Source organism: Paraburkholderia guartelaensis (assembly GCF_004353905.1).
GTDB classification, from domain to species: domain Bacteria; phylum Pseudomonadota; class Gammaproteobacteria; order Burkholderiales; family Burkholderiaceae; genus Paraburkholderia; species Paraburkholderia guartelaensis.
Genome location: NZ_SMOD01000018.1, coordinates 1 through 112,373 on the forward strand (window position 1 = coordinate 1; position 112,373 = coordinate 112,373).

The window sequence follows — 112,373 nt, forward strand, 5'->3', positions numbered from 1 at the left end:
GGTTCGGGCCAGAACGTGGCGCGCCAGGCGTCGATCAAGGCGGGCCTGCCCGCGGCCGTGCCCGCCATGACGATCAACAAGGTGTGCGGCTCCGGCCTGAAGGCGGTGATGCTCGCGGCCAACGCGATCATCGCAGGCGATTCGGACATCGTCGTGGCCGGCGGCCAGGAGAACATGAGCGCCGCGCCGCACGTGCTGCCGGGCTCGCGCGACGGCTTCCGCATGGGCGACGCGAAGCTCATCGACAGCATGATCGTCGACGGCCTGTGGGACGTGTACAACCAGTACCACATGGGCGTGACGGCGGAAAACGTCGCCAAGGAATACGGCATCACGCGCGAGGAGCAGGACGCGTTTGCSGCGCTCTCGCAGAACAAGGCGGAAGCCGCGCAGAAGGCCGGCCGTTTCGACGAAGAGATCGTCTCGGTGGARATTCCCCARCGCAAGGGYGAGCCGCTGCAGTTCAGGACCGACGAATTCGTGCGTCACGGCGTGACGGCGGAATCGCTCGCGGGCCTGAAGCCGGCGTTCAACAAGGAAGGCACGGTGACGGCGGCGAACGCGTCGGGCATCAACGACGGCGCGGCTGCGGTCGTGGTGATGTCGGCGAAGAAGGCCGAGGCGCTGGGCCTGAAGCCGCTCGCACGCATCAAGGCGTACGCCAGCGGCGGCGTGGACCCGAAGGTGATGGGCATGGGCCCGGTGCCGGCGTCGAAGCGTGCGCTGGAGCGCGCGGGCTGGTCGGTGAACGACCTCGATCTCATGGAGATCAACGAGGCGTTCGCGGCGCAGGCGCTGGCCGTGAACAAGCAGATGGGCTGGGACACGTCGAAGATCAACGTGAACGGCGGGGCGATTGCGATCGGTCACCCGATCGGCGCGTCGGGCTGCCGGATTCTCGTGACGCTGCTGCACGAAATGCAGCGGCGCGACGCGAAGCGCGGTCTTGCCTCGCTGTGCATCGGCGGCGGCATGGGCGTGGCGCTCGCGCTCGAGCGCGCTTGATTCGCGCTTGATCCCCGTTTAATCCGGCTTTCAACGCAGTAAGCAGCTCAGTAACCAGGCAGCAAGCGGCTCGTCGCGCGAGTAGCAGCGGCGAGCCGCCAGTAGCAGCAACCACGCGCAATACTAGAAACTGATCAGAAGCCGCGCGGTATTCGCCTTGTCTTCGTCTTGGGTGGAAGGATGAAGCGGGGCAACAGTGTATGTGGCGCCTGCACGCATCACGCGTAACGCCACGGTTTTAGTGACGCTCAACTCTCGCGGATATATAGGATGACTAATCGTATTGCATTGGTGACAGGTGGTATGGGCGGCCTTGGAGAGGCCATCAGCGTGAAGCTGCATGATGCGGGCTATCGCGTGGTCGTGACGCATTCGCCTGATAACGCCGGCGCGAAGGACTGGCTGGCGCGCATGAAGGAGACCGACCGCGAATTCCATGCGTATGGCATGGACGTAGCGGACTATGATTCGTGCCAGCGCGGCGCGAAGAAGATCCAGAGCGAGATCGGCCCTGTCGATATTCTCGTGAACAACGCGGGCATCACGCGCGACATGACGTTCCGCAAGCTCGACAAGGTCAATTGGGACGCCGTGCTGCGCACCAATCTCGACTCGATCTTCAATATCTCGAAGCCGCTGTGCGACAGCATGGTCGAGCGCTCGTGGGGCCGCATCATCAACATTTCGTCGGTGAACGGTTCGAAGGGTTCGGTCGGCCAGACCAACTACGCCGCGGCGAAGGCCGGCATGCACGGCTTCACGAAGTCGCTCGCGCTGGAAGTGGCCCGCAAGGGTGTGACGGTCAACACCATTTCGCCGGGCTATCTCGCCACGAAGATGGTGACCGCTATTCCTCAGGACATTCTCGACACGAAGATCCTGCCGCAGATCCCGATGGGCCGTCTCGGCAACCCGGGTGAAGTCGCAGCGCTCGTGCTCTTCCTGTGTTCGGACGAAGCGGGCTTCGTGACGGGCGCAAATATTCCTATCAACGGCGGCCAGCATATGCAGTAAAGCTATGCTAAACATGTATCGCGCATGAATGATGTCAGGCGACTTTCGCCTGGGTGATGCGCGGTGCATGTGGCACCGGTAATCCATACCGACCGCCGCATTGCGGGGCACGTGTAAAGCGCGCCCTGCAATGCGGCGGTTTTGCATGGTGCCGCCGGGTTTGCGGGGCACGAACGCGGGGTAGCGGCCGCTATAATTGGCCACCCCACGCGTGACCGGAGACCGGCCCTTGTCGAGCATTGCGAAACTGCTGTCCATCCTCGAACTCTTTTCCGAGGCGCGGCCTTTTCTTTCCGCCGAACAAGTGGCGGCCGAACTGCAATGCTCGGTGCCGACCGCTTATCGCTACCTGCGTGAACTCGTCGATACGGGCATGCTGCTGCGCTTCGTGGGCGGCGAATACGGCCTCGGCCCGCGCATCATCACGCTCGACTACCATCTGCGCATTTCCGATCCGTTGTTGAAAGCAGGGCAGCCGGTCATGCGCGAGCTGGCGGAGCAATCGGGCTTCGACGCTGTCATGTCGCGCTGGTACGGCAATGAACTCGTCGATACGCACCGTGAATCGCACGACGCCGTATTCGACCTGCGCTATGGACGTGGCCGTCCGCGCCCGCTCTTTCTTGGCGCCGCGCCCAAGGCGATCCTTTCGACGTTTCCCAAGGCGAAGCTCGCCGCGCTGTTCGAGCAGTACCCCGAAGACATCGCTGCCAGCGGACTCGGCGGCTCGCTCGAAGAGTTCCGCGCGAGCCTGCTCAAGATCCGCCGCGCGGGGTTCTATCTCTCGAAGGGCGAACTCGAAGCGGGCATGTCCGCCGTCGCTTCGCCGCTCTTCGCCGACGCATCGGGCGAAGCGGTGGCTTCGCTTGCGCTCGTCGTGCCCGAGCAGCGCCTCGCGTTCTTCAACCTCGAGCGCGTGGTCGAGGCCGTGAAGGATGCCGCCGCGCGCATTTCCACGCGCGTGCGTGCATTGATCGAGTCATAAAACGGCGCGGCGTCACGCTATGCCCATACGCGCCGCCATCTCCCTCTCCCACACCGCGCGCGGCCGGAAGCCCGGCAACGTGCTCGCATGGCGCTCGACCTCGGCCAGCAACGCGTCGTCGGGCAGCGTGAAGTCCACACTCACGCGCATGGGCTGATCCACGTACCACGGCGTGTCGATGAAAATCTCCAGCCGGTTGCCTTCCGGGTCGCGCGCGTAGAACGAGATCGCATTGCCGTGCGTGACCGGAACGATCTCCTCCATCCCTTCCTCCACGAAGCGCCGGTGAAAGTGCTTGAGCGTGGCGAGGCTGTCCGCCTCCAGTGAAATCTGGTTGATCGGATTGAAGGGCAACTGCTCGGGCCTGCCGCTCGCCAGCACGATCTGGTGATGCACACGGGGATCGCGGCTGAGAAAGACAAGGCTGACCGTGCCGCGCGGCGAGGGCAGCGTGCCGCGGTCCGTTACCGTGAATTCGAGCACCCGCGTATAGAAGTCCTCGACCTTCGCCATGTCGCTCACGTAAAAGCCCATGTGGCTGAGCGTGAGGCCGGTTCGCTTCGTGGTTGAGTCGATGTTCGGCAGAGTCATGCTGTCTCCAGTGGTAGTGATAAACCCTGATAAAAATCAAGTTGTGCATCGCGTTTTTCGTAGTGTATTCTCAAAATACGATAAACGCACCAAGAAATGCGCGTCCCGCTTTCAAGGTAAACCCACTCTTTATCATCGGAGCATCATGAAACTCGCCAGCTTTTCCACCCATGAAGGTTCGTCGTTCGGCGTCGTGCGCGACGGCGCGGTGTTCGACCTCAAGAAGCGCCTGGGCGGGCGCTATGCCGATCTCAAGTCGCTGATCGCAGCCGGCGCATTCGCCGAAGCGGAGCGCGCCGCGAGCGAAGGCAAGGGCGACTATCCGCTCGCCGAAGTCATGCTCGAGCCCGTCATTGCGAATCCGCAGCAGATCTTCTGCGTGGGCCTGAACTACGCGGAGCACGTGAAGGAAACCAACCGCGAGACTACGGAGCAGCCCGTGATCTTCATGCGCCTGCCGGCTTCGCAGGTGGGGGCGGGCGAGCCCATGCTGCGTCCGCGCGAGTCCACACAGTTCGACTATGAAGGCGAGATCGCCGTGATCATCGGCGAGGGCGGGCGGCGCATTGCCGAGGCCGACGCATGGCGTCATATCGCGGGCTACAGCTGCTACAACGACGGCTCGGTGCGCGACTGGCAGCGCCACACGGGCCAATGGGGACCGGGCAAGAACTTCTACCGCACGGGCGCGTTCGGCCCATGGATGGTCACGAGCGACGAGATCGAGCCGAACGCGCTGATGACGCTCGTCACGCGACTGAACGGCCAGGAAGTGCAGCGCGCGACCACGGAAATGCTGATTCACGGCATTGCGAAGCAGATCGCGTATCTCTCCACCTTCACGCCGCTCTTTCCCGGCGACGTGATCGTGACCGGCACGCCCGGCGGCGTGGGCGCGAAGCGCAATCCGCCGCTTTTCATGAAGCATGGCGACGTGGTGGAAGTCGAGGTGGATCGCATCGGCACGCTCAGGAATCCCGTCGCGGACGAAGCGTAAGCCGCAGGACGCCGCCCGCGCGATGCGGGCGGCGCAGTCATCCAGTAGTTTTCACTCAGTTAGCCATGGATCAGGTGAATGGGATGAAGGATGTCGTAAACAATTCGGTATGCAAAACAAATCCGCCGCCCGACTATGACGTCGCGATCATCGGCTTCGGGCCGACCGGCGCGACGCTCGCCAATCTGCTCACGCTGCGCGGCCTGAAAGTCGTGGTGTTCGAGCGCGACAAGGACGTGTTCCAGTTGCCGCGCGCCGTGCACTTCGATGGCGAATGCATGCGCGTGTTTCAGGCTGCCGGAGTCGCGCAGACGCTGCTGCCCAATCTCTTCGTCGGCCCCGGCATGAAGTTCGTGAATGCACGCGGCGAGCTGATGATCGACTGGACAAGGCCCGGCGGCATCGGCCCGCAAGGCTGGTGCGCAAGCTACAAGTTTCATCAGCCGGATCTCGAACGGGCGTTGCGTGCGCAACTATCCGCGCGCGGCGGCGCCGACGTGCACTTGCGTCACGAGGTGTTCGCGCTCGACGAACGCGACGACCACGTGCGCATCCGCTTCGAGGACACGGCGCAAGGGCGCCTTGCGCACACCACGGCGCGCTACGTGGTGGGTTGCGACGGTGCGCGTTCGACCGTGCGCCGCTTCATCGGCACCGAGCTGGCCGATCTGAAATCGCACGAGCGCTGGGTCGTGGTGGACGTGCTGCTGGAAGGCGAGCGCGCCGATCTCGGCGACTACTCGATCCAGTACTGCGACCCAGCGCGGCCGACCACGTACACGCGTGGTCCGCACAATCGCCGCCGCTGGGAAATCATGGTGATGCCGGGCGACGACGAGCGACGCATCGGCACGCAGGAATGGATCTGGGAGCGGCTCGCACGATGGATCACGCCCGAGCACGCGCAACTCGAACGCTCGGCGATCTACACGTTCCATTCGGTGATCGCGCAGGGCTGGCGGCGCGGCAGGCTGCTGATCGCAGGCGACGCCGCGCACCAGACGCCGCCGTTCATGGGGCAGGGCATGGCCGCGGGCATACGCGACGCCTCGAACCTCGCGTGGAAGCTCGCCGACGTGATCGATGGCGCGCTGCCCGAGACGCTGCTCGACACCTACGAGAGCGAGCGCGAACCGCACGTGCGCACGTTCATCGAAACGGCGGTGCAGCTAGGCGGCGTGATCCAGGCCACCGACACCGACGCCGTTGCCGCGCGCGACCGCGAGATGACAGCGGCGATTCGCGAGTTCCGCACGCCCCAGCCGCGTTTGGGCCCGGGCTGGCACGCCGGAGTGGCGGGCGGCGATATCGGGCGGCAACCTGTGTTCGAAGACGGCTCGCGCCTCGACGACGCCGTTGGCTATCGCTTCGCGCTGATCGTTGACGAAGCGCTCGCGCAACGCGCGCAGGACGCGCTGACGAACGCAGCGCAACGCGAACGCGTGGCGATCGTATCGGCTACACGAGAACCGCTTCGCGCCTGGCTCGCGGACACCGGCGCGCGCGCCGTGCTGCTGCGGCCCGACCGCTACGTCGGCGGCGTCGCGCACGATGCGGGCGAACTGGACGCGCTGCTCGCACGCGCGGGCGTTGCGTGCGCGCCGCAGCGACGCGAGGCCGCTTGACCCAAGGCCCGGGCAGTCCGCGATGCAACGCGGCGGCCCGGGCCGATGCTTTTGAAGCAGAGGCGCAGGACGAAGATCCGTTAGCAGAAACGCAAGCGCCGCCAAGTCCATCAACAAGGAGAGCAAATGGAGACGACACCCTCGCTGCCAGCGTCGCACGCCGCAGCGCCTGGCCTGACCCGCGCCCAATGGAAGATGATCCTCATTGCGAGTCTGGGCGGCTCGCTGGAGTTCTATGATTTCGTGATTTACGGCTTCTTCGCGCATTCGATCGCCGCGCAATTCTTTCCGGCGACCGACCCGCTCGTGAGCATGCTGCTCACGTTTTCGGTGCTCGCGATCGGCTATATCATCCGGCCGCTCGGCGGCATCGTGCTCAGCAGCCTGGGTGACCGCATCGGGCGGCGGCCCGTGTTCGTGGGTTCGATCGTCGTCGTGACGCTCGCGACGATCTGCATCGGCCTGATGCCGAATTACGCGCGCTGGGGCATTGCGGCGCCCATCGCGCTGATCGGCCTGCGCGTGCTGCAAGGCTTTTGCGTGGGCGGCGAAATGCCCGGCGCGATCACCTACGCGGTGGAAGCGGCACCGCGCCGCGCGGGCCTCGCGGCCGGCGTGATCGTCTGCGCGATCAATACGGGCGTGATGCTCGCGACGATCGTCAATCTCGTCGTGCAGTCCGCACTCACCCCCGCCGACGCCGCGAGCTACGGCTGGCGCATTGCATTCCTCGTGGGCGGGCTGTGCGGGATCGTTTCGTATCTGCTGCGCCGCAATCTCGACGAGTCGCCCGAATTCAGGCAAATGCAGGGCGCCGTGGTGAAGCAGCCGTTTCGCGAAACGCTGCGCCACCATCGCGGCGCGGTGGTAGGCGGCGCGCTTTCGATTGCGGTGATGGCGGGCTTCAACGGCGTGCTCTACGGCCACATGCCCGCGTATCTGATCGAGACGCTGAAATACGCGCCGCGCGAAGCTGCGCTCGCCCAGAATGCGTACTTGCTCGTGAGTTCGGTGGGGCTGCTCGCGGCGGCCTGGGCTGGCGACTTCGTGCCGCGCCGATACCTGCTGCGTGTGTCTTGCGTGCTGCTCGCCGCGCTTGCCTGGCCGTTCTATACGGCGCTCGCGGCGCACAGCGTGAATGTGGTCGTGTTGTTCGTGCTTGCCGCGCTGGTGTTCTCGCTCGCGAGCGGTACGTGGGCCGCGGTCCTCGCCGATCTCTTTCCGGTGCAGGTGCGTTTTAGCGGCATCGCGCTCGCGTACAACGTTTCGGTGGTGGTGTTCAGCGGGTTTGCGCCGTTGCTCTGCGCGGCATTCGTGCGCATGAGCGGGTCGCCTGCCGCGCCGGCGTGGTACGTGATCGGTTCGGCGCTGATCGCGCTAGTGGCGAATCTCGGGCTGCACGCTTCGTCGCGCTCGCGCATGGAACGGTCGGCGGCAGCCGCGGGCTAGGCGGTCGCGCTGCTCAAAGAAAGCCTGCCGGCGTTTCGAACTCCGAATCGTCGACGTCGATTTCTATCGAGCACGCGCCCTCTGTGGGGAGCGGCGTCTGCCTTGCCTCGAAGCGCTCGCGCACGCGCTCGCGAATGCGCTGCTGGATCATGCGTCGGCGCGCCGTGTCCATCGCGGCGTAGCGGTCGAGTTGCGCGCGCGAGAAGCGCAGCGTGGCGGCGCAGCGCGAGTCGAGCGTGGTGTCGCGGTGCGAGTCCACGACCCACGAAAGCTGGATGACGATCGTTTCGCCCTCGTCGATGAGGCTCACCGCCGGCCGCTTGGGCGATTCGAAAATGTTCGCGACAGCGATCTGGATCTCCTCAAGACGCTGGTCGAAATCGAAGGTGTTCATAGGGGCTCCCGTCTCGATGGCTCTTTCTCAGTGACTTCGCAGCGCGCATCGGGCGTTCCAGCCATGCCTGGGCACGCCCGATGCGCTAACCGGCAAGGGGCAGGCGAATGCGCGAATCGGATCGAGCGCAGGCGAATGGCACGATGCATGCGCTCCTGGTCAGGAACTTCCACTCACCGAAGCCTGCAAGGAGAGAGCTATGTCTATGATCGTTGCGAGCCGCTTCACCACGCTGCACGAAGCGGAAGTGGCCGTCGACAAGCTGCATTCGAACGGCTTCGTCGGCGAGGATATCGCCTCGTTCTTCGTGAACCCGAGCGGCCAGCACGCGCGGTATCCGGTGGGCGGCGACGAGTTCGTCGACCCGGGCGCGCGCGACACGTCGGTCGGCGCGGCCACCGGGGCAGCGGGCGGTGCGGTGATCGGCCTCGTGCTCGGCGTGCTGATCTCATACATCGTGTTCCACTCGCTGGTGGTGCTGGCGGTGGCCGCCGGCGTGGGCGCCTATGTCGGTACGCTCGCGGGCGCGCTATGGCAGACGAGGGGCGGCGGCAAGGCGCGTCAGCCCGACATCGGCCACGAGCCCGACGGCACGCCGAAGGCCCGCGAGTCCGGCGTGCTGGTGGCCGTGCACGTGAGCCCCGGCACTCAGCACACGGCGGCGCAGGTACTGGGCGCGGCGGGCGGCATGGAGATCGAGCGTGCCGACGGACGTTGGCAGCAAGGTCATTGGGCCGACTTCGACCCGACCCGCAGCGTCGAGCCGCTGCGCGAATGAGCGGCGGCGCGTTGCGCTGACAAGGAGGCAACCATGAAGCATCACGAGACGCCGGACGACGACGGCACGAACGTCAAGCGTCCGCAGCACGAAAGCAGCGAGCCGCTCGCGCGGCGGCACCCGCACGAGCCGCGCTCGGTGGGCCGCCAGGGGCATAGCGACATCGAAAGCGGGCAGGAGGACACGGACCGCTGGGGCGGCGATGCGTATCAGGAGCGCACGAAGAACGACGCCCACGTGAATCGCAATTCGCGACAGGGGCGGCGCTGAGTTCGCTCATGCGATGCGGCCGCCCCTGAGTGCGGCGTATTACTTGGGCGAAACGTCGATGTCGCCGAAGTATTTGTGCGCGAGCGACGTGACCGTGCCGTCGGACTCGATCTTCGCGATGGCCGCGTTCAGGCGCTCGCGCAAGGCCGTATCGCCCTTGCGGATGCCGAACGCCACGCCGCTGCCCAGAATCTTGTCGTCGCGCACGGCTTCGCCCACGAACGCGAAGCCCTTGCCATCAGGCTGCGAAAGAAAGCCTTTCTGGCCCGCGGGCGCGAGCACGAGCGTCGCATCAAGACGCCCCGCGCCGAGATCCGCGTAAATCTGGTTCTGGTCCTGATAGGGCACGACGCTCACGCCGGCCGGCTCCCAGTGCACCTTTGCATAAGTTTCCTGAATCGACGATTGCAGCACGCCGACACGTTTGCCCTTGAGCGATGCGGCGGTCGCGACGAGTCCGCTGTCACTGCGCGCGATCAGGCGGCTCGGCACACGATAGATCACCGTGGTGAAATCGATGGCCTCGCGGCGCTTTTCGGTGGCGTTCATCGCCGAGTTGATGGCGTCGAACTTGCGGCCCTGAAGCGCGGGAATCAGGCCGTCGAACGACGTTTCGACCCATTTGCAGGTCATGCCCGCCTTCGCGCACACGGCATTGCCGATGTCGATATCGAAGCCTTGCAGCGTGCCGTCCGCGGCTTTGGTTTCGAACGGCGGATACTGCGCCTCGACGCCGAAGCGCAACAGGTTCGTATCGGCGAATGCCGATGCCGGGCCGAGTACGCCGTACACGCATGCGAGCGCGAGGAGCGCATTGAGTCGCTTCATGGTGATCTCCTTGCTTACCAGTTTCGAGCAGTTTCGTTGTGTTTCGAATGCGGTGCCTTAAATCGCGCAAAGGCGGCGTGCGCCTTCGAGCAATGTTTCGTCATCCTTGGCGAAGCTCAGGCGGATGATGCCTTCGTCGGTGCCGTCGGTGTAGAACGCCGAGAGCGGAATCGTCGCCACGCGGGCGTCGCGGATGAGGCGCAGCACGAAGTCGCTGTCACGCTCGTCGGAGAAAGACCGGAAACGCGCGAGCAGGAAAAAGCTGCCTTCGCTCGGCAGCAGTTCGAAGCGCGAGGTTTCCAGCGCGCGCGCGAGCAGGTCGCGCTTGTGCTGGTAGAAGGCCGCCAGGCCCAGATAGCTTTGCGGCTCGGCAAGCGCCTGGGCGAACGCATACTGCATGGGTGTGTCGGCGGAAAAGACCATGAACTGGTGGACCTTGCGGATCTCGTCCATCAGCGCGGCGGGGGCGACGCAATAGCCCACGCGCCAACCCGTGACGTGATACGACTTGCCGAACGACGAAACGATCACGCTGCGCTCGGCCAGTTCGCGATAGCGCGCCATGCTCCGGTGCGGCGCGCCGTCGAACACCACGTGCTCGTACACCTCGTCGGAGAGAATCACGATGTCGGTATTGCGCGTGAGCGCCGTGAGCCGCGCGATGTCGTCCTCGCCGAAGATCGTGGCCGTGGGATTGTGCGGCGTGTTCACGATGATCATGCGCGTGCGCGGCGTGATGGCCGCGCGCACGGCGTCCCAGTCCACGCGGAAATGCGGCTGCGCGAGCTTGATCGCCACCGGCTTCGCGCCCTGCAGGCGCACGATGGGCGCATAGCTGTCGAATGCGGGCTCGAAGTAGATGACTTCGTCGCCGGGATGCACGAGCGCGCTGATCGTCGAGTACAGGCCTTCGCTCGCGCTCGCGAGCACGGTCACTTCGCTCGACGGGTCGTAGTGCGCGCCATGGAGCGTCTCGAACTTCGCGGCGAGCGCTTCGCGCAGCTCGGCCAGGCCCGCCATCGGCGCGTACTGGTTGTGGCCCGCGCGCATGGCGGTGGCCACGTCATCCACGAGTTTCGCGCTTGGGTCGAAATTCGGCGCGCCTTGCGAGAGGTTCAGCGCCTGATGCTCGGCGGCAAGCTGGCCGATTACCGTGAAAATCGTCGTGCCAACATCGGGCAGCTTCGAGCGGGCCTGCGCGGCGCTCTGCATGGTCGGTCTCCCTTCGGGCGGCGCGCGGCCGCATGGTGTGTCAATTGCGAGGTTGCCGGAAGATCGGGCCTTGCGCGGAGCGCCCCATTACGCCGAAAGAGCAGCCCGCATGCAATCGATTAATTCTCATGGCCGCCATGCGCTGCCGTCATGGCGCGCTACGGCGTCGAGCGGTCCTGGCCCATCCACTCGCTGAACAACTGCACCTTCTTCTGCTGGGCCACGCATTCGGGGTACACGAAATAGTAGCGCGAGCCCGTGGGCACGGCGAGATCGAAGGGCATGACGAGGCGTCGTGTCTCGACATCCTCGCGGACGAGCGTGCGGTCGGTGATGGCGACGCCGAACCCCTGCATGGCGGCAGTGGCCGCGAGATCGAGCGATTCGAATGTGGGGCCGAGATCGGCATCGACCTTTTTCGCGCCCGCGCGCGCGAGCCACAGGCGCCAGTCGGCGTGGTCGCGCGTGGGGTGCAGGAGGGTCTGGTGCGCGAGATCGTCGGGCTTGACGAGCGGGCGGCGCGAGAGCACCTCGGGCGTGCAGACGGGTGTGAGGTATTCGTCGAAGAGCGGCACCGCATGCACGTCGGCGCCGGGCGACGAACCGTAGATGATCGCCGCGTCGAAAGGCTCCGCCTGGAAGTCGACTTCGTGGCCCCACGTGGTCGTGATCTGGATCTGCAGGTCGGGGTGCTCGTTCTGGAAGCGCATGATGCGCGGCAGCATCCAGCGCATCACGCAGGTCGGGACCTTGAGGGCAAGCTCGGTGCGCTGGCGCGTGAGGCGCTGCGAGGCTTCCTCGATGCGCCCGAAGCCGTCGCGCACGGCCGGCAGCAGTTGCTCGCCCTCGGCGGTGAGCGTGAGACCTTTGGACGAGCGGCGAAAGAGCGGCAGGCCGTAGTACTGCTCGAGCGCGAGGATCTGCCGGCTGACTGCGCCTTGTGTGAGGCAAAGGTGCTCGGCCGCGCGCGTAAAGCTGCCATAGCGGGCGACCGTTTCGAAAATCTGCAGGGCGTTGAGCGGGGGAAGGCGTCTCATGGCGGTCGTTGGGCGGCCGGGCGAGTGCGCGCATCCGGCGGGAATCGAGCCGCTATGATACGACGGCCGCCCGCTCAATCGTCCGCGCCGCCTGCGCTTTGTGCCTGGCTCGCCGCGCGTGCCGCGTCGATCGTGGCGTGCGCGCCGAACAGAGCGCGTATGCCGGGCCCGGAGAGGAACATGGCCTCGGCGTTGTGGCCCGCACCCGGCACCTCGAACCACGCATGGCGCAACTGCGGGTGCCGGGCGCCGAGGTAGGCGAAATAGGCGCGGGCTCGCGCGAGGCGGTGAGGCCCCTGTGCGCTGGCCGCGCACGAGCGGTCGAGCGCCGCGTGCGCCGGATCGCAATCGCGCTCGCCTGCCAGATACACCACTTCCCGCCCGATGTAGCGGCGCTCGAGCGTGACGGCATCGTGCATGGCCGTGGCATAGCGCGGGAGCTTGCGCATGCCGTACTTCCAGTCGTCGACGTCGGGGCATGCGACGTGATCCGCAGGGGCGAAACTGCCATCAAGTTGCGGGCGCAACGAATCGAAATACACCCAGGAAGAGGGATTCGCGATCACGAAGCGCAGGGTCACGCCGCGCTGCGCGCATTGCTCGGGCGCAGGGCTCAGGATCGCATAGCGATGCGCGACCTGAGCCCCGCCCGAATGCCCCGCGATGACGATCTCGCGCAGAGCCGGATAACGAGCGCGGTCGGCGAGTTGCGCGACGAGGGCGTCGAGCGCGTCGAAGGAACTCAAGGGCGCGGGACCGCGCGCATCGGCTCCGCCCATCCAGGCGGTCCATTCCCAATGCAGCAGGTCCGCTGGCGCGCGGTGATGCTCGACATCGGCGCTGGCGAGGAACTGCGGCACCACGACGAGCGTGTCGTCGTCATGCGCGGAGGAAGCGGCGCGGGCGCGCAGCGTCGAGCGCAAATAGGCGTCGGCGTCGCGCAGGCGGCCGTGCAGCATCACGAGAGCACGCGTGGCACGCTCGCTCTCAGTGCAGCCGCCCACGAACATCGGCACACTGCCGCTGCCTTGCGCCGTGACGACGCGCAGCATGACATCGCCGATCGCGCGCACCGGGTACTCGTTGCGCGGGCGTTGATCGCTCACGTGGCTCACGCCGCTCACGATGGACTGCTCGCTCATTCCGACTCCGACTCGGCCGGCCACGCATTGGGCTCGCGCAACAGACGCCGGCCCGAAACACTCGCAAAAACCAGCACGAGCGACACGATGCCCGTGACGATGAGATACCACGCCGGCACGATGCGCGAACCGGTCACGCCGATCAGCGTCGAGACCGTGAGCGGCGCCATGCCGCCGAACAGCGTGACGGCGATGTTGTACGAGAGCGCGACGCCCGTGGAGCGCGTGGACGTGGGGAAAAGCTGCGTGAGCATGCCGGGGTGCGCGCCCGACATCAGGCTCAGCACGACGGTGGCGACCATTTGCGCGGCGAACACGCGCTCCGGCGTCGGCGCGGCAAGGACCCACGCGAAGAGCGGCCAGGCGGCGCAGATCCACACGAGCGTCACGGGCAGGAACAGCCGGTAAGCGCCGAAGCGGTCGGCGAGCTTGCCCGCGAGCGGATAGCCGACGATGCCGATGAGCCCCGACGCCGCCGTGCCGAGCAGCGCGCTCTTGAGCGGCAGATGGAGCTGGCGCTCGACGTAGAGCGGCATATACGAATGCCAGAGATAGTTGGTCGCCGCGCCTACGGCGATCACGCCAACCGCGCACAGCGCCGCGTCGCCGCGTTCGCGCAGGAAAGTGCGCAGGGACTGGCGCGGCGCATGGCCGAGACGCTCGCGCAACTGCACGAACTCCGGCGATTCGGCGACCTTGTGGCGGATATAGAAGCCCACCGGGCCGACCAGCGCGCCGAGCAGGAAGGGCACGCGCCAGCCCCATTCTGTGAGCGCCGCGGGCGAGAGCCGCGTGGTGAGCAGGAAACTGCACGCCGAAGACAGTAGCAGCGCGACGGCCTGGGACGTCATCTGGAAGCTGCCATAGAACATCTTGCGGCCGGGCGGCGCGTACTCGGTGAGCATCGAGGCGGCGGTGGCGAACTCGCCGCCCACCGAAAGCCCTTGCAGGATGCGCGCGAGCAGCACGATGAGCGGCGCGGCGATGCCGATCGACGCATAGCCGGGCGTGACGCCCATGAGCAAGGTGCTCGCCGCCATCAGCACGATCAGCGCCGACAAAGTCCTGCGCCGTCCGTAGCGGTCGGCGAATGCGCCGATCACCACGCCGCCGAGCGGCCGCACGACGAAGCCGATCGCGAACGTGGCGAGTGTGAGCGTGATCGACAGAAAGCTGCTCTGCACGGGGAAGAACACGTGCGCGATGGTCTTCGCGAAGTAGCCGTAGATGAGGAAGTCGAACCACTCGAGCCCGTTGCCGATGACCGAGGCGAGCACGGCGCGGCGTACCTGCGAAGTGGTGAGGCGGGGCGCGTCGAGCGCCGCCGGGCCTGCTTCGAGAATGGATTGCATATGTCTCCGGAAGTCGTCGTTGGCGTTTTCTTCACAGACTAGGGAGTTGCGCGGCAAATGTAAAATACATATCGGATGGGGTTGCCATATCCAATGCCTATACCAATCCTTCTGCCGGAGCGTCCCGATGGAGCTACGTCACCTGCGCTACTTCCTTGCTGTTTGCGAAGAGCGCCAGTTCACGCGCGCGGCCGCGCGGCTGCACATGCAGCAACCGCCGCTCTCGCAGCAGATCCAGGAACTCGAACAGGAACTGGGCTTTGCACTGTTCACGCGGCAGCCGCGCGGCGTGGAGCTGACCGCGCCGGGCGAGGCCTTCGCAGCGTGCGCGCGCAACCTTCTGCGCACGCTCGAACAGGGCGTGACACACGCGCGGCGGGTGGCGCTCGGGCAGGTGGGCAAGCTGCATGTGGCGCTCACGAGTTCGGCCGCGTTTCATCCGCTCGCGCCGGCCGTGATACGCGCGTATCGCGACGCGCATCCCGACATCGCCATCGAACTCAGCGAGATCAACGCAGCCGAGATCATCGAGATGATGATGAACGGGCACGTCGATGTCGCGATCCTGCGCAAGCCGATCGAGACGCCCGCTGAGCTGCGCTTCGAGCGCATCGCCCAGGAGCACATGCTGCTCGTGCTGCCGGTGGGCCACAGGCTGGCGGGGACGCGGGCGGTGTCGCTCAAGCGCCTCGCGGGCGAGCCGTTCATCTTCGTGCGGCGGCCCGGCGCTCCCGGCATGTACGCCGATTTCGTGCGCGCCTGCGAAGCCCAGGGCGTGCACTTGCGCGTGGTCGACGAGGTGCCGCGCATGGTCACCGCGATCAACCTCGTGGCCGCGGGTGGCGGCGTGACACTCGTGCCGGCTTCCATGCGGCGCTATCAGCAGGAGAGCGTGCGCTACTGCCGCGTGGCCGGGGACGAGGCATTTCGTGCGCCGCTCCATCTTGTGACGAAGCCCGCCGTGCGCAATCCGGCGGTGGAGCGGTTCCGCGAGACCGTGTTCGCGTTTGCGGAGCGCTCGCGCGAGGGCCACTGAGGCTCTCAAATATTTTCGTCTGCCCCCTTTCGGATTGCGCTGACCTGCCGTTAACCCGTATGCCTCGATACGGGCGCGAGGCGCAATCACAAGAGCAAAACGAATAAACAGTGGCAACGAGAATCATCGAAGGAGCGGCGGTGCGGGCCGCCGCAGGGCGCGAGGCGCAGATCGCAGACCGGCCGGCGGCGGTGCGCCTGCTCATCAAGCTGCGCGAGCACAAGGCGCGGGTCATGCTGCTCGCCGTCGCGGCAGGCTGTGTCGTCGCGTTCGCGTCGTGGCTGGACGACCAGCTGCGGCCCGCGCTCGAAGCGCGCGAGCGCAATGAACTGAGCGAGGAAGCGGCCGAGGAGATGCGCGCGGCCGTTGCGCCCTGCGTGCCCAGCGCGGTGCACAGCCATACCTCGTGGTGCGGTGCTGTGAGGATAGTGCCGCCACCGCCGCGGCCCGTCACGCCGCTGCCTTTGATCGCGGGCGCGCCCGCGGCGTTCTGCACGGCCAACGGCAGCCCGTCCTGCTGATTGCCTTTACGCGCGCCGACGTGACGACGTCACACCGGCGCCTCGACTGCCAACGCCTCACACGTCTCGAACAACAACGCGCGCGCCCACTGATGCCCTGGTGAGCGATGCGTGCGCTCGTGCCACGCGAGCGTCTTGGTGAATCCCGGTATCGCGAGCGGCGGCTCGACCACTGCGAGCCCCGGTGCGTTCTTCACGAGCCGTGACGGCACGACCGCAATCAGATCGCTCGTCAGCAAGATATCGGGCAGCACGAGAAAGCTGTTCACCGACACCGTCACGCGCCGTGTGCGCCCCACGCGCGCCAGCGCCTCGTCCGTGACGCCGCTCAGGCTTCCACCCTCATACGACACCAACGCGTGATCGAGCGCGCAAAACCGCTCCAGCGTGAGCCGCCGCGCGGCGGCTGGGTGATCCGCGCGCATCACGCACACGTAGCGCTCGTCGAAGAGTCGCCGCGCATGCAGGTCCGCAGGCGTGGTCTCCGGCGTGATCAGGGCCAGATCCACATCGCCGCTTTCCAGTTGCGCCTGCAGACGCTCGTGCTGCACCGGCACGATCACGGCGCGCACGCCGGGCGCCGTTTCCCGCAGCCGCGCGAGATATGGCACGACGACTGCGCGCAGCGCGTAGTCGGTCGAGGCGAGGGTGAGCGTCATCTCGGCCTCGGCCGGCGCGAAGGCCTGCGGCTGCAGCATCTGCTCGATCTCGCTCAACACCTGCTTGAGCGGCGCGGCCAGTTGCAGCGCGCGTTCGGTCGGCACGATGCCACGTTGCGAGCGCACGAACAGCGGATCGCCGAAACTCTCACGCAGACGCGTCAACATCGCGCTCACGGCCGGCTGCGTGAGCGACAGACGCTGCGCGGCGCGCGTGACGTTGCGTTCGTCGAGCAGGGCGTCGAGCGCCCGCAAGAGGTTCAGATCGAGCATTCTGATATCAACACGGTTTATGACGGAAATAATGAGCCGCGATTGGATTTATTTCAGCATAGCCCGCATGATTTCTCGTGTCCACCGCACCTAAACCGACAGCATCGAAAGGTAACGAACATGAACGAGATTTTCTGGCCCGAAGACTATTTGCCCGGCACGACCGATAACTTCTGTTCCAACGAAGTGATCGTTGCGGGCCTCTCCACCGCCGACGTCTGGCCGCTGCTGAACTACGCGACCGTGTGGCCGAGCTATTACAGCAATTCCGCGGATGTCGGCTTCCACGACGGCCTGGGCCCCGAACTGAGCGCGGGCGCGCGTTTTCAGTTCAAGACTTTCGGCTTTCCGGTGCAGGCCAAAGTGACCGAGCACGTGCCGCCGGCCGCGGGCCAGCCCGCACGCGTGGCGTGGCACGGCTGGGCCGAGGGTGACGCAGAAACGCGCCTCGATGTGATCCACGCGTGGCTCATCGAAGACCTTTCCGGCGGCCGCGTGCGTGTGCTCACGCAGGAATCGCAGAAGGGCAAACCGGCTGTGACGCTCGCGAAAACGCGCCCGAATCCGATGATCAACGGGCACCAGGACTGGCTCGACGGCCTCGTCGACGCCGCGCGCAAGGCGAAGGGAGCACGGCAATGAAGGCCGCTGTGGTGCGTGCGCCGGGCGGGCTCGACCGCATCGAGCTGCGCGATATCGCCGAGCCCGGCGCCCCTGGCGCCGGCGAGATCCGCGTGGAGCTTCACGCCACGTCGCTCAATTTTCACGATCTGCTGGTCGCCAACGGCGCGATCCCCACGGCGGATGGGCGCGTGCTGATGTCCGATGGCGCGGGCGTGGTGTCGGCGGTCGGCGCGGGCGTGACGGAATTCAAGCGCGGCGACCACGTCGTGTCGTGCTTCTTCCCGCAATGGGCGGACGGTTTGCCGTGGCAGGCTGTGGGCAACTTCGCGCAGACGCCCGGCGACGGCGCGGATGGCTTCGCGACTTTGCACGCCGTGCGGCCCGCGAGCGCCTTCACGCTCGCGCCGCGCGGCTGGACCTACGCCGAGGCGGCCACGATCACGACGGCGGGGCTTACGGCATGGCGCGCGCTGGTGGTCGACGGCGGCCTCAAGGCCGGCGACACCGTGCTGACGCTCGGCACCGGCGGCGTGTCGATCGCAGCGTTGCAGATCGCACGGATGATGGGTGCTTCCGTCATCGTCACTTCATCTTCGGACGAGAAGCTGGCGCGTGCGAAGGTGTTGGGCGCCGACCAGGTGGTCAACTACCGGCAACACGAAAAGTGGGGCGCGCTCGTGCGCGACATGACGGGCGGCAAGGGCGTGGATCACGTGATCGAAGTCGGCGGGCCGGGCACGCTCGCGCAGTCGATCGATGCGGTGCGCGTGGGCGGCCACATCGCGCTGATCGGCGTGTTGACCGGACGCGAAGGCACCGTGCCGACTTCCGTACTCATGGCGAAGCAGGCGCGCCTGCAGGGCTTGATCGTGGGCAGCCGCCGACAGCAACAAGACTACGTCGCGGCGCTCGACCAGGCCGGCATTCGCCCCGTGCTCGACCGTACGTTCGGGCTGGACGAGCTTGCGGATGCGTTTCGTCATCAGCAGGCCGGGGCGCATTTCGGCAAGGTCTGCGCGGCGTGGTGAAGCCAAGGCGGCGCCGATGTGGTGCCGCGTTTCCGCTCGTCATGAAAATTGATTTGCATAACGAATTAAATAAAGAAGCATCCGATGCACAATGTTTCCGTTCTTTACAACGCATCACGAAGTGATATAAATAAATAGCACACGGATAAAACGCGAACGAATCGGCCAGCTGATCAGCAACAACGAGAGCCGGGTACGTTCCATGCTCAGGAGCCCCACCATGCCGCTTTCCCGTCGTCGCTTCATGATCCTTGCCGCCTCCGTGGCTTCCACGGCGGCGCTTTCCACCGAATCGCGCGCCGACGCGCCGGTGCTCTCCGAGAGCGATCCGACCGCCATGGCGCTCGGCTACAAAACCGACGCGAGCAAAGTCGACAAGACGAAGTTCCCGCGCTTCCAGGCGGGACAGACCTGCGCGAACTGCCAGCTGTTTCAGGGCAAGCCGGGCGCGCCGAATGGTCCATGCGCGACCTATGGCGGCAAGATCGTCGACGCCAAAGGCTGGTGCAATGCCTACGTGAAGAAGGCTTGAGCCATGCCCCGCGAGGGGTAAGCTACAAGCCATCGAGCAATGAGTTTCGGGAGGCAGCATGAAGGCGGTGTGCCCGCTGCATGGGCCAACGACCATCGTCGGTACGAACGCGTACGGGTTTCCGGTATATGCGTGTTGCCGCGACGACATTCCCTTTGTCATGCCGCCGGACGCCTGTACGCGCGAGCCGGGGCAGTCCGGAGATGAACCGGCGCCGAAACGCCGGCAACCTCCGGCAGACAAGGAACCACACTGACGAACCGATCGCCGCGCACACGGAACGCGCTTGCCCGCGTCCGTGTGCGTTGCGTCGACATCAGGTCGCCGGTGCGGTCAGCGACGTGTTGTACGTGGTGCCCGCGATCACCACATTGGTCAGCGTAATGCCGCTCACGTTGCTCGCGAAGACGGGCCCCGGCGCAGCCGTCGCCGATGTCGAGGGCGTGGTCGGAACCGCGCCCGTGCACACCGGGTTGCCGAGGTTGCAGTTCGAGATCGTGACGCCGCTGATCGGACTCACGGTCGGCACCGGCAGCGGACCGTTGTAGTCGACTGCCTCGGGCCCCTGCATGACGATCGCCTGGAAGCACGAGTTCGACCCGGCGACGAAGCCAGAGGGCATCGAGTAGGACACCGCGCCCGACACGTTGCTCGCGTTCACATTGGTGATGTTGATGTTGCTGATCACCGACGGACTCCAGCGCACCGCGTCGCCGGACGGGCTGTAATCGCAGTCGAACGTGATCAGGCCGCCCTGGCCCGTCGACGGGTTCGTTGCGAGACCGGTCGTGCCCGTGCCCGTGATCTTGCTGATCGCAGCGCCTAGCGAGCCGCCGCCGTATTTCCCCGCGAGGTTCACGCCGTTGGCGAGCGTCACGCCGTTGATCCAGACGTTGTTGATGAAGCCGCCGCGGTTCATGTTGCTCTTGAAGCGCAGCGCGATATTGAGCGGGTTGCTCGCCCAGTTCTCGTTTTGCATCGTCAGGTTGCGGGCGTAGACGTTGCGCACGCCCGCGCTCATTTCGCTACCGATGGTCAGGCCGCCGTGGCCGCTTTGCATCGTGCAGTTCTGCACGACGATGTTCTGCATCGGACCGTACTCGGTGTCGAGATACTTGCCGGACTTGATCGCGATGCAGTCGTCGCCGGTGTTGAACTGAACGTTTTGCACCAGCACGTGATTGCACGCGTCCGGATCGAAGCCGTCGTTGTTCGGTCCGATGCTGTCGGAAAACACGCCGTCGATCACCACGTTCGTGCAATCGGTGGGATGGTGCTGCCAGAACGGCGTGTTCTGCGTGTGGTAGTTCTGCAGGTACACATTCGTGCAGCCGATGAACTCGATCATGCAAGGGCGCAGATAGTGACCGTTGCCGAAAATGCGGTTCTCGATAGGCACGCGCAGTTCGGAGAGCGCGGGCAGATAGTTCTGGTCCTGGTTCCAGCCCGTGCCCGTGAGCAGGGTCATCAGCGAAGTCGTCACGCCGTACTGATTCGTGAAGGAGACGTTCGCCTGCGGGTTCTGGATCTGGCCAGCGGGGAGGCTCGTTAGCGCGACGTTGTTCGGATTCACATAGGCCTGCGACGGCGTCGAGGAACCGGCGCAGCCGTATGTGTTGCTGCTTCCCTTGTAGGTCCACCAGCACGAGGTGGGCGCCTGGGTGCTCAGTTGCATCGGCGTCATCGCCTGACCGTTCAGCACGCAGGTGTTGTCGTCGGCGGTGAGGGCAATGTTGGTCTGGCGGAATGCGTAAATCGGCGAGCCGAAATTCAGGCAGTCGTTCGCCTGCCAGCGCGTGTGATACAGATTGCCGTTCGCCGTCTTGTACGGGCCGGTTTTCGCATAGTCCGCAGGATTCGGACTGAAATAGATCGTGCAGCCCGATTCCAGGTGCAGGTTCACATGGCTCAGCAGCACGATCGGACCGCCGCAGTACCAGTTGCCCGCCGGCACCACCACGCGGCCGCCGCCGGCGCGACTCGCGTCGACAATTGCGGTATTGATCGCGGTGCAAGAGTCGTATTGCGTGCCCGTGTAGTCGCACGGCACCATCACGCCCGAGCCCGGGCTTTGCAGGTCGCTGGTCGGATGCGCGGTCTGTTCCGTGCCACCCGTCACCCATGGAATCTTGCCGCCGGGCCACGCGGTCGACGTAATCAGCGCGGAGGCGGGGAGTGTGCGCGCACCGTAGCTCGTTACGTGAAAGTCGGCGCGGGAGAACAGCGAGCGATCGACGTGGGCAAGCCTTCTGATGATCGCCGTGGCCTGGCCGTCCGGGCCCCAGATCGGGTCGCCGGCGGCGTGGCCGGGCGGCTGTGGAATCGTTCCTCCGAAATTGGCGGGCGTGGGAAACATGGAATCGGCTGCTGCCGCTCCGCGGCTGGCGGCGAGGAGGCTAGCGCCTGCGGACGCGCCGGCAAAGGCCATGAACGCGCGCCGTTTGGGCGAGGCGGGCGCATGGTTGTGGGCTTTGGAGGGCAGGGGATCGTCATGGTCATGTGTTGCCATTTGATTCGTTCTCCTATGTTGTCTCGCTGGATTGTTTTGCTGAAGGGGGCGTGGCTCGACTTCGGCGGCGATTGGGCCGCGTGGCGACGCAAATGCGAACGGGAGAGGCACGGTTACAGCGGCGAGATCGAACAGGAGCGGCTGACTCGATCACCATGGATATTGTTGTCAGACGACATCGAAATCGTCAATCAGATTTATCTAGGTGGTGTACCTGGGTCTCTGGGATATGCCCGAGATATGCCCTATGCCTGCGGGTAGCTTACGGTTTCGTAAATTTGTCAGACGAGCGGGGTGTTCTCGGACGCGACGAGCGTGAGCAGCGGTGCGGCTGACTCGCCTGCAAACCTGTGGTGGTCTGCTCGCGGCCACTGTTCGGCTTCGCACATAACGATGAAAGAGCGGCAACCGATTGTTTCTCGGCAATCTAGATTATCGGTAGGACTCTTATCGATTGCATCTCCAATCGCCTGTGACTGTCGATCTCGCCTGCTGAGTGATCGTCACGAATGAAAACGTTACAACATGGAGGATGCTATGCCGTTCATATCTGCTTCCGCCGCTGGCGGCGAAAACCGCTGCGCGTTTCTCGACATGATCGCGTTTTCGGAAATCGGACCGCAGTTGCTCGCGGCCTCGGACAATGGCTACAACGTTCTGGTCGGCTCGACACCCTCTCGTCCTTTATTGTTCAACAGCTACGCGAAGCATCCCGACGTTTTCAATCCCGCACTCGATTCGACTGCGGCGGGCCGATATCAACTGCTGTTCCGCTACTACGCGTATTACGAGTCGCTTCTTCATTTGGCAGACTTCTCGCCAATGAGCCAGGACCTCATCGCGCTGCAGCAGATCCGCGAGCGCGGCGCGCTTGTGTCGATCGACGGCGGCGATCTCGATCACGCCGTCTTTCTTTGCAGCAACATCTGGGCAAGCCTGCCGGGCAACCACTATGCGCAGCACGTCAATCCGTTGACGGCGCTCCAGACTGCGTACGCATCTGCGGGTGGAACGGTTGCTGCTGTGTGAGGTGGACGAATCAGTAAAAGGTGCGACGACCTGTCAGCAGCATTGAGTCCACTTAGGCTTCGGATACGACCAGGATACCGGATAAGGGACTTGTCAACGGAATCGTTTGGACAGGAACCGACCGCATCGCGGATATGAAAGCGGTAATCAGCGCGGCATTGGGGCCGATGTGGATCTTTCTGGGCGCTGGCGAGGAGAAACGGTAAAGATCCTCTGCTCCGTGTCGCTGCGTCACGCATCGCCTGTAGGAACGATTCCCTTCGCCTCGACCATCAGGATCACCGTTTTCTCCGGCGCTCGCGGGCGATGCAGCAAACCTTTACGCACGACAAACGCTTGCCCCGGGTTCAAATCGACGACCCGGTCTTCGAGATCGATCAGGAAGTGTCCGCTCACGACATAAAAGAACTCGTCCTCTGCGTCATGTTTGTGCCAGTGATATTCGCCCTGCACGACACCCAGCCGGACCACGGACTGGTTCACCTCACAGAGCGTCTGGTTGTACCAGGGATGGCTGTTTGCCGCGACGAGGGCGGGCACGTCGATGATTTCGTCGAAGGCGTAGAGGACGTCAAGGCGCGTCAAATAAGGAAAAGTATCGGTGCTCACATCGATCTCCAGGAACGTTGGTTCGTGTCGAACATGCGAGCCACTTTAGGCCGTGGCAGCGCCGTGGGTCTTGTACCCGACCGTCAATCTTTGGTACGGGAGCGATCTTCGAGCAACTGCGCGCGGTACGCGCCCGGTGTCAAACCCATCCTGCGCCGAAAGACGCGCGTGAAGTGGCTTTGGTCGGTGAAGCCGGCGGCCTCGGCAATCGCTGCGAACGAAAGGCGTCCGCGGGCTAATTGAGCACATGCGAAATCGAGCCGAAGCTGGCGCACGTACTCACCGACTGTACAGCCAAAGTGCTTGCGGAATTCGCGCGCAAGGTGGTCGGCAGAAACATGGTTCTCCGAAGCAATTTCCTCCAGTGTCAATGCTTCACGGAAGCGATCGTGCAGCAAGGCTTCCACGCGAGCGAGCCATCGACGCGAACCGCCAACCGTCGCCGCACGCGGGACGGAGCGCTCGCACGCGGCAAGGAGTTCGAGTACCAGCCCTTCGACTGCCAACGATGTCGCCGAATCCTGCTCACGGCATTCGCGAACCAGACGACGCATGAACGACAGCGGTGCGCCGCTTGCAAAGTCATCCGGACGATCGAGGACCCGGGTCCGCCCTCCAAGGCACTGTGCCCACGAGGTTGAAAACTCGAGATGGAGTGCCTTGCCACCGGCCCCGTACCAGCTATTTGCATGGGGCACGCCCGCGGGGAAAAACGTCAGTGACATCGGCCCGTCTTCGCCACGGCGGGCCGGCCAGGATCGCGTTCCGAAGCCGTTCAGCACGAAACAGAAAAACGGGTTCACATGCTCGTGCTGCGGGATGATCAGATCCGTGGCGAAATCGGTCTCCACGAGCGAGATGCTGTCATTGCCGTATCGCAGGAAAGTGGTGCCGAAGTAGTCGCCCGGTTCAAGGACCCTTAGCATGGGAGGGCTCCAAAAGAGATGTTGCAGCGGATATTAAACGCTTCTCTGGCACCGTTTGAAAGGCGGTCATGCGCCGGCAGCGCTGAGGCCGTGCGCGCGCGAACACGGCCCCCTTTGTATATGCGTGTATCTACAGGGCGCATGCGTACATGCGCTTACAAAACCGCCGTTTCAGGAAACGAGCGAGACACATCCGCGCGTTCCAATACGCCTGCAAAACAGCGGTTTATACGCCGGGTCGGGCCGCAAGGTTCATGTCATTCGTCGCAAGCGATGCGAGCGACGGCAAAGAGAGGGTTTTCAGCGATGGGTTCATTGAGCATTTGGCACTGGATGATTGTTCTTCTGATCGTGGCACTGGTTTTCGGTACGAAGAAGCTACGGAACGTCGGGGGCGATCTGGGCGTCGCGGTGAAGGGATTCAAGGAAGGCATGGCGCAAAGCGAAACGCCTGAACGGCAGCCTGCATTGCTGCACAGCGATGCCGTCGACACGGAAGCAAAGGACGTGACCCGCTCGAGCGACATCCGCTAGTCACGCGCGATTGCGGCCTCCAGAAGACAGCCAAACTCTGTCGCGAATTCGACCGAGACGCGCGCATGGACAGCGCCTTGTTTGTCGAAGAAGCGCTGCGTCCCGTCGAGCGTGAACACGCCTTCGTGCCAGATGTTGGGGTGGATATAGAGACCCTGCTGTCCGTCGAAGCGGAAGCACACGAACTTCTCCGGCGTAATGTCGTCGCCCGGCAGTGCCAGCGGAACGTAGAACGGGCGGTGATCGAGCGGAAAGAACAGTTGTCCGCCGTCGGGGTGATAGTTCGCATGCCATATCAACATGCGTTCCGGTGCGGCGGCGCTGTCTTCGCGTGCGTCGTCCGGCTCCGTTGCGTAGGCGAGAACGTAGTTGCCGCCTACCGCTTCGTTTCGACCGTAGAGAATGTCGCCGCGCCATTCGCTGACGAACGTGCCTTCGGTCGTGCCCGCTTCGTCGCCGGTTCCCGGGTCGATCGGTCTTGATCCCACTGCGGGCCACTGAACGATTTCCACCTCGCAAGCGTGCGGGTCGTCAACGAGTTTGCCATAGCCATTCAGCGTTGCCGCAGTCGCGTCGACCACGGGCATCGCCACTCGCCGCAGGCCCCGAGGGAGGGCGGGATTGAGGTAGTCGATCTCTTTGCTCATATGAATCTCATCAGGAATCAAAAGGGCGGGTAGCCAGAACCGCAACGGCACCGAGCTTAGAGCGCGTACCCGCTGGCAGTCAAATTAATACCAGTGCTATATTTTCGCATCGAGATTTATAGGGTGAGGTTCGAGGTGGCGATGCGCTATTTCCAGCTCAGGGCGTTCGATGCGGTTGTGCGCGAGGGCAGTTTTTCGAAGGCGGCCAATCTTCTCGGGCTGACGCAACCAGCCATCACGGCGCAGGTTCGTAATCTCGAAGAGGATTGCAAGCAGGCGTTATTTATCCGCACGAATGAGGGCGTTCAACCAACCGATGCCGCGAAGCCGCTCTTCGAATTGACCCGCCAGATGTTTTTGGCGGAAGAGCAGATCGAGGACATGGTGAGCCGGGCGACGAGGTTCCAGCACGGCAGCCTCAAACTTGCCGCCGATGGCCCACAGGTGGTGCTTCAGGTGGTGGCAGCCTTTCGTGCGCAGTACCCCGACATCGAAATTTCGGTCTCGTTCGGAAGTCAGCGCGAGGTCTGGGACGATCTGCTCGCGTATCGGGTCGACGCGGTGGTCATCGGCAATGCCAGGAGCGACGCCCGTGTGGCGTCGATTCCCGTCGCGCGGCAAGACATGCGGGTTCTCGTGCCGGAGCATCATCCGCTTGCCGCGGCTGAAAGCGTGTCCCTCGGCGATCTCGCTGCGTATGCCGTAATTCGCCGGGAGGCGGGTTCGAACACCCAACGGCTTGTCGACGAAGCCTTGCGGCGCGCCGGGATGTCACTGCCGACAGCGATGAAACTGGGTAGTCGCGAGGCGGTTCTCGAAGCCGTCCGGCAAGGCCTCGGCATCGGATTCGTGCTCGAGCGCGAGATTCCCGAGGGTGCGCGTTCCGTTGCCATCCCGGTGGAAGAGCTGCGCGGCTGCAATATTGATTCGGTGGCGTGCCTTCACAGCCAACGCAAACGTGGGATCGTGCAGACCTTTCTGGCCGTGGCGGCGGCATCCGCGGCCGTGTAGTGCGACGGCGCAATGCGAGCGCCTTCGGAGCGGTTGATTGCCTGGAGGTGCAATATGGACGGCGGCCGGCGCGTCCCTGCGCGGCAATGTCAGGAGTGGGTCATGAAATCGAATCTGCGATGCGCCGTGCTTGCGTCTTTTCTGTTGACCGCCGCTGGCATGGCGCATGCCCAAACGGAAAATGCGCCGACGGACGCGTCGATGGCGCCGAGCACGACCCAGGCGGCGCCCAGCGAGAAGAAGGCGGACCGCGCACTTGCCCGTGCCGTGCGGCGCGCGTTGTCGAGGGCGCAGGGATTCAACGTGTCCGGCGTTTTCGTTCGTGCGCGCAGCGGCGCTGTGACGCTGAGCGGCACGGTTCGCACTGGCGACCAGATCCGCCAGGCGGAAGAGGTTGCGCGTTCGGTGCAAGGCGTGAATTCGGTGTCGAACAAGCTAACGCTCTTTCACGGCGGGAAGGGCTGAGTACACCACGTTGGCATGCGCACGCTGATTGTGCAGGATGTGCAGATCAGCGTGCGGCCCTCTCAATACGAGAATCCGGCTAGTGCGATCACGGCGACAAAAACACCAAGCGGCACAAGGTGCGAAAAATCGCGGTGACGCAGAACGGTCAAGACCGCCGCTGCAATGATTAGCGCTCCGAGCGCGAGGCCAATCATGCGAGTTGCCGGTAGCGCAATCAGAACGGCGGACAACATCTCCAGTGCGCCGGTCAAACGACCCCACCAGCGCGGGAAACCCCACCGGGCGTAATCGCTTTGCGACGCGGGCGTGCCGATCGCGTTGAAGAGACCTGCGCCAAAGAAGCCGGCGACGAGCAGCCAGATCGAAAGTGTATGGACCATCTCAGCGCGCTCCCATCATCATCGAAATCGCCGTAAAGACCATCAGCGCGGCCGTCGCGCCATGCATGCCGAAGGCGCTTTTGGTGGAGCCTTTCGCGGCAAGAATGAGCAGCATGTCGCCAACAGGGATGACGGCTTCCACGAGCAGGACGACGCCGACCCAAAGCGGCGTGCCCCACACCATGAACGCCAGGACCACCAATCCCGACGCAATGTCGCGCACACCCTTGAGCCGAAGCCACCAGGCGATATTGGCGCCGCTTTCTGGAAGCGGCAGGCCGAAACTGCGTGTCGCGGCCAGCGGCCTCACAAGATAGTGGGTGCCGATCGCGAGAATCGCGAGGGCAAGGAACAGCGCCAGTCCGAACGAAAACCCATGCATTGCAGAGTCCTATGCTTCGTGGTGTAGTGACGGAATATAATCTAGCAATGCTAGTTTTTCAAGCTTCCGTATCATCACGGGCATCGGGACCATTCGGGGTAGGAGGATGAAAAGTTGAGTATTGCCGAGCGCAAAGGCAGGCAACGGGCTGAGCGCGAGTCCCGCATCGTCGCGGCTGCGCGCCTGATCGCGGAGCGGGACGGATGGGATGCCGTCACGGTTCGCCGCCTCGCCGAAGAGATCGAATACAGCCAGCCCGTCCTCTACTCGCATTTCGAGAATCGGGACGCAATCGTGGCAGCCGTTGCAGTCGAGGGCTTTCAGGAACTCGCAGTGGCGCTACGGGAAGCGGCGCATGGATCGGCGGGGCAGGAAAACGCCCTAGAGAATGTCGCCATGGCCTATCTCGGCTTTGCCGTACGGTGTCCCGCGCTCTACGAGGCGATGTTCACGCTCCCGACCGAACTGCGGTTTGCCGACGCTGAAACCCGACCGGAATTGCGGGCAGGTTTCGAAGCGCTCGCGTCGGTCGTCGCGCCGTTCAGCGCCGATGTCGAGAACGTGACCGAGACCTTTTGGGCAGCCCTGCATGGGCTCGCCGAACTCGAACGTTCAGGCCGAATCCGGCCCGGTGCGCGGGTTGAGCGCATCATGCTGGTCGTCCGGGCAGTCATCGCTTCGCGAAACAGCTCGCTCGACCCCGGCTCATAAGGCAGCACCTCGACGAACCAAATAAAAATGGCGCCGCAGGCATTCAGCCTGCGGCGCCATGGTCCGGCGCTACGGCGCAGATCTAGAACAACAGTTCCGCGCCGTACTCCAGCATCACACTTACATCGTCACCGTATCGGCCACTTCCTTGAAGTCGGCGATCTGGTCGAAGTTCATGTATTGATAGATCTTGTCGCCATTGGCGTTGAGCACGCCCATATCGGCCATGTACTCTTCCTTCGTCGGGATCTTGCCCAGACGCGAGCAGATCGCCGCCAGTTCCGCCGAGCCGAGGTACACGTTCGTGTTCTTGCCCAGACGGTTCGGGAAGTTACGCGTCGAGGTCGACATGACCGTTGCGCCTTCGCGCACTTGTGCCTGGTTACCCATGCACAGCGAGCAGCCCGGCATTTCGGTACGCGCGCCAGCCGTGCCGAACACGCCGTAGTGGCCTTCTTCGGTCAGCTGCTTCTGGTCCATCTTGGTCGGCGGAGCGACCCACAGCTTGACCGGAATGTCGCGCTTGCCTTCGAGCAGCTTCGATGCGGCACGGAAGTGACCGATGTTGGTCATGCACGAGCCGATGAACACTTCGTCGATCTTCGCGCCGGCAACGTCCGACAGCGTCTTCACGTCGTCCGGATCGTTCGGGCAGGCCACGATCGGCTCATGCACGTCGGCCAGGTCGATTTCGATGACGGCGGCGTACTCGGCGTCCGCATCCGGTTGCAGCAGTTGCGGGTCGGCCAGCCACGCTTCCATCGCCTTGATACGGCGCTGCAGGCTGCGCGGGTCCTGGTAGCCCTGGGCGATCATCCACTTCAGCAGCGTGATGTTGCTGTTGAGGTATTCGATGATCGGTTCCTTGTTCAGGTGGACCGTGCAACCGGCGGCCGAACGCTCAGCCGACGCATCCGAGAGTTCGAACGCTTGCTCGACCTTCAGATCGGGCAGGCCTTCGATTTCGAGAATGCGGCCCGAGAAGATGTTCTTCTTGCCTTGCTTGGCAACCGTCAGCGAGCCTTGCTTGATCGCCCACAGCGGGATCGCGTTGACGAGGTCACGCAGCGTGACGCCCGGCTGCATCTTGCCCTTGAAGCGCACGAGCACCGATTCCGGCATGTCCAGCGGCATCGTGCCGGTGGCGGCCGCGAAGGCGACGAGACCCGAGCCTGCCGGGAAGCTGATGCCGATCGGGAAGCGCGTGTGCGAGTCGCCGCCGGTGCCGACGGTGTCGGGCAGCAGCATGCGGTTCAGCCACGAGTGGATCACGCCGTCGCCCGGACGCAGCGCGATACCGCCGCGGTTGCTGATGAAGTTCGGCAGCGTCTGGTGCGTCTTCACGTCCACCGGCTTCGGATAAGCGGCCGTGTGGCAGAACGACTGCATGACGAGGTCGGCCGAGAAGCCGAGGCACGCCAGGTCCTTCAGTTCGTCGCGGGTCATCGGGCCGGTCGTATCTTGCGAGCCGACCGAGGTCATCTTCGGTTCGCAGTACGTGCCCGGACGCACGCCCTGGCCTTCCGGCAGACCGCATGCGCGGCCGACCATCTTCTGCGCGAGCGAGAAGCCCTTGCCGGTATCGGCCGGGTTTTGCGGCAGGCGGAACAGCGTCGACGGAGCCAGACCCAGCGCTTCACGCGCCTTGGCGGTCAGGCCGCGGCCGATGATCAGCGGAATGCGGCCGCCGGCGCGCACTTCGTCGAACAGCACGTCGGACTTGACCTGGAATTCGGCGATGACTGCGCCGTTCTTCAGTGCCTTGCCTTCGTACGGGCGCAGTTCGACCACGTCGCCCATTTCCATCTGCGACACGTCGAGTTCGATCGGCAGCGCGCCGGCATCTTCCATCGTGTTGTAGAAGATCGGGGCGATCTTGCCGCCGAGGCACACGCCGCCGAAGCGCTTGTTCGGGATGTAGGGGATGTCTTCGCCCGTGAACCACAGCACCGAGTTGGTCGCCGACTTGCGCGAGGAGCCGGTGCCGACCACGTCGCCCACGTAGGCGACCAGGTGGCCCTTTTCCTTCAGCGATTCGATGAACTTGACCGGGCCGCGCTTGCCGTCTTCTTCCGGCGTGATGCCGGGACGGGCGTTCTTCAGCATCGCCAGCGCGTGCAGCGGGATATCCGGGCGGGTGGTTGCGTCCGGGGCCGGCGAGAGGTCGTCGGTGTTGGTTTCGCCCGTCACCTTGAACACGGTGATGGTCAGGCTCTGCGGCACTTCCGGACGGCTCGTGAACCATTCGGCGTCGGCCCAGCTTTGCAGCACGGCCTTTGCGTTGGCATTGCCGCTATCGGCCAGTTCCTTGACGTCGTGGAACTGGTCGAACATCAGCAGGGTTTTCTTCAGCGCATCGGCGGCAACGGTGCCCACTTCGGCGTCGGACAGCAGCGCGATCAGCGGGGCGATGTTGTAGCCGCCCAGCATCGTGCCGAGCAGTTCGGTGGCGCGAGCGCGCGAGATCAGTGCGCAGGCGGTTTCGCCCTTGGCCACGGCGGCCAGGAACCCGGCCTTCACGCGGGCGGCTTCGTCAACGCCTGCCGGCACGCGGTTGGTGATCAGCTCGACCAGCGTCTGCTCTTCGCCAGCGGGCGGATTCGTCAGCAGTTCCACCAGTTCGGCGGTCTGCTGAGCCGTAAGCGGCAGGGGAGGAATGCCGAGCGCGGCGCGTGCGGCTACGTGAGCGCGAAAATTTTCAAGCATTGGGGGACCTACTGGTATTGCGTTTGAAGGCGAAGGCTTTTCAGGCACTCCGAGGCTTTTCCAGGCACTGCTTTGATCGCGATTTTAAGCGCAATACGATATAACGTCAAATGTCTTATGTCTTATATAAGAGTTGGCCGCGACGCCGATGGCTACGTGAAAAAGCCTGCGATTTTCCTTCAGGGCTTGCGTCCGAACGCTTCCCGAAGCTTTCCTTTCGCTTTCGTGAGTGTGTCGCGCCGCGATTTGGGCAGATTTTTGCCCGCGCGGTTGATGTAGAAGTTCAGCATCGACATCGCCGACTGAAACGGCGTGCCCTTGCGCCGCCGGCTGTGCAGCGCCGACTCCTTGAGCGAGCGGGCGATCGCTTCGGCGCTGCCGGACTTGAATACACCGGACTCGATGTCCATGGCGTCGCTCGTCTCGTTCACGTGCTTCGACCACTTGTTCGTGGCGGCGCTCGTGGCGCTTTTCGTGTGACTTTTCGCGGCGCTCGCGTGGGCATGACGCTGACGCGCGGGGCGGCCGCTCTTGCGCCGCGTAGAAGGATGCTGGCTCGTGCTCATGACTCCTCCCATCAGACGATTCTCCCGCTGCGCAAATGCGATACCGTCTGCGCAATGAACCGAGGTCCGGCACGCCCCATGCGACCGCGTAGGCGTGCACGCGCGCGGTGTGAGGAAAACGGATCGCGCGCAGAACCGGCAAGGGAGGCAGTCGATCATGAAGTCAACTCCACGCTACGAAGTGAATGTCTGCGGAGGCGATTTCCAGCATGTCAGGGAATGCTTTCGCGAATGGAAAAACGAAACGCTCATCTATCGAAAGGACCAGAAGATGTTCGAGGGACGCAACGAGGTGCGTCCGCTGGAAAAGCGCGAGTACGACAACACGGAGCAGGCCCGCAAGGCGCTGCAGAACGCCTGCAGCCCGCAAGATCGCTATGCGCTGGCTGCTGAAGTCAGCAACGGCGAACGCGACATGTGGATCGTGATGGCGGCTTACAGGGAATAGCTGGACGTAGCAGCGGCGCGGGACAGTGCGCGGCAGGCAAAAGCGAATGACGGGGCAGACGGCAAGGAGGTAGAAAACGGGGGTAGAAAAATTACAAGCGCGGTGGGCGGATTTGCAACTGCCGCGCACAAGGGAGGGATCAGATGAAAAGCACTGCGAAATCGGGTGCATATCTGGCCAGGCCGCGCGCCCGTTTGTGGGTCCGCTCGTGGCCGCGTTTGTGGCTGCTCGGCGCGGCCGCGCTGGCGCTCGGCTGTACGGCCTGCAAACGTGCGGACGAAGGGGCGCGGCCACAAACCCAGGATTCTTCGAGTAGCCAGATGTCGGCGCCAGCCGTCGCGCAACCAGCGCCGGCGAGTGGTCCGAAATCATGAACAGGATGCCTCGCATCCACACCCTTAAGGAGCGGATGATGGGTCTTTCAACACAAAACCCCAGGCCGGATGAGGCCACCGAAACCGGCGACGAACTCGCCACCGGCAAGCAACCGGCGCAGGAGAAACCCGCTCGGGGTGCGCCGGGCAGCTTTGATCAACCGGAGTCGCGGCCCGAGTTCATGCCGCGTGAGGGCGGCCCGCATCCAGAGCAGACGGCAGAGGTGCCGCTCGGCCACCACGGCCGGGCGGAGCCACCAGGGTCGTTCGGGCACAACAGTGCGCCCGTGAAAAGAAAGGGCGGTTAGTCATGCGAAGCAATAGGAAGCGCTAGCTTCAAACGGCTTCGTACACGCGCACTTCGGGCACATCGTCCAGCAGCGGCCCGAGTGCGCCGACGACATCCGTCGTGAACAACGCGCTTTCCAGGTACGCCTGCGCATGCTCGACGCTATCGAAGCCGTGCAGCACCTGCACGTCTGCTTCGCGCACGAGCAGTTCCTTCGATTTCGCGCCCGCTATCGTTTCGAGAAACGGCGTCTTGTACTGCCGGTAGACGCCGGCGGCGGCCGCGCGTTTGCTGGCGGCGATCTTCAGGGTGATTTGCAGATAGGCCATGCTGTGCTCCTGTGTGTCGTGTCGAAAAATCGATACGCCGCTCGCGCTTCAGGCGTGGCGGCCGGCCATCACGCCGCCGTCCACGGGCAGCACGGTGCCCGTGATCCAGGAGGCGTGAGGCGAGGCGAGAAAGAGCATGGCCTCGGCAACATCCGCGGGCTGGCCGTTGCGCCCGAGCGGATGGAACGCGTTGAACCCAGGCAGCGTCCTGCTGACCTCTTCCTCGGTCATGAACGTGCGATACACCGGCGTTTCCACGACGCCTGGCGCGACGGTATTGATGCGGATATTCGAGGACGCCAGTTCGATGGCGAGATTGCGCGTGAGCGCATGCACGCCTGCATTGGCCGCGGAGTACGCCGCGGAAGGCGTGGCGCCGATGGCCTGCAGCGCCCAGAGCGAACCCGTCTGCACGATTGCGCCGCCGCCACGCTTGAGCATCGCCTTTGCCGCCGCCTGCGCCATGAAGAACTTGCCTTTGAGGATCGTGTCGAGAAAGCCGTCGTATTCGGTCTCCGTCACATCGAGAAACGCTTTGGGCCGGAAAATGCCGGCGTTGTTGATGAGAATGTCGACACCACCGAAGGCCTCGGTCGCGAGGTCGACGAGCGCAGTCGCGGTCGCGGGCAGCGCGATATCGCCGGCGTGAATGCGCACGTTGGCGCCCGAAGCGTCGATTTGCGCAGCCGCTTCGCGCAGCTTCGCCTGGTCGCGCCCGCCGATGACGACGCGCGCGCCGCCCTTCACGAGGCGCGCGGCGACTTCCTTGCCGATGCCGGAACCGCCGCCGGTGACGATCGCGACCCTGGACGTAAAGTCAAAAGAAAAACTATGGTTCATGATGGACTCCTCGAAGCTATGGAATAGGGGCGACGCCAACGGCAATCGATGTGCCGTGCACGTCGTCAATGCCACTCATTCTGTTCGCGTCCGCATGCACCCACAAATCAGATATTCTGTCTCCTATTGATAGAAAATATTTAGATCATGAAGACGCCGGTCTACCTCAACGCCTTGCGCGCATTCGAAGCGAGCGCGCGGCATCAGAGCTTTTCCGCCGCGGCGGCCGAGCTGAACGTGACGCCTGCCGCCGTCGGCCAGCTTGTACGCAGTCTCGAAGACTGGCTCGGCACGCCCTTGTTCGTGCGCGGCAGCGGCGGCAGGGCGCGGCTGATGGTGACGGAGGCGGCCGAGCGCGCGCTGCCCGACATCCGCGCGGGTTTCGATCGCTTGAGCCTGGGGCTGGAGCGCCTGAAGGAAGGATCGGCGAACGGCGTGCTGACGGTCACGGTGAGCCCGGCGTTTGCCGCCAAATGGCTTTTGCCGCGCATCGACCGCTTTCAGGCCGCGTGGCCGGACACCGACGTGCGGCTGGACACGAGCCTGAAACTGCTCGACTTCGTCGCGCAGGGCGTCGATATCGGCGTGCGTTATGGGGCCGGCGCGTGGCCTGGGCTCGTTGCCGAAAAGCTCATGGACGAGGAGATCTATCCCGTCTGCTCGCCGGCCGTGCGTCGATCCGGCAAATGGCGCGCGCCACGCGATCTCACCCGCGCGCCGCTCATTCACGACCTCTCCGTGGACAGCCATGCGGGCTTTGCTTCATGGCACGCGTGGTTCGAGAGTGTGGGCGTGACGCCCGCATCGGCGAGCCGCGGCATGAAGATCAACAATTCGGCGGCGGTGCTGCAGGCAGCGATAGAAGGGCACGGTGTCGCGCTCGCGCGCAGCGTCATGGCGCGCGACGACCTCGCGGCCGGGCGGCTCGTGCGCCTCTTTCCGGAGGTCGCCTTCACGTCGGCGCTGGCGTATTACGTGGTCTATCGCCCTGAGTGCGCGAGTCTGCCGCGCCTGACGGCATTTCGTGACTGGCTAAGAAGCGAGGTGCGGGAGGAGGTGGGGCGCCCGGCGCGGAAACCCCGCTAAGGCGCGAGCATCCACGCCGTGATGCCGTGCACGACATCGCTTTCGATGCCGTTGAAGCCGTGATACGCGGACGCCCCGCACGGGTCGCCCCGCGAAGTTCCGCCGGAGACGAGCATCAGTTTCGTTCTCGGCGATTGCGTGAGCTTTTGCATGAGCGTGTCCGTTTCGGAAACCGGACACACCTTGCAGGCGTCGTCCTTGTTGTGCACCACGAGCACGGGAATCTTGAGCGCTGAGAGGTTCATGCCCGTGACCGGATCGCCGCCGCGATTTTCGCGCAGGATGGTCGAGGTGAGCACGATGCCGTCCGGGCCAGCGCTGGGGTTGCTGTCGTTCGCAAGAGCAATCGCGATGGCCGCGACCGACTGCGTGCCGCGGCTCGTGCCGACGAGCCAGACCGGCACGTGCAGTTGCTCGCGCAGCCATGCGATCACGGCGCGCGCGTCCGCAGCGTGTTCGGGCGTGAGGCGAAAGCCGTCCAGGTAGGGCGGCGATTGCCGGTCGCTCGGTGCGTCGATGACCGCCACGGCAACGCCGTCGTTCACGAACAGCATGCGGGTGCGCACGAGAAAGTTGTTGGCGCCCCAGCCGAAGCTTCCCTGCGGGTCCAGTTGCAGGCCGCCGTGCCCGCCCGCGTAAAGAATCGCGGCCGCCTTTGGCGCCGCCGGCGCAATGAAAAGGAAGCGCTGGGTGACGCCGGGCCGGGTAGGAATGTCGACGACCCTGGGCGCGCTTTGCGCGTGGGCCGGCAAGGACGACGCTGCGAGCACGAACGCCAGCGTCAAAGCCGACGCCAGCGGCGCGGCGCGCAGCCATCGCGAAGCCATGCGCCCGCTCATGGCCGCGTGACCCCGCTCAGCGCCCTGCGAGCATGCGCCCGCCGAGTCCGATCAGCACGACGCCCACCACCGAGTCGAGCGCGGCTTTGCGCCGGACGAGGAACTGGCGCACGGTGGGATGCGAGGCGAGCAGGGCCATCGAGCAATACCAGGCGCAGGAGATGAGGATCGCGATCACGACGACCGCCACTTCGAGCCAGCGCGGTGCGGCAGCGGGCACCATCAACGCGAAGATGCTGCCGTAGAACGCAATGGCCTTGGGATTCGTCATGCTGACGACGTAGCCCTTTTTCGCGGCGGCCCAACCCGAAGCGCCCGCCTGCGCGGCAACCTGCAAGGGCTGTCGCGCGGTGAGGAGCATCTTCGCGCCGAGCCAGATCAGATAAGCCGCCCCTGCGATGCGCAGCCCGGTGCCGATCCAGGCCACGTGGGTGACGATCAGGCTCAGGCCCGCGATGGCGATCCATGCCCACGTGCCGGAGGCGGCGGCGAGGCCGAGACCGGTCGCGAGCCCCGCGCGCCGCGAAGCCACCGCCGTGGAGGTGACGATGACGAAGTTCGGACCGGGGCTGGCGACGCTCAGCAGCAGGACGCCCGAAAGCGCGAGCAGGACATTGAAATAGTTCACGATGGCAGGTTCCGCGGCAGGTTCGATGCGCTCTCAATCGGCGCATCGTCGAGGTTGTCATGATACTCCGTGCGCCTCTCGCGGCACGGCGCTTGCGGAACGGCCCACGCCACATCGCTCAAGCAAGGTCGCGCGCGCAACTCGTGCCGTGACCTGCACGCACTTGCGCAGGAGTCTTCGAAATGGGTTCATACGCCTCGCATTCTCACCACGGCTTGTACGCAAGCACGCGCTCGCGCATCTGGATGACGTGTGCCATGGCCGCACTGGCCGGCTTGCTGTTCGGTCTCGACATCGGCGTGATCGCCGGCGCGCTGCCTTTCATCGCGAAAGACTTTCAGGTGAACGACCACACGCAGGAGTGGATCGTCAGTTCGATGATGGTGGGTGCAGCCGTTGGCGCGCTGGCTGCCGGCTGGCTCTCGTTCCGGCTCGGGCGCAAATACTCGTTGCTGCTCGGCGCCGCGCTTTTCATCGCGGGCTCCCTGCTGTGCGCGAGTGCGCCCAATCCGGCGTTCCTGATCGGCTCGCGTTTCGTGCTCGGCGTCGCCGTGGGCATCGCGACGTTTACGGCGCCGCTCTATTTGTCGGAAATCGCGCCGGGGCAGGTGCGCGGCGCCATGGTGTCGGCGTATCAGTTGATGATCACGGTCGGCATTCTGATCGCGTTTCTCTCCGATACGGCCTTCTCGCCTTCGGGCGCGTGGCGCTGGATGCTCGGCGTCGTCGCCATTCCGGCGGCGCTATTTCTGTTAGGCATACTGACGCTTCCGCGCAGTCCCCGCTGGCTCATGATGAAAGGCCGCAACGACGAGGCGCGCAAGGTGCTCAACAGCCTGCGCACCGAAACGGCCGTGGTGGAGCGGGAGATGAGCGATATTGAGCGTCAGCTCGAAGTCAAGGAGCAAGGCTTCGCGCTCCTACGCACGAGCCGTGATTTTCGGCGCTCGCTGGCGCTGGGTGTCATGCTCCAGGTCGTGCAGCAGCTCACCGGCATCAACGTCGTCATGTATTACGCTCCGCGCATTTTTGGGCTGGCAGGCTACAGCGGACATCAGGCGCAGCTATGGGGCACCGTCATCGTAGGCGCGGTCAATGTGATTGCAACGTTCATCGCCATCGGGCTGGTCGACCGCTGGGGGCGCCGTCCTATTCTGCTTACCGGATTCGGCGTGATGACGCTCGGCATGGGCGCGCTTGGCTGGCTCCTCAAGCTCGGGGTGGTCACACACACGCAGCAGCTTGTGGCTGTTGCGATGCTGCTCGTGTTCATCGCGGGGTTCGCCATGTCGGCGGGGCCGATGATCTGGATTCTCTGTTCGGAAATCCAGCCGATCAAGGGACGCGACTTCGGTATCGCGGCCTCGACCTTTACCAACTGGGTCGCCAACACGATTGTGGGCGCAACCTTCCTCACGATGCTCAACTCGTTCGGCCACGCGCAGACGTTCTGGCTCTACGCGGCATTGAACGCGGCGTTCATTGCGTTCACGTTCTGGTTCGTGCCGGAAACGCGCGGCGTGCCGCTCGAAACGATCGAGCAGAATCTGCTGGCGGGCAAGCCGCTGCGCGAGATCGGGCGTTGATCAGTCGAAGGAAAGCGCACGCTCAGACGCCGGGCACGCCGTTTGCGGCATTGCTTCGCCGCGCGCGGCGCGAGAACCCACGCCAAGGACAGCAACCATGTATGCGACGAGACCCTGCACCACGACCTGCGTCATCGACGGCGCGCCGGTGACCTTCACGTTCTACCCCGACACCGGTGTGCTGCGCGTGTGCGATGCCGTTGGCCATTGCCTGCGCGAGGACCGTTGGCGAGGGAGCGGGGCACAGCTTTTGGACGCGATCCGCGAACTCAGCGGTGCGAACCCGATCGATGCGATCGCGAGCCCGGCCGAAGCTGCCGCCGCGCCGGCTAACGACACGCACGTCGAAGCCGCTTGACGGTTCGGTTCAACTATCCTTCATCAAACGCCAAAGCGTCGTGCGGCCGATGCCGAGCGCGCGGCTGGCGGCTGCGCGATTGCCGCCGTGCGCGGCGAGTGCGCGCTCGACGTCTTCCCGTGTGACCGGCGTGGCGGCGTCGCGGCGCGCGCCGTTCGAGGCAGTCGCCACGCGCCGCGGCGTATCGTTCACTTCGTCGTTCTGTGCGAATTCCGGAAATACATCGTATAACGAACTATTGTCGTACGTGCCGCCGGACTCATCAGCGAGGAAGATGGCCGCGCGCGCGAGCAGATTCTCGAGTTCGCGAACATTCCCCGGCCACGCATAGCTCGCGAAGTGCGGCGCGAACAGCGTAAGCACGCGCTCGATCGCGGCGGCACGCAAGGCGTAGCGATCGGCCATGCGTTCGAGCAGATGGCGCGCGAGCGCGGCGATGTCCTCCCGGCGCTCGCGCAAGGGCGGCAACGGAATATGCAGCAGATTGAGCCGGAAATACAGGTCGGCGCGGAACGCGCCTTCCTGCACCAGCGCGCGCAAGTCGCGGTGCGTGGCCGCGATCACGCGCACATCTACGGGCGTTGCGCGGCTGGCGCCCAGCTTCATCACCTCACGCTCCTGGAGCACGCGCAGCAGGCGGCTTTGCAGCGCGGGCGGCATCTCGCCAATTTCGTCGAGAAAGATCGTGCCCGTATGCGCGATTTCCACGAGGCCCGGTTTGCCGCCGCGCCGCGCTCCGGTGAACGCGCCTTCCTCGTGGCCAAACAGCTCGCTTTCGATCAGCCCCTCGGGCAGCGCCGCGCAGTTGAAGGCAACGAATGGATTGCCGCGCCGCCGGCTCGCGTTGTGGATGCCCTGCGCGACGAGTTCCTTGCCCGTGCCGCTTTCGCCCGTGAGGAGCACGGTGGCGTCGTGCGCGGCGCTCATGGCCGCGAGGCGCCGCACGCGCGCCATGGAGGGCGCAACGCCGACCAGGTCGTCCAGTTCGTAGCGTGCCACGAGGTGCCGCGGCCGCTGGGTCGTGCGCAGTGACCGGTCGATGCGCTGCGCGACGAGCGCATCCTGCGCCGTGACCACCGCGCCCGAGCGCGCGCCTTGCTCGACGATCGGCACGCAGCTCACGATCAGCGAGCGCCCGCCGATCTGCTCGATGCGCTCATCGACTGCCGCGTCGCTGCCGGCCACTTCGTGCAGCAGCGGGCCCACTGAGCGGACCAGTTGCGCGCTCACATCACGCGCGCGGTCGAGACCGAGCAGATCGAGCATGGCCGGATTGACCGCTTCGAGCTGACCGGCTTCGTCGAATGCGGCCACTCCGTCGCGCAGGTGCGCAACGATCGTGTTCAGGCGCACGCGCTTGGATTCCTTCTGGCGGCTCACGCGTGCCAGTTCCACCGAGCGCTCGAACGCCTCGTGCACCGCGCCCAGCGAGTACAGGAACACGCTTTCGAGCCCAGCCGCCTGGGCGAGATCGCAGGCCATGCCGGGGCCGATGATGACGCGGCAGCCCTCGGTGGCGAGCGCCGTGACGGCGTCGCGCACTTCGTCCACCGTGCGATAGGCGCGCTGCGTGAGGCGCAGGTTGAGCCACGCGCCGAGGTCGGCGAGTTCGTGCGAAACGCTCTCGTGCAGGATCAGCCCGATCGGCGCGCCGGGCCAGGTGGCGTTCGCGTGCGTGATGCCGGCCAGCACGTCGAAGCCGTTCACCTTCACCATGACCACGGGCACGCTCAGGTTGTCGCGCAGGTACGCGCCGTTGGACCCGGCGGCGAGCACCACGTCCACGGTGCCGGCTTCGATATACGGCTGCAGCGCGGTGACGGCGTCGCCATAGCCTTCGCGCACGTTGAAGAAGCGCGCCTCGCTGGCATAGCGCGGGGCAACGGTCTCGCAGAGATTGCGCAGCCGGCTGATGCTCACGAGCGCGATGCTCGGGCGGCTGGCGGTCTGGGGCAAATTGGGGGGAGGCACGACGGAATCCTCGGCGCGAAGGTGGGTGTTCTGGAACGTTCCGTGAAACGTTCCAGATATTGTGGCATGAAACGCCGTTCGTACGCAGGGGCTGCCTAAGCTATTGTTTTATATGGTTCGCGCCCGGCTTCTGCTGGTTGGCATACATCCTGCACATGTCTGGGCCATCTCAAAACCCACTGAACGGAGTCATCGCGATGACCACTTCCACTGCCGCACGCCGCGCCGCGTTCCGCGCCAAGGTCAACGAACGCCGCGGCCTGCTCGTGCCGGGCGCCTTCAACGCCATGAGCGCCCGCGTGATCGAAGACGCCGGCTTCGAAGCGCTGTACCTCACGGGCGCGGGCGTCACCAACATGTCGTTCGGCCTGCCCGATCTCGGCTTCATCGGTTTGAGCGACATTGCCGAGCACACGGCGCGCGTGCGCGACGCGGTCAACCTGCCGCTCATCGTCGATGCCGACACGGGCTTCGGCAACGCGCTCAATGTGCGCCAGACGGTGCGCACGCTCGAGCGCAGCGGTGCCGACGCGATCCAGTTCGAAGACCAGGTGATGCCGAAGAAGTGCGGCCACTTCGCCAACAAGGAAGTGATCGGCGCAAGCGAGATGGTGGGCAAGATCCGCGCGGCCGTCGATGCGCGCGAAGACGGCAACCTGCTCATCATGGCGCGCACCGACGCGGCCGCCGTGCATGGCATCGAAGACGCGATTGCGCGCGGCCATGCGTTCATCGAAGCGGGCGCGGACATTCTGTTTATCGAAGCCACCGAAAAGCTCGAAGACATCGAGCGCCTGCCCAAGCTCATCGACGCGCCGCAGCTCATCAACATCGTGATCGGCGGCAAGACGCCGGTGCAGTCGCGCGAAGCGCTGGCGGGCCTTGGCTACGCGCTGGTGCTGTACGCGAACGCGGCGCTGCAAGGCGCGCTGGTCGGCATGCAGCGCGCTCTTGGGCAGCTGCGCGCAAACGGCCGCCTCGACGAAGACGCGACGATCGTCGCGCCGTTCGCCGAGCGTCAGCGCCTCGTGAACAAGCCGCTCTTCGACCGGCTCGATAGCGAGTACGCACCGAAGGACTGAATTTCAAAAAACAAGAGGAGGAGACACGCATGCCAAATGACGCGGATTTCGGAGTCCGAATCGACAGCCAGACGGTGGAAACGCACGCTGCGCGGCCACGCATCCGTTCGATCGTCGGGGGCCTGGCCGGCAACCTGATCGAGTGGTACGACTTTCTGGCGTACAGCATCTTTTCGATTTACTTCGCGAAGTCGTTTTTCCCGAGCGACAAGCCGACCGTACAGCTCATGAACACGGCGGCCATCGCGGCCGTAGGTTACGTTGCGAGGCCGCTCGGCAGCTGGCTCGTGGGCTTCTACGCCGACCGCCACGGGCGCAAGTCCGCGCTCACGTGGTCGGTTACGGCCATGTGCATCGGCTCGCTGATGATCGCGCTCACGCCCGGTTACGCAAGCATTGGCGTGCTCGCGCCGATCGTGCTGATCGCGGCGCGCCTCCTGCAGGGCCTGAGCATGGGCGGCGAGTACGGTACCAGCGCGACTTACCTCAGCGAAATCGCGCCCGCCAACCGGCGCGGGTTCTATCTCGGCTTTTTGCAGGTGAGCGTGGTGGCCGGGCAACTCGTTGCGCTCGCACTCATGCTCGTCATGCAGAACTTGCTGATGACGGCGGAGCAGATCGAGCGCTGGGGCTGGCGCGTGCCGTTTCTGCTGGGCGGCGCGCTCGCGCTGTTCGCGCTTTATATGCGGCGCAACGTGACGGAAACCGAAGCATTCGAGCGCGGCAGGCGTGAACCCGGTCCGCCCGTGCTCAAGCAACTGCTGTTGCACTGGCGGCAGATTCTGCTCGCCATCGGCATTACCGTGGGTGGCACGGTGGGCTTCTATACGTTCACGATTTATATGCAAAAGTATCTTGTGAACACCGTGGGCCTTTCGAAGGAGATGTCGACGCTCGTTTCCACCGGCGCGCTGCTGCTGTATATGCCGCTCCAGCCGCTCTTCGGACTCGCCTCCGACGTGTTCGGTCGCCGCCCGGTGCTGATCTGCTTTGGCCTTTCGACTACGCTGTTTTCCGTGCCGCTCTTCACGGCGCTCAGCCACACGCGCGATCCGCTGGTGGCGTTCCTGCTGTCGTTCGCCGGGCTCGTGATGCTGAGCGGCTTCACCTCGGTTCACATGCTCGCGAAAACGGAACTGTTCCCCACGCGCATCCGCGCGCTCGCGGTGGGTCTGCCATACGCGCTTACCACGGCGATTCTCGGCGGCACGACGGAGTTCGTCGCGCTGCGCTTCAAGGCGAGCGGCCACGAGCAGTATTTCTACTGGTACGTGACGGCCTGCGCGGCGATTTCGCTGATCGTGTATCTGCGCATGCCGGAAACGCGCGGGCGCTCCGCAAGCTCCGTGCAGTGAGCGTCAACCGGCGCGGCGCCTCACGAAGCGCTGCTCCGTGACCTTCGTGCCCCACTGGTCGCCTTCGGACTCTTCCGCGAGTTGGAAGCCGAACGACTCGTACAGATGCCGCGCGGCGTCGAGGCCCTTGAACGTCCACAGGTAAGTCTCGGCGTAGTGCGCATCGACGAACTGCATCGCGTTCGTCATCAACTGCCTGCCGACGCCGGTGCCGCGCAGTGAGTCGTCCACGATGAACCAGCGCAGGTGGGCGACACCTGCGTTGCCGCTCCCGTGCCCGTCGATGGCCAGCGAGGCCAGTACGCGATCGCGCTCCACCGCGAGCCAGAGCGCCTTGCCGACGGCCGGCAAGGCACCGGCGAATTCGGCGAGTTCCGTCGCCACCTTCTGCTCGAAATACGCGCCGAAGCCCCAGTTCGCCGCGTAGAACCGCGCGTGCAGGCTCGCAATGTCGCCAATGCAGCCCGGCCGGTAGCCTTCCACGATCTGCACGCCCGCCGCCGACGCGGTTACGCTGGTCTCGTTGGGATTGTCGTGCGCGAGCGCGTCGGCGTAGAGCGCGAGCGCACGAACGAGCGTCTGCTGGTCGGCAGGAACGAGCCTGCGCAGCGCATTGGAAACCTGGTCCGTGGCGAAGCGGTCGATCTTCGCGCGCAGCTTCTGGCCCGCCGCGCTCAGGGTCAGCTCGGAAGAGCGCGCGTCGTCGTCGGCGGTCTTGCGCTTGACGAGACCGGCCGCTTCGAGCCGCGCGACCTGCCGGCTCGTGTTCGACTTGTCGAGCCGCAGGATGTCGCCCAGCGCCCGTGCATTGATGCCCGGCTGTGCGCCGATCTCGATGATGGCGTGCACGGCGGATGGGGCGAGATCGCTGTCGGCGAGCGTCGTGCGCATAAAGCCCAGCTCGCGCACGAGCCGCCGCGAGAACTCGCGCAGCTCGAGGATGGTCGTCTCTCGGGGCTGCGCGGGCACGTCGACAAAATCCATGATGGTCTCCGTTATGGTCTTCATGTGAATGGTTGCGAGTCGCAACCATTCGAACTCAATATAGGCGCGCCCGACGGAGAACGCAAGTTCGCAACGCTGTCGGGGAAATTGCCGTTCGACCCTTCACGCGTTCAGGCGCAAGAGGCACGCCAATTGCGAGAAGGCAGAGCCTCCACGAACGCCGCGCGGCCATGCTTCAGGATCGCCTCAACCCGCTCAGAAACGCGCCAAAAGAGAAGCCGCGCAAGCAGGCCGACGATGCCGGCCAGCGCGCGCTGGTGCTCGGCGCGCTCGGCGTGGTGTTCGGCGACATCGGCACAAGCCCGATCTACGCGCTGCGTGAAGCCGTCCAGACGGCGCATTCCACGGCGCAGCCCGTGGTGATGGGCGCGCTCTCCATGATCCTGTGGGCGGTGCTGATCGTCGTGGTGCTCAAGTACGCCTGCTTTGTCATGCGCGCCGACAACGAAGGCGAGGGCGGCATCGTCGCGCTCACCGCGCTCGTGCGCGCCGGCTTCGCGAAGGCGGGGCGCCCCGCGCCGCGTCTGCTCGTGCTCGCCGGGCTCGTTGGCGCAGCGATGTTCTATGGCGACTCGATGATCACGCCCGCCATTTCCGTGCTCTCCGCGGTGGAAGGGCTCAAGGAAATCAATCCTGCATTCGACAGCGCCGTGCTGCCGGTTTCATTGGCGATTCTCGTGGCGCTCTTCCTGTTCCAGTCGCGCGGCACCGCCGTGGTCGGGCGCACGTTCGGGCCCGTCATGGCGCTCTGGTTTTTGAGCCTCGGCGCGGTGGGCGTGTATCACATCGTGCGCAATCCGGCGATACTCGCCGCGGCGTCGCCGGTCTGGGCCGTGCGGCTCGCGCTCACGCATCCGGGGCTCGCGTTTGGCGTGCTCGCCGCGGTAATCCTTGCGTTGACGGGCGCCGAGGCGCTCTACGCCGACATCGGCCACTTCGGCACGCGCTCCATTCGCATCGCGTTCTTTTGCATCGTGCTGCCCGCGATCGTCGCGGGCTATTTCGGCCAGGCCGCGACCGTGCTGTTCGAGCCGGGCGGCGCCAGCCAGCCGTTCTTTCGCTCGGTGCCGCATTGGGCACTGATTCCGGCAGTGGGTATCGCCATGCTCGCCACCATCATCGCTTCACAAGCTGTGATCTCGGGCGCGTTTTCGATGACGAGCCAGGCCATCGAGTTGGGCTTCCTGCCGCGCATGCGCACGATCGAAACCTCGAGCACGCGGCGCGGCCAGATCTATGTTCCGGCAGTCAACGCGGGATTGCTCGTGGCCGTGGTGTTTCTCGTGCTGTTCTTTCGCACCTCCGAGCGGCTCACGTCCGCGTATGGCCTCGCTGTGGCGATGACGATGGTGACCACGTCGATGCAGATGCTGTCCGTGTGCCGCGAAGTTTGGGGCTGGCCGCGCGTCGCCACGTGGCTCGCGTGCGTGCCGCTGCTGATCGTGGACGGTTTGCTGCTCTCCGCGAATCTGCCAAAGATTCCCACGGGCGGCTGGTTTCCGGTTTCCGTTGGTGCGTTGCTGTTCATCACGATGAGTACCTGGAACCGCGGCCGCGAACTGGAGGCGCGCCATGCGGCGCGCGGCGAGTCGGTGGACGACTTTTTACGTGGTATCTGCGCTGCCGAGCCGAAGCTGCCGCGCGTGCCGGGCACAGCCGTGTATCCGGGCAACGCACCCGGCATGACGCCGGCCGCGCTCGTGAGCAACGTGCGGCACAATCACGTCCTGCATCGTACGGTGATCGTATTCGCCAATGTTTCGGAGTCCGCACCACAGGCGGACGATGAAACGCGCATCGAGTCGCGCGACCTCGGCGCGGGCTGCTGGGAGATCGTCGCGCATCATGGCTTTGTCGAGCGGCCCAACCTGCCGGACCTTTTGGCCGCGCTGCAGGGCAAATTGGGCGAATGGCGTTTCGACCCGCAACAGACCACGTTCTATTTGCCGCGCGACGAGGTGCTGCGTCAGCACGCGAGGCAGGACGTGAGCCTCTGGCGTGCGCGGCTCTTCGCGTTCATGTCGTATCACTGCACGTCGAGCGCCGAGTATTACGGTCTGGCTCCCGCACATGTCGTCGAGCTGGGCGTACAGGTGGCGCTATGAGCATGACGTGGGCCTGTGCTGTCATGCCGTGCCGGCCGGCGCCGACAGCGTCGAGATGATCTCCGCGTTGAAGGCGGGTAGATCGTCGGGCTTGCGGCTCGTGATGAAGTTGCCGTCGTGGACCATGGTCTCGTCGACCCACTTGCCGCCCGCATTGCGGATATCGTCTTGCAGCGAGGGCCAGCTCGTCATGGTGTGCCCCTTGACGATACCGGCCGAGACCGGTAGCCAACCGCCATGGCAGATCACGGCAATAGTCTTGTGCGCGTCGTTGGCCGCGCGCACGAACGCCTGGGCTTCCGGAATCAGCCGGATGGCGTCCGAGTTCACCACTCCGCCAGGCAACACGACGGCGTCGTAGTCATCGGCCTTCGCGCTGCCGAAAGTGCGGTCCACCTTGATCTTGCTGCCCTTGTCGACGTGACGAAAGCCCTGAATTTCACCGCTTTTCTGCGAGATCACGTCCACCTGCGCCCCCGCTTCCTTCAATGCGCGGCGCGGCTCAGTAAGTTCGACTTCCTCGAATCCGTCCATGGCAAGGATTGCGACCTTGCAGTTATCGAGCATGTTGGCCATTGCGATTTCCTCCTCGTTTGAGACCCGTCTGAGACAGTTGAAAGACCGATTGCAACCGTTCTCAACCGCAGCAAGGCGGATGCCGCGCGGCGCGTGCAACACAAATCAGCGGAAACGGCACGTAGCCGGGTTTCACTCGCCCGTGGCATGGCGATTGCGGAACAAAGGGCAAGCGTGGCGCGCCACCGGTTCGCCACGCAGCAGTTCCATCCACAACACTCAAGGAGAGCGAAATGAATGGATCGATCAAACAATTGCTGGCTGGTGTCGTCATCGCAACATGTTCGGCAGCGGCGCTTGCGCAGAGCGCTGGCGGTGGGGCCGGCGGAGCCGGCGGCGGTAGCAATGGCGTGGGCGCAGGCGGCGGCACGACTGGCGCGGCGGGCATCAATACGGCGCGTCCGCCGGGAAGCACCGCAGGCACCCGTTATCAAAACAGCGGCTACGGCGCGCCCGGCACCACAGCGACGGGGGGCGGCCAGGGAACGGGGACTGGCGCGGCGCCTGCGCCTGCACCGGGAACCCGCCAGACCATGCCGTATAACAACGACAATGGTTACGGCAATGGTGGGATGAGCACGCAACCTAACGGCGGCTCGCAGGGGAGCCAGTAAAGATGGGAAACGTAGTTAAACTAACGATTGAAGAATAATCGGGGACGTAGTGTGAAAAGGGCGGGCGACGCAATCTGCGTTCGCCCGCCCTTTTTTAAGGCCGAAAGCTTTTCAATCGACCGTTCAGTCGATCGTCTTGTTGCCGGTTTCCTCGAACATCGAAACGGCGATGAGCGAAATGAGCACGCAGCCGATCATGTACCACGCGGGCGCCATCTTGTTGCCGGTCACATGGATGAGCCAACCGGCCACGAGCTGAGCCGTGCCGCCGAACACCGACACCGCGATCGCGTACGCGCTCGACATATAGCCTGCGCGCAGGTGTTTCGGAAAGTTTTCCGGCATCAGCGCGTAAGCGGGGGCGGAGCCCATCGTATAGCAGAGCATGAGCACGATGAGCGCGGCGAGCACGACCGGCAGCGACGGAAAGTGCGTCATGAGCCAGAACGCCGGATAGAGCAAGAGGATCAGCGCGACGCGTCCGATTACCGTGAGCGGCTTGCGGCGTCCCATGCGGTCCGACCACGCGCCGTAGATCGGGCACATCACGAGCGAGATCGTGCTGGACGCCACGCCCGCGAGGATCGACATCTTGGGTGGCAGTCCCAGGTACTCGATGCAGTAGGTCGGCATGTAGTACATCATCACGTACGTCGAAACCGACATGCCCATGATCGCGAAGATCGTGAGAAACCAGTTGCGCACGTACAGGCCGCGCTTCGGGTCGTTGCGGTCCGCGACCACGCGCTGGGCCGGCGGCTCTTCGCGAATGTGCCGGCGCAGATAGATGCCGACCGGCGCGATGAGCGTGCCGAGCAAAAACGGAATGCGCCAGCCCCAGCTATGCATCGTTTCCGCGGAGAGCAGAAAGCCGAGGCTCGCCGCGAGACCCGAGCCGAGCAGCGCCGCCGCGCCCTGGCTCGCGAGCTGCCAGCTCGCGCGAAAACCGCGGCTTGCCTGTCCGCCCATTTCGAGGAGGGTGGCGGTTGCCGCGCCGAACTCGCCGCCTTGCGCGAAGCCCTGCACAAGGCGGGCGACCACGATCAGGAGCGGCGCGGCCAGACCGATTTGCGCATAGGTGGGTGCAAGACCGATGGACGCGGAACCCACCGCCATCAGCAGGATGGTGAGTGTGAGCGCCGGCTTGCGGCCCGCGCGGTCCGCGTAGCGGCCGAGCACGATACCGCCGAGCGGGCGCATCACGAAGCCCACGGCGAACACCGCGAACGCGAGCAAGAGCGACGTGACCTGGCTGTCGGCCGGAAAGAACTGATGGCCGATCGTGAGCGCGAAATAGCTATAGACCGTGAAGTCGAAGAATTCGAGCAGATTGCCGATCACCGCCGCGAGAACGATCTTGCGCTGGTAGCCAGGCGAAAGCGTCGCTTCTTCGGCCGCTTCCAGAAGCGGTTCGGTGGCGGCGTTCATGCACGCTCCTTGCTGAGGAAGCGTTCAACGAGGCGCGTCCAGAACGCCGCGCCAATGGTCAGGTTCTCGTCGTTGAAGTCGTAGCGCGCGTTGTGCAGCATCGGACGGCCTTCGCCATTGCCAAGGCGTACGAAACAACCGGGGCGCTGCTGCAGGTAGTACGCAAAGTCCTCGCTGCCGGCGATCGGCGGGAATGGCGCGATGATGTGCTCCGGCCCGACCAGTTCCTCGGCGACCTGACGTGCGAATTCGGTTTCGGCTTCGCTGTTGATCAGCACCGGATAGCCGCGGATGAATTCGATGTCCACCGTTGCGCCGTAGCTTTGCGCCTGCGCTTGCACGAGCGCGCGGATGCGCGCCTCGAGCGTTGCGCGCACCTCGGGGGAGAACGAGCGCACGCTCATTTCGAGCACGGCGTCTTCGGGAATCACGTTCGGCGCGTGGCCCGAACGGAACGCGCCGACTGTCACGACCGCGGCTTCGTTGGGATCGACGTTGCGCGACACCACCGACTGCAGGGCCATCACGATGCTGCTGCCCACGAGCACCGGGTCGACGGCCAGATGCGGGCGCGCCGCGTGGCCGCCCTTGCCGTGAACGCGCAGCTTGACGGTGTCGCACGCGGCCATGAGCGGGCCGGCGCGAAAGCCGAAGGTGCCGGTGGGCACGCCCGGATGGTTGTGCAGTCCGAAGATGGCTTCGCAGGGGAAGCGCTCGAACAGGCCGTCGGCGATCATGCGCTCGGCGCCGCTGTCCGAACCGGCTTCCTCGGCGGGCTGGAAAATCAGGTGGACGGTGCCGTCGAAATTGCGCGTTTTCGCGAGCTGGCGCGCGGCGCCGAGCAGCACGGTGGTGTGGCCGTCGTGGCCGCACGCGTGCATCTTGCCCGCGTGGATGCTTGCGTAGTCGAGGCCGGTCAGCTCCTGGATCGGCAGGGCGTCCATGTCGGCGCGCACGCCTACGGTGCGCGTGCTCGTGCCCGCCTTGAGCGCCGCCACGACGCCGTGCCCGCCAACGTGCCGCGTGACTTCGTAGCCCCAGGACTCGAGCTTGTCCGCGACGTAGCGCGACGTGTCGGCTTCCTCGTACGACAACTCGGGGTGCTTGTGGAGGTGATGACGGATTTCGTCGAGTTCCGATCGGGCTTCGGCCAGGTCGGCGACTTCGCAGTAGTGGTGCTCGCTCACGGGGACTCCTTTTATTGGAATAGGTTTTGGGCAAAAGCCAAAGGCCGAGTATTGCATCGACGAAAAACTCGACCCATGACGGAAAAGCACCGAGAATGTTGACTTGAAGTCAACGATCGACTGTCGCGGCGCAGCACGACAACGCGCGCGAAAGGAGCAATGCAGTGCGGGCAAAGGCAGATTGGGAAGATGCGGCGCGAGGCGCGATCGACGATATCGGCGAGCGGCCGCTGCGCTATCTGGCCGAAATCGCGGCGGCTGGCGGCGTGCGTATGGCCGCCGAGGCGCTGGGCATCAACGCCTCGGTCATCAGCCGGCAGGTGGCGGCGCTGGAGCGGCGGTTGCGTTTTCCGCTGATCGAGCGGCGCGGACGCAGCGTGGCCGTGACCGAGATCGGTCAGGTGCTGGTGGACCACTATCGCGACGGGCAGCGCCGTCAGCGCGATCTGGCCGCGCGCCTCGAGGAGTACCGGCACCTGAGGCGCGGTCGCGTGGCGCTGGGCGTGGGCGAGGGCTTCATCGGCAATCTGATCGCGCGGGCGCTGCAGCGTTTTTCGATGACGTACCCGGACATTCTCGTGGAGATCCGCTCGGGACCGACGCCGGTCGTGCTGTCGCTCGTGCGCGACGACGTCGTCGATATCGGGCTGTGTACGCGCACCTCCGACGACCCTGCCATGCGCATTCATCCCTTCGCGTCGCGGCCGCTCTGCGCGCTCGTCGCCCCTTCGCACCGCTTTGCGAAGATGCAGAAGGTGGCGCCCGCCGAACTCGCCAGCGAGCGTCTGATCTTCATGACCGAGTCGTTCGGTGTGCAGCACTTCGTGCAGTCGCTGTTCGAGGACGCGCGTCTGAACGTGATGCCGGCGTATCGCGTGGATCTGTTCAACACGGCGCAGACGCTCGCGGCCGCTGGTCTTGGCGTGGCGTTCATGTCGTCGATTACGGCGCGCCGTGGCATCGATCTGGGCGAACTGGTGGCCGTGCCGATCGATCATCCGATCGCGGCGGGCTTTTCGAGCCAGATGGTCACGCGCGTGGGCCGCAGGCTCTCGCCAGCCGCCGATCATTTGAGGAAGCAGCTCGCGCAGAGTTTTTTGGAGTCGGCGGCGAAGTAGTCGGGAGACGTGGCGCGCGCGACGATTTAGTTGTCGGCGTCCTGTACCGACGGCGTATCCCCAATCCTCAACACCGCATCGCGCTTGGCGAGCAAATGCTGCCGCAGTATCGCCGCGAGCCGCTTGCCGTCGCGCGCGTCGAGCGCCTCCAGCATTTCGCCATGCTCGTGGATCGCGCGATCCCACTTGGGGGTTTCGAAGTTCGAGCGAAACCGCAGCGCCTGCAAACGGCGATTCACCGCGATATACGTTTGCCGCAGCGCCGAATTGCGCGCCGCCTCGTTGATCTTGTCGTGAATCGCCTGATTGCGGCTGTAGTAGCCGGCCAGATCGTTCTGCGCGCGGCAGGCGAGCATGGCGTAGTGCAACGCCTTGATCTCGGCGATTTCGGCCGCGGTGATCCGCTCGCACGCCAGTTCGCCCGAAAACGCTTCGAGGCCGCTCATGAGTTCGAAGGTCTCGCGCAGTTCCGCCTCCGACATCTTCGAGACCGATGCGCCGCGATTCGGCGAAATCTCGATCAGCCCTTCGGACGCGAGCACCTTCAGCGCCTCGCGCAGCGGCGTGCGCGAAATGCCCAGCGTTTCGCACAGCTCGCGTTCGTTGAGCTTGCGCCCGGCCTCGAGCACGCCTTCCACGATGAACCGCCGCAGATGGTCGACGACGGTGTCATGGAGTTGCTGGCGCGGAATAGGCGGCAGTTCCGGGCTGATCGCAGTGGGGTTCAGGTTCGGGTTTTGCATGCAAAAGGCATTTCCATCGATTTCCAGCGAATTCTAGCCCAAGGACAGGACCCCAAAGAAGCCAGCTGAGATTGGGGTAAACCACATCAGAATTGTCTGTCTGCACATGAGCTGGCTGGATTATAGTTTTTTGAATGCAAAATTCAAAACAGGAGCGATTGCATGCTGAAGCTCGATTTCCATCCCGCTGGTCGCCACTTCCTGCAGATTCCCGGCCCGAGCCCGGTGCCCGATCGCATCCTGCGCGCGATGAGCTATCCGACCATCGACCATCGCGGCCCCGAATTTGGCGTGCTCGGGCTCAAGGTGCTGGACGGCATCAAGAAGATCTTCAAGACGCAGCAGCCGGTGGTGATCTACCCGGCCTCCGGCACCGGCGCGTGGGAAGCCGCGCTCACCAACACGCTGAGCCCCGGCGACACGGTGTTGATGTTTGAGACGGGCCATTTCGCGACGCTATGGAAGCAGATGGCCGAGCGCCTTGGCCTGAAGCCCGAATTTCTCGGCCTGCCTGGCATCGAAGGCTGGCGGCGCGGTGTGCAGGCCGACATGATCGAAAAGCGTCTGCGCGAGGACGCGCAGCACGCCATCAAGGCGGTGTGCGTGGTGCATAACGAGACGTCGACCGGCGTGACCTCGGACATCGCCGCGGTGCGCCGCGCGATCGACGCCGCGGGCCACCCGGCGCTGCTGCTCGTCGACACGATTTCCGGTCTCGCCAGCGCCGACTATCGCCACGACGAATGGGGCGTGGACGTGACGGTCTCCGGCTCGCAGAAGGGTCTCATGCTGCCGCCGGGCATCAGCTTCAACGCGGTTTCGGCGAAGGCGCTGGCCGCGAGCGAGCACGCGAAGCTGCCGCGCAGCTTCTGGGGCTGGGCTGAGATCATCGAGATGAACAAGAGCGGGTACTGGCCATACACGCCCAATACGAACCTGCTCTACGGCCTTTCCGAAGCGCTCGACATGCTGCAGGACGAAGGGCTCGACAACGTGTTCGCGCGGCATCAGCGGCTGGGCGAGGCCTGCCGGCGCGCCGTGCGCGCGTGGGGCCTCGAGATCCAGTGCGCCGACCCTGCCGTCTACAGTCCCGTGCTCACGGGCGTGATGATGCCCGAAGGCGTGGATGCAGACGCCGTGCGCAAGATCATCTACGAGCGCTTCGATCTTTCGCTCGGCACGGGCCTCGGCAAGGTCAAGGGGCGCATGTTCCGCATCGGGCATCTGGGCGACTGCAATGACCTCACGCTGCTGGCGGCTTTGGCCGGTTGCGAGATGGGCCTGCGCATCGCGGGCGTGCCCTTGAAGGACAGCGGCTTGCCGGCCGCGATGGAATATCTCGCGGCGCAGCCCAACGTGGTGTCGCTGAGAGCCGCCTGAAACGAGCACGTTTTCACATGCCGCGCACGGGGTGCGGCATGACAGGCCGATTCCAGGCGATGGCAGGTCGTTCCCATGCCGGACGCCACTTCGAGAAGGGCGATGCGGCCGATAGAACCAGCAACGGAGACAGACGATGAAACGGTATCGATTGACGAGCGCGAGCAGCATCGTGCTGATCATGCTCTGCGTCATGTACTTCATCACCTACCTCGACCGTGTGAACGTGAGCACGGCAGCGGCGGGCTTCGGCAAGGAGTTCCAGCTATCGCATACCGAGGTGGGGCTGGTCTTCTCGGCGTTCGCGTATCCGTATTTGCTGTTTCAGATCATTGGCGGCTGGGTGAGCGACCGCTTCGGCGCGCGCCGCACGCTGCTTTTCTGCGGCGCGTTGTGGGGGGTGGCGACGATTCTCACGGGCATGGCAGGCGGCCTCGCCACGCTGCTCGCCGCGCGCCTCCTGCTCGGCTTCGGTGAGGGCGCAACGTTTCCCGCCTCGACCTCGGCCATGTCGCGCTGGGTCGCGAAAGAGCGGCGCGGTTTCGCGCAGGGCATCACGCACTCCGCGTCGCGCATCGGCAATGCGGTGGCGCCCGCAGTGGTCGTGCTGGTGATGGCGCGCTACGGCTGGCGCGAATCGTTTTATGTTTGCGGCGCGCTCAGCCTGCTGTGGGTGGTGGTGTGGGCGTTCACGTTCACTGAACACCCGAAGGATCACCCGCGCATTACCGAGGCCGAGCTCGCGATCCTGCCGCCGCCCAAGCCGCGCGTGACCGGTCTGCCGTGGATGGCGCTCTTCAAGCGCATGATTCCGGTGACGATCGTCTACTTCTGCTACGGCTGGACGCTGTGGCTTTTCCTTAGCTGGATTCCGCAATACTTCCTGCACAACTATCACCTGCAACTTGGCAAGTCGGCGATCTTCGCCTCGGTGGTGTTTCTCGCGGGCGTGGTGGGCGACACGCTCGGCGGCCTCGTGACCGACTGGCTCTTTCAGCGCACGGGCAATCTCAAGCGCGCGCGCAGCTGGATGGTTTCGGTGTGCATGCTCATCACGCTGATCGTCCTCGTGCCACTAATGTTCGTGCACGACCCCGTCATTTCCATGGCGTGCCTCGCGGCAGGCTTCTTCTTCGCTGAAATGACGATCGGGCCGATGTGGGCGATTCCCATGGATATTGCGCCGGAGTTCTCGGGCACGGCGAGCGGCATGATGAACACGGGCTCGGCACTGGCCGCGATCATCTCGCCCGTGGTGGGCGGTTTTCTGATCGACCGCTTCGGTAACTGGGACCTGCCGTTCGTGGGCAGCATGATACTGATGGGGTGCGGCGTGATTCTCGCGTTCCGCATGCAGCCGGACAGCCGCTTCGAGCTGGGCGAGAAGGCTGACGAACCCGCAGGTTCTCATCAAGGAGTGTGAACGGCGATGGAAGGCGCACGCACCTCGGGCATGCTGGTCAAGCCGGTTCATCTCGTTCCTTCGAGTGCGGGCCACGGCTCGCCGCTCGCGCGGCGCCTGCGTGAAGCCCTGCGCGGCGACGTATTCTTCGACGCCGCGAGCCGCGGCCGTTACGCAACCGACGCCTCGATCTATCAGATCATGCCCATCGGCGTGGTCGTACCGCGCGATCAGGACGACTTGCGCGCCGCACTGGAAGTGGCGCGCCTCGCGCATGCTCCCGTGCTGGCGCGCGGCGCAGGTACGAGCCAGTGCGGGCAGACGGTGGGCGAAGCGCTCGTGATCGACACGTCGAAGTGGCTCAACAACATCGTCGAGTTCGACGCCGATGCGCGCACGGTAACGGTCGAACCGGGCGTCGTGCTCGATCATCTGAACGCGTGGCTCAAGCCGCATGGGTTGTGGTTTCCCGTCGACGTTTCGACGGCTGCGCAGTGCACGATCGGCGGCATGGCGGGCAACAACTCGTGCGGCTCGCGTTCGATCGAATACGGCAACATGGTGCACAACGTGCTCGGCATCGACGCGATTCTCGCGGACGGCAGCGAGGCGCGCTTCCAGTCGCTGAACCTCCCGCACGAAGGCGCGCGACTGGCGGCGCTGCTCGAAGGCGTACAGCGCATCGCCACGCGCGAGCGCGGCGAGATTGCCGAACGCATGCCGAAGGTGCTGCGCCGCGTGGCCGGCTACAACATCGACCTGTTCGACTGCCAGAACCCGCTCGCTTATACCGACGACGGCGTGGCGAATCTCGCGCATCTGCTCGTGGGCTCCGAAGGCACGCTCGCGTTCAGCCGGCAGATTACGCTGAAGCTCGCGCCGCTGCCCGCGCACAAAACGCTGGGCGTGGTGAGTTTTCCTACGTTCCGGCAAGCGATGGACTCGGCGCAGCACATCGTCAAGCTCAAGCCGACCGCGGTCGAGCTGGTCGATCGCACGATGATCGAACTCGCGCTCGGCAATCCGGGCTTCAAGCCGGTGATCGAAAAGGCGCTGGTGGGCAGGCCCGATGCGATATTGCTGGTCGAGTTCGCGGGCGACGAGCGCGACGCCCAGGTGCGCCGTTTGGAAGCGCTGGTCGAGTTGATGGGCGATCACGGCCTGCCGGACTCGGTCGTGAAGATGACCGATGCGATCGAGCAAAAGGCGCTATGGGAAGTGCGCAAGGCGGGCCTGAACATCATGATGAGCATGAAGGGCGACGGCAAGCCCGTCTCGTTCATCGAGGACTGCGCCGTGCCGCTCGAACATCTCGCGGAGTACACGAGCCGCCTGACCGAGATCTTCCATCAGCATGGCACCGAAGGCACGTGGTACGCGCACGCGAGCGTCGGCACGCTGCACGTGCGGCCGATACTCGACATGCGCCGCGACGGCGCGGCAAAAATGCGCGCGATAGGGGAGCAGGCTGCGGAACTGGTGCGCGAGTACAAGGGCGCGTTCTCGGGCGAGCACGGCGATGGTCTGTGCCGCGGCGAATGGATTGCCTGGCAGTACGGACCGAAAATCAACGCCGCGTTCTCGGAAATCAAGCAGCTGTTCGATCCCGAGAACCGCTTCAATCCCGACAAGATCGTGCGGCCGCCGAAGATGGACGACGCGAAGCTGTTCCGCTTCGCGCCCGGATATCGCGAGCGCCAGATGCGGCCGATGCTCGACTGGTCGGCGTGGGACGTGAGCCGCGATCCGCTGACCGGTGTGGAAACGCCGCCCGGCAGCGGCGACGACCTGACGGGCGGCCTCGCGAAAGCCGTGGAGATGTGCAACAACAACGGCCACTGCCGCAAGTTCGACGCGGGCACGATGTGCCCGAGCTACCGCGTGACGAAAGACGAGAAGCACGTGACGCGTGGCCGCGCGAACACGCTTCGGCTCGCGATTTCTGGCCAGTTGGGCGAGGACGGACTCGCGAGCGACGATGTCAAGGATACGCTCGACCTGTGCGTGTCGTGCAAGGGCTGCAAGCGCGACTGTCCCACCGGCGTGGACATGGCGAAGCTGAAGATCGAGGCGCGCGCGGCGTGGAACACGAAGCACGGCCTGAAGCTGCGCGAGAAAATGATTGCGTTTCTGCCGCGCTATGCACGTCGCGCGGCGCAAGCCGGTAGCTTTGCTGCGGCTGGCGAGCGCATCCCCGTGGTATCCGCATGGGCGAAGCGCGTGCTCGGCTTCGCGCCGCAACGCTCGCTGCCGCAGTTCCGACCTTCGTTCCTTGCGGAGGTTGCGGCCGCAAAGCAGGAGGCAGCAGCGGCAACGAAAGAAGTGGTGCTGTTCGTCGATACCTTCAACGACAACTTCGAGCCCGAAAACGCCCGCGCCGCGAAGCGGGTGCTCGAAGCGGCCGGCTATTTCGTGCACTTCAACGTGCGCGGCGAAGAACGCCCGCTCTGCTGCGGCCGCACGTTCCTCGCCGCGGGACTGGTGGAGGAGGCGAAGCGCGAGGCGCGGCGCCTGCTCGATACGCTCATGCCGTTCGTGGCGCGCGGCGTTTCCATCGTCGGGCTGGAGCCTTCGTGCCTGCTCTCGATGCGCGACGAATTCCTGCAATACGGCTACGGCGACGAAGCGCGTGAGCTATCGGCCGCGGCGTTCCTGTTCGAGGAATTCCTCGTGCGCGAGAAAGGCGCGGGCCGGTTCGATCTGAAGTTGCACCAACTCGACGCGCCGCGCGCGTGGGTGCACGGCCACTGCCACCAGAAAGCGTTCGACGCCTTCCGGCCCGTGCTCACGGTGCTGGGCTGGATTCCTGGCCTGGATGTGAAGCCGATCGAATCGTCATGCTGCGGGATGGCGGGCAGCTTCGGCTACGAAGCGGAGCACTACGAAGCATCGATGGCGATGGCAGAGTTTGCGTTGCTGCCCGCCGTGCGTAAAGCGGATCGCGCTGATCTCGTCGTGGCGGATGGCACGAGCTGCCGCCACCAGATCCACGATGGCGCAAACGCCACGGCGCTGCACGTGGCGAGGGTGCTGGAAATGGCGTTGGGCTAACTCGCGAGCGTGCTCGTGCCCTGTCGCGTGCAAACGGCATCCACGGCGTGCAGCATCTTGCCGAAGAACGCATCGGCGAATTGTGAATCGATCCAGCGCACGATCAGCGCGATCTTGCGCTCGGGCTCGATCCACATGAACGAACTGCCCGCGCCAACGCCAAACCAGCTCGACTCGGGCACGCTCGGAAACATGCGCCGCCCCGTGTTGAGCCAGACCAGCGAGCCGTAGAACGGCGCGAGCGCGCAGGGCGTGCGCATGCGCGCGATCCATTCGCTCGAGAGCACGCGGCGGCCCGAGGCGACACCATCGTCGAGCAGCATTTGCGCGACCTTCAACTGGTCGTTTGCGCTCACCGACATGCCGCCGCCCCAATGCGAGCCGCCTGGCACCGACTGCACGCGTCTGCCGCCCTGGTCGATCCACGCGTCGTCGTAACCGACCCATTGCCAGTTCTCGGTCGCGCCTACGGGCCTCATGATCGTCTCGCGAAAGACTTCGGGTAACGAACGACCAAACAGACGCAGGAGCGCGAGAGAAAGCTGGTTGATGCGCACGTCGTTGTATTCCCAATACGTGCCGGGCGCGCGCAACGGGCGCAAGTCGCCTTTCTTACCGTCGGGCGGCTCGCCGAACGTGACGGCGCGATAGTGATCGGCCTGATCGGAAAGGCCGAAGCACGTGCCTTGCCATTCGCTCGTCTGTTGCAGCAGATGCGTCCACGTGACCTGCGCATTGTGGGCATCGTCGAAGCCGATGCCGGGCACCCGCACGTGGACGGGCTCGTCGGGATCGGGCAGCAGGCCGCGGTCGTGTGCCACGCCCGCGAGCAGCGCGAGATACGTCTTCGCGATGCTGAAGGTCAGATCGGGCCGATCGGGCGCGCCCCATTGCGCGAGCGGGCGCCCATTCACGGCGACGGCGCCGGACACTGGGCCGCGATCGTGAATGGGGCCCAGCAAGCGGTTCCACGGTGGCGGGTCGTTCACGTGCACGCCGAAGTTGCCATCGGCGTTACGGTCCCATGCCGATTCGTGATCGACGGAAAACTGAATGGCGTCCTGAACTTCCTGCGGCAAATCGTGTTGCATACGTGCGTGTTTCCTGTTGGTGTTCTTGTACGGTGCCGCTTCAACGGGCGTCGAGGCGCATGCTGGCCCAGATCAGCGTTGCGAGGCTCAACACGGCCGCGAACATCAGCCAGAGCCCCGGCGCGAGATTGTTGCCCGTCGCCGCAATGAGCGCGGCCACGGCCAGCGGCGTGAAGCCGCCGAACACGGTCGTGCCGACGTTGTAGGCGAGCGCCATGCCCGTGGTGCGCGTGCGCGTGGGGAAGAAGCTTGCCATGAGCGCCGGGATCGAGGCGAAATAGGTGACCTTCAGCACCGCGATCCAGACCACGGCGGCCAGCAGCGAGGGCAGCGAAGGATGGGAGTTGACGAACATGAACGCGGGATAGACGGTGAGCAGGAACAGCACGCCCGCCACGAACATGATGCGCGTGCGGCCCACCTTGTCCGACCAGTGGCCCACGATCGGCGTGAGCACGATGGCGATCAGGCCGGCCACGAGCGTGGCGATGAAGCCCGACGAAGGCGCGAGGCCGAGCTGCCGCGCGGCATAGGTCGGCATGTAGAGCAGCACGTATTGGGCCGACGTGGTCAGAATCAGCACGCCGATCGATGCGACCACGCGCGCCTTCTGCGTGGCGAACAATTCGCGCACGGGCGACTCGGCTTTTTCGATGCGCTCGAATTCGGGCGTTTCGTCCATGCGTCGGCGGATATAAAGGCCCACGGGACCAATCAGCACACCGAACAGGAATGGAATGCGCCAGCCCCAGCCTTCGAGCTGCGGCTGCGTGAGCATGCCTGTGAGCACCGCGCCGAACAAAGAGACGAGCAGTGTGCTCGCGCCCTGGCTCGAAAACTGCCAGCTCGACATGAAACCGCTGCGCTGCGGTGCGTGCTCGATCAGGAAGGCGGTTGAACTGCCGAACTCGCCGCCCGCCGAAAAGCCTTGCAGAAGACGCGAGGCAAAAATGCCGATGGGCGCGAGTATGCCGATCGTCGCGTAGGTGGGCATCAGCGCGACCATGCCGGTGCCGATCGTCATCATCGTAATGGAGAGCGTGAGCGACGCCTTGCGGCCCTTGCGGTCGCTGTACGAGCCGAGCACGAGCGCGCCGACCGGCCGCGCGAGGTACGAAAGCGCGAACGTGCCGAGCGTGAGCAGCAGCGACATCGTTGCGTTGTGAAGGGGGAAGAAGAGCTTGGAGAGCGTCGAGGCGAAGTAGCCGTACGCCAGCAGATCGTAGAACTCGAGCGCGTTGCCTATCGACGTCGCGACGATGAGCCGCGAGACGTTCTTGCCTGACGTACCTTGAGCGGGCTCTGACCAGGGCTCGCTGCCGTGCGCGGGTAGGGATTCGATGCTCATCGGGACGTCCTCATGCAAGCGTGGTTGGATGCGGTGCGGGGTTGGACGCGCCGGCCTCTCTTGCACCGAGGTCCCAGAAGAGGCCAGCCATGATGCGCAGCCCGTCGCGCACGACTGGGCCGAGCAGGTGCTCGTTCGGCGCGTGCTGCGAGCAGCCTGGATACGAATGCGGCACCCAGAGCGTGGGCATGCCGAGCACCTCGGCGAATACGTCGTTGGGCAGCGTGCCGCCCAGGTTCGGCAGCAGCACGGGATCGGCTCCCGTGGTCTCGCGCAGCGAGCGCAGGGCCCATTGCACCCAGGCGTTGTCGGGATCGACACGCGTGGCCGGTGCGCCGCGCTCCACTTCGAGTTCGATCATGTCGAAGCCGTGCGCGTCGAGGTGCGCACGCACGATCCGTTCGAGGTCCTGCCAGTTCGTGCCCACGACGAAGCGGATCTGCATGTACGCGATGGCGTGCGGGGGAATCGCGTTCACGGGCTTCTCGGGGTTGCCCGTGCGGAACGCGAGCACTTCCAGATTGTTCCAGCCGAACACGCGCTCGGTTGGCGTGAGGCTCGGCTCGCCGTAGTCGCGGTCGACCTCGGGCTCGCCCGGATTGCCGCCCACGCGAATATCGGCGAGCGCGCGGCGCACGGATTCCGGAATCGGCGGCGGGCGCAGGTCTTCTACGAGGATCTTGCCGTGGGCGTCGACCATCGAGGCGATCGCGTTCGCGAGCACGACGCCCGGATTGCGCAGCAGGCCGCCCCAGTTGCCCGAATGATGGCCGCCTTCGCGTAGCGTGAGTTCGAGCTTGAAATTGACTAGGCCGCGCGAGCCGAGAAAGATCGTTGGGCGGTGCGCGCTAAGGCGCGGCCCGTCGGAGGCGATCAGCACGTCGGCTGCGAGTTCGTCGCGCAACCGGGTGCACAGTTCGTGCAGGCCCGGCGAGCCGACTTCCTCGCCCGTTTCGAAGAGCAGCTTGAGGTTGAAGCCGAGCTTGCCGCCGCGCGCGTCGAGTACGGCCTCGAGCGCCGCGAGGTTGATACTGTGCTGGCCTTTGTTGTCGGCGGTGCCGCGTCCGTACCAGCGCTCGCCGTCGACAGTCACGTCCCACGGCGTGAGGCCCGCACGCCATTGGGCGTCGTAGCCGCGCACCACGTCGCCGTGGCCGTAGCTGAGCACGGTGGGCAGCGCATCGTCTTCGTGGCGGTGGGCAATCAGGAACGGGCCCGCGCCTTTGGCGGGATTCTCGACGACCCGGCAGGTGAAGCCCCATTGTGTGAGCAACGGAGTGAGTTCCTCGTCCAGATAGCCGCGCAAACGCCCGCCGCTCTCTGGCTCCTGGCTCTCGGTTCGAAACGCCACGCGGCGGCGCAGATCGTTCAGGAAGCGGCCGGAATCGTAGTGACCGGCTGCGGTCTGAATGGCGGTGTCACGGGTCAACGCGCGTCTCCCTCTGGTTGAGACCGTCTGAAAGCTGTCGAACGATCCTGCAACCGCCGATATTTCTGCACAATTACAATATTTGTGATCTATCTTTGCCGAAACGGCAAAGCGGACGAGACCGCGCTCATCGACATGGACAACACCGCACTGCGCTATTTTCTGGAAGTGGCCCGCAGCGGCTCGCTGAGCAAGGCGTCCGAGCGGCTCTACGTCGCCGTGTCGGCGCTCAGCCGGCAGATTGCCCGGCTCGAAGAGGAACTCGGCACGCCGTTATTCGAACGGCGCCCACGCGGCATGGTGCTGAGCGAGGCGGGGCGCATGCTCGCCGAGCACGCGCGGCGCAGCCTGCTCGAAACGGAGCGTGTGATCGGCGAGATTCGCGGGCTGAGCGAGGGCGGCCGCGCGACCATTCGCGTTGCGAGTTCCGAAGGCCTCGCGCCGGATTTTCTGCCGCAGGTATTCGCACACTTTCTCCGGACATACCCGCAAACGCATTTTCAGCTGGACGTGTCGGCGCCTTCTGTTGCAACGCAGCGTGTGCGGGAGGGCACGGCCGATATCGCGCTGTGCTTCAGCGTCGCGCCCGAGAAGGAGATCGCCGTGCACTGTTCGCAGCGTGCGCCGATCTTCGCGCTCATGCGGCGCGATCATCCGCTGGCGGCGCGCGAGTCGCTGTCGTTGCGCGATCTGATCCCCTGGCCGGTCGCCATGAACAGCCAGGGCGTGACGATCCGCCAGTTGCTCGACATCGCGTGCAGTCTCGAAGGGTTGATCTTCGAGCCGGTGTTCGTTAGCAACTATCATGTGGCGTTGCAACGATTCGTACGCCTGACCGATGCCGTGACGTTCACCGGTTTTCTGACCGTGCGCGGCCGTCTCGAGGTGGAGGGGCTGGCCGCCGTGCCGCTCACGAACCCGGAGCTGCATCAGCGCACGCTGCAGATCCAGACGATGGCGGGCCGTACGCTGCCGCAAACCATGCAGGCCTTTCTCGACCTGCTCACGCGCGCGATCGACGACGAAGAGCTTGCGTGCGGCTGATTGCGCCTACGCGGTAAGCCGCGCGGCGAGCCGGCGCATGCCGGCGAAAACGGCATCGGCGACGTCTTCCGGGAAATCAGCGGGGATCTGCGCCGCGACGGCTTCGATCACGCGCGGCGTTTGCGCTGCCACCTGCGCGAGCATCGCTTCGACATCCGCCGCAGCGAATCCCACGCGCTGGCCTTGCGCGATCCAGTGCCGCGGATAGATTTCCTCGACGCGATAGTGCCGGTTGCGTCCGCGCACGGCCATCGCAAGGCTCACGCGTTGCGGCGCAATATGATTGCGGCCCCGGCCGACGATCGGATGCGCGCTGAGCACGTCGTAGAGCGGCGTGGCGGCGTACTCGCCGCCGGGCAGCAATGCGATGCTGTAGTTCTTCGCGTGGCCGTCCGTGGCCGCGAGCAGCCAGAAGATGACCTGCGTGACGAAGAAGTGGCGGCGGTCGGCCGTGGCCTGCGCGGAGCCGTCCAGCACTTGCATGATCGCGTCGATGCCAGGGCCGCCGTCGGCTTCGTATTTGGCGAGGCCGGACGTGCCCGTGGCCTGGCACAGATCCTCCTGCGGCAGGCGCACGATCCATTTCGCGTCGCTCGCGAGACGCCGGTCGAAGCGCTCCACGACGAGCGCCTTCGTGTCCTCGAATTGCGCGATTTCGCACGGCGCGACGGGCAAACCGTAGGCCGCGATGATTTGCGTGCACAGCCACTCGTTTTCGACCGAAGTGCGCATGTCGGCGCGCATGTTGCCGACGAGGCCGAGCGGCAGCTTCAGAATGTGCGTGGTTGGCGTGCTGCCCTGTGGAAGCAGCCACTCGCCGCCATGCCACAGCAGCGCGGTCTTTTCCTGCGCCCCGGCGATCGACAGCCGCAGGCTGTCCACGGCTTCGTGCTCGCCCGCATGCGGCGTGGCGGTGGTTTCGCGCAGCAGTTGCGCGATGTCGCCTTCGCTCAGGGCGCGCCCCTTGATGCTCTTCAGGCCGGCGGGCGCAACGCCTGCGGGAAGGATCTGCAGCGCGCCCACGCAATCGCGGCCGAGCGCGGCGAGCAACTCGAACGGCGAGGTGCCGCCTGTCTGGTAACGCGCGGCGATGCGTCTGCGAATGCGGTCGCTGTCCGGCAGCAGATTGTCGAAATAATCGGCGACGATCTGGCCGCGGTAGGGCTGGTTGCCGGGCGTGAACGGCAGCGAGAGGGAGAGCGGGCGGCCTTGCTCGTCGTCGAGCCAGCTGTCGAGGTACACGAGGCGTTCGTTGCCGCGTGCGTTCTCCCAGTAGCCCACCGGGAGGCCGTTCATCCACAGGTCAAGCCGGTTGGGCAGGCGGGGGCGTGCGCTCACCAGTCCTCCCTCGGCTTGCCGCGGGCGGCGGACTGGCGCCGCGGCGCTGCGTCTGCCGGCGTGGTGCAGGTGCGTTTGCGGGCGGCCGGGGGCTTGGCCGCGCTCGACATCTTGGCGGCGGCTGCAGGCGTCCTGGCCGGGCGGGGCGCGGCTTTCGCAGCGACCGGCGAGGTTTGGGCTTCGGGCGCGCCGAGCTTGATTTCGACGTCGACGAGCCGCAAGACCCGTACGAGCCGCTCGACGCTTGCCGCTTCGGGATTCGCCTCGAACGCGGCATAGCTCTGCTGCGAGATGCCGAGCCGCGCGGCGATGTCTTTCTGGGTGAGGCCGGCCTTCTTGCGGAAGCCGACGAGAATCGGGCGCAGTTGGCTCAGGGTCTTGAGAGGGTAGTCCACGGCAACTCCGGGCGGCTAAATGCCGATGCAAACGGCCGGTGCAAGCGCAAACGCGCGGCGCAGTGGAATACAGTCTATACGCTGTAAAGTAAAAATACAAATCATAGGCTGTAATTTGAAAATACAGGCTATGGGTTGTATCCGGTGCCGGGCGAGTGCGGTCGGGGCGCGTGGCACGGGTGAATGTGCAACTAACTGTCAACCGCCGCACAACCCCGCCCAGCCGCTTCGCGGCCAGAGCGGGTCTGCCTTCAGGCGATCGGGCCGGTCTCCCGCCCGGTCACCTGTTTAATCAGGAATCCGATCAGACTTCGGCGCCTTGCATCGGCTCGCCGAGCACGAACGGTCCGCCCTGATACTGCTGCGCGGCGTCGGCAAGGTCGGCGTTCGGTGCGGCCGCCGGAAAGCGCTCGGCGTACGCCGCCGAGCTGTCACGCGGCCGGTAGCCGAGGAAACCCGCCTTGCCGTTGTCCCACCAGCTTGCCGGGTTGTCCGACACGCCATAGACGATTGCATGCCCCACGCGGTTGGTGAACAACGAGCAGCGCACGAGTTCGATGAAGTCGCGATAGCTCAGGAACGTAACGAGCATGCGTGCGTTCTTCGGTTCTTCGAACGACGAACCGATGCGCAGACAGACCGTTTCCATGCCGAAGCGATCGAAGTAGTAGCGCGACAGCGATTCGCCGAAGCATTTCGTCACGCCGTACAGACTGTCCGGCCGGTGCGCGGCATCGGTATCGAGCACGCTCGTCACGGGATGGAAGCCCGTGACGTGATTGGAGCTTGCGTAGACGATGCGCTTGATGCCGTGTTTGCGCGCGGCTTCATAGAGGTTGTACGTGCCGCGGATGTTGGCTTCGAGCAGATCGTCGAACGGCGCGTCGATGGAGATGCCGCCCAGGTGCACGATCGCATCCACGCCTTCCACGAGTTGCATGACCGCCTCGCGATCCGAGAGGTCGACGCGGCGCGTTTCCTCGTGTGCCGCCGCCTCGCCCAGTTCCGTGATGTCGCTGACGCGAACGACGTCGGCCCAGTTCGCGAGCGCGCCGCGCAACTGACGGCCCAGATTGCCGCCCGCACCAGTAAGAAGAAGACGGCCGAACGGTTTGGCTGCATGTGAATGTTGCGACATCGGGGCTCCCTGGGAATTATTTTGATATTGAGAAACGCGAGGAAAACGTTTTCCGAATATAGCCATCGGGAGTCGCAGCGTCAATGGAGGAATACCTGCGGCAAATACAGGGGTTCACCCCAGTTCCGTTTCTGCGACAATGCTCGCCGTCGATCCTCCCTGGCGCTGCCAACCTATGAAAAGTGGTTCCCCGACGATTCGCGATGTCGCCGCCATGGCCGGCGTCTCGGTCGCGACGGTATCGAAGTACGTAAACGGCACGCAACGCTTTTCGCCGGCGGTGGAGGCGAAGGTCAAGGACGCCATCGAGCTGCTCGGCTACCGCTCCAATCCGCTGGCGCGTTCGATGATCACGGGGCGCACGCGGACCATCGGCATCGCCATTCTGGACATCGCGAACCCGCACTTCACGAACGTGGTCAAGGGCGCGAATCGCGTGGCGCTCCAGCACGACTACACGCTGCTTCTCGTGGACGCCGAAGAGAATCTCGCGCGCGAGCGCTCGCTCATCGAAGCGCTCGCGCCGCGCGTGGACGGGCTTATCGTCAGCTCGCGCGCTTCCGAGGAAATCGCTCGGTGGACGATGAAGCTGGGCAAGCCCGTCGTCATGCTCAGGACCGTGCGCGGGCTCGACATGCCCACCGTCGGTTTCGACAACCGGCTCGCGACTTCCATGCTGGTGCGTCATTTGCTCAACCTCGGGCACCGGCATGTCGCCTACCTGGGGTTCGCCGCGGCGACCATCAACGACGAGCGTATTGCCGGCGCGACCGAGGCGCTGGCCGAGGCCGGCCTCACGCTCGACGTGTACGAGACGCACGCGCCGACCGCCCAGGCGGGCGAGCAGGCCTGCTCGCGGGTCATGCTGGGGCCGAAGCGCCCGCAGGCGGTGATCTGCTACAACGACCTCATCGCGATCGGCTTCATGAAGGAAGCCAGGTCGCTCGGCTTTCGCCTGCCGCAGGACGTCTCGGTCGCTGGTATCGACAACGTGCCCTACGGCGAATATGTCGAGCCGCGCCTCACCACGATCGATGGGCAGAGCGAGCGCATGGGCGAACTGGCCATGCAAAAGCTCATCGATGTCCTGGCTGGCCGCGGGGATGTCGAGCAAGTCGTGCTCGAACCCCGCCTCGTCGTGCGCGACTCGACCGTCGCCTGCCGCTGATCCCCTGATCGCTGAATCCCCCGCTCGCTGGCCGCCAGACAACGGCCGGCGGCCTCGTCACGCCTGCTGCCGGGTCGCCAATTCGCACCCGCCAACGCTGCGCCGCTCCGCGTAACTACCTACTAGCCATTTCGAAAGGAACGCATTAAATTTCGAGAAAACGTTTTCCAGAAGTGGCACGCGAAGAACAAAAGGAGATCGGAAAATGGCGGAGAACATGCGCCGGTTGAAGTGCGCTGTGGTCGGGGTGGCGATTGCGGGCACCGCGCCCGCGTTTGCGCAAAGCAGTGTCACGCTCGACGGTATCGTCGATGCGAATTCGCGACGGGCTACGCCTTACACGCGCGCCGCGCGCGCCAACAGCATCACGAGCCGCGCGCAATACCAGCAGTTCAATCTCTCGAAGTACTACTCGCGTTCCAGGCGCACGGGACTCTACGCGTTGCAGGCTTTCCAGCGTGCCAACGGCAAGACCCTCACGCCGGCAGGCAACGGTACGCAAATCATCAACGCGACCGCGACGATCGGCGACGGCTTCCAGACCACGCCGTCTTCGTCCCGCAGCATGGTCGCAGCAGGTGCAGGCATCATCCACCGGTTCTGAGACACCCGGTTGGCCAGCGAATCAGCCCAAACACGGCTCGAAAACAACTCTTCCATTCTTGGGGCAAGCAATGAAAAAGACCTTTCGCAACTCACATGGTGCACGCACCGTGAAGACCGCAATGACCGTTCTGGCGGCGGCGCTCGCGCTCACCGCAGGCGCCGCGCACGCGCGCGTGTTCCGCGTCGCCGACGTGCACAGCGACACCTTCCCGACCAACATGGCGCTCAAGCACATGGGCGAGGAAATTTCGCAGGCCACGGGCGGCAAGGACTCGATCAAGGTGTTCGGCAACAGCGCACTCGGTTCGGAGAACGATACGATCGACCAGGTGCGCATCGGCGCGCTCGACATGGTGCGTGCCAACGGCGCCGCGTTCAACGAGATCGTGCCGGAATCGATGATTCCTTCGCTGCCGTTCCTCTTTCGCGACATCGACCATTTCCGCAAGGTGATGTACGGCCCCGAAGGCCAGAAGATTCTCGACGCGTTCAAGGCCAAGGGCATGATCGCGCTGACGTTCTACGAGAGCGGCGCGCGCTCGATCTACGCAAAGCGTCCGATCAAGTCGCCGGCCGACATGAAAGGCCTGAAGGTGCGCGTGCAACCGTCTGACCTGATGGTCGACGAAATCAAGGCCATGGGCGGCACGCCCACGCCGATGCCGTTCGCCGAAGTCTATACGGGCCTGAAGACGGGTCTCGTGGACGCAGCGGAAAACAATCTGCCGTCGTACGAGGAAACCAAGCACTACGAAGTGGCGCAGGTGTACTCCGAGACGGACCACGCCATGACGCCGGAAGTGCTCGTGTTCTCGAAGAAGGTGTGGGACACGCTGACGCCGCAGGAGCAGGAGATCATCAAGAAGGCGGCAGCCGACTCGGTGCCGTACTACGTGAAGCTCTGGACGGCGCGCGAAGACACGGCGGGCAAGACGGTGGAAAAGGGCGGCGCGACCATCATTCCGGCTGGGCAGATCGATCGCGCGGCCTTCGTGAAGGCCATGCAGCCGGTCTGGACGAAGTATGAAAAGACGCCGGATATGAAGAAGATCGTGGACGAAATCCAGGCAATTCACTAAAGCCCGGGGCTCCGCGCCGCTTGCGGCGCGGAGCCGGAAAGACGCAGTGGTGCAGTGTTTGCCGTGCAAGGATGGATCATGACTTTCCTGAAACTCCCCAACGATTTGCTGTTTCGCCTGCTGACGATCGTTGCCTCGGCTGCGCTCGCCGCGCTGACGGTTCTCGTCTTCTACGGCGTGATCATGCGCTACGTGTTCGAGAGCGCACCCGATTTCGTCGAGCCGATCGCGTTGCTGCTGGTGGTCACGATCGCCATGTTCGGCGCCGCGCTCAAGGTTCGCGAGCGCGGGCATATCGGTCTCGATTCGCTCGTCAAGAAGCTTTCCCCGCGGGGACAACTGATCGCGGAGGCGTTCCAGCACCTCTGCCTGATCGCGCTTGGCGTGGCGATTTTCTTCGGCTGCATGCAAATGGTGGAAACGACCATGGATGACCGCATCGCGATCCTCGGCGTGCCGGAAGCGGTGCGCTACGTCATTCCCGTCGTGTCCGGCACCTGCATCGTGCTGTTTTCGCTCGAGCATCTGCTGGCGCTGTTCGTACGCAAGGCAAAGTAGGGCAAATATGGAACTCGCAATTCTTTCGCTCAGTTTTTTGGTGCTCCTCGCCGTAGGGGTGCCGGTTTCTTTCTCCCTGGGTCTCGCCTGCGTCAGCACGTACCTTTACGAAGGACTGCCGGCCGCGACTGCCATGCAGTCGATGATCTCGGGCATGAACGCGTTCTCGTTTCTCGCAGTGCCGTTCTTCATCTTCTCCGGTGAGTTGATGCTGCACGGCGGCATTGCCGACCGCATCCTGCGCTTCGCCCAGGCCGCCGTGGGGCATTTCCGCGGTGGTCTCGGCATGGCCAATGTCGTCGCGTGCACGCTGTTCGGCGGCGTTTCCGGTTCGCCTTCCGCCGATACGTCGGCGATGGGGGGCGTGGTCATTCCGCTCATGAAGCGCGAAGGCTATAGCGCGGCCTACGCCGTCAACGTGACGACGCACTCGTCGCTGGCAGGCGCGTTGATGCCGACCTCGACGAACATGATCATCTACGCGTTCGCGGCGCAAGGCATTACCGGCACGCTGAATGGCCAGCAGATGAGCGGGGTTTCGATTGGCGACCTGCTTTTCTCGGGTTTGCTGCCGGTGTTGTGGGTCATGGGCTTCGTGCTGGTTGCCGCGTACTGGCAGGCGCGCCGCTTCGGCTATCCGCTCAGCGCGGACGGCACGACCAAGCTGCAGGTGTTTCCCGGCTGGCTCGCCGTGGTGCGGGCTTTCCTCGGTGCGCTGCCTGGCCTGCTCGTGATCGCGATCATTCTCTTCTGCGTGGCGCGGGGCATTGCAACCGCAACGGAAGCGGCCGCGATTGCCGTGGTGTATTCGCTCGCGCTCACCGTGGTCGTGTATCGCACGATGACGAAGGAGAAGCTGTTCTTCGCCCTCTCGCGTGCCGCAAAAACCACGGGCGTCGTGCTGCTGCTGATCGCGGTGTCGAACATGCTGCGCTATCAGATGGCTTATCTGGAGATTCCCGAGGCCATCGAGCGCGTGCTCGAACATGCCACGACGCTTCCCTGGCTGATGCTTCTCTACATCAACATCATCCAGGTGTTTCTGGGCACGTTCATCGACATGGCGGCGCACATCCTCATCACGACGCCGCTCTTCCTGCCGCTCGCCATGCATAGCGGCGTGGGCCCGGTGCAGTTCGGCATCATGATCCTGTTGAATTGCGCGCTGGGCCTCGTCCATCCGCCAATCGGCTCGGTACAGTTCATCGGCTGTGCAATCGGCGACGTGTCGATCGGGGAGACGACCAAGGTCGCGTGGCCGTACTATCTCGCGATTTTTAGCGCGATCAATCTGGTCACCTACTTCCCGTTCTTCTCGACGTGGCTGCCTAGCGTGATCAACGGGCACCCGGTTTTCTAAGGCGACCGTCACACCCAAAAATGAAGCGGGCACCTGGCGTGCCCGCTTCGCTTTTCTGCACACGTGCTGTCAGGCCACGCGTATCACCACCTTGCCGAAATGCTTGCCTGCTTCCAGCCATGCGTAAGCCTCGGGCGCTTCGTCGAAAGCGAACACGCGATCCACCACGGGGCGAATCTGCTGCGCGGCCACGAAACGCGTGAGGTCGTCGAGCATGGTACGGCTGCCGACCATGATGCCGTGCAGACGCTTGATTCCGCCGATCACCGCAAGGAGGCCGAGTTCGGGGCCCGCGAAACTCGTGACGCCGCCGATGATCGAAACGAGCCCGCCCATCTTCGCGGCGGCCACCGAGCGCGGCAACGTATCGCGTCCGCCCACTTCCACGACGATATCCGCACCTTCGCCGCCCGTGAGCCGCAGTACTTCGTCCTGCCATTCGGGGTGCGAACGATAGTTGATCGTTTCGCTCGCACCTAGCGCGCGGGCGCGTTCGAGCTTCTCGTCGCTCGACGATGTGATGATGGTCCGCAAACCGGCCGCATGGGCAAGCTGCAACGCCCAGATCGACACGCCGCCGGTGCCGAGCAGCACCACGGTCGCGCCGGGCCGTGCGCCGCCATCGGCGAAGATCGCGTTCCAGGCGGTGATGCCGGCGCACGAGATCGTCGCGGCTTCCTCGTAGCTCAGGTGCGCGGGGATCGAAACGAGCGAGCTTTCCACGGTGACGAAGCGCTCTGCGAGCACGCCGTCAACCTGCGCGCCCGCCGACTCGCGCACTTTCCACGGCGCGGGAGGGCCATCCACCCAGTGCGGGAAGTAGGTGTTGATCACGCGGTCGCCTGGCTTGAAGCGCGTGACGGCCGCGCCGACTTCGACCACTTCGCCCGCGCCGTCGGCGACCGGCACGAGCGGCGCGTCGCCAAGACCGAGGTAATCGCCGCGCGCGAACATCAGGTCGCGATAGTTGAGCGAGGCCGCGTGAATCTTCACGACCACGTCATGCGGGCCGGGCGGGCGCGGCGTGAAGTCGGCGCGCGCGAGTGCGCCATGGCCGCTGCCGGCCTTCAGTTTCCATGCGTTCATGACTGCTCCAGTACGAGTGGGAATACCTATGATAGTGTTGCTTCGTGGGCGACATTGGCGAGATTCCGGAGCTTCGTTGTCGCCGCGAAGGATACAAAGGAGTGAGGATATGAACGATCGCCTGAGCGGCGTGGCTGAATTCGTGGACGTGGTGGACGCGGGCAGCTTCTCCGCCGCGGGCGAGCGCCTTGGCGTGACGCGCTCGGCGGTCGCGAAGATCGTCGCGCGGCTCGAACAGCGTCTGGGCGTGCGCCTGCTGCAGCGGACCACGCGCAGCTTGAGCCTCACCGACGAAGGCCACGCCTACTACGAGCAGTGCCGTCGCGTGCTGGGGGAGCTGAGCGCCGTGGAAGCCGCCTTCGATCACGGACGGCGCGAGCCTTCGGGGCGCTTGCGGATCAGCGCGCCGGTGTTGTTCGGGCGCCAGTGCGTGGCACCTGTGGTGCGGCGGCTCGTTGAGGAGCATCCGCGTCTGAACGTCGAACTCTCGTTCAGCGACCGCGTGGCCGATCTCGTCGAGGACGGCTTCGATCTGGCCGTACGCATCGGCACGCTGCCCGACCACGGCACGCTCGTCGCGCGCCGGCTTGGCGTGCAGCGTATGGGTATCTGCGCGTCGCCTGCGTATCTCGCGCAACACGGCAAGCCCGCGGACGTCGCAGCCCTCGCCACTCACACAGGCATCGCCTATGGCCGTGCGGGACAGAGCCCGGCGTGGCGCGTGCGCGGCCCCGGCGGCACAGTCGAGGAGTGCCGGCTCGCGTCGCGGCTGTGCTTCGACGACCTGCTGGCGATCGCCGATGCGGCCGCCGCCGGCGCCGGTCTCGCGTGGCTGCCGTGCTGGCTCATGAGCCCGTATTTGAGCGACGGTCGACTCGAACTCGTGATGGACAGCAAGAGCGTGTTGGGCGACGAAGTTCACGTCGTGCGGCAGAAGGCGCGCCACATGCCGTCGAAGGTGCGCGTGGCGGTGGATGCGCTCGTCGCGGATATTTCGCGCATGCTCGGCACTGAACAGGACCACACGAACCCGATGGACTCCATCGACCCGGACGGAAATTGACGAAATTTCATCAAGGTTTCCGTTGAGCGCGATACGCGCGCCGCTTATGTTTGATCCTAGGAGGACGTCGCCATCGGTGGCGGACGCAATCGGCGTGAAAGCCCAGGGAGACACGAAATGACGGCCACGGAACGGGTGATGGCGATCGTCGGCGCGGGCCATGTCGGCGGCCGCGCTGCCCAGACGTTGCGCGAAGCAGGGTGGCGCGGACGCATTGCGCTGATCGGCTCTGAGCCGCATCTGCCATACGAGCGGCCGCCGCTTTCCAAAGCCCTCCTGACGGGCGAGCGCAGCCCGGCGCAATGTGGCCTGCGCCCAATCGAGGCGTGGCGCGAGGATAGCGTCGAGCACATCGTCGCGACCGTGCAGGCGATCGATCCCGAGGCGCGCACGCTGCAATTCGGCGACGGCGCGACTCTGGCCTACGAGGCGCTGCTGCTGGCCACCGGCGGCCACGCGAGACGGCTGTCCATTCCCGGCGCAACGCTCGCGGGCGTGCTCAGTCTGCGCACGCTCGACGATGCGGCGGCAATCGGTCCGCGGCTCGCGCCGGGGTCGAATATCGTCGTGGTGGGCGGCGGGTTCATCGGCCTCGAAGTCGCGGCCTCGGCTCGCGCGCGAGGCTGCGACGTCACGCTCATCGAAGGCGGTGCGCGGCTGATGGGCCGCGCCGTGCCCGCGGTGATCGCGGCGCGCGCCCATGCGCTGCACGAACGCAATGGCGTGCGCATTCTCCTGAACTGCGCGCCGCAGGCATTCGAGCGGCTGAGCGACGGCACGCTCGACGTGCTACTGGAAACCGGCGAGGCGCTGGGCGCCGATACGGTGATCGTCGGTATTGGCATCGAGCCTGCCGATCTGCTTGCCCGTGAGGCGGGAATCGAAGTCGAACGCGGGATCGTCGTGGACGAAGAACTCGCGACCTCGGCGCGCGGCGTCTATGCCGCTGGCGACGTGGCGGTGTTTCCTAGCCGCTTCGGTTCGCATCGTATTCGCCAGGAAACCTGGCACAACGCCGAAACCCAGGCACGCGTGGCGGCGCACAACATGCTCGGCGCGCACGACGCGTATCGCGAGCTGCCCTGGTTCTGGTCCGATCAGTACGACCATCAGTTGCAGGTGGCGGGCGAGCCCGCGCTTGGCGTGAGTTCGATCGCGCGCGCGATCGGCAGCGATGCCCAGATCCATTTCGAACTGGATGACGAAGCGCGCCTCGTTGGCGCGAGCGGATTTGGGCCCACCAGTGCGCTCGCCAAAGAAATGAAACTCGCGCGTATGCTGGTGGAGCGCGGCGTTTCGATTGCGCCCGAGGCGTTGCCAGATGTGTTGGCAAACCCCGAGGTCAAGCTCAAGAGCCTGCTTTGACACGAAACACGGAGACATGATGGCGCAACGACTCCTGGTGTTCCAGTCGCTCTGGTCGATGGAGCGCCGCCATACCGATGGCTACGAGCGCACGCTCGAAGAAAACGTGCGGATGATCGCCGAAGCGGGTTTCGACGGCGTGAGCGCGCATTGTACGAAGCGCGAGGACGTGAAGCGTCTCGCAGAACTGCGCAAAACCTATGGACTGGCAGCGGAAGGCCAATGCTTCCCGACGACTGTCGACGACCTGCAACCGGTGCTCGAACTCGCAACCGAATTCGGCCTGCACCACGTCGACCTTCAGCCCGACGTGCGTCCGCGCACGCAGCGCGAGGCGCTCGCCTTGCTGGACGGCTGGCAGCGGCTGGTCGAGCAGGTGGAGATACCGGTGTACATCGAAACGCATCGCGACCGCATGACGACGGATTTGTATTTCACGCTGGATCTGCTCGACGCGCGGCCGGACCTCAAGCTGCTCGGCGACATTTCGCACTATCTCGTCGGGCGCGAGTTCGCGTGGCCGGTTTCCGAGGAGAACCACGCGCTCATGCATCGCATACTGGATGCTTCGTGGGCATTTCATGGCCGCGTGGCGAGCCGCGAGCAAGTGCAGATCGAGCTTTCTTTCGCGCCGCACCGCAAATGGGTGGATCTTTTTCTCGACTGGTGGCGCTACGGCTTTCGTTCTTGGCGCAAGCGAGCGGGCGCGGACGACACGCTCACCTTCACCTGCGAACTGGGGCCGCAGCCTTACGCGATCATCGGACCGGATGGCAACGACACGACCGACCGCTGGCGCGAATCGCTGCTCATGCGCGACTGGATTCGCGAGTTGTGGCAAGAGGTCGAAAAGGAATCCGCGCGCGAAAGCGCGGCGGTTTGAAACCCGGCATTCAAGTCCCAACGCCCAGATACGGATTGCGCCTCACATTCGCCGAGCAGAAAATCCGGAACTCGACCGGCCCCGGAGGCGCTGGCGTTTCGAGCACGCCGCATGCGTTCAGCGCGTGCTGCAATGCCGAGATGACCTGCCCATCCGGGTCCTGGTCGATGGCGATATCCATCGTCCCCTGCTCGATGTACTGGCGGTGCAGGTCGAGCATCTCATGGCCTGCCCACACGATCTTTCCCGTCGCGCCCACCTTGCGCAACGCGGCCTCGATTCCCGCCGACGCATAGCCGCTGTTGTAGATGCCGACCACGCCGCCGCGCTTGAGCGACTTGAGCACCGCGCGATGGCATAGGTCCACGTCGTCGAGCGTTTCCACCGCTTCTTCGTCGCAGACGAGGTGCGGAAACGATTCGGCCAGCTGTTCGCGGCATCCGCTGATGCGTTCGATATGCGCGTGATAGTCCTTGCGCGAGCAGATCAGCAGCACGCGGCCCGGCTCTTTCGCCAGCCGCCCGACGAAGTAGCCCGCGGTGCGGCCCGCGAGCCGGTTGTCGATGCCTGCGTAATGCACGCGCTCGACTTCGTCGATGTCGGTAACCATCGTCACCACGGCCTCGCCCTGGGCGATCACGGTGCGCAGCGCGTCGCGCACCGCCTCCGTGTCATGTGTGGTGACGATCAGGCCCGCGCGCTTGTAGTTCGGCTGCAGGATGGCGCGGGTGATGACAGCGTCGTCGGCTTCGGGCAGGAACTGCCGGTGCAGCACGATGCGCCGGTCGAGCATTTGCATGGAGCGCTCGAGGCCCTGTGTCAGCCGCTGGAAAAACGGCGTGCTGTTTTGTGGCAGCAGAACGTCGATATGCACGAGCCCGTGATGCGTTTCGGGTAACACGCGCGGCACGCCGAGCTGGCGGGCGGCCGCTACGACACGCGCGCGCATCGCAGCGGACACGCTGCCGCGCTCGTTGAGCACGCGGTCCACCGTGGCGGGGCTCACGCCTGCGGCCTCGGCAATCTCCACGAAACGCGCCGTGCGCTTGCGGCGCGGCGAAGCGGTGTCCGTCATGGGGCGTCTCCGTCCGTTTTGTTTTTGCGGCGGCATGGGAAAACCGCGCGCGGCGCTGTCGCATTGCAGCACGAAGCGGCATTTTCCGGTGTGCTTTCGCTGACGAAAAATCATCAATCTTTCGTCGAGACGCGTCAATGCGAAGCGCTCGAAGCCGCAGATGAGACCTCCATCGAAGCATGAATGACGTCCTTTGATACACTGCTGCGCCTGCGAGGCCAGTGTCCACGCCACGCATACTCACGCAGACAGACAAGAAGCAAAATAAGGAACGTCATGGTAAAGAATGGCAGTTGGACTTTCACCCTGCGGACTGCGATCGGCCTGCTGGGCCTCCTGACCGCGCATGCCGCGCTGGCCGATGATCAGTCATCCTATGATGACTGTATGCTGGCTGGATTGCGCGACGCCCGCAGTGAGGTGGCGTCGAACTATATCCAGCGCTCGTGCTATGCGCTGTATCGGAACGGCGAATTGCTGTTGCCGCGCGAGCGGGCATACCACGAGTGCATCCTGCAGAATATGCCGGGTGCCAGAGAACCGTCCGCGATTTCGCGCATCGCCCAGATCTGCTCGCGGCGGGGGCAGATGTAAAGCCGCCGGCGATGAACCATAAAAAAAGCCCACATGAAGTGGGCTTTTTTCTCTCACCAACAACCGTTACTTCGCCACCGGCATCGAGAACTCGGCACCCTTTTCGGTGCTTTCCGGCCAGCGCTGCATGATCGACTTCTGCTTCGTATAGAAGCGCACGCCTTCTTCGCCATATGCGTGCATGTCGCCAAAGAGGCTGCGCTTCCAGCCGCCAAAGCCGTGCCATGCCATCGGCACCGGAATCGGCACGTTGATGCCCACCATGCCCACTTCGATCTGGCGGCCGAACTCGCGCGCCACGTGGCCGTCGCTCGTGAAGCAGGCGACGCCGTTACCGAATTCGTGATCGTTGATCAGCTGCACGGCCTCCGCGAAGTCCTTCACGCGCACGCAGGCGAGCACCGGTCCAAAGATTTCTTCCTTGTAGATGCGCATCTCGGGCGTCACGTTGTCGAACAGCGTGCCACCGGTGAAGAAGCCATCTTCGTGGCCCGGCACCTTGAGGCCGCGTCCGTCCACCACGAGCTTCGCGCCTTCTTCCACGCCGCTCGCGATATAGCCTTCGATACGCTCGAGCGCCTGCTTCGTGACGATCGGGCCCATTTCGGCGTCGGCTTCCATGCCGTTCTTCACAATGAGGCTACGTGCGCGCTCGGCGAGGCGCGGCACGATCTTGTCAGCCACATCGCCCACCAGCACGGCCACCGAGATCGCCATGCAGCGTTCGCCGGCCGAACCGTATCCTGCGCCGATCAGTGCGTCCACGGTCTTGTCCAGGTCCGCGTCGGGCATCACGACCATGTGGTTCTTCGCGCCGCCGAGCGCCTGCACGCGCTTGCCGTGCTTCGCACCGGTCTCGTAGATGTAGTTCGCGATCGGCGTGGAGCCCACGAAGCTCACGGCCTTCACGTCGCGGTGCGCGAGGAGGGCGTCGACCACGACCTTGTCGCCTTGCACGACGTTGAACACGCCGTCGGGCAGGCCGGCTTCCTTGAGCAGACGCGCCATGAAGAGCGATGCCGAAGGGTCACGCTCGCTAGGCTTGAGGATGAACGTGCAGCCGGCTGCGAGCGCCACCGGGAACATCCAGCACGGCACCATGCAAGGGAAGTTGAACGGCGTGATGCCGGCCACCACGCCGAGCGGCTGGCGCACGGTCCAGTTGTCCATGCCCGTGGACACCTGCTCGGTGTAGTCGCCCTTGAGCAGTTGCGGAATGCCGCACGCGAATTCGATCACGTCGATGCCGCGCGCCACTTCGCCCTGCGCGTCGGAGAAGACCTTGCCGTGCTCGGCCGTGATGATCGCCGCGAGTTCGTCCGCGTGACGGTTCATCAGTTCGAGAAAGCGCAGCATGATGCGCGCGCGGCGAATGGGCGGCGTGTCGCGCCACTTCGGGAACGCGGCTTTCGCGCTCGCCACGGCGGCGTCGACGTCGGCAACTTCGCCCAGCACGAGGCGGCGCGCGGCGGCGCCGGTCGCGGGGTTGAAGATCGCTTGCGTGCGGTCGCCCGTGCCGCGCTCGGTCTTGCCGCCGATGAAGTGGATCACGTCTGCGGAATCGGTATAGGCCTGCATGTCATCTCCTCGTTAGGTGAGTGCGTGCCGCCAGTCTACGGAGGGTGCGGGGTCGAGGAAAGACGCTGGCGCTGAATTGATTGTTTTCAACCGTGAACAATCTCTTACGCGGTCTGTGAAAAGTGCGCGAGCGGCATGCTAGTATCGACGCGGGATTTACGAGTTTTGACGCGGACTTTCATCGATGGATACGCAGCGAGTCGAAGCACTCTGGACACATTTGCACTGGCTCAATGTGCTGGCCACCCAGGGCAGCTATACCGCGGCGGCGACACGCCTGGGCGTGAGCAAGGCGGCCGTGAGCCAGCGCATTGCCGAACTGGAGCGCGTGGCGGGCGTGCCGCTTGTGCAGCGCACCACGCGCAGCGTACGCTTCACGGAAGCCGGGCTGCGGCTCGTGGAGGACACGCGCGCGCAGTTCGACAGCATTGCCGCGAGCTTCGCGAGCGTGCGCGAGATGGCGGATGTCGCCCGCGGCACGGTGCGCGTCACCGCGCCCGTCGCCTTCGCGCGCCAGCAACTGGTGCCGCGTCTTGCGCAGTTTTCGCGCACGCATCCCGAAGTGCGCGTGCAACTGGAACTTTCCGACCGGCTCTCCTCGATTGCAACGGAAGGGTTCGATCTCGCGATTCGCCATAGCGCGCAGGTGCCGGAAACCCACGTGGCCTGGAAGCTCTGCGACACGCGCTCGGTCATCGTAGCCACGCGTGCTTACCTCAAGCAGCGGGGCACGCCGCAAACGCCCGCCGATCTGGCGCAGCACGACTGTCTGTTCTATCCGCGCCCGCTGGGCGCCGGCGTGTGGTCGTTCGAGAAAGCCGGCCGCCGCGCGGAAGGCGCGCGCGAAACAGTGACGGTGAACGGCCCGTTCTCGGCGAACAACAGCGAAGCGTTGCGCGACGCGGCGCTGGAGCATCTCGGCATCGCGCTGTTGCCCGATTTCAGCGCGCAGGCCGCGCTGCAGGCCGGCAAGCTCGTCGTTCTGCTGCCCAACTGGCGCCCCGTCGGCGCGTTCGCTTCGCAATTGCACGTCGTGCGGCCATATGGGGCGCAGGTGCCGCGTGCGGTCAAGCACTTCACGGAGTTCCTGCGGCAGACATTCAAGGATGGTTTTCCGCTGGAGTGACGTGGCGCACGCAGCTATGCCGCCGCCTTCCTGATGCGTTTTTGATAGATTTTTGGTATCCACGGCGCCGGGTGCCGACGTTATGCTTGATCCAACACGGAGGCAGACGCATGGACCAGCACGAAACACCGGTGGCGGATTTGGGGCGGCAATGGTACGTCGAACGTGAATGCTCGCTCGATGCCTTCGTGAAGCGGCTACGCGACGACGGCAGCCCGTTGCGTTACGCCTGCGAGGTAAGGCAGCGCATTCCCGTGTACGACTGCGTGGCGCTCGAAGGCGCGCTACACGACGCGGCGCAGCGCGCGCAATTGCAGGCGGAATGGGCGCACGTGCTGCGCGACGGCGCCGGCGTGCTGGTGCTCGAGCGCGCTTACGCAAACACGCAGCCTGTGGACGCTGCGACCGCAGTGTTCGAAGCCATCATCCGGGCCGAGCGGGAGCAGGGCGCGAGCGGTGCGGACCATTTTGCGAAGGCGGGCGCAAACGACCGCATCTGGAATGCGCAACAGAAGCTTTGCCTCAAGGCGCCCGCCGTGTTCGTCGATTACTTCGCGAATCTGCCGCTCATGGCTGTGTGCGAGGCGTGGCTCGGACCGTGCTATCAGATGACCTCGCAGGTCAACGTGGTGCGTCCGGGCGGAGCGGCGCAGGAAGCGCATCGCGACTATCACCTGGGATTCCAGACGATCGAGGAGGCGCAGCGTTATCCGGCGCATGTGCATCATGTATCCGCTTTCCTCACGCTCCAGGGGGCAGTGGCCCATAGCGACATGCCGGTCGAGAGCGGGCCGACGAAACTCTTGCCGTACTCGCAACGCTATGCCGAGGGCTATCTTGCGTGGCGACGAGCCGATTTCCGCGAGTACTTCGAAGCGCATTGCGTGCAGTTGCCGCTTACCAGGGGCGACGCCCTGTTCTTCAATCCCGCGCTGTTTCATGCGGCAGGCGCGAACCGCACCGCCGACGTACAGCGCATGGCGAACCTGCTGCAGGTTTCATCGGCAATGGGGCGCGCAATGGAAGCGCTCGACCGCACGAGCATGTGCGAAGCGATTTATCCCGTGCTTCGCGAGCAGCGCAGGAACGGCCTGGGCGTTGCAGACGAACTCGCGACCAAGGCGATCATCGCGTCTTGCGCCGAGGGCTATCCGTTTCCCACGAATCTCGACCGCGACCCGCCTCTCGGCGGCCTGGCGCCAGAAAGCCAGCAGGCACTCATGCAGCGCGCGCTGCATGAGGACTGGGAGCCAGGCAGATTCGCCGAGGCGTTGCGCGCGCATGACGCGCGACGCGACCCCGCGTAAGCGCGGCGACGACGTCATCGGCCACGAGACGGTGAGGTGAGGATATTCAGGATTGCTGCCTGATCAAGTCGACGCTCCCACCTCGACGAAGCGCGCTTCGTTCAGATCGGCGATCAGCGAGGGACCCGTTGGGCGCCAGCCGAGCCGCGCCCGGGTGAGCGCGCTCGAAGCGGGCATGTCCAGGCCGACGAACATCCCCATCCACCCGAAATGCGCGGCCGCCTCTTCCGGCGCGATCGAAACGACCGGCAGGCCGAGCCCGCGGCCCAGCGCCTCGGCGATTTCGCGGCTCGTGACGCCTTCTTCGCCGACCGCGTTGTAGCGCGCGCCCGGCTGACCCTTCTCCACGGCAAGCCGATAAAGGCGCACGACGTCGGAGAGATGGCCGGCCGGCCAGCGGTTCTGGCCGTCGCCGACGTACGCGCAGACGCCTTTCTCGCGTGCAATCGCAACGAGCGGCGTAATGAGCCCCTGCCGGAACGGGTTGTGGACCTGTGGCAGCCGCACCGCGCTCACGTTGAGCCCCTGTTCCAGCAGCACCTGCCCGGCCAGCTCGGACGCAATGCGCGGGTTGGGATGGTTCGGATTGAAGACGTCTTCGCTCGCCGGCTCGCCTGGCTGGGCGTTGCCGATGCCCGTGCCGGACGTGATGAGCAACGGACGCTCGGAGCCCGCGAGCGCGGCGCCGAGCGCCGCAATGGCGCGCTTGTCCTTCTCGCAGTTTTCGATGAAGCGCGAGAAGTCGTGATCGAAGGCCGTGTGGATCACGGCGTCCGCTTGCTCCGCGCCGCTGCGCAGGCTTTCCGGTTCCTCCAGCGTGCCGCGATGCACGCTTGCGCCTGCCTTGGCGAGCGCCTGTGCGCCGGCTTCGGAGCGGGTCATGCCGATCACCTCGTGACCGGCTTCGATGAGTTCGGGAACGAGCGCCGAGCCGATGAAGCCGGTCGCGCCGGTCAGAAAAATACGCATGGTCATCTCTCCTGGGTCATGACTGGCGTACTATCTCCAAAATCTCTATACCGTTAAAGTAGTGAGTTCATCATATTAAGATGACTAACAGGCTTTCCATTCCAATTCATTCGGCCGGTTCGCTCGGCGACTTCCTGAAGCGCTGCCGCACGCGACTCGACCCCGCGAGCTTCGGTTTCAGCGGGCGCAGGCGCACGCCGGGGCTGCGTCGCGAAGAAGTGGCGCAGCGGGCCAATATCAGTCCGACCTGGTACACGTGGCTCGAGCAGGGGCGCGGCGGCGCGCCTTCGCCGGAAGTGCTCGAGCGCATCTGTGGCGCGCTGATGCTCACCGATCCTGAGCGCGAGCACCTCTTCATGCTGGGGCTAGGGCGGCCGCCGGAAGTGCGCTACAAGCCCGTGGACGGCGTCAATCCGAGGCTGCAACGCCTGCTCGACTCGCTGCGCTTCAGCCCGGCCATCGTCAAGACGGCCACCTGGGAGGTCGTGGCCTGGAATCGCGCTGCGGCCATCGTGCTGACCGACTACGGCAAGCTCCCGCCCGGTCAGCGCAACATTCTGCGCTTCCTGTTCTGCAACCCGGACGTGCGCGCCAAGCAGCACGACTGGGACAGCGTGGCCCGCTTCGTGGTGGGCGCATTTCGGGCCGACGTGGCGCGCGCGGGCCTCGTTTCGGCCGTTGGCGAACTCGTCGATGAATTGTGCAGCGTCAGCCCCGAGTTCGACGCCCTGTGGCGCGAGAACGAAGTGCTGGCGCATGCAGAAGCCGACCATGTGAAGCGCTTGCACCATCCCACGCTGGGTCTGATCGCGCTGGAGCAATCGGCGTTTTCCGTCGATGGCCGTCCGGACCTGCACATGATCGTCTATAACCCGGTCGATGCCGGGCAGGCCGAGCGCATCAAGGCGCTGATCGAGCAGTCGTGACACCGCAGCGCGCCTCCTGATCTCCTTCGTCTTTCTTTCCCATCGCAACACTCCAGGTTTGTCCTCGCTGCACGACAGCGGGCGCGACGCTTGCGGGCAAAGGCGGTCCGCTGCTCGCCGTAGCGAGCGCGTTTCGCTTCGCGGCAGCGAGGCATGGGCGGATAGCCAGCGCCGCGTCCAACCAGGAGACGTGTCATGGGAGACGAGAACAACGCGCATCATGGATACGACCGGCGCCGTTTTCTTGCCGGCGTAGCGGCGGTTGCCGGCAGTGTTGCGCTACCGGGCTGTGGCGGCGGCGGTGGTGGCGGCGACCCGGGCGGCCAGAACGGCGATGCGCCCGCGCCCTCGATCGGCGACGTTCCCTCGCCGGACGGCGCCGACCGTTATAGCTTGCCGCGTCCGGCGTTGCCGAATCCCGCGAGTTCGGGCATCGATTTCATCGTGCTCGTCACGATGGAAAATCGTTCCTTCGACCACTTCCTCGGCTGGGTGCCGGGCGCCGAAGGCATGCCCGCGAACCGGCAGTTCAAGGACGGGTTCGGCGCGACGCAAACGCCGTTTTCGCTAGCGGCGAATTCCGCCTATGGCTACCAGGCGTGCGCATATCAGGACCCCAATCACAGCTACGACGGCGCACGTACGCAACTGGCTTCGGGCGAGATGAACGGCTTTCTCCTGACGCCAGGCACGAGCCTGCATCAGGGCGACTTGCTCCCCATCGGCTACTACACGCAGGCCGACGTGCAGTTCTTCGATGCCGTGGCGAGCAGTTACACGATCGGCGACTTCTACTTCAGCGGCATCCTCACCAGCACGTTTCCCAACCGCCTTTACCTGCACAGCGGCGCCACGGATCGACTCGACGACAGCATCGACAGTTCGACGCTCCCGACGATCTGGGACAGGCTCAGCGACGCGAACATCGGCTGCAACTACTACTATCACGACGTGCCGTTTACGGCGCTTTACGGCACGCGCTATGTCGGCATTTCGCGTCCGTTTTCGGATTTTGTCGCGCATGCCGAGACCGGCACGCTGCCGCCGTTCTGCATGGTCGATCCGGCGTTCGCGGGCGAGCCGCAAGGCACTTCCGCGGACGATCATCCGCACGCGGATATCCGCAACGGCGAGGCATTTCTCGGGCAGGTGTACGAGGCGCTGCGCACGAGCCCGACCTGGAGCCGCACGCTGATGATCGTCGTGTACGACGAATGGGGCGGCTTTCTCGAGCACGTGGTGCCGCCCACGAGGCCGATCAGCAAGAACGAACTCGCACTCGGCAACGACGGCAAGCTGGGCTTTCGCGTGCCGCTCGCGCTCTTGGGGCCGCGCGTTCGCGCAGGCACGGTCACGCGCTACCCGTTCGATCCAAGTTCAATACACGCGCTGCTGCAATGGCGGTTCGGCTTGCAGCCGCTCGGCGTGCGCGGCAGTGATTCGGCAACCTTCAATCTTGCCTATGCGCTCGATTTCACCGATGCGCCGCGCACCGATGCGCCGGCGTTCACGATCGCTCAGGGCACGTTCGGCGGCGAGTGCTCGGGGACGCCCGGGTCGTCGTCCTCGAATCCGGTGTCGTCGATCGATCAGTCGCAGCTTGCGACCAACCCGAACGTGGACCGCTTCGCGGACCTGCGCGCGAAGGCCGCTTCGTTAGGATTCCAGACGGGGGGATAGCGCAGAGACGAGGGCAGACTATGATCCGGGATCGCCGTGTCAGTGCACGGCGATCGACGCCGCGATCCGGTCGGCAAGCTCGCCGAGCACGCGACTAAGCGCTGCGGCTTGCGACGCCGCATCGTGACCCTCGACCGGCGCGCTCAGCGCCGCCTCCTGGGTCAGCGTGGTTCGTGCGGGCTGCCCCGCGAGGAGCGTCCACGCCACTTGCAGCGTGAGCGTGCCGCCTGCGCTCGCGTTGCAATCGAGCACCGTGACGACGAGCGTGCGCGTGCCGGCGGGCGCGGGCGCGTCCGGAAAAACGAAAGCGCCGGCCGGCAGGCGCGGCAGCAGGTCTTGCGCGAGCGTGCTGCGCATCATCTGCGCGAGCGGTGCGCCCCAGCGGTCGTTGTCGTCGATTGCGAGCCGGTTGGGCGCGACATGCGTCACCACTTCGGGCCGGTCGAGCACGGCGGGGATATGCACGGCGCTCAGCTGCACCGGCGCCATGGCGGCGGTAGAAAGCGGCGCTTGCGAGGGCGTCGCGTTGAGCGTGACGTAACGTGTGGGCGCGCTGTGGCCACATGCGGTGATCCCGAGTCCGATGCCCACGAGCACGACTGCGCGCAGCAGTCGCGCGATCGAGGCCCGGCTCGCCTGGCGGCGCATCATTGGCTCTCCTCCTGCGCCTTGCCGTGCAGCAGCGCTTCGGGGTGCCGGTCGAGATAGTCGGCGAGCGCCCGAACCGAGCGTGCGGTATCGGTCAGCTCGCGCAGCGCGGCGGGCAGGTCGTTCTGGCTCGAGGCGTCTGCGCCCAGCGTGCGATTGGCTGCTGCGACAGTGCGATCGGCTTCGTTCGCCGTCTCGCGCAGCTGCGCGACGAGCGGGCCGATCTGGGGCGACACCTGCGCGAGCGTTTGATCGATCTGCGCAACCGAGCGGTCGATATGCATGAGGCTGTCGCGGATCTGCGGCGAGGAGCTGATGGCGTTCACGTGCGCCGCGATGCTGCGCACCTCGTCGCCCGTTTGCTTGATGGGCAGGTCGTCGATCTTCCGGATCACGTCGTTGGCGCGCGAGGTCATGGTGTCGAAGTCGGCGGGGGCGACGCTCGGGATCACGGGAAGGCCGTTGTCGGCGGTGAGCGTTGCGCCTTGTGCGCCCGCAACGAAGTCGAGATCGACCTTGCGCGGCCCGACGAGCGGCGGATCCTGCGAAAGGCGCGCGCGCAGCCCGTCGGCGACGAGGTGATCGAGCATACCGTTGACGAGCGGCCGCCAGTTGCCGTCTGCGGGCGGCGGCGCGCCGACGATGCCGAGCTGCGCCGGGTCGAGCGCGAGCTGAACCGGGGTGCTCAGCGCGCCCGTGCGCGCGTCGTAGCTCAGGCGCACGCTCGTGACGGTCCCCACGGGAAAGCCGCGCAGATCCACCTCCGAGCCGGTCTCCAGGTTGCCGACCGCGCCGTCGAAGCGCACCGCATAGGTCACCATCGGGCCGTGTTCGGGTGCAAGCGGGGGGCGGCGATCGCTGCCGTCGAAGTGGTCGGCATGTTTGCCGGGACCGGGTTCCATAACGATTTCGGGTCCCGAAAGCATGGCCTTCAGCGAGGCCGGGTCGCTCAAATCCACCTTTGCGCCGCGCAGGTAAAACCGCGTGCCCGAGCGCAAATACGGATTCTCCGCCCGGTCGATCCGGAGTTTTGCTTCGACATGCTGACCATCGGGCGCGAGCGACACGTCCGAGACGGCGCCCACCTTCACGCCGTGCAGCGTGACGATCGTGTCGTCGGGCTTCATGCCGTAGGCGTTGTCGAACGTGACGACAACGGTCTCGCCGTCATGGATGAGCGCGCGCAGGCCGAGCCAGCCCGTCGCGCCGATCGCGGCGATCGGCACGGCCCAGATCCAGCCGGGCCAGGCGCTGCGCCGCACTTCGGCTTGCGTGCGGTGGCGATGCGCGCCGCTCATGGCTTTCTCCGCGTATGCACGTCCCACATCATGCGCGGATCGAAGCTGCGCGAAGCCATCATCGTGAAGAAGACGACCAGCGCGAACGCCGTCGCGCCGATGGCGGGTCTCGCCACCGCCACGCCGTCGAAGTGGATCAGCGGAACGAAGGCCGCGATCGTGAATACGTCGACGTTCGACCAGCGGCCCAGTTCGTCGATCCAGCGGTAAAGATGGGCCTTGGCGCGCAAATGCCGGCGCGAATGGCGCAAGACCGAGGTGATGAACCACACCATGCCGCCGAGCTTCGCAAGGGGAATGACGATGCTCGTGAAAATGATCAGGATGCCGAATGGCCACAAGCCGACGTGAAAGAGCTGATACACGCCGTCGATGATGCGGTGCGAGTCGTAGTGTCCAAGCTGCCGCGACATGGTCATCGGATAGAAGTTGGCGGGCACGGTGAGTACGAGCGCCGCAAGCGTGAGCGCGGACGCACGCACCACGGCGTCCGGCTTGCGCGCACGTAGTTTGAGGCCGCAGCGCGGGCATGGCCGGCCCTCTTGCGAATTGGGCACGACGAGGTCGCACACGGGGCAGGACAGCGCGCCATGCCCGTGCGGCGCTTGTTCGTCCGGGGCGATGGCGCGCCAGACGGTGCGCCGATCGAGCGAGGCGCGCGTGAGCATCGACATGAGCGCGGCGAGGATGAAACAGTAACCGCCCGCCCCGATCGTCCCCGTGAGGTTTTGCGTGACGCGCGCATAGCCGACGAGGCAGCCCACGAGATACACGTCGGGCATGGCCCAGATGTCGAGTGCGATAGACCAGCGAAAGAGCGTGCCGATATGCTTGAATCGCACTCCGAAACGGACCATGGCCAGCACGATCATGAGCGCGCCGAAGCGCACGAGAGGCAGCACGATGCCGAACGCGCCGAGCAACAGCGCGAGCGCGAGCCAGCCGTCGCGCCATATCGACACGACGCCCGACGCGAGAACGGACGAGCGATCGGCGCCGAGCATGTGCACCGTCATCAGCGGCGCGAGGTTGGCGGGGAACAGCAGGACGAATGTCGTGATGGCGCAGGCGAGCGAAGCGGTGATGCTGCGCCCGCTGCGCCGCTCGAGCGGGTAGTGGCAGATCCTGCAGCGCGCGAGCATGCGCGGGCCGAGCGGAGGGATGTCCTCGAGGGCGCCGCATTCGGGACAGCCGATCGTCATGGGCGGGGCTCCTGACTACGCCTCGCGATGACACACGATTCGCATCAGTGAGGCAGTTTCAGGACCACGCGCATAAAGCGTTCCCGCGCCGGGGTTGGCTTTCAGTCTTCGGATTTACCGCGGTTCAAGGCCCATGCCGCGCCGAGCGCGAAGCCGACGGCGGCGGCGAGCCCGAGCGCCGTCATGGGCTTGTCGGCGACGTTGTCGCGCGTGGCGTCGGCGGCATTGTTGAGGGCCTGCTGGGATTTGCCATATAGCATCTTTGCCTTGCCGGCCAGACCCATGGCGGGGTCGCCCAGCAAGCGACCGGCCAGGTGCTGCGCTTCTCCCGCGACCTCGTTCGCCACGGCGTGTGCGTGTCTCGTGTCCATGATCGTGCTCCTGTGTGCTCAGGGTGGGGTCATCGAATATGCGCGCTCCACTTGCGCAATGACGGTGGAGCAACGCGAATGCCCGCAGTGCAGCGATCGATGAAACTAGTGCAAATCAGCGCTTGCGCGCAAGCGTCAGCGCGGCGGTGAGCTGATCGAGGCCGATAGGCTTGGCGAGATGCCGATCGAAGCCGGCCTGCGCGCTGCGCAGCACGTCGCCGGCTTGCGCCCAGCCCGTCAGCGCGACGAGGCGCAGATCGTCCAGGCCCGCACGCGCGCGTACCTGCTGCGCGAACTGGCAACCGTCGATGCCCGGCATGTCGAGGTCGACGAACGCGATCGCGGGCGTGAACCGTTCCAGCGAATCGAGAGCCGTTTTTCCATCGTAGAACACGGCACATTCGCAACCGAGTACGCCAAGCAGTTCGCCGAGGCTGTCCGCGGCGTCGCGGTTATCATCGACGATCAACACCTTCGTGCCGTCGAGGCCGGCGACGGCGACGGTTTCCCCATTGGGCTCGGCTGGCTCGAATGCCCGGTCAGCGGGCAGTGAAACGACGAAGCGGCTGCCGAGGTTCCTGCCTTCGCTGGTTGCCGAGATCGTGCCGCCATGGAGTTCGACGAGTTTCTTCGACAGCGCGAGCCCCACGCCGAGTCCGTCCGTGTGCTGTTCCGGCTGCAGGCGCCCGAACAGCGTGAAGAGCAGGGACGACTCTTCCTGTGTGAAGCCCATGCCGTTGTCAGTGACCGTCACGACCACGCGGTTCAGGTCGCGCTCCACGGCAATGTCGATGCGGCCGCCCTCGGGCGTGTATTTCGCCGAGTTGTTGAGCAGATTGGCGAAAACCTGGGCGAGCCGCACGTCGTCGCCATGCAGATGCAGCGGCGCGGTCGCCTTGCTCAGGGCCAGCGTATGCCGCGCCTTCTCGATCGCCGGCCGGCTCAGGTCGAGCGCGGTTTCGAGCACGGTATGGATATCGACGCGCCGCCGGCGCAGCGCAATGGTGCCGCTGTTGATGCGCGCCACTTCCATCAGGTCGTCGACGAGCCGCACGAGATGACCGAGCTGGCGATCGAGCATGTCGAGCACGTGTTTCCCGTCGGACGGGGCGGGACTCGCGCGCAGGATCTGCAGGCCATTGCGGATGGGTGCGAGCGGATTGCGTAGCTCGTGCGCGAGCGTCGCAAGAAAGTGATCCTTCATGCGGTCGACGTGCGCGAGCTTCGCTTCGCGCTCGCGCAGCAGCGCTTCGGCTTTCGTGCGCTCGATGAGACTGGCCGCCTGGTTCGCAAGGATGTCGAAGAGCTGGAGCTGCTGCTCGGTGGGCCGCCAGGGCACGGCCCAATGCGTGGAAAGCATGCCGATCAGCGTGCCGTCGCGGGCGCGCAGCGGCGTGGTCTGCATGCTCCGGATGCCGGTTGCGCGGAAGACGTCGAGGTCGGTGGTGCCGGCGAACTCAGGCCAGCTTTCCGCGTCGGGGACGATCACGCGCGCGCCCCGCGCCCAGGCAGCGCCGCAACTCGTCGTCGAGTCGATATGGACGACGCGCCAGTGTTCGGCCGCGGCCAGCGTGAAGCCGCAATGTGCGATGAGGTCGAGCCGCTCGCGGCCGTTCTCCCTTCCTGACAGCATTTGCAGGCTCGCGAAATCGGAGCCGAGGAGTTGCCGGGCGGCCTCGACGATACGGCTATACAGCGCCGCCGGCTGATGCTCCACTAGCAGATGGAGCGAAAGTTCGTGCAACGATCGGCTCGCGGAGAGATCCTCGTTGAGCAGGGCGATTAGCGTCGCGGGGTCGGTGCTGACCGCCGCGGCCGGGTTCATTAACGGATCTGCGTCTCGCGTCGTCATCTTGGTTCTGTACGGGGGCGCCCAGGACCGGCAATCGGCATATTCTATGCGGCTTTGTCATAGCCGTGTGTTGCTGGTCTGTAAATAGGGTTATATCCAGTTGCATTTGCAACTAGCCCGACTGCTCGGCATACGCCGGCAGATCATGCCGAGGCTGCGCTATACTCGAAACATGGACACGAAACCGCATTCGCTCAACCTGCATTGGTGGCACGCCTGACCCAGGCGGCCGGTTTCTCCATGTCAATCGAAAACACGATGCCGCCAGCCAGGGCGGCATTTTTGTTTCTCCGCGCTCAGGGCTGGTGGTGTCCGCAATCAGGACCATCACACCATGACGCCATCCAATCGACCCATTATCCTGACCGGCGACCGCACGACCGGGCCGCTCCATCTCGGCCACTATGTCGGCTCCCTGAGCGCCCGGGTGCAGTTGCAGCACGAGGCGCAGCAGTTCCTCCTGCTCGCGGACACACAGGCGTTGACCGACAACGTCGGGCGGCACCAGAGAGTCACCGAAAACGTCGTTGAAGTCGCGCTGGATTACCTGGCAGTCGGGATCGACCCGGCGAAGTCGACCATCTTCATCCAGTCGCAAGTGCCGGAACTCGCCGAGCTTTCGCAGTATCTGCTCAACCTCGTTACGGTCGCGCGCCTCGAACGCAATCCCACCATCAAGGAAGAAATCCGTCTGCGCGGGTTCGAGCGCGATATCCCGGCGGGCTTCCTGACTTATCCGGTCAGTCAGGCGGCCGATATCACTGCGTTCAAGGCGACGCACGTACCGGTGGGCGACGACCAGCTGCCCATGATCGAGCAGACCAACGAACTCGTGCGGCGCTTCAACAACACGGTGGACCGGCAGGTGCTGGTCGAGTGCGAAGCCGTGCTCTCGCACGCACCGCGGCTGCCCGGCATCGACGGCAAGGCCAAGATGAGCAAGTCGCTCGGCAATGCCATCACGCTTGGCGCGACCCCGGACGAAATCACGCGCGCCGTGCATGACATGTACACCGACCCGAAACACTTGCGCGTGAGCGACCCGGGGCAGGTGGAGGGCAATGTCGTCTTCGCGTTTCTGGATGCATTCGAGCCGGACACCGACCGCGTGGAAACGCTCAAGGCGCAGTATCGCCAGGGCGGCCTGGGCGACAGCATTGTCAAACGGCTGCTCAACGAGCGGCTGCAGGCGCTGCTGGAACCCATTCGCATGCGCCGCCGCGAATTCGAGCAAGACCGCGCCGAAGTGCTGGCCATCTTGCGCCGTGGCACGATGCGCGCGCGAGGTCGCCGGCGCGACGCTTTCCGAGGTGAAAGGCGCGTTGGGCCTGACTTATTTCGATGCCTGAAAAGCGCGGGGCGCAGGAACATGCGATGCGAATTCAAAGGCATGGGCGTGATCGATTGCATGGTTCGCTCTACAGACTAATCGATCTGAATCGTCTGATGGATCCAAAAGGGCCGATCGGGCCGATCGGGCCGATCGGGTCGATAGGGTCGATGCGCGGACCATGCTGATGGGCCCAATGCTCCGGATAACGTCACGCGGGCACGCCGGGGTTGGAACATCGGGGTAAGCCTGGGAGGGAAACGACAATGCGCAGGAAATCACGATCATTGCGAGCCATCGCCGACAAATGGCTCTTCTTGCGGCCGGACACGCAAGTGCATGTCACACGTATCGCGCAGGGTGCGAGGAAGCACCGGTCGTGCGTCTACGTCAGCACGGTCGGCGCCGTGGGCGAAGCGGGCATGTTCTTCTTCCGTCACGACGACGGCGGCTGGTACATCTTTCCGCCTGGTGAAGCGCGTCCTGCGCTCGGCGTCGAGCACCCCACGGAATGAGCGCGCAGGCGAGTCGCGGCACATCTGGCCGGCGCTCCGGCATCGCTCACGGGCCGAGCAGGCCCTGAGTCGGCAGCGACAGTTTGCCGTGGTCGACGAAGCGCGTGCCGCCGATGCCGCCTGCCAGGCGCCCGCGTATTTCATAGGGAATGTTGCCGGCCTGTGCGCTGCCCGCAAACGCGAAAGCCTGGCGCACGGCGGCGAATGCCGGCACGGTCAGCGGCACGACGATCACCGTTTCACCGTAGCGTGGCACGACGCCGCTTTGATCGCTCACGCCACTGGCGAACGACTGACCGTTCAGATCCAGTTGTAGCGACACGCCGCTGAATTCGACCGGTGTGTCGTTGGGATTCTGGATGCGCAACTTCACGTTGAAGCGCATCTCCATGCCTTCGCCCTGTAGCGGCTCGAGCCCCGCCACGTTGACCCGCAGCGGCTCGCCCATCAATCCCGCGCAGCCGCCAAGCCAGAACAGCACACAAAGCAAGCTGCAGAAAAGTCGCATTGAGCGCCTGGCGTCTGGTGCTGGCATGGCAAGTCCCTCGTCTCGTAGAGTCCGCAGGTGCCGCTTAGTTTAGCGTTGATCCGTCGCGGATTTCGCGCCGTGTGCCGACTGTTGCCGGTCGCTCGGTTTCGATTCGCGTGCTCGAGCGCGCCAGGTCGACCGAATCGATCTGGATTGCATGGATTCAGCCCAAACCTGCGATACGATACGTCCCCGACGCTTACGTAATATGCGCCACACGCGGCCGAAATTATTTTCAATTTGCTTTCATCGGTCGAGCGGCACCTCAGGCGTCCTGACTCTCTTCTTTCGTTGCCCGGCCCGTCCTCATGCTCAGCGCCTTCGCTCTATTCGGGATCTTGATCGTATCTTGCCTGATGAGCGTCGCCATCCTGGGCTCGCTGATCCGAACCGCCGTGCCGGGCGTAGGCCGCTGGTGTCTCGGCTATGCGCTGGTGGCGGCGGCCTCCGCCTGGATCGTGCTCGCCGGTCCGGGTGCTGGCGGGTTCACAATCGTCGCGACGGCGGTCGCGACCCTGGTCGCGGTCGTGCTGCTCGTGCAGGGCACACGCCAGTTCTTCGGTATGCGTGCCGTATGGCGCACGGAATCCGCGGCGCTGGTCATGATCTGCGCTGCGCTGGCCTATTTCATGTGGGTGTCGCCCAGTGTCGGCGCGCGAGGCGTGCTCGTTTCACTGGGTCTCATCTATGGGCGGCTCGCGATAGGTGCGCTGGTACTGCGGCACGCCTCGCGCGAGGGTACGCGCTACGCATGTCGGCTGATCGCCGTGGCCGCCGGGCTCGGTGCGCTCGTTTATGTCGCGCGAATCGCCGCGATCGTATTCGGCGCCGTGCCGTCGCTGTCGTTCTTGCAGCCGTCGCCCTGGAACGTGGTGCTGCTCGGCCTCGCGATCGTCACGTTGCCTTGCATGTCGATCGGCATGGTGATGCTCGCTCACGACCGGATCCTTGGGCGCATGGAAAAGCTCGCGACGATCGACGAACTGACGGGCGCGCTCACGCGTCGTGCGTTCATCGCCAGGGCGCAGGTACTGCTCGCGCAAGCGCGGGAAAAGGGCGATCCACTCGCGATCGCGATTCTCGACATCGATAACTTCAAGGCCGTCAACGACGGCTTCGGCCATGCGGTCGGCGATCGCATCCTGGCGCACGTCGCGTCGGTCGTTACCGAGCAGTTGAGGTCATGCGATCTGTTTGGACGGCTGGGCGGCGAAGAGTTCGCGATCCTCTTCGCATACGCGCAAAAGCACGACGCGGCGACGTTGACGAATACGCTGAGGCTCGCTGTCGAACGTTCGTCCGCCGAAGGCGTGCGCTGCACGCTCAGCGCGGGCGTGGGCAAGTTCGTGTCGGCCGATACGCTGGAGAGTGCGATGGTGCGCGCCGACGCTGCGCTGTATGTCGCGAAGGCGGCGGGGCGCAATCGCGTCGTCATGACATCGGATGCCGAAGAGGGCGAAATTCGCTACCTGGCCGAATCGCGTTGAATTAAAGCTTGCCCGGCAAATTTATTCCAGGGAAAATTCGCGCTGACGAAAGCCGGCAGCGACGCCGGCTTCGTGCGACCCGGCGCGTCATACCGGGCAGGTCAATCATTTCCCGGGCAATGGCGTCCGCAACGGTGGTCATGCCGGATAACTGCCCATGTTCAAGCGCCTCTTTTCCGAACTCGCCCGAGTTTTCGTGCCGGCTGGGCGAAATCCCGACTTGTCCGCCCTGATCGACTTCCCGTGCAGCAGCGCTTTCGACGACGCCGCCATCGAGAGGGAAAGCGGTCTGCCCCGATTGCGTGACAGTGCGGGCATGCGTGCGGCCCGCTCGCGCCGCCGTGTCTGGCGGCCTCGCGAAGTTCGCCGCGATCTCCCTCGCGCAGTTCGTCCGCGCCTTTAATGCGGCAATACGCTCGCCCGTAATAAGGGATAAAGCGGCGTGGATTCGTCATAGAAAACCTGCTACTGTAATTCGCACCAAAACCCGGCGGGAAGGACCGTTGCCAAAACAGGGTTTCAATTGCTTTACGGTGAATCGCCAATATGGATGAATTGCTTGAGCGGCTTTCCCAGAAGGTTGTCGCGGCCCAGAATCTCGAAGGTCTCGTGCGGCCGCTTCTCGAGATGCTTGGAATATTGACTGGACTTGAGTCGACTTACCTGACATCGGTCGACTTCCGTCGCGAGGTGCAGACCGTCCTCTATTCGCGCAACGACGGCGACGTGCAGATCATGGAGGGCCTGCAGGTTCAGTGGTTCGACACCCTGTGCAAGCGCAGTCTGGAAAGCGGTCGGCGCGTGGTCAGCAACGTCAAGGATATCTGGGGCGACTCGCGGGCGGCCTCCGAACTCGGGATTTGCACCTACGCCAGCGCGCCGGTCTGCGCGGAAGGCGGCGCCGTCATCGGTACGCTGTGCGGCATTAGCCGCGAGAGCCTCGAAGTCAACTCGCGGGCGCGCGGTGCACTGAACGTCTTCGCGAAACTGATCTCGGAGCATATCGAGCGCGAGCGACTCATCGAACAACTCACGCTCGCCAACGAGCATCTCGCACAACGCGTCCTGATCGACGACATGACGGAACTGCCGAACCGGCGCGCGTTGCATGAGGAACTCGGCCGACTGATGGCGCAGGCCGCGTCGGACGGTTCCTACGTCGTGGTGTGCATGATCGACCTGGACGGCTTCAAGGAGCTGAACGATCAACGGGGCCACGTGGTGGGCGACCAGTTTCTGCAAACGTGCGCGGCGCGGCTGTTGGCCGCGACTTCCGATAGAGGTCTGCTTGCGCGCATCGGCGGCGACGAGTTCGCATTCGTTGCATCAGGGCCGGCCGACTACGATCAGGCGGCGAGCATGGCCGAAGTCATCGCGAGTCATGTCTCCGAGGTGACGGCGGGGGAATACACCTTGCCGAACATGCGTCTTCATTACGAGGGCGCGACGGCCGGATGCGTCGCGGTTCGTTTCGTGAGCGCCCAGCAGGCGCTCGACCAGGCGGATCATGAGATGTATCGCGTCAAGCGCTTGCGGCGCGCGGCACGCGCCGGCAAGAGCAACTGGACGTTCAGGTAAGTCGCCATCGGCCGCCTTCAACGGCGGCTTTCAACTTCTTTAGGGTCTTCCCTGCCATGAAGGCGGGCGGCCCCGGTTCGTCCAGCGCTTTCTCCCAGGGTTCTCCCAGGCCATAGGTGTTTTCGCGTGTTTTTGATGACTCGACGCGAGTATTCTGGACTGCTACCTTGCCGGGCGCAGGTGCACCCGTAGCGTCGATCACGCTCGCGGCGTGCGCCGCGTGGGGAATGTCCGCGCCGCAACCAGGCGGGCGGTGTCCATGTCTTGACCACCCTGTATATCGAGAACCGAGGGGGATCCTATGAAAAAGTTGTTTGCAGCCGTTTCCATTGCCTTGATCGCCTCCGCAGCCAGCGCCGGCGCATTTGCGGCGGACACCATTCGCTTTGGTGTCGATGCAAGCTACCCGCCGTTTGAATCGAAAGCACCGGACGGCAAACTGGTCGGCTTCGATATCGATCTTGGCAACGAGATCTGCCACCGCCTGAATGCCAAATGCGTTTGGATCGAAAACGACTTCGACGGCATGATCCCGGCGCTGAAGGCGCGCAAGTTCGACGGCGTGCTTTCGTCGATGTCGATGACCCCGGCGCGCAAAGAGCAGATCGCGTTCTCGGACAAACTGTTCAACACGCCGACGCGCCTTGTCGCCAAGACGGGCTCGGGCATCATGCCGACCGCGGAATCGCTCAAGGGCAAGCGCGTGGGCGTGGAGCAAGGCACGATTCAGGAGGCCTATGCAAAGGCGCATTGGGCAACGGCCGGCGTAGAGGTCGTGCCTTACCAGGACCAGGACCAGGTCTATCAGGACCTGATGGCCGGCCGCGTGGACGCGGCGCTGCAAGACGCCGTGCAGGCCGACGTGGGCTTCCTGAAGACGCCGCGCGGCCAGGGCTACAGCTTCGCGGGCGGCGACCTGGATGACCCGGCCACGCTCGGCAACGGCGCCGGCATCGGCCTGCGCAAGGAAGACACCGCGCTCAAGACGAAGATCGACGGCGCGATCGCCAGCATCATCAAGGACGGCACGTACAAGAAGATCGAGAAGAAGTACTTCGACTTCGACGTGTATGGTAAGTGATGTGATGCGTCCAGCGTGACGCGTGTACGGCGCGATAGCGGACGCACCGCTCTCGCGCCGCGTGTAAGCGGAGTGTGCTACGCGGCCTCGCGCAGTGCCTTCGCTTGCGTCGAGTCCTTTTTCGGCGGCGCTCCGAACATCCGCGTGTATTCGCGGCTGAACTGCGAGGCGCTCTCGTATCCCACTTCGAATGCGGCGGCCTGTACGCTCATCGACAGCGAGAGCAGCAGTCTGCGCGCTTCCAGAAGCCGTAACTGCTTCTGGTATTGAAGGGGCGGCAACCCGGTCAGCGCCTTGAACTGCCGGTGGAACGCCGAAGCGCTGAGCTGGGCGACTGCCGCCAGGTCTTCCACCCGCACGGGTTCGGCAAACCGTGCGCGCAAATCTTCCACCGCGCGCAGCAGGCTGTGAGAAGGGCTTTCCGTCGACGCCAGCCTCGCGATTTCAGATCCGTTCGGACCACTGAGCAACCAGTAGCAGATCTCGCGCATGAGCATGGGGTACAGCATGCCGATGGCGTCGGGCGTATCCAGCAGGCGCACGGCGCGCAGCGCGCAATCGGCGAGCGGGCCGTCGAAGTTCGCGACGAACACGCCGCGGCTTGCGTCTGCCGCCGGCACGGGCGCAGGCGACATCTCCTTCGCCACGGCGCGCAACATGGCGAGGTCCAGCTCGAGAATCAGAACCAGGCAAGGTTTGTCCGGGCTCGCTTCGAACACGCGGCCCCGCGACGGCGTTTCCACGCCGACCACGAGCGCCTGGCCGGCCCGGTACTCCAGCTGTTCCCCGCCAAAACTGGCCCATTTGGCCCCCTGGGCGACGATGCACAAAGCCGGCCGCGCCGAGCGAAACGAGGGCGGCGCGGGGTGGTCGGAGCGCAGGATGAGCAGTCCGTCGACAGCGGTGCTGTAGGGGCTCGTGCCTGGCTGCGTTTGCGTGTAGCGCAGCATGGCGGCGGCCAGTTCGTTCGTCATAGTGGCTCGATAAGGGTCGCGTGAGGGAAAGTGCGCGCCGACCCATCTTAGTCAGCGAGGCAGGATTAGGCAAGAATCCGGCAGGTTCGGGTATTCACTCGCCGGTGGCGTCAGGCGCAGAATCGACGCTATCCAACACAGCGAGAGGTGCCAAATGGCAACGAACAACGGCAGTCAGTCGGGCCTGAAAATCGCGGTCATCACCGGAGGCAGCCGCGGGATTGGCCGCGACACCGTTTTGCGGCTGGCAAGCCGCGGCGTCCAGTCGGTTTTCACCTACAACACCAATCGAGCCGAGGCAGAGAAGGTCTGTGCGGAGGTCGCGCAAGCGGGCAGCCGGGCGATTGCCCTGCAGTTGAACATCGCGAATTCAGGCACGTTCGACGACTTCGTCGCGCGCCTGCGAGAAGCGCTTGGGACGCTCAATGCAAAGGGTTTCGATTATCTGGTGAACAACGCCGGTATCTCATCGACGGCCACGCTCGCAGCGGGCACCGAAGCGGAACTCGACGCGCAGTTCGCGGTGCATTTCAAGGGGCCGTTCCTGCTGACGCAAAAGCTGCTGCCGCTCATTCATGACGGCGGCCGGATTGTGAACATCTCCTCGGGCCTTGCGCGCTTCGCGTACCCGGGCCGCTCGATTTATGGCCCGATGAAGGCGGCTGTCGAAGCGCTCACGCGCTATATGGCGCTCGAACTCGCGCCGCGCCGAATCGCGGTCAACGTCGTGGCGCCAGGCGCCATTGCGACCGACTTCAGCGGCGGCATCGTGCGGGACAATCCGGAGGTCAACAAGGCGGTGGCGGAACATACCGCGCTGGGCCGCGTGGGATTGCCGACTGACGTGGGGCCCGTGATTGCGGGTCTACTATCGGATGACTTTGGCTGGGTGAACGCGCAGCGCATCGAGGTGGCCGGCGGCATTCATATTTGATTGCGCGGTTGATTTCGCGCGTTAAGGCGTGACGCTTTTGCCGGACGCGTCGACTTCGATACCCCAGTCGCCCTGTTCGAGCCAGTCGTCGCCGAGCAGTTCGGCCGGATGCTGCGTGCGGCTCTGGCCGTTGCCGCATCGCATGTCGTTGGCAGGGCAGTAGTGGTCGCAGCCCCAGCACAGGCGCTCGGGGTGCAGCGGGTGAATCGGAAACTTCTTTGCCATGATGTCGCCCCTGTGCGATCTCGGACGGAACGCAATATTGAGATTGTGTTCTTTCCGCGGCACGGTGGCAGATGGCAGAGTGTCGCGCCCAGGACGCTCGGTGAAAAGGGGAGAAGGTCGCGCCGCTCTTCCTGCGTGTTGTTGCCACAGGGTCATGCTATGGTCGTACGGCGTCCGGCCGATCCGGTCGCCGCGCCTGGAAGCGCTGAACACAACGACCTGCGTGCTTCTCCATGACCCGTTCGAGTTCTCTCCCGCAAAAGCGGCGCCGCGCATGGCCGCTGATTCTGTTGTGTGCCGTCGTCATCGTTCTGGCCGCCGTGACGCTGGCGGGCTGGCTGACATTGCGCGGCAGCTTGCCGCAGCTGGACGGCACGCGCGCCGCGCCGCTCTCCGCACCGGTGACGATCGGGCGTGACGCGCTCGGCGTGCCGACGGTGCAGGGCGGCACGCGAGGCGACGTTGCTTATGCGACCGGCTTCCTTCATGCGCAAGACCGTTTCTTCCAGATGGATTTGCTGCGCCGGGTCGCCGCCGGCGAGATGGCGGCGCTCATTGGACCGGCGGCGCTGCCGCTGGACCGCCGCGACCGGCCCTTGCGCTTTCGCGAACACGCGCAGGCGGCGCTCGCTGCGCTCTCCGACGACCAGCGGCAACTGGTCGAGCGTTATACGGCGGGCGTCAACGACGGCCTGCGCTCGCTTCGTGCGCGGCCGTTCGAATACTGGCTGTTGCGCTCGCAACCGGCGCCGTGGCGTCCCGAAGACACGGTGCTCGCCGTCTACGCGATGTACTTCGATCTTCAGTATGACCAGGTGAGGCGCGTGCTCTCTCGCGCGGCGCTACGCGAGCGCGTGCCGGCCGATCTGCTTGCGTTCCTGCTGCCTGAGACGAGCCATTGGGACGCCCCGCTCGACGGGCAGCGCGCTTTGCCGCCGCCGTCATGGCTCCCGTCAACGCGGTCCGCCATCGATGCCGAACCGGAGGCCAACGTACTTTTCGCCGGCCTGCCTGGTTTCGTGAGCGATCTGGGAGGCGGCGGGAGCGCGGTCGATTCGATGGTCGGCAGCAACGGTTTCGCTGTCGACGGCGCACACAGTGCGCACGGCGGCGCGCTGCTCGCGAGCGACATGCACCTCGGCCTGTCGCTGCCGAACATCTGGTACCGGCTCTCGCTCGTCTATCCCGCGCCTGAAGGCAGCGAGCGGCGTATCACGGGCGTCAGCCTGCCGGGTACGCCGTTCGTCGTGGCCGGCAGCAACGGCCATATCGCGTGGGGCTTCACGAACAGCTATGGGCGCTTCGTCGATCTGGTCGAACTGCAGCGCGACCCGGCCGATCCGCTGCGCTACCGCGTCCCGAACGGCGGATGGGAGCATGCGCAGGTGATCCACGAGCGGCTCGACGTGAACGGCGGCGCGAGCGTCGATCTGCCGGTCGTGCAAACGCGCTGGGGGCCACAGCTCGTGGCCGGCGAGCGCGCGTATGCATTGCATTGGGTCGCGCAGGATCCGCAGGCGACCAACATGAACTTCATGCGGCTCGAAGGCATCACGAACGTCGCCGACGCGTTGCACGCCGCGCAGACCTTCGGCATGCCGACGCAGAACTTCATGGTGGCCGACGCGCAAGGGCATATCGGCTGGACGCTCGCCGGGCCGCTGCCGCGCTTCGCGCAAGCCGATGCAGACGATGAAGCTGCAGCGCTCGCGAGCATGCCGTACCCCTCCGGAACGTACGCCGGCTGGCAAGGGTATCGGACGCCCGATGCATATCCCGTGCGCGTTGATCCGCCGGCCGGGCGCATCTGGACCGCGAACAACCGTACCCTGCCGCTCGAGGAAGTGGCGCAGCTCGGCGACGCCGGCACCGATCTCGGCGCGCGCGCCACGCAAATTCGCAACGACCTGCTCGCGCTGCCGCACGCGAGCGAGCACGACATGCTCGCGGTGCAGACCGACGATCGCGCGTTCTGGATCGAGTACTGGCGACGCGTGGTGCTCGACGCGCTCGATGCACGCGCGCTCGACGGCCATCCACAACGCGCCGAATTCCGGCGCCTCGTTCAGGCGTGGGATGGCCGCGCCGATGTGAAGGCGGTCGGCTACCGGCTGGTGCGCGCGTTCTACGACTCGCTCTACGAAGCATGGTTCGGTGTACTGGACAAGCAGATGGCCGCGATTGCGCCGGACCTCAGCTATCGCGCGGCGAACTCGCGTTACGAAGCGACGATGGAGACGCTGGCCGACCATCGCGCGTGGATACCGGGCGGCTTCGCGGACTGGCGCGCGTTCATGCTGGACCGCATCGATCACACGATCGCCCGGTTGCCCAAGGGCACCACGCTCGAACAGGCGCGCTGGGGCGAGCGCAACCGCTCGACCATTGCGCATCCGTTCGCGCGCATGGTGCCGGCATGGCTGCCGTGGGTTCGCGGCTGGCTCAGCGCGCCGCACGACCCGCTCCCGGGCGACATCAACATGCCGCGCGTGCAGACGCGGGCATTCGGCGCGTCCGAGCGTTTCGCGGTGTCGCCGGGGCGCGAGCAGGACGGCATCTTCGAGATGCCGGGCGGGCAATCGGGCAATCCCATGTCGCCGTATTTCCTCGCGGGGCATGAAACGTGGGTGCACGGCGACGCGGCGCCGTTCCTGCCGGGCGCGGTGGTGCATACGCTGAAGCTCTTGCCTGCCAGCGCGCAGCAGGCTGGAAACTGAGGGCTCCTTGCAGCGGGCTTGAAATAAAGCGCGCGCGGCGGATTAGCAGAAGTCCGCTGACGCCGCTAGAAGCGCAGGCTGATTCTCCCTATACCAGTTGCCCGCCTACCCTTGGTGGGGGTGATTGAGTCAAGCTTGGCGCGCTCGCGTCGAGGCATTGACTCGCCGTGAGCCACATAACAGGGAATCGGATAAGGGGACAGCGATGAAGTGGCTCGATCGCATGACGGTGTTCAAAAAGCTGCTGACAGCATTCGCCGTTGTGATCGTATTTGCGGTGGCCGTCGGTGTTGCCGGCGTTTCGTCGCTGGCGTCGATGCATGACATCGCCGATCAAATCTGCAACCGGCTATGAGCGGCCAGTTCTGGCTCGAGGAAGCGGCCCGCAGCAAGCTGAGCACCGACCTCGACGCCGCGAATCTGGGCTACGCCGACGAAGCGGGACGCAATCGTCTGAAGGAAGACATCGTCGCGCAACTCAAACGCATGCATGAATCGCTGGATCGCTATGCTGGCGCAGGCGTTTCGGCTAGCGACCGCGCGCTTTACGACGACGTGCTCAGAAAAACCTCTGCATGGGAAGCGATCGTGCATCAGCAGATCGGTTTCGAGCCCGTGCCCGCAGGCGTGGACAACGCCGAACTCGTACGCCGTGCCATCGCGGCGAGCGAGGCCCTGGGCGACAGCGTGGCCGCACTGATCGATTCGCTGCAACGCGAGGCGAAGAGCGCGCAGACCGAAGCCACCGCGCAATTCCAGCACATGCGCGCTCTCATCATGGTGATTCTGCTTGGAGCGGTCGCGACTGGCGCGTTGCTAGCCTGGCTGATTTCGCAACGGCTTTCGCGCCAGCTAGGCTGTGAGCCGGCTGATGCCATGGAAATTGCAGGACGCATCGCGGCCGGCGATCTTTCGGTATCCATAGCAATGCGTCGCGGCGATACGGGCAGCCTGCTGTGCGCGCTGGGGGAGATGCGTGCGCAGCTCACCGGCATCGTCGCCAACATTCATGACTCGAGCGGTTCCATTCTTGTTGCCGCGCGCGAAATCTCGCAAGGCAACACGGACCTCTCGCAACGCACCGAAGAGCAGGCGGCGTCGCTCGGCGAGACCGCGACGAGCATGGAGCAACTGACCTCGACCGTGCGGCAGAATGCCGAGAACGCGAGACAGGTGGACGGGCTTGCCCGCGGCGCTTCCGAGGTTGCGGCGCGCGGCAGCGAACTGGTGAGCGAAGTGGCGAAGGCGATGGGCGAGGTCGCGCAGGACGCGAAGCGCATGACCGACATCATCGCGACGATCGAGAAAATCGCCTTCCAGACCAATATTCTGGCGCTCAATGCCGCCGTCGAGTCGGCGCGCGCCGGCGAGCAAGGGCGTGGCTTTGCTGTCGTGGCGGGCGAGGTGCGCGCGCTCGCGCAGCGCAGCGCGGCCTCGGCGCGGGAGATCAAGGAGCTGATCGAAGCCTCGACGGCGGGCGTCGCCAACGGCGCCACGCTGGCGCAGCGCGCGGGCTCGACGATGGTCGAGGTGACGGCGGCCGTGCAGCGCGTCACGGACATCATGGGCGAGATCGTCGCCGCCTCGGGCGAGCAGAGCACGGGCATTGAGCAGGTCAATCGCGCGGTTGCGCAAATGGACCAGGTTACGCAGCAAAACGCGGCCCTCGTCGAGCAGGCCGCCGCCGCGGCAAGCTCGATGGCCGATCAGGCGGCGCAGTTGCAGCAGGCGGTGTCGGTCTTCCGGTTCGCGGGCGCTTGACGTTAAAGCCGATGCCGCAGCAATCGTTGCGGGATCGGGACATCATCGGGAAAGACCGCGTGCGTCAATCGGCCAGATCGCTTCCACGCGCTCGCCCCGGAAGCAGACGTACTGATCGTAGAGATTCACGGTCGGGTCGCAATGCCCCGGTGTCACGAGTACGCGCTGTCCAAGCAGCTGGGTCGTATCGGCATCCGGCGTGCCGACTGTCTCCAGCTTGCCGTGTTCGTCATTGGCCGCGATGTAGGCGAGCGAGGGACCTTCGGACGCCGCCCATGTCACCTTTCGCGGAAGTCCGGCATCGACGGCCAGCCCCTTGAGGCCAACGTCGCATACCACCATGCCAGGGCGCGTGGCGCTCATGATCGTGGATAGCACGAACAGGCTGTTGCGCGGCCGTACGGCGCCGTGCCACGCAATGCCGCCATACTCGCCATCCATGATCGCGTAAGAGCCCGGCTGGACCTCGGTGTAAACGCCGCTGGCAACGTCGAATTCAAACGTGCCGGTGCCGCCGCCGGTCACGCGCGCACATCGCTCGCCGCGCACCTCGAGTGCGCGGACGAATGTTCCAGCGCGCTCGGCGGCGCGGCCGGCCGTGTCCTTTCTTGCGGACCAGTCGGCAATATGCTGCGCTCCGCCGTGGTAGGCCTGCAAACCGGCAAAGCGCAGGCCCGGATGCGCGGCGATGGCATCGATCAGCTCGAGCAGTGCGTCATGGGTTGTCACCCCGCAACGGTTCTGACCGACGTCGATCTCCGGCAACACGTCGATCGTGACGCCTGCGGACGTCGCTGCTTCGCCAAGTGCACGCACTTGAGGCAATGCGTCCACGCAAACGCTCAAATGGACGTGCGAAGCGAGTTGGGTGGCCATCAAGAGCTTGTCCCTGCCGACAAACTCATTGGTGACGTGAATGTCACGCACGCCGGCAGCGGCGAACGGATACGCTTCGCTCAGCTTCTGGCAACAGATACCCACGGCGCCGGCTTCGATCTGCCTCAGGGCGATGGCGCTGCTCTTGTGAGCCTTGGCGTGAGGCCGCAAGGCAACACCGTGCTCGGCGACGAACGTCGCCGTCTCGCGAAGATTCGCTTCGAATGCGTCGAGATCGATCAGCAGCGAAGGGGTGCCGACCGAGGAAAGCGAGTCGCCGATGAGGGCGGGGGCAGGGGGAGTGAGAGTCATCAAGGCTCCGTTCAGGGCGTGCAACCATGCTGCGCCAGTATTGCACACACCATGGCCGGTCTCATCGGCGCGCCAGCTTTTTGTCAACTGAGGTTCGCCGGCATGCTGTCCGCTTCGCGCGGCGCGCGATGCTTGCCCAGCCATTTCGCAAGCTCGGTGGCGGACAACGCCTTCGAGTAGTACCAGCCCTGGCCATACTGGACGCCCTTGTTGCGCAGCCACGTCACCTGCGCGCCCGTCTCCACGCCCTCGGCGACGATTTCCAGGCCCAACTCATGGGCCATCGAAATGATGTGCGGCGCGACGACGCTCGAGGCGGTGTCCTGGACGATCGTATCGACGAACGACTTGTCGATCTTCAGCACATCGATCTCGAAGGTCTGCAGATACGACAGGCTCGAGTAGCCGGTTCCAAAGTCGTCGATATAGATGGGATGGCCCGCGGCCCTGAATGCCGCAATGCCGCCGCGCGTGGATTCGGCGTTCATGAAGCTGCGCTCCGTCGCCTCGATGCGGATTTGCGCGGGCGCGATGCCGGTTCCTTCGAGCGACGCGGTAAGCAGGTTCAGGAAGCGCAAGCTCTGCAGATCCTCGCCGCTCACGTTGATCGAGACATAAAACGCAGGGTTCGCCGTGAGCAATTTCCCTAGCTGCGTGATCGTCTTTTCGAGCACGAGATCGGTCAAAGGCTGAATGAGGTGATTGTCTTCGGCCACGCGCACGAAAACCTCGGGCGAGATGGCGCGCCCGTTCAATGTCCACCGCACCAGTGCTTCGGCGCCTGCACACTGGTTATCGGCGAGCCGCACGATGGGCTGGAAAACCACGTCGATCTTGCGCCGGGCAATGGCCCACTGCAGCGTTGCAGGGAACGAGAGTTGCCGCGAAACGCGCTTGTAGGCGAGCCAACCGAGCGCGGCGCCGGCGAACACGCCGATCGTCAGCCACGCGGCGAGCAGCTTGGGCCAGTCGCCCGCCACGCTGCTGCGCGGCGACTTCACCACGACGGCAAGCGGCCGTGTCGACGAGCGGGCGACAGCGTAATTCCAGTCGCTGCTGTTCACGTTGCCGCTGTGCTTCCACGCATCGAGCATGTCGTCCGGATCCGCGCCGGCCGAGACTGCGAGGAGCCTTCCCGTCGCAACCTGGATCACGGCGATAGGACGCCTCGCCGGATCGATGAGATCGACATAGGAGCCCGGGTCGATGGAGACGTAGTGGCCGTTGCGGCCGAACTGAATGTCCTTGCGGACGTCGCTCAGCGGACTCTTCTGCTCGAACCACACCAGGTAGCCGTCTTCGCTGCGATAGTCGGGCGGCGGCAGCGTGAGATCCTTGTTGCGCGCGTCGCCAAGCAGTGGAGAGCAGAGGTAGTGCCCGTCGGCGTATGCGCCGGCATCCTGAACGTAGCGGTAGTTGTAGATGACGCGCGCGGCCTGTTCGAGGCTGGACTGCGAACAGGGCGTGCCCGGTTCCCGGTCCAGGTCGGAAAGGGCGGCGAAAGCCTGGTACGTGACGAGGTCCGTACGCATGACCGCCTTCTCGGCGAACTCCCTGAGGTCGGCCCGATCGCGCCGCTGGACGTCCTTGTCCGCGACGTAAAGACTCGTGAAAACGGGTACGAGGGTGGCGAGGCACCCGAGTGCGATCGAAGCCGAAATCAGCGTGATGCGCTTGATCATTTCGCACCCCGGAGGGATGGAACGTTAAGCAACGAACCAGAGGCTGGACGCACACTGAGGCGGCGCCCCCGATGCGCGGGAGCCCGAACGTCAGACCAAAGCATACTCTTTGGCGCTTCGTTTTCAACGGGCAAACGCGTCGGCAGCGCTTTCTGCGGCGCCGCCACGGGCGCGTTGCCGGTAGGACCAAGGTCTGATTGCCCGCGTCCGCCACGGCCGCCATGATCTGCCTGTGTTGCTCGCCAGGTTCGCTGCTCAGGGGAGCGTGAATGGGGACACTGTCCAATTTCGTGAAGCGCGCGTGGCTCGCCGCCGCGGTGCTGCTCGCGGCCGGCTGCGCCCAGCCGTGGCAAAGCGTCCAGCCCGGCACCGACCAGTCCGCGTTGATTGCGCGTCTCGGGCCGCCGCGCGAAACCTATAACCTGCCGGATGGCGGCAAACGTCTCATGTGGCCGACCCAGCCGATGGGGTCGACGAACACCGTTGCCGACATCGACGCGAGCGGCAAGGTCGTGAGCGTGCGCCAGGTCATGCAGGCGAGCGAGTTCTATCGGGCGAAGGTCAACGTGTGGACACGCAACGATGTCCTGATCAATTTCGGCCGGCCCGCGGAGACAGCCTACTTTTCGCGCATGCAGCGGGAAGTCTGGTCCTACCGCTACATCGAGAACAACATCGACTACATGATGTTTCACTTCTACTTCGACGATCAGGGCATCTTGCGGCTCACGCAGAAGACGCCTGATCCAATGCGCGACCGGAACCTGAGGCGCGGGTTCTAGCGCGGGTTCCGTTTAGAGGCGTGTATGCGTAGCGCCCGGCATTCGACGACCCTGCACCGCCTCGCACGCGCGTGGCTATCCGCAGCGCTGCTCATGTTGCCCGGCGTATCGCTGGCAATGGAATTCAAGCTCTATTACCAGCCCGATCTGAAACTGAACATGGTGATCGGGAAGGGAAAGATTCAGAGTGGCGATGCAGAAAAATTGCTTGCGGCCGCCAAACTTGCCGGCCGTGACAGCGAAGGACTCGTTCCACTCGTATTGGATAGCCCCGGCGGAAATGTCGAAGCGGCTTTTCGCGTGGTCGACGCGATGGATCAGGTCAGGGTCTATACGATCGTTCCGGATAATGCGAGATGCGCGTCTGCATGCGCCTCGATTCTATTTGCCTCAGGGGAGCGTAGAAGTGTCATGGGCACGGGGCAGCTTGGCTTTCATAGCTGTTATCGTCGCGCCGGGAGCACCTACGCCGCGGACTCGCTCTGCAACGAGATCATCGCGGCGAACGCCATGCAACGGGGCGTGAGCCACGCCGGCATCAATCGCTTCGTCGAGCAATATGGCGCGGCAGACATGGCGTGGGTCGGGCGCAATATCGCGTGCACCTTGCTTCGCGGGCTTTGCAGGCCAGGGCTTCTCGAAACGCAGCCCGCAACGAAAGCGGCGCTGACGCAAAGCTTCAATTGCAGCGAACTCATCTCCGCTCAGGCACAGCTTGTTTGTGGAGACTCGGAGCTTGCCCGCATCGACAGAACCATGGCCGAAGTCTTCAACCAGAAGCTGAACGTATCGACCAACAAAGACCGGCTAAGAGCAGAGCAGAGAGCGTGGCTTCGAAACTCGCGCAATGCGTGCGCCGACAAGGCGTGCCTCTTGAAGAGCTATCAGCTTCGCGTGGCCGAACTGAAGCGGGGCGGATAGTCGCGGCTAGTGGCAATACAAGTCGTTTTCCGCGTTGAACATGTCGAACGCGAGGCTGATCGCCTGATCCTTGCGTACGGTCGCTAGCCACCGGCTACGTTGCCACTGGTTTACCGTATTGCCGACGAATACCGCGCTTGCCGCGTCGCCGGCGCGCGTGGCGATGAACGCGGCCTGCGCGGCGATCGTTCCGCGTAGCGGGCGATAGTAGGACCAGTCCGCCTGCTTGAGCAGCGCCTCGATTACGAATTCGTCGTCGACGAGGGCGGCGCAATCGCCCGCCTGGAACGCCAGAAGGGCATCGAGCGGCCGGTTGGAACCGTGCATGTTTGCATGGAACTCGTGCGCTGCACGCTCCGCATAGGGGTTGCCTTGCGATGCGCAAATCGCGCGGCCGCGCAGGTCACGCCATGTCCGCACGTCGCCATGGCCCAGGACGAGCGCCATGCCACGGCCGCTCGAATACGAAGCCGGTGCGAACGCAACCTGCGCGTCGGGCGAGAAGCTCAGGCCGGCAATGGCGGCATCGGCTCTGCCCGACTGCAGGGCGGCACGCGCGGCCGCTGGTTCGGCCAGCAGGAACTGCACCGGCAGCCCCGCGCGGCGGGCGAGGTCCGATGCAAGCGCCGCCGCGAACGGATCGGGCGCACGCACCGTGCGATCGACCTTGCCGACGTAAAGCGTGGGCGCGGGGCGCGGGGGCACCGCCACGATCAGCACGCCGCGTGCTGCCGCGGCTGCGAAAGGCGGGTCGCTTTTGAGAAGGGCGCGTGGCAACTCGTTCTTCAGCGCCCATGCGAGCAATGCTACGAACGCGAGGGTGACCATTAGCACGGTGGCCGGCAAGCTTAAGCGCCGCGGAATTGTCGAAGCGCCGAGTTGGGCGTTCCTAGCCATTCTGCGCGAGCCCGACGCGCCAACGCAGTAGTTGCCGTTCGAGTATCGACAGACTCTGATTGATCAGCAGCCCAAAGATAGCGAGCAGAACGATGCCCGCGTACATATCGGGAATCTGAAACGTCTCCTGCGAATTGAGCGTATAGAAGCCGAGCCCCGAGCGCGCGCCGATCATTTCCGCCGCCACCAGCGCGGTAATGCTGTACGCCCCTGCCAGACGCACGCCCGTGAGGATCTGCGGCAGCGCCGCCGGCAGCACGACCTTCGTTGCGATAAAGCGCTGCGAGGCGCCCATCGAGCGCGCACAGTCGATCAGCACGCGCTCGACCTGTTTCACGCCCGCAATGGTGTTGAGCAGCACCGGCCAGAACGCGGCCCACACAACGATGGCGATCTTCGACGACTCGCCAATGCCGAGAAACAGCATGAAAACGGGAAAGAGCGCGAAGGCGGACACCTGCCGCAACAGTTGAAAGACGGGATCGACAATGCGCTCGACGCGCCGGAACCATCCCAGCAGGAAGCCGCATGCAATGCCACCGGCCACGGCGAGCAGCAAGCCGCTGATGGATCGCACGGCGCTCGCACCGATATGCGTCCACGCGTCGCCGTTTTCGAAGAGCCTTGCGATGGCGAGCGCGACCTGTGAAGGCGGGCTCAGGTACGCCGCGTTGACCACGCCGAGCCGAGGCAGCAACTCCCACAACAGCAGGAAGGCGATAAGCGCGATAGAGCGCTCCACGCCAACGTAAAGGCGCGCAATAGACGAAGCTGCACGCACGCGCTGAACGCGGCGCGAGGATTCGCGGACCGCGCCCGCGTTGGACATCGAGTTGGATATCGAGTCAGACATCGAATCGGACATGATCGGCTCCCGTCAATGCATGGGTTTGCGGCTGTGCGTCGAGTCGCGTGTCGAGTTCCGTGCTGAGGCTCGCCCATGCGCGCTGACGCAGCGCGACGAACGCCGCCGAGTGACGCAGCGCGGCGTCGCGCGGGCGCGGCAGATCGACGTCGATGATCTCTTTCACGCGTCCGGGGCCTCGGCCAAGAACCGCGACGCGATCGGAGAGAAAGATCGCCTCGTCGATGCTGTGCGTGACGAACACGACGGTCGTGGCACTCTGCTCCCAGATCGCGAGCAATTCCTGCTGAAGCAGTTCGCGCGTCTGCGCGTCGAGCGCGCCAAACGGTTCGTCCATCAGCAGAATCTCGGGGCGATAAGCGAGTGCGCGCGCGATGGCCACGCGCTGGCGCATGCCGCCGGAAAGCTGGTGCGGATAGTGATCCGCGAATTCCAGCAGGCCCACGAGGCGCAAGAAGCGTTCGGCCTCGCTGCGCCGCGCGGCGCGCTTCATGCCGCGAATTTCGAGTCCTGCTTCCACGTTCTTGCGAACGGTGCGCCACGGAAAGAGGGCGTAGCCCTGAAACACGAAGCCGAGCTTCTGCCGCACGGCGCTCACGGGGTCGCCGTCCACGCGGATATCGCCCGAGGTTGGCAGCGTGAGGCCGGCGAGCACGTTGAGGAAGGTCGACTTGCCACAGCCGCTCGGGCCCAAAAGCGCCATGAATTCGCCTTCGCGTACGGCGAGATCGAAGCGCTTGAGGACCGTATGGTGCGTGTCAGTTTGCGCGTTGGTATAGGTGAGCGAGAGGTCGCGCGCGACGATCTTCTCGCGTAGCGCCGTCGCAGTGTTTGCCGCGTTCACGAGCGTGTTCCGTTCGGCAAGGGCGTCGCGCTGGCCTGGGCCTCGTGCTTCGCAACCGGATTGAAGTCGTTCGTATAGACATCCTTAACGTTGACCTTGCCCTTCGGAATCTTGCCAGCCTGTTCGAGGATATCGATGTAGTACTGGATGGGCGGCTCCGTGACCACGAGATCCTTCACGTAGGCGTAGCGTTCCACGAGCCGGACGTCGATGCCGAGCCGCTCGGCCGTTAGCTTGCGCGCCTCGTCGGGATGCGCATTGACCCAGTTGCCCGCCCTGGCGATGGCCGTGACGAAGTCGCGCACCGCCTGCGGGTGGGCGCGGGCGAACGCGCCATTCACGCTATAGGGCGCCATGCCGCCAAGACCGTGATCCTCGTCCCAGTCGCTCCACAGCTTGCGCAGTTGCGGGTCGGCCTCCGCCGATCCGGAAAACGGCGGATGAATGATCGCGACATCCACGTTCTTCGTGACGAGCGCCTGCTCGGACTGATTGTCGGGCACGACCAGCCAGTTCACCTTCGAGACATTCACGCCGTGCTGCGCCAGATACTTCTTGGTAACGAATTCCGCGCACGCGCCGAAGCTGTTGAACGCTACCGTTTTTCCCTCGAAGTCCTTCGGCCCGAGAATGCCCGAATCCTTGCGCACGAAATACTTCATGTGCGGCGCGTCGGGCAGCGTTTCGCCGCCTGCGGAAATGACCTTGATATCGGCGCCGCTGGCAATCGCGGAAATAACGAGCGGCACCATGCGCGTGCCGAAATCGATATCGCCGGTGCCTACGAGCGGGATGATCTGCGGCGCGGAGATCTTGCCGACATATTTGGGCCGCGTGCTCGTGTTGTCGAAATAGCCGAGCTTGTCGGCGAGATAGACCAGGTCGAAAGCGGGGTTGTCGGGGTACTTGAAATAGGTGATTTCCTGCTGCGCCGACGCTTGCGTGGTCGTGACAGACGCGTCTTGCGCCTGCTCACCATGCGGCTTGCAACCGCTTGCGAGAATCAGGGCCGCAGCCGCGCACGCGGCAAGCAGGGCGGTTCCGGCTGAGTGCCGGCGGATTTTCGAGGAGAACGCCTTCATGAGCGGAGACTCGGCAACGAGCAGGGTAGGTGAGTGAATTGACGATGCTCGATGATTGTCGATCTGCAACGATTCCAGGCAAACCAACGAATTATGATTTGCTTAGTTGTTCGTATCGACAATGCGTCAATTCGGCTACTTCTGCTGTTGCTTCGAAATATCCGCTGCTGCTGTGGTCCTGCTGCTTTTTGTTCGTGCCGTGCTGATCGAGTGCGAAAGGGGCGGGCTGCACGCCACGCCCTTTTCACACGCTCAAGGCAGCGAGATCGTCAAATTCGCCGATTGCGGACCGAGCTTGATGAGTTGCGTATACGGCGCGAGCGTGTGCACCGTGTTGTCGCGCAGCCAGGTGCTGAGGCCGAGCCACGCAAGCAGACCCACCAGCGCGAACACCGCGCCGATCGACCACAGCGGTACCTCGCGCTTGAGGCGGTGCGCAACCTGATCGGGCAGCGGCCAATGCGGCGCGAAGGGCGCGCGTTTGCCCTTGATATGCGCGATCTCGTCGCCAAGTCGCGCCGTGAGATAGGCGAGCTTTTCCGGTCCTTCGAGAATGTACTTGCCCTGGAAACCGAGCAGCAGGCACATATGGAAGACCTCGAGCGACTGCAGTCGCGGCGCGCCCTGTGCGCGGCATTCTTCGAGATACTGGAAGAACTTCTCGCCGGCGAGTTGCTCGCCGAAGAGCGCAAGCTGCAAGGGGCGGCGTTCCCACTCGGTGCGAATGCGGAACGACGATGCCAGTACCGATTCGTCGAGTGCGGCGCAGAACGCGAACTTGGCCGCGTACACGTCTTCGGCCGCGACGTTCAGCTTCTTCGCACCGCGCTCGAAATCGCCGAGAAACTGCTGCACGCGCGCGCCGAATTCGCTGGCGTCGCCCGGCTCGCGGCCGTTTTTCAACAGGAACAGCATGAAGAAGCCGTCGTAGAGCAAGTCGAGCAGCGAGCGTACCTGGTAAGCGGGCTCCGCGGCGGGCGAGGGGTGATTCACGGGCGGCGCTGCGTCGCCGAAAAGGGAAGGGGCGTTGCTCATGACGTCACCGCGATCAGTTCGAGTTTGAGATCGTTGATGCCCGAGGGCGCGTAGACCATGGCCGACTGCGCCTGCACCATGCGCTCATAAAGCGCGCTGCGCGCCTCGAACGCGAAATAGCATGCGCCGGGCCGCACGGGAATGGCGGGCGGCACCTGGGGCGTATAGACGAGCCTCACGCCCGGCATGGCCGAGAGCACGAGCTTGTCAACGTCGTCGGGCGCGCCGACCTTGAAGCGCGCCGGCACGGCTTCGACGAGATCGACGGCGGGCATGTCCGCCGAAACGGCGAGATAGAAGGTGGTCTTGTCGTCGATCTTGCCCGAATCGAGCCGGCCGATATGGAACGACGGACGCACTTCTTCGAGCGCAATGGCGAAGTACTGCGTGGAGATCACCGTTTCGAGCAGGTCGCGCAGAATCGTATCGAGGCGCGCAAAGCCGGGGCCGGGATCGTCGTGGCGGTACGCGGGCAGGTCGGCCAGCGCGTAGCCCTTGGAGAACGTCATGAGCTGGCCCGCGAGGCGCAGCAGCTCGTGAAAGAGCCGCTCGGGGTGAAGCGCCGCATGCTGATAGAGATGCGCGAGCGTGGCGAACGCGCCGCTTGCCGTATGCAGCAGCCAGAACGAGGCGATGTCGCCCGAACGGAACTCGATGATGTTCTTGGTCGGCTCGCGATGAAAGCCATAGAGCGCATTGACCTTGGCCTGCAGCGCGTCGATGAGCCGGCGCAGCCGCTGGTGCA

The 112,373-nt window shown here is 64.8% G+C and carries 106 protein-coding genes and 2 pseudogenes (1 of these 108 running past the window's edge); 56 read left to right on the top strand and 52 right to left on the bottom strand.

The annotated features are described in order from the left end of the window. The 3 genes from E1N52_RS22805 to E1N52_RS22815 form a co-directional block, all read left to right on the top strand. Positions 1-1,005: acetyl-CoA C-acetyltransferase (locus E1N52_RS22805; RefSeq protein WP_133185001.1), on the top strand; the 1,005-nt coding region annotated here is incomplete at its 5' end. A gap of 270 nt (positions 1,006-1,275) precedes the next feature. After that, a complete protein-coding gene (gene phbB, locus E1N52_RS22810) occupies positions 1,276-2,019 on the top strand; it encodes an acetoacetyl-CoA reductase (RefSeq protein WP_133185002.1) in 744 nt (247 codons plus the stop codon). Between the two features lie 229 nt (positions 2,020-2,248). Continuing rightward, positions 2,249-3,004, top strand: a complete 756-nt coding sequence (locus tag E1N52_RS22815) for an IclR family transcriptional regulator (protein ID WP_133185003.1) — start codon at positions 2,249-2,251, stop codon at positions 3,002-3,004. A gap of 12 nt (positions 3,005-3,016) precedes the next feature. Here the strand turns inward: E1N52_RS22815 and E1N52_RS22820 are convergent, their stop codons facing one another. Beyond that, positions 3,017-3,595 carry a VOC family protein gene (locus E1N52_RS22820; RefSeq protein ID WP_133185004.1) on the bottom strand — a complete coding sequence of 193 codons (579 nt, stop codon included), beginning with the start codon at positions 3,593-3,595 and terminating at the stop codon, positions 3,017-3,019. Positions 3,596-3,740: 145 nt separating this feature from the next. On the opposite strand from E1N52_RS22820, the gene E1N52_RS22825 reads away from it, so the two are divergent. The 3 genes from E1N52_RS22825 (at position 3,741) to E1N52_RS22835 (ending at position 7,666) form a co-directional block, all read left to right on the top strand. Next, a complete protein-coding gene (locus E1N52_RS22825; protein ID WP_133185005.1) occupies positions 3,741-4,592 on the top strand; it encodes a fumarylacetoacetate hydrolase family protein in 852 nt (283 codons plus the stop codon). Between the two features lie 83 nt (positions 4,593-4,675). Continuing rightward, the gene (gene mhpA, locus E1N52_RS22830; protein WP_133185006.1) at positions 4,676-6,217 is read left to right on the top strand and encodes a bifunctional 3-(3-hydroxy-phenyl)propionate/3-hydroxycinnamic acid hydroxylase MhpA; all 1,542 of its coding nucleotides are present in this window, start codon (positions 4,676-4,678) and stop codon (positions 6,215-6,217) included. A 126-nt stretch (positions 6,218-6,343) separates the two neighbouring features. Further along, positions 6,344-7,666, top strand: coding sequence for an MFS transporter (locus E1N52_RS22835; RefSeq protein ID WP_133185007.1), 1,323 nt, complete (start codon positions 6,344-6,346; stop codon positions 7,664-7,666). Positions 7,667-7,679: 13 nt separating this feature from the next. Here the strand turns inward: E1N52_RS22835 and E1N52_RS22840 are convergent, their stop codons facing one another. Beyond that, positions 7,680-8,060 (bottom strand): DUF3022 domain-containing protein, encoded by a 381-nt coding sequence (locus E1N52_RS22840; RefSeq protein WP_133185008.1) that lies wholly within the window; start codon positions 8,058-8,060, stop codon positions 7,680-7,682. Positions 8,061-8,259: 199 nt separating this feature from the next. On the opposite strand from E1N52_RS22840, the gene E1N52_RS22845 reads away from it, so the two are divergent. Then, positions 8,260-8,838: a hypothetical protein gene (locus tag E1N52_RS22845; protein WP_133185009.1), complete on the top strand. Its 579-nt coding sequence runs from the start codon at positions 8,260-8,262 to the stop codon at positions 8,836-8,838. 33 nt (positions 8,839-8,871) lie between these two features. After that, entirely contained in the window at positions 8,872-9,108 is a 237-nt protein-coding gene (locus tag E1N52_RS22850) for a hypothetical protein (protein ID WP_133185010.1), read from the top strand. 39 nt (positions 9,109-9,147) lie between these two features. Here the strand turns inward: E1N52_RS22850 and E1N52_RS22855 are convergent, their stop codons facing one another. The 5 genes from E1N52_RS22855 to E1N52_RS22875 form a co-directional block, all read right to left on the bottom strand. Further along, entirely contained in the window at positions 9,148-9,936 is a 789-nt protein-coding gene (locus tag E1N52_RS22855; RefSeq protein ID WP_133185011.1) for an ABC transporter substrate-binding protein, read from the bottom strand. A 57-nt stretch (positions 9,937-9,993) separates the two neighbouring features. Then, complete coding sequence (locus tag E1N52_RS22860; protein WP_133185012.1) at positions 9,994-11,148, bottom strand: pyridoxal phosphate-dependent aminotransferase; 1,155 nt, start codon at positions 11,146-11,148, stop codon at positions 9,994-9,996. 158 nt (positions 11,149-11,306) lie between these two features. Further along, positions 11,307-12,185: a LysR substrate-binding domain-containing protein gene (locus E1N52_RS22865; RefSeq protein WP_133185013.1), complete on the bottom strand. Its 879-nt coding sequence runs from the start codon at positions 12,183-12,185 to the stop codon at positions 11,307-11,309. Between the two features lie 74 nt (positions 12,186-12,259). Then, positions 12,260-13,327, bottom strand: a complete 1,068-nt coding sequence (locus E1N52_RS22870; protein WP_133185014.1) for a hypothetical protein — start codon at positions 13,325-13,327, stop codon at positions 12,260-12,262. Further along, positions 13,324-14,679 (bottom strand): MFS transporter, encoded by a 1,356-nt coding sequence (locus E1N52_RS22875; RefSeq protein ID WP_133185015.1) that lies wholly within the window; start codon positions 14,677-14,679, stop codon positions 13,324-13,326. The genes E1N52_RS22870 and E1N52_RS22875 overlap by 4 nt, the downstream gene beginning before the upstream one ends. Positions 14,680-14,806: 127 nt before the next feature. On the opposite strand from E1N52_RS22875, the gene E1N52_RS22880 reads away from it, so the two are divergent. Together E1N52_RS22880 and E1N52_RS22885 are read left to right on the top strand one after the other, a co-directional pair. Further along, the gene (locus E1N52_RS22880; protein WP_133185016.1) at positions 14,807-15,715 is read left to right on the top strand and encodes a LysR family transcriptional regulator; all 909 of its coding nucleotides are present in this window, start codon (positions 14,807-14,809) and stop codon (positions 15,713-15,715) included. A gap of 110 nt (positions 15,716-15,825) precedes the next feature. Continuing rightward, positions 15,826-16,236: a hypothetical protein gene (locus E1N52_RS22885; protein WP_133185017.1), complete on the top strand. Its 411-nt coding sequence runs from the start codon at positions 15,826-15,828 to the stop codon at positions 16,234-16,236. A 29-nt stretch (positions 16,237-16,265) separates the two neighbouring features. Here E1N52_RS22885 and E1N52_RS22890 read toward each other — a convergent pair whose 3' ends face one another. Then, positions 16,266-17,168 (bottom strand): LysR family transcriptional regulator, encoded by a 903-nt coding sequence (locus E1N52_RS22890; RefSeq protein WP_133185018.1) that lies wholly within the window; start codon positions 17,166-17,168, stop codon positions 16,266-16,268. Positions 17,169-17,288: 120 nt separating this feature from the next. On the opposite strand from E1N52_RS22890, the gene E1N52_RS22895 reads away from it, so the two are divergent. From E1N52_RS22895 to E1N52_RS22905, 3 genes are all read left to right on the top strand, one after another. Further along, positions 17,289-17,810, top strand: coding sequence for an SRPBCC family protein (locus tag E1N52_RS22895; RefSeq protein WP_133185019.1), 522 nt, complete (start codon positions 17,289-17,291; stop codon positions 17,808-17,810). After that, positions 17,807-18,820, top strand: coding sequence for a zinc-dependent alcohol dehydrogenase family protein (locus tag E1N52_RS22900; RefSeq protein WP_133185020.1), 1,014 nt, complete (start codon positions 17,807-17,809; stop codon positions 18,818-18,820). The genes E1N52_RS22895 and E1N52_RS22900 overlap by 4 nt, the downstream gene beginning before the upstream one ends. A gap of 220 nt (positions 18,821-19,040) precedes the next feature. After that, positions 19,041-19,352 (top strand): high-potential iron-sulfur protein, encoded by a 312-nt coding sequence (locus E1N52_RS22905; protein ID WP_133185021.1) that lies wholly within the window; start codon positions 19,041-19,043, stop codon positions 19,350-19,352. 316 nt (positions 19,353-19,668) lie between these two features. On the opposite strand, the gene E1N52_RS22915 is transcribed toward E1N52_RS22905, so the two are convergent. Beyond that, positions 19,669-21,861: a glycoside hydrolase family 28 protein gene (locus E1N52_RS22915; protein ID WP_246089178.1), complete on the bottom strand. Its 2,193-nt coding sequence runs from the start codon at positions 21,859-21,861 to the stop codon at positions 19,669-19,671. A 537-nt stretch (positions 21,862-22,398) separates the two neighbouring features. On the opposite strand from E1N52_RS22915, the gene E1N52_RS22920 reads away from it, so the two are divergent. Further along, on the top strand, positions 22,399-22,890 hold the full coding sequence (locus E1N52_RS22920; RefSeq protein ID WP_133185023.1) for a glycoside hydrolase family 24 protein: 492 nt from the start codon (positions 22,399-22,401) through the stop codon (positions 22,888-22,890). A gap of 231 nt (positions 22,891-23,121) precedes the next feature. Here E1N52_RS22920 and E1N52_RS22925 read toward each other — a convergent pair whose 3' ends face one another. After that, a complete protein-coding gene (locus E1N52_RS22925; RefSeq protein WP_133185024.1) occupies positions 23,122-23,499 on the bottom strand; it encodes a cupin domain-containing protein in 378 nt (125 codons plus the stop codon). An 83-nt stretch (positions 23,500-23,582) separates the two neighbouring features. Next, positions 23,583-24,425, bottom strand: coding sequence for an AraC family transcriptional regulator (locus tag E1N52_RS45290; protein ID WP_133185025.1), 843 nt, complete (start codon positions 24,423-24,425; stop codon positions 23,583-23,585). A gap of 306 nt (positions 24,426-24,731) precedes the next feature. Here E1N52_RS45290 and tatA point away from each other — a divergent pair, with 306 nt between their 5' ends. Continuing rightward, positions 24,732-24,959 (top strand): Sec-independent protein translocase subunit TatA, encoded by a 228-nt coding sequence (tatA, locus tag E1N52_RS22935; RefSeq protein ID WP_133185026.1) that lies wholly within the window; start codon positions 24,732-24,734, stop codon positions 24,957-24,959. On the opposite strand, the gene E1N52_RS22940 is transcribed toward tatA, so the two are convergent. Beyond that, a complete protein-coding gene (locus tag E1N52_RS22940; RefSeq protein WP_133185027.1) occupies positions 24,956-25,606 on the bottom strand; it encodes an ureidoglycolate lyase in 651 nt (216 codons plus the stop codon). The genes tatA and E1N52_RS22940 overlap by 4 nt on opposite strands. A 141-nt stretch (positions 25,607-25,747) precedes the next feature. Between E1N52_RS22940 and E1N52_RS22945 the strand changes: the two genes are divergently transcribed. Further along, entirely contained in the window at positions 25,748-26,617 is an 870-nt protein-coding gene (locus E1N52_RS22945) for a LysR family transcriptional regulator (RefSeq protein ID WP_133185028.1), read from the top strand. Between the two features lie 102 nt (positions 26,618-26,719). Continuing rightward, positions 26,720-27,082 carry a BON domain-containing protein gene (locus E1N52_RS22950; RefSeq protein ID WP_133185029.1) on the top strand — a complete coding sequence of 121 codons (363 nt, stop codon included), beginning with the start codon at positions 26,720-26,722 and terminating at the stop codon, positions 27,080-27,082. Between the two features lie 62 nt (positions 27,083-27,144). Here the strand turns inward: E1N52_RS22950 and E1N52_RS22955 are convergent, their stop codons facing one another. Continuing rightward, a complete protein-coding gene (locus E1N52_RS22955; protein ID WP_133185030.1) occupies positions 27,145-27,465 on the bottom strand; it encodes a DoxX family protein in 321 nt (106 codons plus the stop codon). 1 nt (position 27,466) lies between these two features. Beyond that, on the bottom strand, positions 27,467-27,847 hold the full coding sequence (locus tag E1N52_RS22960; RefSeq protein ID WP_133185031.1) for a DUF4267 domain-containing protein: 381 nt from the start codon (positions 27,845-27,847) through the stop codon (positions 27,467-27,469). Between the two features lie 114 nt (positions 27,848-27,961). Between E1N52_RS22960 and E1N52_RS22965 the strand changes: the two genes are divergently transcribed. Beyond that, a complete protein-coding gene (locus E1N52_RS22965; RefSeq protein WP_133185032.1) occupies positions 27,962-28,558 on the top strand; it encodes a TetR/AcrR family transcriptional regulator in 597 nt (198 codons plus the stop codon). 120 nt (positions 28,559-28,678) lie between these two features. Here E1N52_RS22965 and acnB read toward each other — a convergent pair whose 3' ends face one another. Together acnB and E1N52_RS22975 are read right to left on the bottom strand one after the other, a co-directional pair. Next, the gene (acnB, locus tag E1N52_RS22970) at positions 28,679-31,264 is read right to left on the bottom strand and encodes a bifunctional aconitate hydratase 2/2-methylisocitrate dehydratase (RefSeq protein WP_133185033.1); all 2,586 of its coding nucleotides are present in this window, start codon (positions 31,262-31,264) and stop codon (positions 28,679-28,681) included. Positions 31,265-31,443: 179 nt separating this feature from the next. Next, positions 31,444-31,830 carry a DUF3175 domain-containing protein gene (locus E1N52_RS22975; protein WP_133185034.1) on the bottom strand — a complete coding sequence of 129 codons (387 nt, stop codon included), beginning with the start codon at positions 31,828-31,830 and terminating at the stop codon, positions 31,444-31,446. Positions 31,831-31,987: 157 nt separating this feature from the next. Between E1N52_RS22975 and E1N52_RS22980 the strand changes: the two genes are divergently transcribed. Next, positions 31,988-32,278 carry a hypothetical protein gene (locus tag E1N52_RS22980; protein ID WP_133185035.1) on the top strand — a complete coding sequence of 97 codons (291 nt, stop codon included), beginning with the start codon at positions 31,988-31,990 and terminating at the stop codon, positions 32,276-32,278. Positions 32,279-32,648: 370 nt separating this feature from the next. After that, entirely contained in the window at positions 32,649-32,960 is a 312-nt protein-coding gene (locus E1N52_RS22985; protein WP_165979430.1) for a hypothetical protein, read from the top strand. 28 nt (positions 32,961-32,988) lie between these two features. On the opposite strand, the gene E1N52_RS22990 is transcribed toward E1N52_RS22985, so the two are convergent. Next, entirely contained in the window at positions 32,989-33,270 is a 282-nt protein-coding gene (locus E1N52_RS22990; protein WP_133185037.1) for a hypothetical protein, read from the bottom strand. A 48-nt stretch (positions 33,271-33,318) separates the two neighbouring features. Then, positions 33,319-34,110, bottom strand: a complete 792-nt coding sequence (locus E1N52_RS22995) for an SDR family NAD(P)-dependent oxidoreductase (RefSeq protein WP_133185038.1) — start codon at positions 34,108-34,110, stop codon at positions 33,319-33,321. Between the two features lie 147 nt (positions 34,111-34,257). Between E1N52_RS22995 and gcvA the strand changes: the two genes are divergently transcribed. Continuing rightward, entirely contained in the window at positions 34,258-35,196 is a 939-nt protein-coding gene (gcvA, locus tag E1N52_RS23000) for a transcriptional regulator GcvA (RefSeq protein WP_133185039.1), read from the top strand. Here the strand turns inward: gcvA and E1N52_RS23005 are convergent. Both E1N52_RS23005 and E1N52_RS23010 read right to left on the bottom strand, forming a co-directional pair. Then, complete coding sequence (locus E1N52_RS23005) at positions 35,193-36,023, bottom strand: alpha/beta hydrolase (RefSeq protein WP_133185040.1); 831 nt, start codon at positions 36,021-36,023, stop codon at positions 35,193-35,195. The genes gcvA and E1N52_RS23005 overlap by 4 nt on opposite strands. A 28-nt stretch (positions 36,024-36,051) precedes the next feature. Continuing rightward, positions 36,052-36,663 carry a LysE family translocator gene (locus E1N52_RS23010; protein WP_414695303.1) on the bottom strand — a complete coding sequence of 204 codons (612 nt, stop codon included), beginning with the start codon at positions 36,661-36,663 and terminating at the stop codon, positions 36,052-36,054. A 182-nt stretch (positions 36,664-36,845) separates the two neighbouring features. Between E1N52_RS23010 and E1N52_RS23015 the strand changes: the two genes are divergently transcribed. Both E1N52_RS23015 and E1N52_RS23020 read left to right on the top strand, forming a co-directional pair. Beyond that, positions 36,846-38,249 (top strand): sugar porter family MFS transporter, encoded by a 1,404-nt coding sequence (locus tag E1N52_RS23015; RefSeq protein WP_133185042.1) that lies wholly within the window; start codon positions 36,846-36,848, stop codon positions 38,247-38,249. 97 nt (positions 38,250-38,346) lie between these two features. Then, positions 38,347-38,607 carry a hypothetical protein gene (locus E1N52_RS23020; protein ID WP_133185043.1) on the top strand — a complete coding sequence of 87 codons (261 nt, stop codon included), beginning with the start codon at positions 38,347-38,349 and terminating at the stop codon, positions 38,605-38,607. Between the two features lie 9 nt (positions 38,608-38,616). On the opposite strand, the gene prpR is transcribed toward E1N52_RS23020, so the two are convergent. Beyond that, entirely contained in the window at positions 38,617-40,578 is a 1,962-nt protein-coding gene (gene prpR / locus E1N52_RS23025) for a propionate catabolism operon regulatory protein PrpR (RefSeq protein WP_133185044.1), read from the bottom strand. A 197-nt stretch (positions 40,579-40,775) separates the two neighbouring features. On the opposite strand from prpR, the gene E1N52_RS23030 reads away from it, so the two are divergent. Both E1N52_RS23030 and E1N52_RS23035 read left to right on the top strand, forming a co-directional pair. After that, the gene (locus E1N52_RS23030; protein WP_133185045.1) at positions 40,776-41,660 is read left to right on the top strand and encodes an isocitrate lyase/PEP mutase family protein; all 885 of its coding nucleotides are present in this window, start codon (positions 40,776-40,778) and stop codon (positions 41,658-41,660) included. A gap of 29 nt (positions 41,661-41,689) precedes the next feature. Continuing rightward, entirely contained in the window at positions 41,690-43,015 is a 1,326-nt protein-coding gene (locus tag E1N52_RS23035) for an MFS transporter (protein WP_133185046.1), read from the top strand. Between the two features lie 3 nt (positions 43,016-43,018). Here E1N52_RS23035 and E1N52_RS23040 read toward each other — a convergent pair whose 3' ends face one another. After that, the gene (locus E1N52_RS23040) at positions 43,019-43,999 is read right to left on the bottom strand and encodes a bifunctional helix-turn-helix transcriptional regulator/GNAT family N-acetyltransferase (RefSeq protein WP_133185047.1); all 981 of its coding nucleotides are present in this window, start codon (positions 43,997-43,999) and stop codon (positions 43,019-43,021) included. A 191-nt stretch (positions 44,000-44,190) separates the two neighbouring features. Here E1N52_RS23040 and E1N52_RS23045 point away from each other — a divergent pair, with 191 nt between their 5' ends. Continuing rightward, positions 44,191-46,125 (top strand): potassium transporter Kup, encoded by a 1,935-nt coding sequence (locus E1N52_RS23045; protein ID WP_133185048.1) that lies wholly within the window; start codon positions 44,191-44,193, stop codon positions 46,123-46,125. Between the two features lie 21 nt (positions 46,126-46,146). On the opposite strand, the gene E1N52_RS23050 is transcribed toward E1N52_RS23045, so the two are convergent. Beyond that, positions 46,147-46,701, bottom strand: a complete 555-nt coding sequence (locus tag E1N52_RS23050; protein WP_133185049.1) for a type 1 glutamine amidotransferase domain-containing protein — start codon at positions 46,699-46,701, stop codon at positions 46,147-46,149. A 233-nt stretch (positions 46,702-46,934) separates the two neighbouring features. On the opposite strand from E1N52_RS23050, the gene E1N52_RS23055 reads away from it, so the two are divergent. Further along, complete coding sequence (locus E1N52_RS23055) at positions 46,935-47,315, top strand: hypothetical protein (RefSeq protein ID WP_133185050.1); 381 nt, start codon at positions 46,935-46,937, stop codon at positions 47,313-47,315. A gap of 123 nt (positions 47,316-47,438) precedes the next feature. Here E1N52_RS23055 and E1N52_RS23060 read toward each other — a convergent pair whose 3' ends face one another. Further along, complete coding sequence (locus E1N52_RS23060; protein WP_133185051.1) at positions 47,439-48,743, bottom strand: MFS transporter; 1,305 nt, start codon at positions 48,741-48,743, stop codon at positions 47,439-47,441. After that, on the bottom strand, positions 48,740-49,930 hold the full coding sequence (locus tag E1N52_RS23065; RefSeq protein WP_246089179.1) for a M20 aminoacylase family protein: 1,191 nt from the start codon (positions 49,928-49,930) through the stop codon (positions 48,740-48,742). The genes E1N52_RS23060 and E1N52_RS23065 overlap by 4 nt, the downstream gene beginning before the upstream one ends. A gap of 164 nt (positions 49,931-50,094) precedes the next feature. Here E1N52_RS23065 and E1N52_RS23070 point away from each other — a divergent pair, with 164 nt between their 5' ends. After that, a complete protein-coding gene (locus E1N52_RS23070; protein ID WP_246089180.1) occupies positions 50,095-51,048 on the top strand; it encodes a LysR family transcriptional regulator in 954 nt (317 codons plus the stop codon). 26 nt (positions 51,049-51,074) lie between these two features. On the opposite strand, the gene E1N52_RS23075 is transcribed toward E1N52_RS23070, so the two are convergent. Beyond that, positions 51,075-51,791 (bottom strand): GntR family transcriptional regulator, encoded by a 717-nt coding sequence (locus tag E1N52_RS23075; protein ID WP_133185053.1) that lies wholly within the window; start codon positions 51,789-51,791, stop codon positions 51,075-51,077. A 162-nt stretch (positions 51,792-51,953) separates the two neighbouring features. On the opposite strand from E1N52_RS23075, the gene E1N52_RS23080 reads away from it, so the two are divergent. From E1N52_RS23080 to E1N52_RS23090, 3 genes are all read left to right on the top strand, one after another. After that, the gene (locus tag E1N52_RS23080; protein WP_133185054.1) at positions 51,954-53,171 is read left to right on the top strand and encodes a pyridoxal-phosphate-dependent aminotransferase family protein; all 1,218 of its coding nucleotides are present in this window, start codon (positions 51,954-51,956) and stop codon (positions 53,169-53,171) included. Positions 53,172-53,307: 136 nt separating this feature from the next. Continuing rightward, complete coding sequence (locus E1N52_RS23085) at positions 53,308-54,594, top strand: MFS transporter (RefSeq protein WP_133185055.1); 1,287 nt, start codon at positions 53,308-53,310, stop codon at positions 54,592-54,594. Between the two features lie 6 nt (positions 54,595-54,600). Then, a complete protein-coding gene (locus E1N52_RS23090) occupies positions 54,601-57,624 on the top strand; it encodes an FAD-binding and (Fe-S)-binding domain-containing protein (protein ID WP_133185056.1) in 3,024 nt (1,007 codons plus the stop codon). Here the strand turns inward: E1N52_RS23090 and E1N52_RS23095 are convergent. From E1N52_RS23095 to E1N52_RS23105, 3 genes are read right to left on the bottom strand one after another with little or no spacing between them, the layout of a single operon-like run. After that, positions 57,621-58,715: a serine hydrolase domain-containing protein gene (locus tag E1N52_RS23095; RefSeq protein WP_133185057.1), complete on the bottom strand. Its 1,095-nt coding sequence runs from the start codon at positions 58,713-58,715 to the stop codon at positions 57,621-57,623. The two genes, E1N52_RS23090 and E1N52_RS23095, sit on opposite strands and share 4 nt — an antisense overlap. A 40-nt stretch (positions 58,716-58,755) precedes the next feature. Next, complete coding sequence (locus E1N52_RS23100) at positions 58,756-60,063, bottom strand: MFS transporter (protein WP_133185058.1); 1,308 nt, start codon at positions 60,061-60,063, stop codon at positions 58,756-58,758. Between the two features lie 10 nt (positions 60,064-60,073). Next, positions 60,074-61,492, bottom strand: a complete 1,419-nt coding sequence (locus tag E1N52_RS23105; RefSeq protein ID WP_133185059.1) for a M20 family metallopeptidase — start codon at positions 61,490-61,492, stop codon at positions 60,074-60,076. A gap of 135 nt (positions 61,493-61,627) precedes the next feature. Here E1N52_RS23105 and E1N52_RS23110 point away from each other — a divergent pair, with 135 nt between their 5' ends. Continuing rightward, the gene (locus E1N52_RS23110) at positions 61,628-62,536 is read left to right on the top strand and encodes a LysR family transcriptional regulator (protein ID WP_133185060.1); all 909 of its coding nucleotides are present in this window, start codon (positions 61,628-61,630) and stop codon (positions 62,534-62,536) included. 6 nt (positions 62,537-62,542) lie between these two features. Here E1N52_RS23110 and E1N52_RS23115 read toward each other — a convergent pair whose 3' ends face one another. From E1N52_RS23115 to E1N52_RS23125, 3 genes are all read right to left on the bottom strand, one after another. Next, the gene (locus tag E1N52_RS23115) at positions 62,543-63,874 is read right to left on the bottom strand and encodes a type II toxin-antitoxin system HipA family toxin (RefSeq protein WP_425468115.1); all 1,332 of its coding nucleotides are present in this window, start codon (positions 63,872-63,874) and stop codon (positions 62,543-62,545) included. Then, complete coding sequence (locus E1N52_RS23120) at positions 63,871-64,269, bottom strand: helix-turn-helix transcriptional regulator (protein ID WP_133185061.1); 399 nt, start codon at positions 64,267-64,269, stop codon at positions 63,871-63,873. Before E1N52_RS23120 ends, E1N52_RS23115 begins: the two co-directional genes overlap by 4 nt. 304 nt (positions 64,270-64,573) lie before the next feature. Continuing rightward, positions 64,574-65,407, bottom strand: coding sequence for an NAD-dependent epimerase/dehydratase family protein (locus E1N52_RS23125; RefSeq protein WP_133185062.1), 834 nt, complete (start codon positions 65,405-65,407; stop codon positions 64,574-64,576). 175 nt (positions 65,408-65,582) lie between these two features. On the opposite strand from E1N52_RS23125, the gene E1N52_RS23130 reads away from it, so the two are divergent. The 5 genes and pseudogenes from E1N52_RS23130 (at position 65,583) to E1N52_RS23150 (ending at position 70,178) form a co-directional block, all read left to right on the top strand. After that, positions 65,583-66,575 carry a LacI family DNA-binding transcriptional regulator gene (locus tag E1N52_RS23130; protein WP_133185063.1) on the top strand — a complete coding sequence of 331 codons (993 nt, stop codon included), beginning with the start codon at positions 65,583-65,585 and terminating at the stop codon, positions 66,573-66,575. 315 nt (positions 66,576-66,890) lie between these two features. Further along, positions 66,891-67,179 (top strand): annotated as a pseudogene (locus E1N52_RS23135) (porin); the annotation flags it as partial. Between the two features lie 121 nt (positions 67,180-67,300). Continuing rightward, on the top strand, positions 67,301-68,260 hold the full coding sequence (locus E1N52_RS23140; RefSeq protein ID WP_246089190.1) for a TRAP transporter substrate-binding protein: 960 nt from the start codon (positions 67,301-67,303) through the stop codon (positions 68,258-68,260). A 78-nt stretch (positions 68,261-68,338) separates the two neighbouring features. Beyond that, on the top strand, positions 68,339-68,818 hold the full coding sequence (locus E1N52_RS23145) for a TRAP transporter small permease (protein WP_133185065.1): 480 nt from the start codon (positions 68,339-68,341) through the stop codon (positions 68,816-68,818). 7 nt (positions 68,819-68,825) lie between these two features. Continuing rightward, positions 68,826-70,178: a TRAP transporter large permease gene (locus tag E1N52_RS23150; RefSeq protein ID WP_133185066.1), complete on the top strand. Its 1,353-nt coding sequence runs from the start codon at positions 68,826-68,828 to the stop codon at positions 70,176-70,178. A gap of 69 nt (positions 70,179-70,247) precedes the next feature. On the opposite strand, the gene E1N52_RS23155 is transcribed toward E1N52_RS23150, so the two are convergent. Continuing rightward, positions 70,248-71,264 carry a zinc-dependent alcohol dehydrogenase family protein gene (locus E1N52_RS23155; protein WP_133185067.1) on the bottom strand — a complete coding sequence of 339 codons (1,017 nt, stop codon included), beginning with the start codon at positions 71,262-71,264 and terminating at the stop codon, positions 70,248-70,250. Between the two features lie 109 nt (positions 71,265-71,373). Here E1N52_RS23155 and E1N52_RS23160 point away from each other — a divergent pair, with 109 nt between their 5' ends. The 3 genes from E1N52_RS23160 (at position 71,374) to E1N52_RS23170 (ending at position 74,575) form a co-directional block, all read left to right on the top strand. After that, positions 71,374-72,327: a LysR family transcriptional regulator gene (locus E1N52_RS23160; protein ID WP_133185068.1), complete on the top strand. Its 954-nt coding sequence runs from the start codon at positions 71,374-71,376 to the stop codon at positions 72,325-72,327. 117 nt (positions 72,328-72,444) lie between these two features. Beyond that, the gene (locus E1N52_RS23165) at positions 72,445-73,692 is read left to right on the top strand and encodes an NAD(P)/FAD-dependent oxidoreductase (protein WP_246089181.1); all 1,248 of its coding nucleotides are present in this window, start codon (positions 72,445-72,447) and stop codon (positions 73,690-73,692) included. Positions 73,693-73,711: 19 nt separating this feature from the next. Further along, positions 73,712-74,575 carry a sugar phosphate isomerase/epimerase family protein gene (locus E1N52_RS23170; RefSeq protein ID WP_133185069.1) on the top strand — a complete coding sequence of 288 codons (864 nt, stop codon included), beginning with the start codon at positions 73,712-73,714 and terminating at the stop codon, positions 74,573-74,575. 10 nt (positions 74,576-74,585) lie between these two features. On the opposite strand, the gene E1N52_RS23175 is transcribed toward E1N52_RS23170, so the two are convergent. Beyond that, positions 74,586-75,650 carry a LacI family DNA-binding transcriptional regulator gene (locus tag E1N52_RS23175; RefSeq protein WP_133185070.1) on the bottom strand — a complete coding sequence of 355 codons (1,065 nt, stop codon included), beginning with the start codon at positions 75,648-75,650 and terminating at the stop codon, positions 74,586-74,588. A 276-nt stretch (positions 75,651-75,926) separates the two neighbouring features. On the opposite strand from E1N52_RS23175, the gene E1N52_RS23180 reads away from it, so the two are divergent. Continuing rightward, positions 75,927-76,244 (top strand): VF_A0006 family four-cysteine protein, encoded by a 318-nt coding sequence (locus E1N52_RS23180; protein WP_246089182.1) that lies wholly within the window; start codon positions 75,927-75,929, stop codon positions 76,242-76,244. Positions 76,245-76,310: 66 nt separating this feature from the next. Here E1N52_RS23180 and E1N52_RS23185 read toward each other — a convergent pair whose 3' ends face one another. After that, a complete protein-coding gene (locus E1N52_RS23185; protein WP_133185071.1) occupies positions 76,311-77,822 on the bottom strand; it encodes a CoA-acylating methylmalonate-semialdehyde dehydrogenase in 1,512 nt (503 codons plus the stop codon). Between the two features lie 184 nt (positions 77,823-78,006). Between E1N52_RS23185 and E1N52_RS23190 the strand changes: the two genes are divergently transcribed. Continuing rightward, a complete protein-coding gene (locus E1N52_RS23190) occupies positions 78,007-78,948 on the top strand; it encodes a LysR family transcriptional regulator (RefSeq protein WP_133185072.1) in 942 nt (313 codons plus the stop codon). Positions 78,949-79,058: 110 nt separating this feature from the next. Beyond that, entirely contained in the window at positions 79,059-80,255 is a 1,197-nt protein-coding gene (locus E1N52_RS23195; protein ID WP_133185073.1) for a phytanoyl-CoA dioxygenase family protein, read from the top strand. Between the two features lie 63 nt (positions 80,256-80,318). Here the strand turns inward: E1N52_RS23195 and E1N52_RS23200 are convergent, their stop codons facing one another. Next, on the bottom strand, positions 80,319-81,224 hold the full coding sequence (locus tag E1N52_RS23200; RefSeq protein ID WP_133185074.1) for an SDR family oxidoreductase: 906 nt from the start codon (positions 81,222-81,224) through the stop codon (positions 80,319-80,321). Positions 81,225-81,304: 80 nt separating this feature from the next. Here E1N52_RS23200 and E1N52_RS23205 point away from each other — a divergent pair, with 80 nt between their 5' ends. After that, positions 81,305-82,150 carry a helix-turn-helix transcriptional regulator gene (locus tag E1N52_RS23205; RefSeq protein ID WP_133185075.1) on the top strand — a complete coding sequence of 282 codons (846 nt, stop codon included), beginning with the start codon at positions 81,305-81,307 and terminating at the stop codon, positions 82,148-82,150. Positions 82,151-82,345: 195 nt separating this feature from the next. After that, positions 82,346-83,830, top strand: coding sequence for an alkaline phosphatase family protein (locus E1N52_RS23210; protein WP_133185076.1), 1,485 nt, complete (start codon positions 82,346-82,348; stop codon positions 83,828-83,830). A gap of 39 nt (positions 83,831-83,869) precedes the next feature. On the opposite strand, the gene E1N52_RS23215 is transcribed toward E1N52_RS23210, so the two are convergent. The 5 genes from E1N52_RS23215 to E1N52_RS23235 form a co-directional block, all read right to left on the bottom strand. Then, on the bottom strand, positions 83,870-84,481 hold the full coding sequence (locus tag E1N52_RS23215; protein ID WP_133185077.1) for a PqiC family protein: 612 nt from the start codon (positions 84,479-84,481) through the stop codon (positions 83,870-83,872). Beyond that, a complete protein-coding gene (locus E1N52_RS23220) occupies positions 84,478-85,776 on the bottom strand; it encodes an MlaD family protein (RefSeq protein ID WP_133185078.1) in 1,299 nt (432 codons plus the stop codon). Before E1N52_RS23220 ends, E1N52_RS23215 begins: the two co-directional genes overlap by 4 nt. Beyond that, on the bottom strand, positions 85,773-86,978 hold the full coding sequence (locus tag E1N52_RS23225) for a paraquat-inducible protein A (RefSeq protein WP_133185079.1): 1,206 nt from the start codon (positions 86,976-86,978) through the stop codon (positions 85,773-85,775). Before E1N52_RS23225 ends, E1N52_RS23220 begins: the two co-directional genes overlap by 4 nt. Before the next feature lie 101 nt (positions 86,979-87,079). Continuing rightward, positions 87,080-87,349 (bottom strand): CsbD family protein, encoded by a 270-nt coding sequence (locus E1N52_RS23230; protein ID WP_133185080.1) that lies wholly within the window; start codon positions 87,347-87,349, stop codon positions 87,080-87,082. A 115-nt stretch (positions 87,350-87,464) separates the two neighbouring features. After that, positions 87,465-89,174 (bottom strand): hybrid sensor histidine kinase/response regulator, encoded by a 1,710-nt coding sequence (locus E1N52_RS23235; RefSeq protein WP_165979431.1) that lies wholly within the window; start codon positions 89,172-89,174, stop codon positions 87,465-87,467. 361 nt (positions 89,175-89,535) lie between these two features. Between E1N52_RS23235 and trpS the strand changes: the two are divergent. Both trpS and E1N52_RS23245 read left to right on the top strand, forming a co-directional pair. Beyond that, positions 89,536-90,550 (top strand): annotated as a pseudogene (gene trpS, locus E1N52_RS23240) (tryptophan--tRNA ligase). A 268-nt stretch (positions 90,551-90,818) separates the two neighbouring features. Then, positions 90,819-91,046, top strand: a complete 228-nt coding sequence (locus E1N52_RS23245) for a hypothetical protein (RefSeq protein ID WP_133185082.1) — start codon at positions 90,819-90,821, stop codon at positions 91,044-91,046. Between the two features lie 46 nt (positions 91,047-91,092). Here E1N52_RS23245 and E1N52_RS23250 read toward each other — a convergent pair whose 3' ends face one another. Then, positions 91,093-91,554, bottom strand: a complete 462-nt coding sequence (locus tag E1N52_RS23250) for an LEA/WHy family protein (RefSeq protein WP_246089183.1) — start codon at positions 91,552-91,554, stop codon at positions 91,093-91,095. Positions 91,555-91,931: 377 nt separating this feature from the next. Between E1N52_RS23250 and E1N52_RS23255 the strand changes: the two genes are divergently transcribed. The 3 genes from E1N52_RS23255 to E1N52_RS23265 all read left to right on the top strand — a co-directional run bounded on the left by E1N52_RS23255 (position 91,932) and on the right by E1N52_RS23265 (position 95,721). Continuing rightward, a complete protein-coding gene (locus E1N52_RS23255) occupies positions 91,932-93,062 on the top strand; it encodes a GGDEF domain-containing protein (RefSeq protein WP_246089184.1) in 1,131 nt (376 codons plus the stop codon). A gap of 546 nt (positions 93,063-93,608) precedes the next feature. Continuing rightward, the gene (locus E1N52_RS23260; protein WP_133185085.1) at positions 93,609-94,640 is read left to right on the top strand and encodes a GGDEF domain-containing protein; all 1,032 of its coding nucleotides are present in this window, start codon (positions 93,609-93,611) and stop codon (positions 94,638-94,640) included. A 301-nt stretch (positions 94,641-94,941) separates the two neighbouring features. Next, entirely contained in the window at positions 94,942-95,721 is a 780-nt protein-coding gene (locus E1N52_RS23265; RefSeq protein WP_133185086.1) for an ABC transporter substrate-binding protein, read from the top strand. A gap of 77 nt (positions 95,722-95,798) precedes the next feature. Here the strand turns inward: E1N52_RS23265 and E1N52_RS23270 are convergent, their stop codons facing one another. Beyond that, positions 95,799-96,695 (bottom strand): AraC family transcriptional regulator, encoded by an 897-nt coding sequence (locus E1N52_RS23270; RefSeq protein ID WP_133185087.1) that lies wholly within the window; start codon positions 96,693-96,695, stop codon positions 95,799-95,801. A gap of 154 nt (positions 96,696-96,849) precedes the next feature. Here E1N52_RS23270 and E1N52_RS23275 point away from each other — a divergent pair, with 154 nt between their 5' ends. Continuing rightward, complete coding sequence (locus E1N52_RS23275; RefSeq protein ID WP_133185088.1) at positions 96,850-97,629, top strand: SDR family NAD(P)-dependent oxidoreductase; 780 nt, start codon at positions 96,850-96,852, stop codon at positions 97,627-97,629. Between the two features lie 21 nt (positions 97,630-97,650). On the opposite strand, the gene E1N52_RS23280 is transcribed toward E1N52_RS23275, so the two are convergent. Further along, entirely contained in the window at positions 97,651-97,854 is a 204-nt protein-coding gene (locus E1N52_RS23280; RefSeq protein WP_028206775.1) for a DUF3079 domain-containing protein, read from the bottom strand. A gap of 233 nt (positions 97,855-98,087) precedes the next feature. Here E1N52_RS23280 and E1N52_RS23285 point away from each other — a divergent pair, with 233 nt between their 5' ends. The 3 genes from E1N52_RS23285 (at position 98,088) to E1N52_RS45295 (ending at position 102,332) form a co-directional block, all read left to right on the top strand. Next, positions 98,088-100,571, top strand: coding sequence for a penicillin acylase family protein (locus tag E1N52_RS23285; RefSeq protein ID WP_133185089.1), 2,484 nt, complete (start codon positions 98,088-98,090; stop codon positions 100,569-100,571). A gap of 205 nt (positions 100,572-100,776) precedes the next feature. Further along, positions 100,777-100,926 carry an MCP four helix bundle domain-containing protein gene (locus E1N52_RS45450; RefSeq protein WP_205965656.1) on the top strand — a complete coding sequence of 50 codons (150 nt, stop codon included), beginning with the start codon at positions 100,777-100,779 and terminating at the stop codon, positions 100,924-100,926. Beyond that, the gene (locus E1N52_RS45295; protein ID WP_205965657.1) at positions 100,923-102,332 is read left to right on the top strand and encodes a methyl-accepting chemotaxis protein; all 1,410 of its coding nucleotides are present in this window, start codon (positions 100,923-100,925) and stop codon (positions 102,330-102,332) included. The genes E1N52_RS45450 and E1N52_RS45295 overlap by 4 nt, the downstream gene beginning before the upstream one ends. A gap of 42 nt (positions 102,333-102,374) precedes the next feature. On the opposite strand, the gene E1N52_RS23295 is transcribed toward E1N52_RS45295, so the two are convergent. Further along, positions 102,375-103,520: a DSD1 family PLP-dependent enzyme gene (locus tag E1N52_RS23295; RefSeq protein ID WP_133185090.1), complete on the bottom strand. Its 1,146-nt coding sequence runs from the start codon at positions 103,518-103,520 to the stop codon at positions 102,375-102,377. 83 nt (positions 103,521-103,603) lie between these two features. Further along, a complete protein-coding gene (locus E1N52_RS23300) occupies positions 103,604-105,202 on the bottom strand; it encodes an EAL domain-containing protein (RefSeq protein WP_133185091.1) in 1,599 nt (532 codons plus the stop codon). Between the two features lie 269 nt (positions 105,203-105,471). Here E1N52_RS23300 and E1N52_RS23305 point away from each other — a divergent pair, with 269 nt between their 5' ends. After that, the gene (locus E1N52_RS23305; RefSeq protein WP_133185092.1) at positions 105,472-105,984 is read left to right on the top strand and encodes a hypothetical protein; all 513 of its coding nucleotides are present in this window, start codon (positions 105,472-105,474) and stop codon (positions 105,982-105,984) included. 117 nt (positions 105,985-106,101) lie between these two features. Next, positions 106,102-106,905 carry an ATP-dependent Clp protease proteolytic subunit gene (locus E1N52_RS23310; RefSeq protein WP_246089185.1) on the top strand — a complete coding sequence of 268 codons (804 nt, stop codon included), beginning with the start codon at positions 106,102-106,104 and terminating at the stop codon, positions 106,903-106,905. A 6-nt stretch (positions 106,906-106,911) separates the two neighbouring features. On the opposite strand, the gene E1N52_RS23315 is transcribed toward E1N52_RS23310, so the two are convergent. The 6 genes from E1N52_RS23315 to tssK form a co-directional block, all read right to left on the bottom strand. Next, the gene (locus E1N52_RS23315; RefSeq protein WP_133185145.1) at positions 106,912-107,733 is read right to left on the bottom strand and encodes a type 2 periplasmic-binding domain-containing protein; all 822 of its coding nucleotides are present in this window, start codon (positions 107,731-107,733) and stop codon (positions 106,912-106,914) included. 61 nt (positions 107,734-107,794) lie between these two features. After that, a complete protein-coding gene (locus E1N52_RS23320; RefSeq protein ID WP_246089186.1) occupies positions 107,795-108,667 on the bottom strand; it encodes an ABC transporter permease in 873 nt (290 codons plus the stop codon). Beyond that, positions 108,648-109,511: an ABC transporter ATP-binding protein gene (locus E1N52_RS23325; protein ID WP_133185094.1), complete on the bottom strand. Its 864-nt coding sequence runs from the start codon at positions 109,509-109,511 to the stop codon at positions 108,648-108,650. Before E1N52_RS23325 ends, E1N52_RS23320 begins: the two co-directional genes overlap by 20 nt. Further along, positions 109,508-110,593, bottom strand: coding sequence for an ABC transporter substrate-binding protein (locus E1N52_RS23330; RefSeq protein WP_133185095.1), 1,086 nt, complete (start codon positions 110,591-110,593; stop codon positions 109,508-109,510). The genes E1N52_RS23325 and E1N52_RS23330 overlap by 4 nt, the downstream gene beginning before the upstream one ends. 252 nt (positions 110,594-110,845) lie before the next feature. Beyond that, positions 110,846-111,628, bottom strand: coding sequence for a type IVB secretion system protein IcmH/DotU (gene icmH / locus E1N52_RS23335; protein WP_133185096.1), 783 nt, complete (start codon positions 111,626-111,628; stop codon positions 110,846-110,848). Next, positions 111,625-112,373, bottom strand: the 3' portion of a protein-coding gene (tssK, locus tag E1N52_RS23340) for a type VI secretion system baseplate subunit TssK (protein ID WP_133185097.1). The gene runs 598 nt beyond the window's last position; the window shows 749 of its 1,347 coding nt (coding positions 599-1,347); its start codon lies off the right edge, out of view; the stop codon is at positions 111,625-111,627. The genes icmH and tssK overlap by 4 nt, the downstream gene beginning before the upstream one ends.

Coding starts and splice junctions, on each gene's coding strand:
- phbB (WP_133185002.1), top strand. CDS start 1,276: ATGACTAATCGTATTGCATTGGTGACAGGTGGTATGGGCGGCCTTGGA.
- E1N52_RS22820 (WP_133185004.1), bottom strand. CDS start 3,595: ATGACTCTGCCGAACATCGACTCAACCACGAAGCGAACCGGCCTCACG.
- E1N52_RS22825 (WP_133185005.1), top strand. CDS start 3,741: ATGAAACTCGCCAGCTTTTCCACCCATGAAGGTTCGTCGTTCGGCGTC.
- mhpA (WP_133185006.1), top strand. CDS start 4,676: ATGAAGGATGTCGTAAACAATTCGGTATGCAAAACAAATCCGCCGCCC.
- E1N52_RS22835 (WP_133185007.1), top strand. CDS start 6,344: ATGGAGACGACACCCTCGCTGCCAGCGTCGCACGCCGCAGCGCCTGGC.
- E1N52_RS22840 (WP_133185008.1), bottom strand. CDS start 8,060: ATGAACACCTTCGATTTCGACCAGCGTCTTGAGGAGATCCAGATCGCT.
- E1N52_RS22845 (WP_133185009.1), top strand. CDS start 8,260: ATGTCTATGATCGTTGCGAGCCGCTTCACCACGCTGCACGAAGCGGAA.
- E1N52_RS22850 (WP_133185010.1), top strand. CDS start 8,872: ATGAAGCATCACGAGACGCCGGACGACGACGGCACGAACGTCAAGCGT.
- E1N52_RS22855 (WP_133185011.1), bottom strand. CDS start 9,936: ATGAAGCGACTCAATGCGCTCCTCGCGCTCGCATGCGTGTACGGCGTA.
- E1N52_RS22860 (WP_133185012.1), bottom strand. CDS start 11,148: ATGCAGAGCGCCGCGCAGGCCCGCTCGAAGCTGCCCGATGTTGGCACG.
- E1N52_RS22865 (WP_133185013.1), bottom strand. CDS start 12,185: ATGAGACGCCTTCCCCCGCTCAACGCCCTGCAGATTTTCGAAACGGTC.
- E1N52_RS22870 (WP_133185014.1), bottom strand. CDS start 13,327: ATGAGCGAGCAGTCCATCGTGAGCGGCGTGAGCCACGTGAGCGATCAA.
- E1N52_RS22875 (WP_133185015.1), bottom strand. CDS start 14,679: ATGCAATCCATTCTCGAAGCAGGCCCGGCGGCGCTCGACGCGCCCCGC.
- E1N52_RS22880 (WP_133185016.1), top strand. CDS start 14,807: ATGGAGCTACGTCACCTGCGCTACTTCCTTGCTGTTTGCGAAGAGCGC.
- E1N52_RS22890 (WP_133185018.1), bottom strand. CDS start 17,168: ATGCTCGATCTGAACCTCTTGCGGGCGCTCGACGCCCTGCTCGACGAA.
- E1N52_RS22895 (WP_133185019.1), top strand. CDS start 17,289: ATGAACGAGATTTTCTGGCCCGAAGACTATTTGCCCGGCACGACCGAT.
- E1N52_RS22900 (WP_133185020.1), top strand. CDS start 17,807: ATGAAGGCCGCTGTGGTGCGTGCGCCGGGCGGGCTCGACCGCATCGAG.
- E1N52_RS22905 (WP_133185021.1), top strand. CDS start 19,041: ATGCCGCTTTCCCGTCGTCGCTTCATGATCCTTGCCGCCTCCGTGGCT.
- E1N52_RS22915 (WP_246089178.1), bottom strand. CDS start 21,861: ATGGCAACACATGACCATGACGATCCCCTGCCCTCCAAAGCCCACAAC.
- E1N52_RS22920 (WP_133185023.1), top strand. CDS start 22,399: ATGCCGTTCATATCTGCTTCCGCCGCTGGCGGCGAAAACCGCTGCGCG.
- E1N52_RS45290 (WP_133185025.1), bottom strand. CDS start 24,425: ATGCTAAGGGTCCTTGAACCGGGCGACTACTTCGGCACCACTTTCCTG.
- tatA (WP_133185026.1), top strand. CDS start 24,732: ATGGGTTCATTGAGCATTTGGCACTGGATGATTGTTCTTCTGATCGTG.
- E1N52_RS22940 (WP_133185027.1), bottom strand. CDS start 25,606: ATGAGCAAAGAGATCGACTACCTCAATCCCGCCCTCCCTCGGGGCCTG.
- E1N52_RS22945 (WP_133185028.1), top strand. CDS start 25,748: ATGCGCTATTTCCAGCTCAGGGCGTTCGATGCGGTTGTGCGCGAGGGC.
- E1N52_RS22950 (WP_133185029.1), top strand. CDS start 26,720: ATGAAATCGAATCTGCGATGCGCCGTGCTTGCGTCTTTTCTGTTGACC.
- E1N52_RS22955 (WP_133185030.1), bottom strand. CDS start 27,465: ATGGTCCATACACTTTCGATCTGGCTGCTCGTCGCCGGCTTCTTTGGC.
- E1N52_RS22960 (WP_133185031.1), bottom strand. CDS start 27,847: ATGCATGGGTTTTCGTTCGGACTGGCGCTGTTCCTTGCCCTCGCGATT.
- acnB (WP_133185033.1), bottom strand. CDS start 31,264: ATGCTTGAAAATTTTCGCGCTCACGTAGCCGCACGCGCCGCGCTCGGC.
- E1N52_RS22975 (WP_133185034.1), bottom strand. CDS start 31,830: ATGAGCACGAGCCAGCATCCTTCTACGCGGCGCAAGAGCGGCCGCCCC.
- E1N52_RS22980 (WP_133185035.1), top strand. CDS start 31,988: ATGAAGTCAACTCCACGCTACGAAGTGAATGTCTGCGGAGGCGATTTC.
- E1N52_RS22985 (WP_165979430.1), top strand. CDS start 32,649: ATGAACAGGATGCCTCGCATCCACACCCTTAAGGAGCGGATGATGGGT.
- E1N52_RS22990 (WP_133185037.1), bottom strand. CDS start 33,270: ATGGCCTATCTGCAAATCACCCTGAAGATCGCCGCCAGCAAACGCGCG.
- E1N52_RS22995 (WP_133185038.1), bottom strand. CDS start 34,110: ATGAACCATAGTTTTTCTTTTGACTTTACGTCCAGGGTCGCGATCGTC.
- gcvA (WP_133185039.1), top strand. CDS start 34,258: ATGAAGACGCCGGTCTACCTCAACGCCTTGCGCGCATTCGAAGCGAGC.
- E1N52_RS23005 (WP_133185040.1), bottom strand. CDS start 36,023: ATGGCTTCGCGATGGCTGCGCGCCGCGCCGCTGGCGTCGGCTTTGACG.
- E1N52_RS23015 (WP_133185042.1), top strand. CDS start 36,846: ATGGGTTCATACGCCTCGCATTCTCACCACGGCTTGTACGCAAGCACG.
- E1N52_RS23020 (WP_133185043.1), top strand. CDS start 38,347: ATGTATGCGACGAGACCCTGCACCACGACCTGCGTCATCGACGGCGCG.
- E1N52_RS23030 (WP_133185045.1), top strand. CDS start 40,776: ATGACCACTTCCACTGCCGCACGCCGCGCCGCGTTCCGCGCCAAGGTC.
- E1N52_RS23035 (WP_133185046.1), top strand. CDS start 41,690: ATGCCAAATGACGCGGATTTCGGAGTCCGAATCGACAGCCAGACGGTG.
- E1N52_RS23040 (WP_133185047.1), bottom strand. CDS start 43,999: ATGGATTTTGTCGACGTGCCCGCGCAGCCCCGAGAGACGACCATCCTC.
- E1N52_RS23045 (WP_133185048.1), top strand. CDS start 44,191: ATGCTTCAGGATCGCCTCAACCCGCTCAGAAACGCGCCAAAAGAGAAG.
- E1N52_RS23050 (WP_133185049.1), bottom strand. CDS start 46,701: ATGGCCAACATGCTCGATAACTGCAAGGTCGCAATCCTTGCCATGGAC.
- E1N52_RS23055 (WP_133185050.1), top strand. CDS start 46,935: ATGAATGGATCGATCAAACAATTGCTGGCTGGTGTCGTCATCGCAACA.
- E1N52_RS23060 (WP_133185051.1), bottom strand. CDS start 48,743: ATGAACGCCGCCACCGAACCGCTTCTGGAAGCGGCCGAAGAAGCGACG.
- E1N52_RS23075 (WP_133185053.1), bottom strand. CDS start 51,791: ATGCAAAACCCGAACCTGAACCCCACTGCGATCAGCCCGGAACTGCCG.
- E1N52_RS23080 (WP_133185054.1), top strand. CDS start 51,954: ATGCTGAAGCTCGATTTCCATCCCGCTGGTCGCCACTTCCTGCAGATT.
- E1N52_RS23085 (WP_133185055.1), top strand. CDS start 53,308: ATGAAACGGTATCGATTGACGAGCGCGAGCAGCATCGTGCTGATCATG.
- E1N52_RS23090 (WP_133185056.1), top strand. CDS start 54,601: ATGGAAGGCGCACGCACCTCGGGCATGCTGGTCAAGCCGGTTCATCTC.
- E1N52_RS23095 (WP_133185057.1), bottom strand. CDS start 58,715: ATGCAACACGATTTGCCGCAGGAAGTTCAGGACGCCATTCAGTTTTCC.
- E1N52_RS23100 (WP_133185058.1), bottom strand. CDS start 60,063: ATGAGCATCGAATCCCTACCCGCGCACGGCAGCGAGCCCTGGTCAGAG.
- E1N52_RS23110 (WP_133185060.1), top strand. CDS start 61,628: ATGGACAACACCGCACTGCGCTATTTTCTGGAAGTGGCCCGCAGCGGC.
- E1N52_RS23125 (WP_133185062.1), bottom strand. CDS start 65,407: ATGTCGCAACATTCACATGCAGCCAAACCGTTCGGCCGTCTTCTTCTT.
- E1N52_RS23130 (WP_133185063.1), top strand. CDS start 65,583: ATGAAAAGTGGTTCCCCGACGATTCGCGATGTCGCCGCCATGGCCGGC.
- E1N52_RS23140 (WP_246089190.1), top strand. CDS start 67,301: ATGACCGTTCTGGCGGCGGCGCTCGCGCTCACCGCAGGCGCCGCGCAC.
- E1N52_RS23145 (WP_133185065.1), top strand. CDS start 68,339: ATGACTTTCCTGAAACTCCCCAACGATTTGCTGTTTCGCCTGCTGACG.
- E1N52_RS23150 (WP_133185066.1), top strand. CDS start 68,826: ATGGAACTCGCAATTCTTTCGCTCAGTTTTTTGGTGCTCCTCGCCGTA.
- E1N52_RS23155 (WP_133185067.1), bottom strand. CDS start 71,264: ATGAACGCATGGAAACTGAAGGCCGGCAGCGGCCATGGCGCACTCGCG.
- E1N52_RS23160 (WP_133185068.1), top strand. CDS start 71,374: ATGAACGATCGCCTGAGCGGCGTGGCTGAATTCGTGGACGTGGTGGAC.
- E1N52_RS23165 (WP_246089181.1), top strand. CDS start 72,445: ATGACGGCCACGGAACGGGTGATGGCGATCGTCGGCGCGGGCCATGTC.
- E1N52_RS23170 (WP_133185069.1), top strand. CDS start 73,712: ATGGCGCAACGACTCCTGGTGTTCCAGTCGCTCTGGTCGATGGAGCGC.
- E1N52_RS23175 (WP_133185070.1), bottom strand. CDS start 75,650: ATGACGGACACCGCTTCGCCGCGCCGCAAGCGCACGGCGCGTTTCGTG.
- E1N52_RS23180 (WP_246089182.1), top strand. CDS start 75,927: ATGGTAAAGAATGGCAGTTGGACTTTCACCCTGCGGACTGCGATCGGC.
- E1N52_RS23185 (WP_133185071.1), bottom strand. CDS start 77,822: ATGCAGGCCTATACCGATTCCGCAGACGTGATCCACTTCATCGGCGGC.
- E1N52_RS23190 (WP_133185072.1), top strand. CDS start 78,007: ATGGATACGCAGCGAGTCGAAGCACTCTGGACACATTTGCACTGGCTC.
- E1N52_RS23195 (WP_133185073.1), top strand. CDS start 79,059: ATGGACCAGCACGAAACACCGGTGGCGGATTTGGGGCGGCAATGGTAC.
- E1N52_RS23200 (WP_133185074.1), bottom strand. CDS start 81,224: ATGCGTATTTTTCTGACCGGCGCGACCGGCTTCATCGGCTCGGCGCTC.
- E1N52_RS23205 (WP_133185075.1), top strand. CDS start 81,305: ATGACTAACAGGCTTTCCATTCCAATTCATTCGGCCGGTTCGCTCGGC.
- E1N52_RS23210 (WP_133185076.1), top strand. CDS start 82,346: ATGGGAGACGAGAACAACGCGCATCATGGATACGACCGGCGCCGTTTT.
- E1N52_RS23215 (WP_133185077.1), bottom strand. CDS start 84,481: ATGATGCGCCGCCAGGCGAGCCGGGCCTCGATCGCGCGACTGCTGCGC.
- E1N52_RS23220 (WP_133185078.1), bottom strand. CDS start 85,776: ATGAGCGGCGCGCATCGCCACCGCACGCAAGCCGAAGTGCGGCGCAGC.
- E1N52_RS23225 (WP_133185079.1), bottom strand. CDS start 86,978: ATGACGATCGGCTGTCCCGAATGCGGCGCCCTCGAGGACATCCCTCCG.
- E1N52_RS23230 (WP_133185080.1), bottom strand. CDS start 87,349: ATGGACACGAGACACGCACACGCCGTGGCGAACGAGGTCGCGGGAGAA.
- E1N52_RS23235 (WP_165979431.1), bottom strand. CDS start 89,174: ATGAACCCGGCCGCGGCGGTCAGCACCGACCCCGCGACGCTAATCGCC.
- E1N52_RS23250 (WP_246089183.1), bottom strand. CDS start 91,554: ATGCGACTTTTCTGCAGCTTGCTTTGTGTGCTGTTCTGGCTTGGCGGC.
- E1N52_RS23255 (WP_246089184.1), top strand. CDS start 91,932: ATGAGCGTCGCCATCCTGGGCTCGCTGATCCGAACCGCCGTGCCGGGC.
- E1N52_RS23260 (WP_133185085.1), top strand. CDS start 93,609: ATGGATGAATTGCTTGAGCGGCTTTCCCAGAAGGTTGTCGCGGCCCAG.
- E1N52_RS23265 (WP_133185086.1), top strand. CDS start 94,942: ATGAAAAAGTTGTTTGCAGCCGTTTCCATTGCCTTGATCGCCTCCGCA.
- E1N52_RS23270 (WP_133185087.1), bottom strand. CDS start 96,695: ATGACGAACGAACTGGCCGCCGCCATGCTGCGCTACACGCAAACGCAG.
- E1N52_RS23275 (WP_133185088.1), top strand. CDS start 96,850: ATGGCAACGAACAACGGCAGTCAGTCGGGCCTGAAAATCGCGGTCATC.
- E1N52_RS23280 (WP_028206775.1), bottom strand. CDS start 97,854: ATGGCAAAGAAGTTTCCGATTCACCCGCTGCACCCCGAGCGCCTGTGC.
- E1N52_RS23285 (WP_133185089.1), top strand. CDS start 98,088: ATGACCCGTTCGAGTTCTCTCCCGCAAAAGCGGCGCCGCGCATGGCCG.
- E1N52_RS45450 (WP_205965656.1), top strand. CDS start 100,777: ATGAAGTGGCTCGATCGCATGACGGTGTTCAAAAAGCTGCTGACAGCA.
- E1N52_RS45295 (WP_205965657.1), top strand. CDS start 100,923: ATGAGCGGCCAGTTCTGGCTCGAGGAAGCGGCCCGCAGCAAGCTGAGC.
- E1N52_RS23295 (WP_133185090.1), bottom strand. CDS start 103,520: ATGACTCTCACTCCCCCTGCCCCCGCCCTCATCGGCGACTCGCTTTCC.
- E1N52_RS23300 (WP_133185091.1), bottom strand. CDS start 105,202: ATGATCAAGCGCATCACGCTGATTTCGGCTTCGATCGCACTCGGGTGC.
- E1N52_RS23305 (WP_133185092.1), top strand. CDS start 105,472: ATGGGGACACTGTCCAATTTCGTGAAGCGCGCGTGGCTCGCCGCCGCG.
- E1N52_RS23310 (WP_246089185.1), top strand. CDS start 106,102: ATGGAATTCAAGCTCTATTACCAGCCCGATCTGAAACTGAACATGGTG.
- E1N52_RS23315 (WP_133185145.1), bottom strand. CDS start 107,733: ATGGTCACCCTCGCGTTCGTAGCATTGCTCGCATGGGCGCTGAAGAAC.
- E1N52_RS23320 (WP_246089186.1), bottom strand. CDS start 108,667: ATGTCCGATTCGATGTCTGACTCGATATCCAACTCGATGTCCAACGCG.
- E1N52_RS23330 (WP_133185095.1), bottom strand. CDS start 110,593: ATGAAGGCGTTCTCCTCGAAAATCCGCCGGCACTCAGCCGGAACCGCC.
- icmH (WP_133185096.1), bottom strand. CDS start 111,628: ATGAGCAACGCCCCTTCCCTTTTCGGCGACGCAGCGCCGCCCGTGAAT.